The following is a 112,985-nucleotide window of genomic DNA, read 5'->3' as shown; positions in this document are numbered from 1 at the left end:
GTTCGACCCGACCAGTGTCGACAAGGCCTTCAAGATCCGCGAGAGCGGACACACCACGACGGTGCTGCTGGCCCTCGGCTACCCCGACCCGCAGAGGGTGTACACCACCCCGATCTCGCGTTTCGACGCCGACCAGCTCTTCACCTTCATGTAAAACCCACCCGGAAACGAAAAAACCCACCACACAAGGAAGAAGCATTTCGATGAAAGCCATTGTGGTCGCCGACCAGGCCGCAGGAGTAGCCGGAATGACGCTGACGGAGCGGCCCGAGCCGCTCGCAGCGATCAACGACGTCATCGTTCGGATCCATGCATCGGGCTTCGTCCCGACCGAGATGGAGTGGCCCTCGACCTGGACCGATCGCGCCGGCCGTGACAAGACACCGTCGATCCCCGGCCACGAGCTGGCCGGAGTGGTCACCGCCCTCGGCTACGGCACGACGGGGCTCTCGGTCGGGCAGCGAGTGTTCGGCCTCGCCGACTGGCACCGCGACGGCACCCTCGCCCAGTACGTGGCGATCGAAGCACGTAACCTCGCACCTCTGCCCGGCGACGTCGACTTCACCGTAGGCGCGTCCCTGCCCATCTCAGGCCTGACCGCGTGGCAGGGGCTGTTCCAACACGGCCGCCTCCAGGCCGGCCAGACCGTCCTCGCCCACGGCGCAGCCGGGGCAGTCGGGACGATGGTCACCCAGCTCGCACGGGAAGCCGGCGCCTACGTCATCGGCACCGGACGGGCCGCCGACCGCGAGAAGGCACTCGACTTCGGCGCGCACGAGTTCGTCGACCTCGAGAACGACACGCTCAAAGACATCGGCAGCGTCGACCTGGTCTTCGACGTCATCGGCGGCGACGTTCAACAGCAGTCCGCCGCCCTGATCAAGCCGGGAGGAACGCTGGTGTCCGTCGTCGGCCCGGTCGAAGCACGGCCCGCTGACGGCCTGGCCATCGACTTCGTCGTCGAAACCGACCGCGCCCAACTCGGTGAGATCGTGCAGCGGGTGCGCGACGGACGGCTGCGGACCAACATCGGGGACGTCGCCAGCCTCGACGACGCCGTCAGCGCCCTCAACCCGACCACGCGACGCCGCGGCAAAACGATCATCCGCGTCCTGCCGTAGACGGCCGTGTCGGAGATCAGAACCATGACCCGCCAGCCGGTCGGTGGCCGTCCGCTGCCGGCCACCGACCGGCCCGAAGGACCCGAAACGACACACGGCAGGCACTCGAACCCGACCCAGGAGTTGATCACTGTGGACGGACAGGAACTGCAGAAGATCGCGCGTGACCACACCGCGGAACTGCCCGGCACCCACCAGGAGCATCGTTTCGACTCCGACTGGGAGCTCCACAAGGTCGGCGGCAAGGTTTTCATGCTCATGACCGACATGCCGGGACACCCCGTCGTGATCCTCAAAGCCGACCCGGACGACGCCACAGCCCTGCGCAAGCAGCACGCAGACATCACCCCCGGCTACCACATGAACAAAAGACACTGGATCACAATGCAAGGCGGAGACACCATCGACGCCAAGCTGGTCAAGGAACTCGTCACCGACTCCTACCGTCTCGTGGCCGGCGGGCTCCCCAAATCCAAGCAACCCACGGATCCACACACCCACGACCACCACGCCTGACCCTCGCCATGCCCGTCCTGCGACGGCGTCGCAGCACTCATCTGGAGCCCTTCATGCGCGTGTTTGTCACCGGCGCCAGCGGCAGCATCGGCTCGGTCGTCGTTCCCGAGCTCATCGCCGCCGGTCACGAGGTCCTCGGCCTCGTCCGCTCCGATGCCGCGGCTACGGCCGTCGCCGCCGCCGGCGGGACGCCGCTCCGCGGCGACCTCACCGACCTCGACAGCCTCCGCACCGGCGCCACACAGGCCGACGGTGTCATCAACCTCGCCTTCAGCAACGACTGGAACAACCTGGAACAGGGCATCGACGAGGAAGCACGCGCCGTGCACACCCTCGCCGGCGCACTCGCAGGCAGCGGCAAGCCATTCGTACATGCCGGCCTCACCCCGATGATCCCAGGCCGCACCTCCACCGAGGACGACCCCGACACCACCGACGGCCCGGTCGGCGGCCGCGGCCGCACTTCCCAGATGGTGCTGACCCTGGCCGACCAGGGCATCCGCTCCTCTGTCGTGCGGCTCCCGCGCTCCGTACACCAGCGCGGGTCGCAATACGGCTTCTGCTCAGTGCTCATCGCCACCGCGCAGAAAACTGGCGTGTCAGCGTACGTCGGCGACGGCACACAGCGATGGCCAGCGATCAACCGGCTCGACGCCGCCCGGCTGTTCCGCACCGCACTCGAGGACGCCGCGCCGGGCACAGTCCTGCACGCAGTAGCCGACGAGGGCGACACCATGAAGACTCTGGCCGAGACAATCGGCGGCGTTCTCGCGATGCCGGTCGAGTCGGTGCCGCCCGAGCGCTTCGGCGTCGTCGGCCGCGTCTTCGCCCTCGACATGCCATCGTCCAGTGCACTGACCCGGGAACGGTTCCGCTGGCAGCCCACCCACCCCAGCCTGATCGACAACCTCGCCGCCGGCGACTACCCCGCCCTGGGCTGAAATCCTCGGGACGCCGCCGCATAGGTGCAGACGCAATCCGGTAGATCCTCGCTCATCGGAGTCGCGTGGTGTCCCAGAGGGCGTGGGAGAGGCCGTCCCACACACCGCGTTGAAAGGAACCCTCATGCATGACAGGCGGGCTTGTTGGCAAGAACGCACTGATCAGCGGCTCTGGCCACGGCATTGGCGCAGCGATCGCGACCGGACTTGCCCAGGCCGGACTCGAAGTCATCCTTCTCGCCCGCACCGCCGACCACCTCGGCGAAACCGTCAACGCCATCAAAGCAAGAGCGTCGATTGTTGAGGTTCGCATCGTGACTACCGATCTGACCAACGACAACCAGCGCACCACGGCCATCGACGACCTTCTGTCCGGCGGCCCGGTCGATGGTCCGATCAAAAACGCGGCCACTGTCGAGCCTCCCGGCGCCCGCACCGCGATCAGTCCAGCGCAGCTACGGCAGGCCTTTGAGAATGATTTGATACGAGCTGGACGAGGTGTGCGCCGTGCGGTGGCCGAAGCCGTGCGCGAAGCTGTCCGCACCGGCCGTCTGGCCCCGGGAACACGGCTGCCCTCCTCCCGCCAGCTCGCCGCCGACCTCGGTCTTGCCCGCAACACCGTGGCTGACGCCTATGCCGACCTCGTCGCCGAGGGATGGCTCACCGCCCGCAGAGGCTCGGGCACACTCGTGGCAGCCAGGATGATCACTCGGCCGATCTTGGCGCGCTCGGCCGCCGAGCCGTCCGGTGACCCTTGCCACGACCTGATCCCAGGCAACTCTGACCTCACCGCTTTTCCTCGTGCAGCTTGGCTGAAGGCGACACGCCGCGCCCTGGCCGCGGCCCCCGACGACGCGCTCGGCTACGGCGACCCCCGCGGTCGGCCGGAGCTACGGGCCGCACTCGCAGACCATCTCACTCGAGCCCGGGGCGTGCACGCCGGTCCGGAACACATACTGATCTGCGCCGGCGTCTCCCACGGCCTGCAGATCCTGAGCGCAGTCCTGGCCGGGCGGGGAGCGAGGAACGTCGCCGTCGAGTCCTACGGCCAGGACGGGTACTTCGGCCTGCTGGCGGCTGCTGGGCTGAAGACCGTCCCGCTTCCCTTCGATACCCACGGCACCGACCCGGTGCCGCCTGTCGACACCGATGCGGTCCTACTCACACCGGCTCACCAGTTCCCTGTGGGCACGACGCTGCAGCGCGATCGCCGGACGGCCGTCGTGGACTGGGCCAGACGGACCGGCGGGGTGGTCTTGGAGGATGACTACGACGGTGAGTTCCGGTTCGACCGCCCATCTGTAGGGGCGCTCCAAGGACTCGACCCGGACTGCGTGGTCTACCTGGGTACCGCCAGCCATACCCTTGCTCCTGGCCTGCGGCTGGCCTGGATGGCGCTGCCTTCCACGCTCGCTGAGGAAGCCGTGGCGGCCAAGGGGCAGATCGACTCGTGCGAGGTATTCAGCCAGCTGACGATGGCGGAATTCATCACCTCCGGCGCCTACGACCGTCACGTACGTGCTGCCCGTCGGCGCTACCGCGATCGACGAGACGCTCTCGTCGCAGCCCTGGCCCAGCACGCCCCAAAAGTGCGGGTCATCGGGACGGCGGCTGGCCTGCACACCGTGCTCGGTTTGCCGCCCGGGACCGAGCAGCGGGTCCTTCAGTCGGCAACCCGGCAGGGCCTCAAAGTGGCCGGCCTGTCTCGATACCGCCATGAACGGTCCCCGAACGCCATGGCCGATGCCCTCGTCGTCGGATACGGGGTGCCCTCCGACGCTGCGTGGCCTCAGGCGCTCTCCGCACTCGTGCGGATCCTTTCCTGACGCGCCCCCAAGTAGCGGGGCCCCGAACTGATCTCTTTGTGGTTACGGCGTCACCTCACGCCCTGGGAAGATCGGCCGTGCGAACGAGGCTCATCATGGAAGGATCAGCCCGGAGGAGCTGGCCGAGGCCACGGGGCTCACCCAGGCCCAGATCGAGCTTGGGATGTTGTGGCAGGACCTGGATGCCCTGCACTGGCACAACGAGTTCGGGAAGGGCGACGGACCCGAGGGCGCACAGTGATTGCGTTGCGGGCGTGAGCGCGACTAATCAGGCTTCCTCACCGGATATGCCGAAGATCCGTTCCATGCTTTCGTCCCACAGACAAGGCCACCCACGTGCGCGATGTCCACCGCCGCAGCCCTGTTCTGTGGCTCGGTCGCGCCTCAGGCGCCCATGAGATGCACGTGCGCACGTCCGTCTGCCCCGATCACATCAGCCGTCGATCGGTGCGACGGATGGCAGAGGTCAACCCGCGTCAAGCACGCCCGTCGTAAGCACCGCCGGGGCCATTCGGCGCCGCTGTGGTGGCGCCTGGCGCCGTCGGCCCGCACGCTGGACCACGTGGAGGAATCGCCGCAACAGGGCGGCGGAAGGGCTCCGGGAGGGCCATGTGACCGATTCGTTGCCCGCCGCCGACGCACCGCCGGCCCGGTACGACGACCTGCGTGCTCTCGTGATCAACTGCACCCTCAAGCGCTCGCCGGAGACGAGCAACACCCAGGGGCTGATCGACCGCAGTACCGCCATCATGGACGCACAAGGGGTGCATGTGGACGTCGTACGTGCGATCGACCACGAGATCGCCACCGGTGTGTGGCCCGACATGCGGGAGCACGGCTGGGAGACGGACGCCTGGCCGGAGCTGTACCAGAAGGTCATGGCCGCAGACATCCTTGTGCTGGCTGGACCCATCTGGCTGGGAGACAACAGTTCCGTGATGAAGCAGGTGATCGAGCGCCTCTACGCCTGTTCCAGCCTGCTCAATGAGGCCGGTCAGTACGCGTATTACGGCAGTGTCGGCGGCTGCCTGATCACCGGCAACGAGGACGGCGTCAAGCACTGCGCCATGAACGTCCTCTACAGCCTGCAGCACCTGGGGTACACCATTCCTCCCCAAGCCGACGCAGGCTGGATCGGTGAGGCGGGACCCGGCCCCTCGTACCTCGACCCCGGCTCGGGCGGCCCGGAGAACGACTTCACCAACCGCAACACCACCTTCATGACCTGGAACCTGCTGCACCTGGCCCGGGCGCTGAAGGACCTGGGCGGCATCCCCGCCTACGGCAACCAGCGCACGGCCTGGGATGCCGGCTGCCGCCGCGACTACGAAAACCCCGAACACCGGTAGGTACACCGTGGAGGTGCTGGCCCGCCTCATCGGACGTCTGAAGCGCACCGACTGCGCAGTGTTCATCCTGCAGTAAGAGGTCCTGACAAAGGCGTTGGACATGCCGGTGGGTGATGAGGCAGGTGGCGAGGCCGAGGAACGCCTCGTGGATGTCGACGCGTCGCTCCCAGCGGATGCGCAGGCGGCGGAAGCCATGCGGCCAGGAGATGGTCCGCTCGACGACCCATCGGAAGATGCCCAGGCCCGTACCGTGTGGCTGGTCCGGTGTAGACCTACGAAGCGGCGGTCACGCTCGCGTCGTTCCTCACGTTCTCGGTGCTCAGCATGCTTCGCTCGGCACCTGCGACGACCTGCGCCGCCAGGGCGAGCAGAGAACTTGTATCCGGTGAAGTCTGCGAGGTGGACGTAGCCGATGCGCTGGTAGAGGGCGTTGCTCGTGGGGTTGGCCGGGTCCGTGAACAGAACGACGTCCGTCGCGCCTGCAGCCAACGCGGCCTTGCTCACCTCGACCGTCACGGCGCCCGCGTAGCCACGGCCCCGGAGGTGGGCCGGGGTGTAGACGGGGTCCGCCTGGACCATCCCGCCGACGATCGATGTCGCGGCCGCCATGGAGACGGGAGTGCCGTCCGGGGTCTCCCAGAACGTGAAGTGTCTGTCGCCGAAGCGCGAGTCAGCCCAGGAGCCGACGTCGATCAAGTCGATAGAGGCCTGTTCCCCGACGACGACGCAGAACTCACGCCACCAGCGCACGACTTGCTCGTAGTCCTGTGCGCCCGTCACGCGAGCCCGGCCCTCAGCCAGCGGCTGCGGTGGTGTCAGCGTGCCGAGACGATAGAGGTGCGTGCGCCAGAACGGCCCTCATCGGTTACCGCCGGCTGACAAAACCGATCAGGGCCTGAGCCCGTTTCCTGTACGTCGAAGCAGACCAGGCCCATCGAATTCGCCAGGGCAACCGCGTAGGCGGAAGCTTCCTCAGCCCTGTCCCAGCGCAATGGCAAGTAGATGAGTGGACCGCCGGCCCCGCAGACCAAGGGCCCTGCGGCCCAGGGCGAGGCTTCCTCCACATCCTCCGTCGCATCACGCCACCCCTGACCAGGGCGGTCGCCCATTTCGGGTCGGTGCGGACCTTGCCGAGCACGCCAGTACTTGAGGTGGGCGAAGCCGTGCACCAGCCCCAGCACCCCGAACCCCGCGCACGCCAGGCCCTTGGCTTGCGGCTTCACGATGCACACCGCTCATTAATGGGCGGTGATCTCCACAACCGGAAGAAGGCGGACACATATCGCTGGCGCGGAGGCGATGTGATCCTTGTCGGAGTCCAGTCAGCACGGGCTCGCTATGTGGGCAGCCTGACTGGGCTTCGTCATGGCACTGCTGTCATGGGAGGGGACGCAATGCGTATCAGGTTCGGGTGGCGCACCGGCAAGCTTGCGATCGTGGGGACGCTCACGGTCGCCGCGTTGAGCTTGGCCACGGGAGGCGCTTTCGCCGCCACGCCGCCGACGGGGGCCGAGGCCTGCCCGAGCGGGAACGTGTGCTTGTACTTCAACTCGCCGCAGTACGGCTGGGGCGCGTGGGAAGACTGGTCGCCTGGCCAGAGCCTCAGTCTGTCGGACTTCAAGTTCGCTCACTGGGGGAACGGTTCTGGTTACGGGCAGACGGTGTACGACAAGGCTGCCTCGATCGTCAACAACACCGGTCACACGGTGGTCGTTGAGTCGGACCTTGGCCACGACGACTACTACGGCGCGGGCTACGCCGGATCCCTGTACTCCTTCACCTACAACCACGACGCTCTCCTGTACTGCTGACGCCCAGCGAAGCATCGCGAGTGCCTCCTCCGCACCGCCATTGTGGAGGGGGCCCGTCCCTTCGCCGACCCCGCTAGGGTCTGTGTGATGTCGTGATCAATCGGCTGCTCGTAAGAGGTCTTCGAGCCAGATCATCGAGGCGCGAAGTTCGAGGCCGGCGAGTAGCGGGCTCCACCACCTTCACGAACGGACCAAAGTGGCTCGCATTCCCGTTGCCCGAGTGGCTCCGCTTCACCCTGTCGAAAACAGCAGGCGTGTCGGTCGCATCGGGCGCGAGGGGGTCATTGGTGGCGGCGTCTGAAGACGACCATCCGCAGGACCGTGAAGCGCACCACGGTCACCAGGGCGAAGCTCGGCGCAAGTACCAGGGTCTCCGCTGCTGGTGAGGCGGTAGGCCGGTAGTGGCGGAAGAGCAGGACAGCGCCTGAGGTGACCAGGTACGCCAGGACGAACAGGCCACCCGCGGCCAGATGCGCCTGGAGGGCCCGGACCGGGGGCCCCGTGAAAGGTCAGCCGGCGGTTAGCCTCCGTGTTGAGGACGGTGACGACAGGTAGGGAAACGAAATTGGCCAGGATGGGCGGCGACCACTGGCGCAGAACCCAGTACAGCATGGCCTGGGCCACAGTGGAGGCGACGCCGATCACGACGAACCAGAACACTTCCCTGGTCAGCGCGGTGCGGCCGAGCCATGTGGCGGCGCTGCGCCGTGCGCTGAGGCGTCGCACCCCACCATCATGAGGCCCCCGTGCGACCCTTCGAGCCGTGCGCAGAGCCGGTTCAACCGTTCGGCTGACGGCAGACACCCGCATGCACGACAGGCACGGAGAGTCGACCCGATCTGCGCCAGTTTGTGGCTGACGATTTGACAGGCACTGACGGAGCGGTGGGGTTCGATGCCCACGTTGAGAGACGGTCTGGGTATAGGGGAGGCAGTCGTTGGGCATCAGCGGACGGCCACCGGCTGCGGGATCCGGCGGGTCGCAGCCGCGGGGGGTCACGTCCGCCGGAGTGGTGTATCGACGGCCACTCGGTGATCTTGTTTTGAGGCTATGCGGTGAGTTCGGTGGGCAGGGCGGTGTCGTCGGTTTGTGACTCGATCGGGTGGAGGCGGGTCTTGGCGAGGAGCTCGCGGCCCATGTAGCGGCGGGCTTCGGTCCACTCGTCGTTCTGCTCGGCCAGGACCGCGCCGACCAGGCGGATCAGGGCGGTGCGGTCGCGGAAGATGCCGACCACGTCGGTGCGGCGGCGGATCTCCTTGTTGAGCCGTTCCTGCGGGTTGTTCGACCAGATCTGCCGCCAGATCTCGCGCGGGAACGCGGTGAAGGCCAGCACGTCGCCCTGAGCGGCGTCCAAGTGGGCCGCGGCCTTGGGGAACTTGGCCTCCAGGGCGTCCAGCACGTGCCGCGTCTGGGTCTGGACCGCGTCGGTGTCGGGCTGTTCGAAGACGGTCCGCAGCAGCGTGGCCACCCACGGCTGGGCCGACTTGGGCACCTGACTCAGCAGCGCCCGGGCGTAGTGAGTACGGCAGCGCTGCCAGCTCGCGCCGGGCAGGGTGGCGCCGATCGCGTTGGCCAGGCCCATGTGTGCGTCGGAGATAACCAGTTGGACGCCTGACAGGCCGCGGACGATCAGTGAGCGCAGGAAGGCCAGCCAGCCGGCGCCGTCCTCGGCGGTGGCCACGTCCAGGCCGAGGACCTCGCGGTGCCCGTCGGTGTTGACGCCGACCGCGATCAGCGCATGCACGTTGATGATGCGGCCGCTCTCGCGGACCTTCTGCGTGAGCGCATCCACCCAGACGAAGGCGTAGGGGCCGGCGTGCAGAGGCCGGTTGCGGAACGCGGCGACCTGTTCGTCCAGGTGCTTGGCCATCGCGCTGACCTGGGACTTCGACAGCTGGGTCACCCCGAGCGACTCGGCGAGCTTCTCGACCCTGCGCGTGCTGACGCCCAGCAGGTAGGCGGTGGCGACAACCGAGATCAGGGCCTGCTCGGCCCGCCGACGGCGCTCCAGCAGCCAGTGCGGGAAGTAACTGCCGGACCTGAGCTTGGGGATGGCCAGTTCGACGGTGCCGGCCCTCGTGTCCCACTCGCGCGGGCGATAGCCGTTGCGATGGTTGACTCGCTCGTCACTGACCTGCCCGTATTCGGCATTGCAGAGGGCATCGGCCTCTGCGGACATGAGCGCGTCGGCGAACGTCTTGACCATCGCGCGCAGCAGATCGGGACTCGCCGCGGCGAGGTTGTCTTCCGCGAGGACGTGCAGGGGCACACTGTCGGGTGCGGTCATCGTGCTGATCTCCTTCGTGACTCGACATCTCGAAGATCAGCCGGTGGCCGTTCTTGTATCCGGGCACTCACTCCGACGCCGGGGCAAACGCCCGGATCAGGTGGGAGCCCGTACACCACTTCTCAGGACGCAACCGCGTCAAAAAGCCGGAGTCCTCGCTCCGGGTGGCAGATGACGCGTCGCTGCGGTGGCGGGTCGGGCCAAGTACCTCGTCGGCGCTGCGCGGTTCTGTGCGCGGTTGCTGGTTGAACTTGTGGCGCAGATAAGGCTTGCGTCCAGGCCCTGCTCGTACGGCACTGCTTGCGCTGCTGGGGAAGCAGGAGTCCCGGGCCGCCGGGCAGCAGCCCGCGGTGCTGCAGGGCCTGGGCGCGGCCGCGGCACCAGGCTGAGCAGAACGCCCGGGGCCGGCGCCCGGATGCGAGGGGCTGGGTGCACACTGGGCAGTGGCCGGGAGCGGCGACGGGCGCCAGGCGCTCTGCGTCTTCGCCGGCCTCGGCATGCTCCCCCGCCGTCCGCTGCCCTCGCTCGCCCACAAACCGGAATCCGTCGCCCGAGCCGAGCAGCTGTTCGCGGACATCAAACGGAAACAGCACGAGTGGGGACGCTCCCCGCCCTCCACCCACCAGCTGCTGCGCCAGCTGCACGGCGCCTCATGAGCGGCGCGACCGCACCGCACCGGAAGGTCGCCACCGCTGCGCACCAGCGGCGCTATCGCGATCTGATGAGCTCCTTTCCCACCGGGGTCGCGGTGGTGACCAGCCTGGACGCCGAGGGCACGCCGCGGGGCATGACCTGCTCCTCGGTCACCAGCGTCACCGTGGCCCCGCCCACGCTGCTGGTGAGCCTGCGCAGAGGCAGCGCCAAGCTGGAGGCGGTGACCGCGCACGGCGGGTTCGCCGTCAACCTCCTGCACGGAGACGGGCAGCGCACCGCCGAACTGTTCGCGGGGCCCGAGCCCGACCGGTTCGCGCGGGTGTGCTGGCGCCGCGCACCCTCCGGTCTGCCGCACCTCGCGGACGACGCGTTCGCCGTCGCCGACTGCCGCGTGACCGGACTGCTCGACGTCCACGACCACACCCTGGTGCTCGGCGAAGTCCGCACCATCGTCCGCAACGCCGGCACCCCGCTCCTGTACGGGCTGGGGCGCTTCTCGACATGGCCGCACCCGTGCCCCCCGTCCGACAACGCCCCGTCCCACTGAGCCGCCGAGGACGTCCATGCCCACGAACCAGGTACCCCCTGCCCCGCTCCGTACCACGGAGATCTCAGCTTCCCGCCTACCGCGCGGCCGATCCGCCGACGAAGGACGCCGACGGCCTGCTCGACCTGGCCAACAACGAGCTGACTCTGTCTCCGCTCCCGGCGGTCGTCGACTCGCTGCGGCTCAGCGCGCGCAGCGTCCACCTGTACCCCGACCCCACGGCGCGCACGCTGCGGCACGCCGTCGCCCGGCACTTCGCTACCGACCCCGAAGAGATCGTGGTCGGCCCCGGCAGCGGCGCCGTCCTGCACCAACTGCTGCTCGCGCTGTGCGGCCCCGGCGACGAAGTCCTCTATCCACGACGGCCGGCGCCCAGGGCACACCGGTGCCGCTGACGCCCTCGGGCGAGCACGACCTGTCCTCCTTCGCGGCGAAGGCCGGCACCCGCACCCGCATCGTCATCCTGTGCTCCCTGCACAACCCCACCGGCCGCCGCATCCCGCGCACCGCCCTGGCCGCCTTCCTCGGATCGCTGCCGCCCCACGTCGTCACCGTCCTCGACCAGGCGTACGTGGAGTTCGACGAGCACGAGGAGACGCACGACCTGGACCTGCTGCGCGCAGCTCCCCGGCTCGTACTCCTGCGCAGGTTCTCCAAGGCGTACGGTCTCGCAGGGCTGCGTGCCGGATACGCCCTGGCCGCTCCCGACCTGGCCGGCCTGGCCCGCAAGACACTGCTCCCGTTCTCGGTCACCCGCACCGCCGAGCACGCCGCAGAGGTCTCCCTGGAGGAGCACGGACAGCTCGCGGCCCGGCTCGACACCGTACGGCGTGGGCGCTCCCTGCTGTCGGCCGGCCTGCGCGCCGAGGGACTCGATCCGCTGCCGTCGTACGGGAACTTCCTGTGGCTCGCGCTCGGAGCCGCGACGGAACGCTTCGCCCAGGTCGCACTCGCGGCCGGGGTGCGGGTCCGGGCCTATCCGGGAGCGGGTGTGCGCATCACGGTGGGTGGCGACGAAGCGCACCGGCGCGTGCTCGGCGCGGCCCGGCTCTTCCGTACGGCGGGCACGTGACCGGGAACGCCCAGGCGGACCTCTTCCTTGTCCTCGCGCTCGTCATCGCCGTCGCCAAGCTCCTCGGCGGCGTGCTGAGCCGCCTGGGGCAACCGCCGGTGGTGGGTGAGATCGTCGCCGGGATCCTGGCCAGCCCCATGGTCCTGTCCCCCGCGGTGAGCGGCCGGGTGCTGCCGGCCGACGCGCGCCCGGCCCTCACCGGGCTGGCTGACGTGGGCCTGGCCACGTTCATGTTCCTGGTGGGCCTCGAGACCAAAGACGCCCTCCCGCACGGCGGCAGAGGCCTTTCGTGCGGCATCGCGGCAGGCGGGCTCCTGCTGCCGCTCGTCGGTCGGATGGCGCTCGCCCTGCCGCTGGCATCCGCCCACGCTCCGGGCAGCCGTCCGGCCTTCGTCCTCTTCGTCGGGGTGGCCATGTGCGTGACGGCGGTGCCCGTGCTGGCCCGCATCCTGGCCGACCACCACCTGGGCCGCGAGCCCACGGGAACCGTCGTCCTCGTCGCGGCCGCCGTCACGGACGTGGCGGCGTGGGTGTGCCTGGCCGCCGTCATCGCGTACGCCCACGCCACCGTGCCGGTGCGGCTCGCCCTGCTTCCGCTGTACGCACTGGTCATGGCCGGCGCGGTCCGCCCCCTCCTCGCCGCGCTCATGCGCCGCGCCGCCCGTCGCGGGGCGGGCGGCGCGGACACGGCGTTCCTGGTCCTTGCCGTCGGCCTCCTAGGGTCGGCCGCCGCAACCGAATGGCTCGGCATCCACTTCATCTTCGGGGCGTTCGCGTTCGGGGCGACGGTGCCGCGCTCCGTGCCGTCACTGGTCCGCGCGGGCATCGCCACCCGGATGCGGCAGACCGGCGGGCTGCTGTTCCCGCTGTACTTCTTCATGGCGGGCGGCAAGGTGTACTTCTTCATGGCGGGCGGCAAGGTCGACATCGCCGGGTTCAGCGGCCGGACCGTCCTCACGTTCGGTCTCCTCATCACCGTGGCCACCGCCACCAAGACGCTGGGCGCCTACGCGGGCGCGCAGCTGTCCGGCGCCGAACCCCGTCAATCCCTGATCGCCGCGGTCCTCATGAACACCCGCGGCCTCACGGAGATCGTCATCCTCTCGACCGGTCTGGAACTCCACCTCATCGACCAGACCCTCTATTCCTGATGGTGCTGATGACCCTGGTCACCACGGTGATGATGGTCCCGGCCCTGAAAATACTGGCGCCGGCGGCCCAACCGCCGGAGAGAGGGCCGCGTCCGGAACAGCGCTCGCCATCGCGGGGTACGCTGCGCGCGTAGCGGGCTGTGATCGGGACGCGTCTCGGCGGCGGCGCTGATCTGCACCGCATACGGCCACCGGCTCCGGCTGGTCCACCGCCTCCACCCGACCGTGGTCCCGCCGGGCCGGGAGCCCCGTCCGCGGTGCCGCACGATCACGTCACCGGTCGGGGACGGAGCTGGAAGGGAATCCGTGCGAGCCGGCCCGACACGGCGTCCGGTCCAGGTGCGGCGGAGCTGCGCCTGAGCGCGGCCCGGATACCCTTGCTCCATGTCTGTGCGACCCGCCGGGCAGGAGCCGGACGCCCGGATGCTCACCGAGGCCGTCATCCGGCTGCATCGCGCGCTGCGCTCCTCGGCGATCCGCACCGACTACCCGCGGGAGACCCTCCCCATGGCCCAGGCCGAGCTGCTCCAGGTACTGGAGGAGCACTCTCCCGCGCACATCGGTGACCTGACCGCCCGCCGGCACCTGGCGCCCAGCACGGTCAGCGGACTGATCAGCCGGATAGTCGGCGCCGGGCTGGTCGAGCGCGACGTCGACCCGGTCAACCGCCGGTCCTCCGTCGTCACCCTCACCGCGGCCGGCCGCGAGAAGCTCGCCGCCTGGACCAGGACCCACAAGGATCCCATGGACACCGCCTACGCCGCCCTCGACGACAGCGAGCGCGCGGTGATCGCGGAGGCGCTGCCCGTGCTCTTCCGGCTCGCCGAGCACCTCGACGAGGAAGCGTACGGCACTGACCTGGGCTGAAGGCCGTGCTCCGAGCACGGCGCGGCGGGCTTGCGCCCCGCAGCCGCATGTGCGGTGGTGCCATGGCGCCCGCCGTGCGTACAGGATGCCCAGGTGACGGATGCGCCTGCTGCCGCGCTCCCCACAGGCGCGACGGGGTGAGGACCCGTACCTGACTCGCCGGCGAGGGCTGCCGGCCGTGAGTCCCTCGCACGGTCCCAGCCGGGCGGCCGACGTGGCGCGGGCTGTGGATCAGTCGGCATTCGTGTGCTGCGGCGCTGTCCCGTCGACCGGGCCGTACCCGCCTCCGCCGGGGGTGCGGACGACGAGCGTGTCCCCGGGGGCGACGTCTGCCGTGTCGCAGCCGCGCAGGGGCGTGGTCGTGCCGTCCGCGCGTGCGATGAGGTTCTCGCCGAGGGCGCCGGGGCGGCCGCCGGCCATGCCGTAGGGCGGGATGCGGCGGTGGCCGGAGACGACTGCGACGGTCATCGGTTCCAGGAAGCGGATCCGGCGTTCCACGCCGCACCCGCCGTGCCAGCGGCCCGCGCCCCCGCTGCCCTCGCGGACGCGGAAGTCCTCCACCCGTACCGGGTAGCGCCATTCCAGGATCTCGGGGTCGGTGAGGCGGGAGTTGGTCATGTGCGTCTGTACGGCGTCCGCGCCGTCGAAGCCGTCGCCCGCGGCGGAGCCGGAGGCGACGGTCTCGTAGTACTGCACGTGCTCGTTGCCGAAGGACACGTTGTTCATGGTCCCGGAGCCCTCGGCCTGCGCGCCCAGCACGGCGTACAGGGCACCGGTGACGGCCTGGGACGTCTCGACGTTGCCTGCGACGGTGGCGGCCGGGTGGACCGGGGCGAGCATGCAGCCGGCGGGGACGCGGACGTCGAGTGGCTTCAGGCAGCCGCTGTTGAGGGGGATGTCGTCGGCGACCAGGGTGCGGAAGACGTACAGCACGGCCGCCATCACGACGGACGTCGGGGCGTTGGTGTTGCCGGGCTGCTGGGGCGAGGTTCCGGTGAAGTCCAGTACGGCGCTGCGGGTTTCGTGGTCGACGCGCAGGGCGACCTGGATGACGGCGCCGTTGTCCGTCTCATAGCGGTGTTCGCCGTCGCGGAGGGTGGCGATGATGCGGCGCACGGACTCCTCGGCGTTGTCCTGGACGTGCCGCATGTAGGCGTGGACGACGTCGAGCCCGAACTGGTCCGCCATCACGCGCAGTTCGCGGATGCCCTTGTTGTTGGCGGCGATCTGGGCACGCAGGTCGGCGAGGTTGGTCTCCGGGTCGCGCGACGGGTGGCGGGCGGTCAGCAGCAGCTCGCGGGTCTCGGCCTCGCGGAAGTGTCCGTCCCGCACGAGCAGCCAGTTGTCGAACAGGACGCCCTCCTCGTCGATCGTGGTGCTGAAGGCGGGCATCGATCCGGGGCTGATGCCGCCGATCTCGGCGTGGTGGCCGCGCGAGGCGACGAGGAAGAGCAGCCGCCTGCCCGTCTCGTCGAAGACCGGGGTGACGACGGTGATGTCGGGCAGATGAGTGCCGCCGTGGTAGGGGTCGTTGATGGCGTAGACGTCGCCGGGCCTCAGCGAACCGGAGTTGCGGCGCAGCACCTCCTTGATGGACTCGCCCATCGACCCCAGGTGGACGGGGATGTGGGGCGCGTTGGCGATGAGATTGCCGTCCGGGTCGAACAGGGCGCAGGAGAAGTCGAGGCGCTCCTTGATGTTGACCGAGTGGGCCGTGCTCCCGAGCCGTACACCCATCTGCTCGGCGACGGACATGAACAGGTTGTTGAAGACTTCGAGCATCACCGGGTCGACGGTGGTGCCGACCGCCCTACGGGACGGGCGGGGCCGGGAGCGGGTGAGGACGAGGTCGCCGTGCTCGTCGGCCGCGGCGCGCCACCCGGGGTCGACGACCGTGGTTCCGTCCGCCTCGGCGATGATCGCCGGGCCCTCGACCGCGTCCTGCGGGCGGATGTCCTCGCGCCGGTACAGCGGCGTGGGCTGCCAGAGGCCCTCGGTGAACATCCTGACGACAGCGGCGGGTTGGAGTGCGCCGGTCCGCGGCGGCAGCGCGGGGGTGGAGGCGGTCCGCGGGCCGGAGGAACCGGTGGCCTCGACCGCGATGGCCTCGACGACCAGCGGCTTGCTCATGGTGAAGCCGTAGCGGTCCCGGTGATCGCGTTCGAAGGCGGCCCGCATGTCCTCGGCCGGGCCCAACGGCACGGGCAGCGAGAAGTCCGTGCCCTCGTAGCGCAGCAGCGCGCGGGCGGACGTACGGACGGTGGGGTCCGGTACGCCGTCCTCGCGCAGCTGGCGGCGTGCCCGTTCCTCCAGCTCCGTGCGGACGGCTTCGACACGGGCCGCCGTCTCCGGCCGGTGGAGGGGGGCCTCGATGGAGCGTTCGCGCAGCGCGAGCGCGTCCGCCATCCCGATACCGTAGGCGGACAGCACCCCGGCGAGCGGCGGGATCAGTACGGTGTCGATGCCGAGCCGGTCGGCGACCGCGCAGGCGTGCTGGCCGCCCGCGCCACCGAACCCGACCAGCGCGTAGCGGGTGATGTCGCGGCCGCGCTGGACGGAGATCTTCTTCACCGCGTTCGCGATGTTGAGCACGGCGATGTCGAGGAAGCCCGCCGCGACCTCCTCGGGGCTGCGGCGTCTTCCCGTCGCGGTCGCGGTCTGCTCGGCGAGCTCCGTGAAGCGGTCACGGACCGCGACCTCGTCCAGCGGCTGGTCGCCGTCCTTGCCGAAGGCCCTTGGGAAATAGGCGGGTTGGACACGGCCGAGCATGACATTGGCGTCGGTGACGGTCAGCGGCCCGCCGCGTCGGTAGCAGACCGGGCCGGGGTCGGCACCGGCCGAGTCCGGCCCGACGCGGTAGCGCATCCCGTCGAAGTGCAGGACCGAGCCACCGCCCGCGGCGACGGTGTGGATGTCCGTCATCGGCGCCCGCATCCGCACCCCGGCCACCTGGGTGCCCAGTACCCGTTCGATCTCGCCCGCGTAGTGGGACACGTCGGTCGAGGTGCCGCCCATGTCGAAGCCGATCGCCCTAGTGCGGCCGGCGCGCCTCGCGGCGCGGGCCATGCCCACGACGCCGCCCGCCGGGCCGGAGAGCACGGCGTCCTTGCCCCGGAAGCGGCCCGCCTCCCGCAGACCTCCGCCGGACTGCATGAACAGCAGCCGCACACCGTGCAGTTCTGAGGCCACCCGGTCCACGTAGCGCCGCAGGATGGGCGAAAGGTAGGCGTCGACCACCGTCGTGTCGCCCCGCGGTACCAGCTTGATCAGCGGGCTCACCTCGTGCGAACAGCTCACCTGCCGATAGCCGACCGAAAGGGCCGCCTCGGCCACGGCCTCCTCGTGGTCCGGGTGGCGGTATCCGTGCAGGAAGACGACCGCAGCACTGCGGAACCCGTCCGCGTACGCCGACGCAAGCGCCTCGCGCACGGCGCCCAGGTCGAGGGAGCGGACGGGTTCGCCGCGTGCGCCCACCCGCTCCTCCACCTCGATCACCCGGTCGTACAGGGCCTGAGGAAGCAGGATGCGGCGGTCGAAGATGTGCGGGCGGTTCTGGTAGGCGATCCGCAGGGCGTCCCGGAATCCCCGAGTGATCACGAGAACGGTGGGCTCGCCGGTGTGTGTCAGCAGCGCGTTGGTGGCGACGGTGGTGCCCATCTTCACCACCTCGATCCGGCCGGCCGGAATCGGCTCGTCCGCGTCCAGGCCCAGCACCAGGCGGATCCCGGCGACCGCCGCATCCCGGTAGGCCTCCGGCCGATCCGACAGCAGCTTGCGGCTGACCACCTCGGAATCCGGCGTCACCGCCACGACATCGGTGAAAGTGCCACCGCGGTCGATCCAGAACTGCCAGCGACCAGACATGGACCCATTGTGCGCTCCCCGCCGCGACGTGCGATGTCTCCCACGCGCCGGTCGGGCGCCTCCCCATCCGGGTCCGTGGCGGTGCGGCTGGCCACGGTCTCCGGCAGCAGCCTGCGGACCGCCCGGTGCCCACCGCCCGGCACCCACCGGCCCGCCACGACCGGCGGCCCCGGAGACGGGCCCGGATGGACCTGTGGACCCGTCCGGAGGAGGACGGACGGCGGAAGCACGACGCCGGCCTCGGCCCCGTCGCGCCCCTACCCCTGCCCCAAGGTCACCGCCGGGGATGTCCGCCCGGCGCCGCGCCGGCAGGCGGTCACGCGGGGATCAGTCGATGATGGTGACCGCGCTCCGGTGCGACCGGTGCCCGCGTGGCGCGATCGCCCCGGCGCCGACCGGCTCGCTGGCCGACACTCACGGCACCGCCGGCTACCCGAACGCCGTGCGACTCACCGCAGTTCTGTTGCTGCCTGGCGGCACCGCCACTGTCGTCCCGATCGACCCCGCCCGTGACGGGCGCCTTCCGGGCGAGCGAGCCGCCCCAGTTCCTGCCCCACTTGTTCGCACCGCCAAGGAGTGACGTGAACAACGCCCCCCTCGACACCGCCGCCCTCGACCGCGCCCTGCGCGAACTGCGGGAGAACGCCGCGTCCTGGGCCGCGGCACCGCTCGCCGAGCGGATCGGCCTGCTGGAGCGGCTGATGCCGGACATCCGCGACGGAGCCGCCGAGCTGGCCGCGGCCGGCGCCCACACAAAGGGGTACAGCCCCGACTCCCCCTGGGCCACGGAGGACTGGGCGGGCGGCCCATGGGCGCTGGCCCAGAACGTCAGCGCCCGCCTGCACGTCCTGCGCCGGATCGCCGCCGGCCAGGACCCGCTGCCCACGCGGGCGATCCACGAACACGGCGGCCGTACCCGGGTGGACGTCTTCCCCGCCACGGGCTGGGACCGGCTGCTGCTCAGTGGCTACTCGGCCCAGGTCCGGATGCGCCGGGCACCACCGCCGAGCAGGTGCGCGAGCGGGCGGCCGGACAGTACCGCGGCCGTCCGGAGCCGCGGCCGGGGTGGCACTGGTGCTCGGCGCGGGCAACGTCGCCGCCCTGACCGCCGTCGACATTCTGCACAAGCTGTACGCCGAGAGTCAGGTCGTCGTCGCCAAGATGAACCCGGTCAACGCCTATCTGCGGCCCCACTTCGAGCGGATCTTCGCCGAGTTCACCGAGCGCGGCTGGCTGCGGTTCGTCGACGGCGGCCCGGCCGAGGGCGCGTACCTCACCACCCACGACGATGTGGACTCCATCCATGTGACCGGCAGCGACCGCACCCACGACGCCATCACGTGGGGCACCGACGACCGGGCCGAACAGCGCCGCCGCGACGACCAGCCGCTGGTCGACAAGCCGTTCACCAGCGAGCTGGGCGGGGTCAGCCCGTGCATTGTGGTGCCGGGAAAGTGGAGCACGGCGGACTTCCGTTTCCAGGCCGAGCACATCGTCACCAGCAAGATGAACAACTGCGGCCACAACTGCATCGCCAGCCAGGTGCTGGTGCTGCCCCGCTCCTGGGCCGGCACCGAGCGGCTGCTCGACGAGATTCGCAAGGTCCTGGCCGCGCTGCGCACCACCCGTGCTGAAGTACGCGAACACGTATGGCGGTTGGCCGGGGATGCGGCGCCGGACGCGGGGGGCAGGTGATCGTGGACATCGACGGCGTCCTCGTCCTGGCCCACTCCGAGAAGCAGGACGTAGCCGCGACCTGGAAGAAGACGTTCGGGCACCACCCGCTGATGGGGTTCGTCGACCACGGCCGCAGCGGGGCCGGCGAGCCAGTCGTGGGCATGCTGCGACCCGGCAACGCGGGCTCCCACACCGCCGCGGACCACATCGTGTGTAATCGTGAAGATTGTCGGCCGCACCGGTGCACGCCCGCGACGGGTTTGTGGCTCCCGCCCGGCCGGCCGTCTTCGACGCCAGTGGCCTGACATATGCGATCGGTGGTGCCGACGGCGGCGTGGAGCCGGTCGCCCAGTGCCTGAGCTCGCTGGCGTCATCTGGGCCCTGCTCCGTGTGCAGGGCAACTGATGGTCTGCGAGGGAGTGTCAGGTGGACCTCGCCCTCTGAGTGCCAGTGGCGCAGGTGCGGGACCTCGTTGCGAGGGGCTCGCCTCCAGGCAGCCGGGTCGTTGCCCGGCCCGGCTGCCTCGGGTCGTCTATGCCGCGCAGTCGATCTGGCGCCGCGCCGGGTGGTTGCGCTTGAGAGCCGGGAACTTTGCCACCGTGTCTGTGACGACCGGCTTGTCGGCGACCCAGTCGGGGATCTTCCGCCCGTGAACTGCGACTACACAGCCCGTTGGCGCGGGTGCGGCACGGCAGGGCTAACGAGTTGGTGCGTGATAGCGGGTGAGGCGTGTTCGGCCTGCTCTCGGCCGTTTTCAGGTCATGACAGTGCGGTCGGAGACGAGGCCGGCGATGGCTCCGTAGGTGTCGGGCAGACGATCGCGACGGTGGGTCCAGCGCATCAGTTGTTTCCAGCGTTTGTGGTCGGCGAGAGCGTGCTCGACGGTGATGCGGTCGGATGAGTGGCTGTGCCGATCGCGTTCCCACTGTTCGAGCCCGCTGGGCAGTGCACCGGGGCGGGGCTTTCTGGGCGGGGTGAGTGCTCGGCCGGGATGGTCACGGCTCAGGCCCAGGTAGCCGTCGTCGAGCAGCACTTCCACCAGGTCGAAGTGCTGGAAGCAGCCGCTGATGCCAGCGGCGCGAACTGCGGTCGCATCGTGCATCCGCCCCGGCCGCAGGCCATCGGCCCACAGGGTGCGGCCCTGGTGGTCAGCGATGACAGTGGCTTTCATCGTGTTCTGCTTCTTCTTGCCCGACACGAATGCCCGCCTGCCGCCCCGGCCGGCGGCCGGCCGTCGCACCTGCACCTCGGTGGCGTCCAACCTCAGCTCGACTCCCCCGGCCTGGGCGTAGGCGAACACGTCCTCCAGCGTTCGAAGCCGCAGGCCAGGCCTGTCGGGAACAGCAAAACCCCGCTCCGCCAGTAACCGACGCATCTCACCGACTGCCCGGGTGACAGTCGAGCGGTCGACGTTGAACAGCACACCCAAGACCGCGTGAGGCAGGTCGTGCCGCAGGTGAATCAGCGTGACCACCAGCCGGTCCACGAACACCAGTCGATAGCGGGCACCGGCACCCTGCGCGCGTCTCCTCACACCGCCTCGTTGCTGGAAACGCCGCCCCTCCACCGCGGCTGCCCACGGCCGAGCCAACTCCTCGACCAACGACGCAAGATGAGCCATCGAGACGCCCGTGAACAACGGATGCGCCAACACCGCCCGATCGACCGTGCCCCTCACCACGAAAGCATGCCCACCCGCTATCACGCACCAACTCGTAAGTGTTGTTCTGGTTGGTGGAGTTGGGGTCGGGCAAGCTGCCCTTGTCGGTTCCGTTCGGCCCGGGCAGGGGTCCGTGTCCTCACAGAAGAAGTATCCGGTTGCGTTGAGTGCCGAAGATCGTCTGGCGTTGGTGCGCGTGACGACGACGGGGGTCCGCAGCACGTCGATGATCAGGCGGGCACGGGTGCTGCTCGCGTTGGACACGTCGGTCGGCGAGGTCGATCCGCGGGCGGTGATCGCGGACCGGGTCGGGGTCTCGTGTGAGTCGGTTCGCCTGATCTCGAAGCGGTACGCGGAGACCGGCGGCGATGTGTGGGCCACGGTCGGCCGGAAGGAACGCGCATGCCCGCCGGTGCCCTCCCCGGTGACCGGCGAGGTCGAGGCGAGGCTGATCGCGCTCGCCTGCTCGGCGCCGCCCAAGGGACATGCCCGGTGGTCGCTGCGACTGCTGGAGAAGCACGTCGCGCTGGTCGAGGACATCCCAGATCTGGACCACTCCACGATCGGCCGGGTATTAAAAAAACGGAACTGCGTCGTCACGTGAAGAAGTACTGGACCATCCCGCCCGCTGCGAATGCGGCCTTCGCCGCGGCGTTGGAGGACGTCTTGGCGGTCTACCGCCGCCCCCTCGACCCCGCCCGCCCGGTCGTGTGCATGGACGAGAAGCCGTACCAGCTGCTCGGCCACGTCCGCGATCCGCTTCCCGCGCGGCCGGGCCGTGACCGGCGCGAGGACAACGAGTACGTTCGCTCGGGGACCTGCTCGATCTTCTGCTGGGTCGAGCCACTGCGCGGATGGCGGCGCGTGGACGCCCGGCACCGCCGGACCAGGGTCGACTGGGCGCACCAGGTCGAGCACCTGCTGAGCGTGGACTATCCCGACGCCGCCACGGTCGTGCTGGTGATGGACAACCTCAATACCCACACCACCGCCTCGCTCTACGAGGCGTTCGACCCGCAGAAGGCCTTCGCGCTGGCCCAGCGCCTGGAGATCCACCACACCCCCAAACACGGGTCCTGGCTCAACATCGCCGAGATCGAGCTCTTCGCCCTCCCCCGCCAGTGCCTGGACCGCCGCATCGACGACCTCGCCGTGCTCAACACCGAACTCGCCGCCTGGCAGCAGCACACCAACAGCAACCAGCGCCAAGTCGACTGGCACTTCACCACCGACGACGCACGCGTGAAACTGCGCCACCTCTACCCAAACACACAGCAAAATTGAGCCGCGACAATCTACTAGGAGCTGTCCGGCCGATCATGTGACCCCGCCGAGTTCACATCGTTGGCCGCAGCATGGGGCGGGGTGAGCGTGGTGATCTGTCAGATGCCGAGTGGGAACGGCTGCGGCCGTTCCTGCCGGTGAGCAACGGTCGGTGCGGCAGGTGGCGTGACCACCGGCAGGTAATCGACGGGATTCTGCACCGGGTACGGACCGGGGTGCAGTGGCGAGACCTACCGGAGCGGTTCGGGCCGTGGAAAACGGTCTACGAACGTCACCGGCTACGGCCCGGCGACGGCACCTGGGAACGCCTTCTGCAGCAGGTCCAGGCCGCGGCGGACGCGGCTGACGACATCGACTGGGACATCTCGGTCGACTCCACGAGCGTGCGCGCGCACCATCATGCCGCCGGTGCCCGCACCGACCCCCCTCCCGCGCCCGCCGCCTCAAAGGGGGACGAGGTGAGAGAACACCAGGCCGAGACCGTGTGGCAAAGCCTGGTCGACCGCCTGGTGGAGGTGGTGCAGGAGGCGAGGCCCTGGGCCGCTCGCGGGGCGGCATCACCAGCAAGATCCACCTGAGCGCCGACGGGCGCTGCCGACCGTTGTCCCTGATCGCCGCCCCCGGCCAACGCGCGGACTGCACCCAGTTCGTGTCAGTGCTGGAGAAGATCCGGGTCCCCCGCTTCGGGCCGGGCAGGCCCCGCAAGAAGCCGGGCAGCGTCGCCGCCGATAAGGCCTACAGCAACGGCCCTTGCCGTCAGTACCTTCGACGCCAGGGGATCCGGCACACGATCCCGGAGAAGGCGGACAGCCGGGCCGCCCGCCTACGCAAGGGCTCACGCGGTGGACGGCCACCAGGCTTCGACGAGGACCGGTACAAGAAGCGCAACACCGTCGAACGCGCCGTCAATAAGCTGAAGAACTCGCGGGCCGTGGCTACCCGCTATGACAAACGAGGCTATGTCTTCCTCGGTACCGTCACTGCCGCACCCCTGATCATCTGGCTTCGTGCCTGATCGCCGGACGGACGGGTGTTCGTGCCCAGCCGTCCTGGATCAGAAGATGGCCCAGGCTTCCCTCGGCAGCCGGTGATAGACGTCATCCATGACATCGGCGGCCAGGAAGACGGGGCGCGTGAGCAAATGATCGCCGGCTCGCTGCACGCAGAGCGCCACCCCAAGAGTCAGCGATCCGGGCTCCGCGCCAGGCAGATAGAAGAGCTCCGTGAAGGGTTCCCGGCTTTCCGCACGAGCGAACAGCCACTGTTCCAGCTCGGAGGGAACCTGGCCGACCAATACCGCCTCATCCGCATGGACTTGCGGTCCCCGACGTGCGTCGATCGAGACTCCACGCAAACCCTCACCCGCGAAGTAGAGCATCAGGCCCACGTCGGAGTAGGTGTGGCACACGACGTCCCAACGCGGGTAATGCTGGCGCGCGGCCGCAGGGACGCCGCCGAGTGCAGCGGACGCCTCGTCGGAAGTCATTCCAAACCGCAGTGGACCCACGCTCACGAACGGATCGAAGATCCACTGCTGTCGTTCACTGTCCGGCAAGACGTCCCACAGGCCCATGAGCCGAAGCCTACGAGGAGGCGTTCGGCCAGGCTCCAGGCCCCCGATTCAACGCGATCGCATGATCGACCGGACAGCTCCTAGCCGGCCTCGAGGACCAGCTTGCCGCGAGTCTTACCGCTCTGACTCAGGCGGAACGCCTCAGCGGCCTCGGCCAGCGGCAGGGCACGGTCGATGTGGACCTTAAGCTTGCCCGCGTCGGCGAGTTCGGCGAGGTCGGCGAGGTCCGCGCTGTCGGGCCGCACCCAGACGTGGTGGCCGCCCCGATGTGTCACGCCGGGGTCGACGATCGAGGCCATTCGGCTGGGGTCCTTTAGCAGGTCCTGGGTTGCGGCGACCGCGTCACCGCCGACGTAGTCCACCGCGGCGTCGACGCCCTCCGGCGCGAGCTGTCGCACCCGGTCGATCAGGCGGTGGCCGTCCCCGTAGGTGACCGGTTCGGCGCCCAGGGAGCGCAGGTAGTCGTGATTGCGCTCGCTGGCGGTGCCGACCACGCGGGCTCCCATGGCCACGGCGATCTGCACGGCGAACGACCCCACACCGCCGGCGGCCGCGTGCACCAGGACCGTGTCGCCCTTGCCGACGCCCACCCGGCGCAGTGACTGCAAGGCGGTCAGCCCCGCCAGAGGCACGCCGGCCGCCTGCCGCCAGTCCAGCGAGGCGGCCTTGCGCGCGAGGGTGCGCACCGGCGCGGCGACGAGCTCCGCGTAGGTGCCGTGCTGCACCTCGTCCTTGCGGACGTAGCCGAAGACCTCGTCGCCGACCGAGAACTCGGGGGTGTCCAGGCCGACGGCCTCCACGACGCCTGCGACGTCCCAGCCGGGCACGAGCGGGAAGTGGACGTACATGATCGGGTCGAGGTACCCGGCGACGATCTTCCAGTCGACAGGGTTGACGCCGACGGCCTTCACCCGGACGAGTACCTGGTCCGGGCCGACCTTGGGGTCATCGGTCTCCGCGAATTCAAGCGTTTCCGGACCGCCGTAGCGGTGGGTGATGATGGCTCGCATGACCGAAGTCAACAGGCCGGGGGCCGCGGTTCTTCCACGGCTGGCCGCCCGGGCCGATCCGTTCAACCCTGTTGGCGGCACCGCCGGCTGCGCTCCGGTCGGCCGACCGTGTAGTACATCAGCCAAGGCCGCGCAGACGCCGAGCGCAGCCACATCTCCCCGCGCCGGCTCGCCCGGATGCTCCTCACCAGGCCCGTCAACCTCAAAGCCGAACAACACGAGCTCCTGGCCAAGCTCACCGGCGCCTGCCCGGAGATGACCCAACTGGCCAGCATTATCGAAGACTTCGCGCAGCTCTTGATGCCTCGCGCAGAAAATGCCGACGGGCTCTAGTACTGCAACGGTGCTTGCCGTGGCCGGTGGCCAGCTGCGTCGTTGGTCTGGTTATGGGTGGGGACCTTGCTGATGTCAGGTTGTGGGCGGGTGAGCTCGAAGCGGTGCATGAGCGGTTCGTGCACCGGTTCAGCCGGGAGGAGCCGCGTCAGTCGGCGCTGGCCTATATGCGCGGGCTGGTCGCGCCGCTGGAGCGGAAGAACGGCTGGACACTGGCGGAGGGGGCCGGTCATGGCGGTCCCGATCGCATGCACCGGCTGCTGAACCGGATCGAGTGGGACGCCGACGAGGTCCTGGACGACGTACGTGACTACGTCGTGGAACACCTCGGTGACCGGGATGCAGTGCTCATCGTCGATGACACCGGCTTCCTGAAGAAGGGTGTCCGTTCGGCCGGGGTCCAGCGGCAGTACTCCGGCACCGCGGGACGCACCGAGAACTCCCAGATCGGGGTCTTCCTCGCCTACGCGACGGGCCGAGGACGCACACTGATCGACCTACGGTTGTATCTGCCCACGTCGTGGACGGATGACCGTGAGCGATGCCGGCGGGCGGGCATCGACGACAGTGTCGCCTTCGAGACGAAGGTGGCGATGGCCAAGGCGATGGTCCGCAAGGCCATCGCCGACCGGATCCCGTTCGGCTGGGTGACGGCGGACGCTGCTTACGGCTTCAGCAAGGGCTGGCGGTTCGAGCTGGAGCAGGCCGATGTCTTCCATGTCATGGCCACCACTCGCCACGACACCGTCGTCACCCGCTGGTCGATCGACCCCGTCCATGATCTGTTCCCCGCTCTGCCCCGGCAGAAGTGGAAACGCCGTTCCTGTGGCGAGGGAGCCCACGGCCGGCGGATCTATGACTGGGCCCGCGTTGAGGTGAGGCCCTGGCACCGCGAGGACCGCCGGCACTGGGTGATCGCCCGTCGCAGCGTGAGCAGGCCCGAGGAGATCTCCTACTACATCGCCTACTGTCCCGCCGACACCACGCTGGACGAGTTGATCCGCATCGCGGGCAGCCGATGGGCGGTCGAGGAGTGCTTCCAGACCGCGAAGCAGGAGTGCGGCCTGGACAACTACCAAGTCCGCCGCTATCCCGGCTGGCACCGCCACATGACTCTCGCCATGGCCGCCCATGCCTGCCTGACAGTGCTGCGGGCCCGAGAACTGGACATGGACAAAGCAGAAACGGATCCTCCCAGCTCATCCGCCTGAGCCTTGCCGAGATCCGACGACTGATCACCCGGCTCACCGACCGCTGTCCCACCCCGGTCGAGCACATCCTGCATTGGCCGACATTGCGCCGCAGACGCCAACACCAAGCCCGCCTCAGTCACTACAAACGACGGGGCCACAGTCCCTGAAAACTGCCCAGCAATCAGAACAAGCACCGTTGCAGTACTAGACCGCGGGTCACTGCGAGACGGTCTGCGGGGCTGCGGGGACGGGCGCGAGTCGGTAGGCGTTCTCGTCGGTGATCACGCGGCCGGCGGTGGGCGGCGCGAAGTGGGTGCCGAGGACCAGGGTCTCCGTGTCGGCGAGGGAGCCGAGCAGCTTGCGGCGGGAGGCCTCGGACTGCTCCGGGTCGATGTCGACGCACGCACCGATGGAAGGGTGGGCGAACTGGATCGGATGGTGGATGCAGTCGCCGGTGATCAGCGCCGTCTCACCCTGGCTGGTCAGCTCGACGGCGATATGGCCGGGGGTGTGGCCGGGCGTGGGCAGCAGACGCAGGCCCGGGGCGATCTCGACGCCCTTGGCCGGGACGTCGACGAGGTCGAGAAGCCCCGCCTCCTCGACGGGGATCACGGAGTCGCGGAACATCTGCTTGCGCGCCTCTTCCATGTCGTACGTGGCCCAGAACTCCTGCTCGATACGGGAGGTGAGGTAGCGGGCGTTGGGGAAGGTGGGGACCCACTCGCCGTCCACTTCCCGAGTGTTCCAACCGACGTGGTCGGCGTGCAGGTGGGTGAGGATCACCAGGTCGACGGAGTCCGGGGGGAAACCGGCGGCGGTGAGGCGATCGAGGAAGTCGGTCCGCAGGTTGTGCCAGGCGGGGTTGGCCCGCTCCTTGCCGTTGCCGATGCCGGTGTCGACGAGGATGCGCAGCCCGCCCAGGACGAACGCGAAGCTGTGGCTGTCGATGCGCAGGGTGCCGTCGTGGTCGGCGAAGTCGGGGCGCAGCCAGTGCTGCCGCTTGACCACATCCGTGGTGGCGTCCGGCAGCAGCCAGGGTCCGGTCGCGGGCGGCAGGGGGGCCTCGTCGATGCGGTGGATGGTGACGTCGCCCACGGTCCAGGACGGGATGGTGGTGGTCTCATCGGCCGGTGAGGCGTTCATGGTCCGTCGTTTCCTTTGTTCTTCGGGGTTTTCAGCGGAGGTGGTCGTCTGCGGCGTGGGGCGCCTTGCGCCGTGACGCGGTCAGCGCTGCCACCGCCGCGACGGCGAGAAGGGCTGCGGCTACGGCGTAGGTGTGGGAGGTGGTCCGCAGTCCGAAGTGCTGGGTCGCGGCGCCCGCGGCGATGGCGGGGACGCTCATGGACAGGTAGCTGAGGACGTAGTAGGCGGCCAGGGTCGCGGCGCGGTCCTGTTCGCCGAGCGAGGTGAGCATCATGCGCAGCGCGCCTTGGGAGACGGCGCCGAAGGCGACGCCCGCCAGGGCCGCGCCGGCGTAGACGGCGAGCAGGCCGACGCCGTGCAGACCGAGCAGACTCAGGGCCACGGACGGGATCACCACCACGGCTCCGCCGGTGGCTGCGGCGAACGGCGCTGTTCGCCGCAGCGTCCACACGGTGAGCGTGGCCGCAGCGCTGATGGTGAAGAAGACCATGCCGGCGACCGCGTACGGGGCACCGGGGGCCACGAGGCGTACGAACGCCGGGCCGAGGGAGGAGTAGAAGCCGCCCAGTGCCCAGACGGCGACGACTCCGGTGCCGGCCGCCAGCAGGGCGCGGCGGGCCGTAGGCGGCACGGCGAGCTGCGGCCGCAGGGAGCGCAACGCTCCGGCGCGTGGGCGGGCCCTCTCCAGGGTGAACGTGACCGCGATCGCCTCGGCGGCGAACAGTGCCGCCAGGAGCACGTACACGGTGCCCGTGGGGGCGGGGGCGAAGCGGACGAGGAGGGTGGCGACCAGAACGCCGGCGGCCATGCCGGCCACCGGGGCGAGGCTGTTGGTCAGGGTGGACCGGCCCGCACGCCAGGGGTCCGTCAGGTCGAGGAGGGCGGCGCCCGCGGCGCTGGTGGCCGCGCTCGTGGCCGCTCCCTGCAGGATGCGGGCGGCGATCAGCGGGCCGGCGCCGTCCGCCGAGGCCAGGACCAGCATCGAGACTGCCTCCAGAACTAGGGCGCCCACCAGGACGGGGTGCCGACCCAGGTGGTCGGAGAGCGCTCCGACGGTGAGCAGGGCCACCAGCAGCGTCAGGGAGTAGGCGCTGAAGATCACCGTGACCGTCAGGGGGGTCAGGCCCCACTCATCCTGGTGGAGGGGGTACAGGGGCGTCGGCGCGCTGGAGGCCGCCAGAAGCGAGGCCAGGATCGACGCGTCGAGGACGAAGGCCGCAGAGCGGTTCACCGTGCCGGGGCATGCGGTCGAGTAGGGGCATTGTGCGGGTGCGCCCGGTGTGGCGCTGGACATGAGACTCCTTCCGCTAAACGCAATGAGTTTGCTTTAAGTCACCGTAGGCCCTAGTGTCACTTAAAGCAAACCGTTAGCTTTTGGTGCAGGGATTGCTCCACAGCTCCAGCTCGATCAGGAGAGAACACTCATGTCCGCTGCTGAACTCACGCCGCCGGAGGCGGCCCTCTGGGCCGACCGTGCAGGGCTCCCACTGCGGGCCGACCGGCACGCCGCGGTGGCCGCCACTGCCAACCACATCCACTCCGTCGTCACGGTCCTGCGGGAACTGGACTTCGGGGACACCCCGCCTGCCGCCGCCTACCGCGCGGGAGAGGAGAAGAACGATGCAGCCGCATGAACTGTCCCTCGCCGCAGCCGCTGACGCGATCCGGGCACGGAAGCTGTCCCCCGTCGAGCTGGTGGACTCCGTCCTCGACCGGATCGAGAAGGCGGAACCGCACCTGAAGGCCTACGTCACCGTCACCGCGGAACGGGCACGCCGGGCGGCGCGCGAGGCCGAGCAGGAGGTCGCTGCCGGCCGCCTACACGGCCCGCTGCACGGTATCCCCATGGGGCTGAAGGACCTGATCGACGTCGCCGACGCGGCCACCACGGCCAGCTCCCGGGTCCGCGCGGACCACCGCGCGGAGGCCGACAGCACGGTCGCCGCGCGTCTGACCGCGGCCGGCGCGGTCCTGGTCGGCAAGACCCACACCCATGAGTTCGCCTACGGTCTGACCACCCCGCAGACCAACAACGCCTGGGACCAGGATCGAGTCGCGGGCGGCTCCAGCGGCGGATCCGCCGTCGCCGTCGCCGCGGGCACCGCGACCTTCACGCTGGGCACCGACACCGGCGGGTCGATCCGGGTGCCCTCTGCGCTCAACGGAGTCGTCGGCCTCAAGCCGACCTACGGCCTCGTCCCCCGCCACGGCATCACGTCACTGTCCTGGTCGCTGGACCACGTCGGGCCGATCACTCGCACCGTCGAGGACGCGGCCCTGGTCCTGACCGCCCTGGCCGGCCACGACCCCCGCGACCCCGCCTCCCTGGCCACGTCCGCCGCGGACTACCGGCCGAGCGCGCATACGGATCTGACAGGGCTGCGTGTCGGTGTGCCGCGCAACTACTACTTCGACCACGTCGACCCGGAGGTCGAGGCCGCCGTCCGGCGCGCCATCGCCGAACTCGAGATCCTCGGCGCGCGCCTCGTCGAGGTCGAGATCCCGATGACGCGCTACATCCAGGCCACCCAGTGGGGCCTGATGGTGCCGGAGGCCACCGGCTACCACGAGCGAACCCTGCGCGCGGTCCCCGAGCTGTACCAGGCGGACGTCCGCATCCTTCTCGAAGCCGGCGAGCTGATGCCGACCGGGGACTACCTGCGCGCCCAGCGCTCCCGCACCCTCATGCGGCAGGCCTGGGCGCGCCTGCTGGAGGAGGTCGACGTGATCGCCGCGCCGACGGTCCCGGCGACCGCGGCAAAGGCGGACCAGTCCACTCTCACCTGGCCGGACGGCACCGTCGAGGGTGTCTCCGACGCCTACGTACGCCTCTCGGCCCCCGCCAACATCACCGGGGTGCCCTCGCTGTCCGTGCCGGTCGGACACGACACGACAGGCCTGCCCATCGGCATGCAGCTGCTCGGCCGCCCCCTCGGGGAGCCGGCGTTGTTGAGGGTCGGCCACGCCTACGAGCAGACGCAGCCCACGCGCCGGCTGGCGGCGGTATAACGAACCGACCGCGTGGCCCCGGGCCGGACCGGCCGGGGCCACGGACGAGCACTTGAAGCAACATATTTGCTTTAAGGTGGTTGTATGAGCCGAAAGTCAATGGTGCGCCCCGGCGGGCGCAGCGCCAGGGTGCAGGCGTCGGTGCACGCCGCCGTGCACGAACTCGAGGCGGAGGTCGGCCGCGAAGCGCTCACGGTCCCCCTGGTGGCAGCCCGCGCCGGAGTCACCCCGTCCACGATCTACCGTCGCTGGGGCGATCTGCAGGAGCTGCTGTCGGACGTCGCGGTCGAGCGCCTGCGGCCCGAGACGGCGCCGGAGGACAAGGGAAATCTGAGGTCCGACCTCGAGGCCTGGGCCGAGCGGTTCCTCGAGGAGATGGCCGCCCCCACGGGCCGCGCCTACATCCGCGACGCCCTGCTCGGTGACCCGGACGGCAGCAACGCCGGCCAGTGCTCCGCCTACGCGGCCGAGCAGATCGACGTCATCCTCGACCGCGCGGCCGGCCGCGAGGAGACCACACTCGACGTCGATACGGTCCTCGACCGCGTCGTCGCCCCCATGATGTACCGCATCCTCTTCCGCCCCGACGGGCTCGACACCGCGTACGCGCGTCAGCTGGTGACAGGGCTGGTCGGCTCGACCGACCACTGACCGAACGCCTCCGCGAGCGGACTGTTCCCCTGAGGCCGGATGCTCAGCCGGGTGCCGTGTACTGCTCCTCGGTATGTCGTTGCAGGCACTGGCAGATGGTGCGTCGGACCAGGAGCGGGTTGCCGTGCCTCGCAGCAAGGGTGCGTGGGCGGTATGTCCGGAGTGCGGAACGCGGCGTCGATGGCCCGGCACTGCGCAGCTCCGTAGGAGCCGGTGCACTCGACTCCAGCGCGGATGACCAGGCCTGAGGAACGGGCCCAGTCCAGCAGTTGCTGGTAACCATCGGCCGTGTCAGGAAAGCTCCGGGAGTCGATCAGCTGCCCGTGGTCGAGACCACGGCTGCCACGTGGGCGTCCTTGTGGGTGTCGACACCCAGGACGACCTCACGACGGCAGTCATGGTGAAAACGGATCGGCTGGGCCATGCTGGCACTGGTCATTGGTCTCCTGCCATCGAACCGGAGCTGTGGCCGTCGCCGGGCTGGCAAGCGGTCAGGACTGTGACGGTGCCTGTCGCGAAGGCCCCTATCGGGACACACTCGCCGGCCTGGCGGCAGCAAGTGCCGTCCCGGACAGTGGCCGACAGATCAAGACTCAGGACAAGGTAGTCAGTCGTATCGCGGGTCAGGCCACTGCCGAGACGGCACAGCATCCTCACAGTCATATCTCGTGGCCACCGCGCGGTAGCGCTTGGGGTGGTTGATGCCGCATTCCACTGCGTGGCGCTCCTTGTAATCGACCTTGTCGAACTTCGGTGGACGACCTCCGCGAGAGCCGAGCTTCTTGCGGTTGCGGACCTGGTCAGCCTTCTCCGGGATGGTGCAGCTGATACCGCGTCTGCGTAGGTAGGTGCGGTTCCCGCGGGAGCCGCACGCCTTATCGGCGCGGACCTTGTCCGGTCGGGTTCGCGGCCAGCCCCGACCGATGCGGGGCACCCGGATGCCCTCCAGGACCGGCTGGAACTGCGGACTGACGTGCCGCTGGCCAGCGGTGACAAGCAGCGACAGCGGCTTTTGCCCCGGCTCGACCGCCAGGCGCAGCTTGGTGGTCAGCCCGCCGCGCGCGGCCGCCTTGGTGAATGCGTCCTGGAGATGGCGCAGCCGCTCGGCCGTCAGACCGAGGGCTTCCACGTCCGCGCGTGACTCCCGCAAGGCTCACAGCGCCGCCAGGCCGATCACCTCCCCAGGTTCGGCCTCCGGCTCCTAGTCGCCATGCCCGAGGCTGGCGACCGGGGTGGGCACGAGCAGCTGCTCGGGGATCGCCGCCTGCTGGTGCGCAACCACGTCGGACGCCCGGCCCCGCGCGACAACGGTGCGCAGCTTCTCGCGAACCACCGCGCCGGCACGGACGGCCCGCTCGTACCGCAACGGGACGCGGGATATCTCCCACCCCCGGCTCCAGGTCCGAAAGACCGGGGCACGGCCGGTGCGCCCGGAGCGGCCGGGGGCTGCACGTCCGGTGCTGCGGGCAGCGGTCGGGGGTCGGAGAGGAGGCCGGCCAGCGACCAGCGGGCGTTTAGAAGCGGTGGGCCGGCATCAGACCGCGCAGCGTCTTCGGCTCGCTGATGTCCAGGCAGTACGTGGTGATGGCGGCGTCCACGATTCGCTCGTCCAGGCCCGGCTCGCGGCGGCGGCCACGCACGACGAGAGCAACGTGACGGCAGGCCTCGGCGAGCAGGTCCCGGCGGTGGAAGAGGCCGCCGCCGTTCATCGCCAACCCCGTCGCGGCGGCATCCACGGCCGCCAGCGCGACGTCGACCACGGCAGCGACCCGGGCTCTGATTTCGGCAGCCGCGGCGCGAGCGCACTCAAGGCTGGGTTGTTCTTCCGGGATGCTCACGAGCGCTGTACGGCCACTGGTTCACCGTGATGGCCGGGCGCCGGGGCAGGTCGTCCGCTCGCGGTCGTCGCCCGGCCGGACTACGGCAGAGGGCCGACCGGGTGCGGAGGGTTCGGCGTACGCCGGGCTGCGCGAGCGGGTCAACTGGACGGCGATGCACACGGGTTGGGCAACCGGCCCGGCTCGCGCTCAGCGGCGTCCGTGGCGGCTCGGCCCGGTTGCGGGGTGGGAGCGGTCGGGCGGCCTCGGCCCGCTCCTCCTGCTCGCGCACCCGGCGCTCGTAGTCCTCCCGGGCGCCGATCTCGGCGGCGGTGCGGCGCGCGAGCGTCGGGGCGGCCCAGGTGCCGATCGCCCAGGCGACGGTGGCGGGCAGGACAGGCGCGAGGAGCAGCAGCGTCCAGCGGCCGCCTGCGGCCGAGGCGGCGTTCCTGCGCTGCCGGGAACGGTGCTCCCGCCATGCCTGTTCGGGGGTGGGGATCTCCACCGGTGCGCGCCGGGTGCGCACGAAACCCGCGAGGAGGCTGAGCAGGCAGGCGACCGCCGTCACCGCATACACCGCGGTACGTGCGGAGCGGGGCACCCCCACCGCTTCCCAGAACCCCGCGTAGAAGGCGGTGACGACGAGCCCGACGAACAGCAGCAGGGCGAGCTGTATGCAACCATGTGCGATCCGGCGCAGCCAGTACCCGGCGCCCCGGTCGAACCAGGTGGTGCCCAGGCGCGGAATCGCCGCCGGCTCCACCTGCTCCCCGGTGGCGCCGTCCGCCGCACTCTTCATGTCGTCCCCACCAACATCAGAAGATCTTGTGCCACAGCGCCTTGGACTTGTCGCTGAGCCAGTGGCCGGTGCCGGTCACCATACCCTCGCCCGCGTGCCACGCCTGGGTCCCGGAGTGGCCGATGCCGTACAGCGTGCCCACGACCGCGCCGTGGTCGTCCCAGTCCTCGCTCCAGTGCTCGTGGAACAGCTTGCCGGCGAAGGTTCCCACCCCGACGACGACCGCGCCGCCGACCGCGGCCGTGGCGACTACCCCGTCCACCGGGATCGAGGCCGCGAGAGCGACACCGGCACCCAGGGCCACCACGCCGCCGCCCACATCGACGAGCACCGAGTGGCCCCAGGACCAGCCCTCGTCGTGGTCCTGCTTGGCCTCCAGACCGCCGACGGCCACCGTGGCCGCGACATCGATGACCAGGATCTCCTTGAGGAACCGAGGAGCGCCCTCGGCGAGTTCACTGCCGCGCAGGACGTCCGCCATCTTGTAGTTGAGGTACCGGTCGTACGGCATCTGGGAGCTGCCGTTCTCCAGCCCGGCCAGCCGCCCTTCCAGGCTGTCGAGTTGGTCGGCGGCGGCCTGCCACTCCCCGCGGAGCTTGAACGCCTTGGGGAGGTTCGCGTCCGCCGTGCGGAACTTGGCCTCCTCGTCCTTCAGCGCGGACAGCGCCTTGTCGTGCTCCTCCTGGGCGTGCTTGATGTCGTCGGCCATGTCCAGGCCGAGCGCCCGGTCGCCCTCCGCCCCAGCGGTCCACAGGCCGCGCAGGTAGTCGGCGACCACGATCTTGTCGCCCTTCTGCATCGGCTCGCTGGGGTCGATCTCGGCGTAGAGCCGGCCGATGTGCTTGGCGGCGAGGAGCCGGGCACGCTGGGCCTGGTGCATCAGCTCCGTGTAGAGGGTGGTGTAGTCGTCGTTGTCCTTTATTGCCTGCACCTCCTTCGCGGAGGGCGGGTTGTTCGCCGCGAGGGGGACGGGCTCCCCCTTCGGCCCCATGGACACGCCCTTCTTCTGGGCGACATGGGCGGCGTTCTGCAGTGCCGTGTTGGCCGAGGACAGGTTGGTGGCCAGGTCAGTGAGCTCCTTTCCCATGGACCGACCAGGCAGCCGCCTCCGCCCACACCGCCGCCAAGGCCGCCGCCTCCGCCGACCGGGCCGCGAGCGACGCAGCCACCTCCGCCGTCGACGCCGCCGGCTCCGCCCAGTGGGCGCAGGCATCCGCCAGCGCCGCCTACACCGCCGGAGCGCAGGCCCGGGCCTCCGAAATAGCGGCCGGCAAGGACTCCAAGGCCGCCGACCAGGCCTTCAAGGACGCCTTCCAGGCCGCCGTGCAGAAGAAGGAAGCCGCACGCAAGGCCGTCGAGAAGGACACCGGAGCCCAGGACGAAGCACGCTATCGCTGCGGCATGCTCGGCTGCGAGCCCGTGGAACGCCCGGCCCGCTACTGCCAGCACAACGAAGTGCTGTGCGACCTCGGTTCCATGGGCCCCGGCGCCCAGGCCGCAGCCGACGAACTGTGGACGGTGGAGAAGGACTTCGGCCTCGGCAATGTGTACCCCTGCAGCAAGGGCGACATCGAAGCCTGCACACAACTCGCTGCAGACCAGACCTTCCGTTCCAAGTTCAAGCTCCTCGAACGAGGGCTAGAAGCGCTGCAGGACCTGCGCCGCCTCCGTTACATGAAGGGGTGCACCCAGTGCTTCCCGGCCGGCACCAAGGTCCTCATGTCCCACACCAGGCCGCGAAGCATCGAGACGATCCACCCGGGCGACACAGTCGTCGCAACGGACCCACTGACCGGCCGCACCGCGCCCCGCAAGGTCAGCCGTCTCATCGTCACCGACGGCGACAAACACTTCGACGAACTCACCATCACGACCCCCGACGGCCTCCGGAAACTCACCGCCACCTACGAACACCCCTTCTGGAGCCCCTCGGCGCACCAGTGGGTCAAGGCCCACGACCTCACCCCCGGCAGCACCCTGCTCAGCACCGGCGGAACCACCGTACGCGTCCAGGCGAACCGCACATTCGACCAGCACACGCGCACCTACAACCTCACCGTCGACGACCTCCACACCTACTATGTGCTGGCAGGCACCACGCCGGTGCTTGTGCACAATTCAGGGTGCCCGGCGAATCTGGATGATGTCTGGCACGAGGGAAGTTTCGAGAATCCTGGGAGAAGCTTCCAGTACCACTGGAAAAAGCACGGTGAGCCATTGAATGTTCCGCCCGACAAGTATTTGCAGGATGCGACGGACTGGGCGAAGCCACTGACCGAGCCGGGAGGCAAGAAAGGTTACAATCAAAAGCGGATGCCGTTCCCGGATGGTAATTGGGGCGTGAAATACTCAGATCCCAACGGAGGTATGGGCGGAATGATCGGGCCGGACGGACGAGTCATTTCCTTCTGGTACGACGAGAATCACTAGGAGCCGGGCAAGACATGAATCTCAGTTTCCTGGACGCCTACACCCTCTGGCTCGACTTGCCGTTCCCTGGGAAGGGATCGACGAAGGACCTGATTCTGGCACACAGCGATCTGGTGGAAGCCGATGAGTACGTGACGACCGTTATCCGATATGTGGAAAGCGGGATCTTCAAGCCGGCTACGGTCGATGTCCTGGCGATGCTTCAAGAGCTGATGCGGCGGACGGATCGACTCAGTGACACGGCATCGGACGACGACCAGGCCGTGGCCCGCTCGCAACACGCGTACGCAGCGCTGCTCGACCTCGTATATCGGCAGTTCCTCGAGGCGGGAGGTTCGCATGAATAGCAGAATCGCCTTCCTCAGCACCGGCTCGAACCGTCCGGCCGCCTGAGTAGAATCACCGGAGGGCCCTGCCCCGGCAACTGCCGGGGCAGGGCCCTCCGGACCGGGAAGTTTACCTACGCCCTGAGCGGGACCAGCACCCGAGAAACTGCTGCAGAACCTGGCGAACGACGTATGCCGGCTCCAGATAGGGTCAGCCTGCCAGCTCCACGTGACCCCGGCGCACATGCACGGCATCTCCTTCGCCGACCTGCTCGCCCTGCTCCGCTTCGTCGCGCCCTACGCCGGCTATCCCGCCGCTGCGGACGCCTTGCAGCGCCTCAAGGAGGTCGCGGCGAAATCGGCATGGACATGAATGAGCTCGGAAAACCGGCCATCGCCACCACCAAGGACCGACCGGCCCGAGAACCTCGTGAGCAGCGACGTCCGGTTCCTGAACTCGCGCACCACTCGAGCATGGTCCGAGCAGTGGCTCAGCAGACAAGAACGAGCAATCGTCGCCTTGACGACCGACGTGGGCCACCAGTCTTTGTGTCGAGTCGCGATGCCCCGCCAGGCCTTCAGCTTGTTGATCAGGCGCTCGACGGTGTTCCGTTCTTTGTAGAGATCGGTGTCGTGGTGGGTGGGGCGGCCGCCTCGGCTGCCTTTCTTCTTCCGGTTGGCGGCCTGGTCCTTCTTCTCCGGGATGACTGCCCTGATGTTGCGTTTACGCAGAGCGGTTGGCGCGGGGGGAATAGGCCTAACCTCGATCTTTCGTGACGGCCGTCGGTTCTTTCGGTGAGCCGTTCCGCTTGTTCGGGTCGGTGGTGGGCACGCTGATGGCCCGGCTGTCGCGTCGGGTGGGCGCCGGGTTCCACGGGTTCGGCGGGGGTGGTGCTGCTCGCAGGGACGGGAACGTGCTGGTCAGCCAGGGTTCGGGAGGGCTTCGAGCCGTGCCAGGGCGTCTGTGATCACGTCGGTCCAGGGCCAGTGGCGTGCGAACCTCAGGTGCCGGCGGCGGGCGGTGGTGACGATCTGGGCGGCGGCGGAGAAGAGGCGGAGCCGGAGGCGGCGGGGCTCCCACCTGCGGATTTCGCCGGTCAGAGTGAGCATGGGCATCCAGGCCAGGAGATCGAGGGCGATCTGGACGATCTCCAGCCAGATTTGGTTCTGCGCGGTGTCGTGCAGGGGCAGGTTGCGCAGGCCGGTGGCGCGGGCAGCACGGATGCGGTCCTCGGCCCTCGCGCGCTGGCGGTGCCGCAGTTCGAGTGCGGCGATCGGGACGCCGGTGGTGTTGGTGGCGAACGCGGTGAGCCGCAGGCCGTCGGCGTCGGTGAAGCGCAACTGGGCGCCGGGGTGAGGTCGTTCCTTGCGGACGATCAGCCGCATTCCCTTCGGCCAGCCCTTCAGGCAGTCGCCGGACAGCTCGGCGACCCAGGCGCCGTCGCGGATCTCGCCGCCCGGCTCGACGGCCACCGTCCATGCGGCGGTCGGGACCTTGAGAACGGCCTGGTGCATGGCGTCGGTGATGGTCATGCCGACCGAGTACGACAGCCACCGCCCTCGCTGGGCGAGCCAGGCGACGAACTCGTGGGTGCCGCCGCCGGAGTCGGTGCGGATCAGCGTCTGGCGCCCTCGCCGGTACTTCTTCGGCAGCTGGGCCAGGGCGAGTTGAGCCGTGGTGATGTGGTCGGCGGCGGTATTGCTGCCTGCGTTGCCCGGCCTGAGCAGGCCGGCCACCGGCTCGCCGCTGCCACCTCTTCCGTGGTCGACGAACCCCATCAGAGGATGGTGTCCGAAGGTCTTCTTCCAGGTCGCGGTGGCGTCCTGCTTCTCGGAGTGGGCCAGCACGAGCACCCCGTCCAGGTCCACGATCACCTGCCCTGCAACATCCGGAGCCGCGGTTTTGGCCACGTTCCAGACACGCTCGCGGGCTTCGGCCCGCGCGGCCCGTATCGCGGCCAGGGCCTTCGACCCCGCGGCGGCGAGGGTGTCGATCAGGCGGGAGACCGTCGGGTCGGAGGCCACTGGTCCGAACACGGCCGGCTCGGCCCGCAGCATTCCGACATCCGCGAGGCAGTCCCCGCCCATGGCAACCGCGAGGGCCAGGTCCAGCAGGATCTTCCCCGGATCGTGCACCGCCCGCGAACGTCGCCATGACATCAATGCCGTCGACATGGCCTGGTCCAGCCCAGCCTTGCGGGCGGTCTCGACCAGCAGCACGGTCCCGGCCTGGGACACCACCCCGTGGCCACCGCCCTCAACGCGGACACGTGGATAGGACCCGAAACGCTTCTTGACCTGGGAAGTGCCTCCGACGGTGGCAGGAACAAGGACCTCGACAATCCGCATTCTTGCTGGTCAGAGGCACTTTTTGCTTGCCTGACCATCCGTCGGACAACCCGCTTCATTAAGACGCCGTTTCATTTGGTGAGCTGGCGGTGACAGATGAGGGCTGCTGCTATACCGACGAAGGCGAGGAAGTGTTCTGACTTTCGCTCGTAGCGGCGGTGCAGGCGTCGGCAGCCGGCCAGCCAGGACACGGTCCTCTCGACGACCCAGCGGTGACGGCCCAGCCGCTGCGAGGACTCGATGCCTTTGCGGGCGATGCGGTGGCGGATGCCTCGCTTGCGGAGCCATCGGCGCAGGTGGTCGTTGTCGTAGCCCTTGTCGGCGTGGAGCTTGGCCGGTCGCCGGCGACGTGGGCCACGCCGGGAGCGGATCGGCGGGATTCCCCGGACCAGCGGCTTCAGGCCGAGGCTGTCATGCATGTTGGCGCCGGAGATGCCCAGCGACAGAGGGAGACCGTTCCGGTCCGTGATCAGGTGGATCTTCGATCCGTTCTTGCCGCGGTCGGTCGGATTCGGTCCGGTCAGTGGCCCCCTTTTGCGGCCCTGAGGCTGACGGAGTCGATGGCGCACCGCGACCAGTCCAGCTCCCCTCTGGCCCCGAGCTCGTCCAGGAGAACGCGGTGCAGCCGAGCCCAGACCCGGTCCTGGCTCCACCGGGCGAAACGCCGGTAGACCGTCGGCCAGGCAGGGCCGAACACCGGGGGCAACTGCCGCCAGGTGCACCCCGAGGTGGCCACGAAGATGATCGCCGCCAGGCATTCGCGGTCACCCGCCCGCCGTCGGCCGCCGCCCTGCGGACGTATCACCTCCGTCGGCGGAACCACCCGCCGGAACAGCGTCCATAACTCATCCGGCACCAACCGCTCAATCAGATCCGTCATGCACGGCTCAACGAATGATCACGCCAAAGGAAACGACCTCTAAAGCGCGAGGCTAGTAGCAGCAGGTGGCGATGCCATCAAAGATGGTCGGGTCCCCCGCGAACTCGACGCCCCTCAGTGGCGACGGCGAGGACTTTCACTCCCGCCGACGTTCCTCTGCGCCGCAGTCGGACGCCTGCAGGACCGTGGAGCCGAGGTACTGGGCGGCGAGCAGGGCGACTTCAAGGTCCGTATGTCCTGCCTGGATCGAGTGACCCATGATTTCCTCGGCCTTGTGGATGCGGTAGTGCACAGTGTTCTTATGCAGGGTTTGGTGGCTCGCTGTAGCGGTGTAACTGCCCCCGGTTCCCAGGAAGTCGTGCAAGGTCTCTCGCAATCTGGCGCACTGCTCGTCGTCGACGGCCAGTGGGCCGAGGACGTTCCCCACCCAGGCACACAGATCCGGGAGGTTTTTGCACATCAACGCGACCGGCGCGACCTGGGGGTAGGCAGTGAGCCGGTGACCTGGACTCGCCGCCGTAGCTAGCTCTTGTGCGCGCAGCGCCTCCCTGTTCGTGCTGCGGAACCCCTCGATGCCGCGCTTCACGCTTCCAGTGCACACCCGCACGGAGGGCTCGCCGTCTTTGACCACACTGGACAACCGTTCCCAGGAAACCTCGCTGCGTGAACCCAAGGGCAGCCAAGCCCAGGCCAGCGTCTCGTCTCGAGGTATGAACAGCGGCCTGCCAGGACAGTCGAGTTCCTTTGCGATCACGTTGGTGAGCCGGTCGAGCCGGTCCAATCCGGCACCGCCACGCGTCAGCGCCGGCAGCCAAACCGCCAGCCCAAGGTGATTTTGTCGCAGGCGGTAGCCGAGAGCGGCTTCCGCCGAGTCAAGGTCTACCTCTTGCTCGGCGAGGATGTCCCGCACCCGCGCGGCACGCATAGCGACCTGGCCCAGCAGCCAGCGGTCTCGCTCCAGGCGGTACACGTCGATGACCTGCTCGGTGATGCTGTCGATGTAACCGAAGCTCACGTTCAGCATGCGCCGGTTGACGGCGGCGGAGACAACGCCGTCGGCGCCCCGGCGAGCAAGCTCGTCCAGGCACCATTGCAAGAAACGCCAATGCCCGATCCTGTAGGCCCGGATCAGTGCAGTTACAGGAATATCCCTCTGAGCCAATCTCCTGGCGTGCTCGTGGGCCGCCGTGGGGACCTCGAGATTCTCCAGAGGAATGTCCTCCTCAAAGATGTGCAGCAAAGTAGCAACATTTTCATCGACGCTCGCCCGCAGGATTCCTTCTAGTAGGTTGTCATCGCTGATCTTCGGGATTTCAGCGAGCAGTTCTTCCCATACGTCCCTGGAGACCTCCGTGATGTGTGACTCTACGTTTGCCGCGCTCACGGACAGTTCCCGTGCGGGCTCCAGTCTTTCCACGCCCATGCTCAAAGACTACAAGGCAGGCGATCAAAGAGCCTGGCACGTGCTTAGGGATCAGTGGTGCGGGAGGCGTGGTTCGGATCCACTTCCACACCTTGGCATAAGACCAGCGCCCGTGCCGTCACTGTCCCTGTCCCTGTGTCCGCCGTACTGCGGCACAGCCGAGCGGTGAGTCATTTGTTTCGATGTCACAAACTACAACCAGGAAATGGTGCGCTGCACCTGGCGTCTGTTCCGCTTTCCACTCCTAGCCTCGTTCTTGGTCGCGATCCGGACGGCACCGCCCCGATCCCCGTGGACGCGAGGAGCGGCGGCCTCCCGTATCGACCGAGAGTCGCCGGATCGCTAGGAAAAAATCGGCGAGAGGGTAGCCCAACCATGGTCCGGTGCGACGATCGCCCTGCTCCGGTCCGAATCTTAGAAATCCACGTGATGGGAGAAATTCGGTGACCGAGATACTTCAAGGCAGCCTCTGCGAGCGACTGGACCCCCGGGAGACGCCCGACGTCGCCCTCGCGATGATCGACGCCGAGGGGACGGTGGTGGGGTGGACGACCACGGCGGAGCGGCTTGTCGGCTACCCGGCGGCGGAAGTGATGGGCCGGCCGATCTCCACCATCCTGCCCCTCACCCGCCGAACGCTGCGGGAGTGGTCGACGTCCGAACAGTGCCTCGCCCGGGGCGGCTGGTCCGGCACCTCGACCGTCCGCCACCGCGACGGCCATGCCCTCAAGGCGAGCCTGCGGATCTCGCTGCTGTGGGGCCAGGGCCGGCAAATCCATTGGCTCGTCTCCGGCACCGACATCGCCTCGCTGTCCCCGGCGGCGAGCACTGGATGGGTACGGGACTCACTTCTCACCCACACACCCATCGGCATCGTCGTTCGCGACCGGGACCTGCGCTGCGCCTGGGCCAACGACGCGATGGAGCAGCAGGACGGCGTCCCTTGGGATCAGCGGCTGGGACGCGGCCTGGCAGCCGCGCTGAGCGACCCCGAGGCCGAAAGGCTCGAAAAGGTGATGCGACAGGCGCTGGACAGCGGCATCACCACGGTCCATGAGTACCGCACGTGGCCGCCGGCAGATCCGCGCCGTGAGCACGCGATCGCCGCCTCGTACTTCCGCCTTGAGGACGCCGACGGCCAAGCCATGGGGGTGTGCTGCATGAGTGTCGACGTCACCGCCGCGCAGAGGGCGCGCGAGCGCCTGGCCATCCTCAGCGAGGCCAGCACGCGCATCGGCAACAGCCTGGACGTGATGCAGATCGGCCAGGAACTGGCCGACATCGCGGTGCCCCTCCTGGCCGACTACGTCAACGTCGACCTGGCCGAGTCGATCCAGTTCGGCGAAGCACCCTTCGCTCGCATCGGCCCATCGGACCACCGCCGCCCCGTCCTGCGGCGCGCGGGCGTGGCCTCGATCCACCCCGGGGTCCCCGAGTCCCCGTGGGCGCGCGGTGACCTGGTCGCCGTGCCACCGAACTCGCCCTTCACCAAGGTCCTGTCGTCCGGCCGCTCCCACTTGGAACCGGTCCTGGACGGTTCTCCCGGCACCTGGTTCGACCACGACCCCGACCGGGCACGGACCATGCGCGAGAGCGGCATGCACTCCCTGATGATCGTCCCCATCCGCACGCGGCACGCCTTCCTGGGGACGGCGGTCTTCATCCGGACCGAGGAACCCACGCCGTTCCAGGAGGACGACCTGCTCCTGGCCGAGGAACTAGTCAGCCGCACGGCGCTCTCCCTGGACAACGCCCGCCGGTACGCACAGGAACGCAGCGCGTCCCTCACCCTCCAACGCAACCTGCTCCCCCAGTGTCTGGTGCAGGGCACAGCCATCGAGACGGCCTCGCGCTATCTGCCGGCCGATGCGGACAACGGTGTCGGGGGCGACTGGTTCGACGTCATCCCGCTGTCCGGCGCCCGGACGGCACTGGTTGTGGGCGATGTAGTGGGACACGGCATCAACGCCGCGGCGACCATGGGCCGGCTCCGCACCGCGGTACACACGCTCGCGGAGCTCGACCTGGCCCCCGACGAGCTGCTGGCCCACCTCGACGACACGGTCCGGCGGCTGACCGAGGAGGACGCCGACTCTCACGACCCAACCCGCGTCACCGGCGCGACCTGCCTGTATGCCGTCTACGACCCCGTCAGCCGGAAATGCGCCCTGGCGCGGGCCGGGCATCCCCCGCCTGCGGTTATCGACCCCCGCGGCAAGGTCACCTTCCCCGACCTGCCCACTGGAACGCCGCTCGGCGTCGGGATGGGGGTCCCTTTCGAAGCGGTCGAGCTGGAACTGCCCGAGGGGAGCCGGCTCGCCCTGTACACCGACGGCCTGATCGAGAGCCGCGACCACGACATCGGCGCCGGCATGAAGCGCCTCGGCGATGCCCTGGCACATCCCGGCCGATCCTTGGAAGGCCTCTGCTCCTCGGTGATGGAGACACTGCCGACTCAGTCACCGTGTGACGATGTCACTCTGCTCATCGCACGGACCCATGCGCTGAGCGCGAGCCAGACCACGTGCTGGGAACTGCCGGGCGACCCGGCCGTCGTCCGCTGCGCCCGCACCTTGGTCACCCGGCAACTGGCCCGGTGGGGACTGGAGCGTCTGGAGGCATCCACTCAGCTGATCGTCAGCGAACTGGTCACCAACGCAGTCCGCCACGCCACGGGCCCGATCGGTCTCCGCATGATCCGGCACCGGGTCCTGACCTGCGAAGTGTCCGACACCAGCGACACCCTCCCCCGGCTGCGCCACGCCGGTACCAGCGACGAAGGCGGCCGGGGCCTCTACATCGTCGCGCAACTCTGCCGGCGACACGGAACCAGGTGCCTGACGCCCGGTGGCAAAACCGTATGGGCCGAACAAGAACTCGACCCGGGCATCTGAGACGGGAAGCGCGCCGAAGAAGGCCGATCATCAAGGCCGATGGCAAGGGTGACGGCGATGGCCAGGAGCAGGATGTGCACCGTCCACGCTGACGACATTGCCGTATTGGTCATCCGACGCGGAGAACGCCCAGTCCGGGGGCGTCGCCGGGCCGAATGAAGCCAGTCGACGGTTGAGGAGACCGAAGACCTCGCACGGTGGGCGCTCAAAGAAGGTGCCTGAGGACGCGGGCGCCGTCATGTGCGGCGGATGACCAGCACGGCCACGTCATCGAGGTGGTCCACCGCGTCTGCCGCGTCCAGGATGCGGCCGGCGGTCTCCTCGGCGTCCAGCCCTTCCTGAACGGCCTGGGCGGCCAGCGTTCCCACTCGCTCCAGTCCGTCCTCCAGCGTCAGGCCCGGTCCCTCCACCACGCCGTCGGTGACCATGACCAGCACGCTGTCTTCGTCCAGGGTGAAGGTCTCCTCGCCGTACTCGCTACCGGGCACGACTCCCAAAACCGGCCCGCCCGGCAGCTCACGGACCTCGTGGCTGCCGTCTCTATGGACGCACAGCACCGGCACATGGCCCGCGCTGGCGCCGGTGACCCGTCCGTCGCGCGGGTCGAGGTGCAGCATGGTGCAGCTGGCGAAGCGTGTCGGGGCCGTCGTGCTCATCAGCTCGTTGGTGCGCGTCAGTACGGTTCCCGGATCCGGTTCCTGGGCGGCGATCGCGCGCATGGACAGGCGGACCTGTCCCATGCAGGCGGCGGCGTCCGCGTCGTGCCCTTGGACGTCGCCGATCTCCAGGGCGATCACACCGTCGGGCATCACGAAGGCGTCGTACCAGTCTCCGCCGATGTCCAGCTCGTCCCGGCTGGGCCGGTAGCGGGTGGCGACCTCCAGACCCGGGAGGTGCTCGGGCAGCGTGGGCCGCATAGTCTGCTGCAGCGCCGTAGCCAACTCGACTTGAGCCTGCTGCAGACTGATACGCCGCAGTGCCTGGCCTGCCAGGTCGGCCAGCGTGCCCATGAGGGTCCGCTTGTCCAGCGACAGGCGGTGTCCGCTGCCGTAGGACACTATCCACGCCCCCAGTGGCGAATTGCCAGTCTCGCTGAGGGGCGTGATCGCGAGGGCGTAGTCGGAGCCGAGTCCGCTCTTCCACGGAATTCCGATCCCGTCTGGCCAGCGGCGGATGTAGTCCTCTCGGCCCTGGATGAACTGCGGTTTGCCGGTGCGGATCGCCTCAGGCAGCGGCCCCGGATGGTCCAGCGGCATGCCGTGCAGAGCCGGGCACTCGCCTGCATCGGTGGAGACCCGCAGGTGGCCGTCGTCGACGAGTGCGAGCAGGGCGCCAGCACCGCCGAAGGTCGCGGCGAGCCGGGTCAGGACGACCTGTCGCAGTTCCTGCTCCGTGGCTGCGGTGATCAAGGCGGAGGAGAAATCGGCGGTGTCCTTGGCGCGCTGCCGCTCGGCGGTCAGTGCAGCCAGCTCCCTCTTCCGGTGCTCCTCCTGCTTGGTGTCATCGCGGACCAGTTCGAATATCTGTTCTGGGCCGTCGTAGCCCAGCCGGATGCGACGGGTCTGAACGGCCAGGTGGTGCCAGCCGTCGTGCGGGGTGAGGTACCGCAACCTCACCCAGGGGGACTGGGCGGGGGCCGAGCGCAGAAGCTCCCGGAAGGCCTCCCGCTCGTCAGGGTGCACTGCCGAGATCACTCGGGAAACCGGCGCAGCGGCCTCCAGGGGGACCGCGACCAAGCCAGGTAGGCCCCCGAACCACTCCAGATCTTGCCGCTGGGGTGAATACCTCCACAGACCGAGGTCAGCGGCCTCGGCGGCCAGCCGGAACGGGATCAACAGGCTCGCCAGGTCGCTCCGCGCATCCAGGGCATGCACCCACACCAGCTGCTCGCCACTTGCCGGGTCCTTCACCGGCTGTGCGCCGATCAAGCAGGCAACGCACGCTCCGCCCTGCTTGGGGAACTCCAGCACCCGCATTGCGACCGTCTTCGTCCTGGCGACGGCCACCACGAGACTCTTGGCCGAGATCCGCTGGCCTGCAGGCCACAGATCACCGAAGTCATGTCCCAGGCACTGCTCCGCCGGCCTGTGCAACGCCGTGGCCATCGCCGCGTTGAGAGCGCTGATCACACCGTCCAGCGTCAGCACAGCCGACGGGTCAGCCCTCTGAAGAAGTTCGTCCGAGGTAGCCATCTGTGGCCCCCTGACACATACCGAAACATCCCGGCTACTAGTATTCGCACATTTTGCCGATACGTCTCGATGAGGCAGGTGTGACGGCCGACGGAACGGTCCACGTCAGCGGAGATGTCCTGGCCCGACTGCCCTCTCGGTAGAAGAGCCTCATGGCCGCCCGCAGGATGCGCTCGCGCGCGCCCCGGCCGCCACGGCGCCGGGTCGGTTCGGCCCTCAGCATCGCGACATCGGCGAGGCAGTCCCCGCCCAGTGCTACCGCGAGCGCGAGGTCCAGCAGGATCTTGCCCGGGTCGTGCACCGCCCGCGACTCGCACCACGGCGCCAGGGCCACGGATATCGCCTGATCCAGGCCGCTCTTGCGGACCGTCTCCACCAACAGAACCGCCCCGGACTGCGAGACCGCCGCACGGCCGTTGCCCTCGACTCGGACAGGCGGGTACGACCCGCTACGCTTCTTCACCCGGGGAGTGCTTCCTTCTTGGCGACGAACAGGACCTTCAACAAGCCCTATCGTCCCAGCTCAGAGGCACTCCCCACTTATTTGATCAACCCTCGGGCCGCCCCGTCGTGAAAGCCCGAGGCTAATAGGCGTGTGAGTTGGCCGTTGGGCCGATCCGGGCAGGGGCTGGGGAGACGTCTCGGATATACGCAGCGCCGGAGCGCTTCGACAAGAGGGACGGTGCTCCAGCCCCTGCCGTGTCGCTTCGGGGCGCCGTACGTTGCCGTGGTTCGAGCCATGTCCAGGATCACCTCCCGATCAGCCGGAGCCGTCGAGCTCTTCACGAGAGCGAGGACCCTGAGTAGGGCTGCGGCCACGGATGGCTGATGGGGTGGTGCGCCGATGAGCGCTTCTATTAGGTCGCCGGGTGGCCCTGCCGCGGCTTGACGCCAACGGATAGCCGGGGAAAGGAGCGCGTGGTGCACGCAACCTGCGGAATCGACTGGGCTGAGGACCACCACGATGTGGCGGTGGTCGACGCCGATGCCGGGCTGCTCGCCAAGCTGAGGATCAGCGACGACGCGGCGGGCTTCCAGAACCTGTTGTGCCTGCTTGCCGAGCACGGCGACACCCCCGGACGGTCCCATACCGATCGCGATCGAGACCTCCCGGGGCTTGCTGGTGGCCTGCCTGCGGGCCTCCGGACGCCGGGTCTACGCGATCAACCCGATGGCCGTTGCCCGCTACCGCGACCGGCATGCGGTTTCCCGGAAGAAGTCCGACCACCAGGACGCCGTCGTTCTAGCCAACATCCTGCGGACCGACGCCTCGTTGCACCGGCCTCTGCCCCCAGACTCCGACCTGGTCAAGGCGATCGCCGTCCTGGCCAGGGCACAGCAGGACGCAGTCTGGGACCGCACCCGCGCCCACAACCGGCTCCGCTCCCACCTGCTCGAGTACTACCCCGCGATCCTCGAGGCCTTCGCCTCCAAGCGCGAGCAGTTGCCGGCCCGGGAGGTCCGGATGATCCTGGCCATCGCGCCTACTCCAGCCGAGGCCGCCCGGCTGACCCGCGCCCGCCTGAGGACTGCGGTCGCGCAGGCCGGACGCCAGCGCCGCATCGAGGCTGAGACCGACCGGATCCAGTTCCGATCACGGTGTCCGACCAGGCGACTCCGGCACGGCCAAGGAGGTCAGTCTGGTGGATTCTCGGGAGTGTAGGTGAGGGGGTAGGTCGTGGTGTACTCCTCCACCGGCACGTTCATTTGCGCGGCGTACTCGGCCCGGGCCTGCCGGTCGGCATCCGTGATCTCTGGGTGCAGGCTGGGCGCCTGGGGAGCGCGCCAGAGCTGGACTAGGTGGCGTTCGCCGTAGTCACCGATGCCCGGTTCGGGGTCGTCGGCGTGGCTGTACAGGCGCATCCGCACCCACTGCTCGCCCTCGTCGCAGGGCGGCACCTCGAGCGGGGGTTCGCGTTCTGGCCAGGCGTCCCAGAACTCGCTCCTGATGACGGCGAGGCACAGTTCAGGGTAGTCGGCGCGCAGGCTGATCTCTTCCGGCGGCTCCCAGTCGTTGCCGCGCTCGGGTGCCGGCGGGCCGTCGTGGACCTGGATGATCATCTGCACGGGGCCGGTGTCGGTGGTGGGCATCACGATGGCGTTGCTGTCGGTGGCCAGGCCGCACCGCCAGCCGAACGGCATCTCTTTCGGCCAGTCGTAGTCGTCGTCGAATCCGATGAGGTAGCCGTTTTCTCCCACATCGATGGTGAACGTCGCTTCACGGACCAGCATGAGACGAGCCTCCTTCAGCGGAGAAGGGTGCCCCCTTGCCCCGGCACAGAGGCGGGACAAGGGGGCACCCTGACTGGCGGGGAGTCTAGCGGCGGTCAGACGATCACGTAGAACGGGTCGCCGTCCATGACGTGCATCTTGCCGCGCCAGGCGGTGATGCGGCCGCCCTGGCTGCGGTTCTCCTGGATGTGCACCCAGGTGATCTCCCGCTGGTTGGCGGGAAGGTGGGTGCCGCCTTCCTTGGTCGAGGCGAAGGGGTACTCGTCGCACGAGGTGCGGCCGGCGCGCTGCATGTCCGGCGGAGCGCTCCTCGGGCAGACCGCTTTGCGGTTTTTGTCCTCCTGCGTGGGGTTGATCATCCAGTGCAGGGGCTGGCCGCCGTAGGGGTCACCGTAGTGGCCGCCGCTGGAACGCAGCCTGCGGATCCCGTCGTCGATGTAGGGGATGCCGACCATGCTGACCGCAGTGGGCACTTCCGGAATGGCGCACCCGGACCGGTTGGCTTGCCTGCTGCCGTAGTAGTTGTCGCACCGGTAGACAGCCGAGTCGTAGGAGACGGCGCCGGGGGTGTAGCCGGGCTTGGTGAAGGTGTACGAGTAGTGCGTCTTCGCCTTGGCGTTGACACGGCCCTTGGGGATCGCCCCGGTCGTGTAGTCGACGCTGCCACTCGCCGCGCCGCTGTTGAGGACGTGGCCCTGCGGGAAGTGGACGGTGGCCTTGGTGCCGCCCCGGAAGCCGCGGCGATATCGACGTGGACGCCGTTGCCCGCGCGCGTGATGCGTGCCTTGGAGACGGTGAACTTCTACGGCCGGGCCGAGATTCTGCCTCGTCCATCCGGACCGGTCCGTCGATGCCAATGGTGTCTTCGCACTCGCCGGGCCGATCAGTGCCGAGTTGGGCGCCCCGGTGCTGGCCGCCTTCCAGTACGACGGCGACCGATTGGAGTTGGAGGTCTGGCCGAGGATGCCGACCCCGCCGCGTTCCTGGACTTCGCGGCCGGCCCCGTGGACAGCCACCGCTTGGCCTGTGCGCTCGCGGACACTCCGATCGACGTCGAGGACATGGACGTTGACGGCGAACCGCGCTACGTCTGGGCCCAGGCCCTGCACTGGGACGTGCTGTGCGCGCTCGGCCACCCGGACCAGGTGATCCTCCGCTCGCAGTGGGACTACTTCCACGTACGCCGCGAGCCGCAGGCGTTCGGGAAGGTGCTGGACAGCACCGAACTCGTCGTTCTGGGTACGGCCGATCGACCGTTCTGAAGCCCTACCAGCCCGCGCCCCCCACCTGTCGCACTTTCCCCGGGTAGCCCCGGCCGACAACGCGCCCAGCGCTCGGGAAGCTCCCCACTACGTTGAACGCCGGACCGAATGGGGCGACGAGCATGCCTGGCTGTTTTCAAGGGTCTGGTCGGAATTTCGTGAAGGTCACGATCGTGTAGTTCACGCTCCGTGCTTGATGGCGGTAATGCCCTGGTCATGGAGGTTCTGTCCGCGTTGAAGGACGTACTGTTCCCGAACGCCGTGGGGATGGTGCTGAACCGGTTGTCCGAGGTGAGCGGGGTTGTCGTGGCCGAAGCCCACAGCGCCGTAACGGAGTTGAGGTGCCCGACGCTGTCACGACATGTGGTGCGGGCACCTCCATGGACGACCTGAGCGCCATATCAGGCCTGGGCCGGGGAAGCTTGCATGGAGCGTCGCTGATCAGCTAAGCGATCCCATGCGAACCGTAAGGTCCGGTAGGGTGGTGTGCCCACCAAGGCCACCCGCTCCGCAGACGATCAGGGCCGGAGTTCGTAGCCGACAGCGGCCATCTCCTCGGGCCCGTCGCCGCCACGAAGCTGTGCCTTTCCGTACCGGCTCCTTGAACGCACCGCCGGCCCGGCTTCGCCACGCCACTCGGCGTCCCCGTGAGGACTTGCGACCATGAGGGAGCCACTCCCGCGGCCAGGGCCCGGGTGCGAGCACCCGCATGCGAACCAGGTGGTGTACAGCGCGGCGACCGTGTGCGCGAGGACGAGCAGGGCGGTCGCGGGCGCGGCGGCTCTCATCCCGTGTCGCCGCCCCTCGGGCCGGAGCGGTCGGCGTGCCAGAGTGCTCGCAGTTCCTGCCAGTCCGGCGGTGGCCCGTCGAGGCCCTGCGGCAGGTGGGGCGGTCGGGGCCGGAGTCCGTCCAGCACTATGTCGAGGTACGTCAGACGCAGTTCGCAGAACCTTGTCTCGGCCGTGGGGAGCAGGATCTTGAGGTGGACGAGCAGCAGCACTATGTCCGCCGACACCACGTCGGCGCGCAGCGCACCCTCCCGCTGTGCCCGCCCGACGACGGCTTCGACGGCTTCGTGCAGCCGGACCACGGCGGCCTCGAGGTCGTCCGTGAGCGGCAGTCGGCCGCCGAGCCGCGGCAGCAGGGAGCCCGTCCGGGTGGTCAGGGCCGTCCTCATGAACCGGACGAGAGCCTGCCAGCCGTCGGACGTCTCGAGGGCCGCCGCCCGTGCGGTGTGGGTGAGGTGATCGACGGCGGTCAGGCAGATGTGCTGCGCGAGTTCCTCCTTGCCGGCATATCGGCGGTAGATCGTATCCATGCCCACGTCGGCCCGTCGGGCGATGTCCGACACGGACGCCTTCCACCCCAGCTCCGCGAAGGCGTCGCAGGCGGCCACCAGCAGCCGTGCGTCGTTGAGTTCCGCCTCTCGCCGGCGTCCGCGTCCGGGGCCCATGCGGCCCTTGTCCGGTGCGGGATCGGGTGAGCAGGTCATGAGGGTGTCCTCCGGCGTCGATCGTCGGCGGGTGGTCACGCTCCGCAGTGGGGCAGGCCTCCGTGCAGCGCGACCATGTCCTCGAACGCGGCCTGCACATCCAGAGGTGCGGCGGGCTGCGTGCCGTACCGCTCGGCGTAGGCGCGCACTAGGTTGCCCACCAGCCTTTCGCTGTCCAGGAGTTGGCCGTACGGTCCCGGGCCCGTGGCCCGCGCCAGGTCCAGCGGAGCGAGTCCGTCGGCGATGCCTGTGCGAGCCAACTCGTGGACCCAGCAAAGGTAGTCGGCGTTCGCGTCGAGTAATTCGGGTCCGCCCAGCGGGCCGTGACCTGGGACGACGTGCAAAGGTTCCAGGGCGCGCAACTGGTCCAGCACGCGCAGCGAGCCGCTGAGCGAACCCATCAGCACAAAAGGGGTGACGCCGGAGAAGACGAGGTCTCCGGCGAACAGCACACGCTGGTCGGGCAGCCATACGACGGTGTCGCCCGCCGTGTGCCCCGGGCCGGCGTGCAGCAGCTCCACCCGCACGCCGAGGCCCGGCAGTGACAGGCGGTCCCGGTAGGTCACCTGCGGCAAGGTCGGTTCGACCTGGCCCCAGCGCACCTGCGGCCACAGGCTCCGCAGCGCCAGGCCGTGCTCAGCCATCTCGGCTGCCGCCCGCTCATGGGCCACGATGGTCGCGCTCCCGGCGAAGAGGTGGTTGCCGAAGGTGTGGTCGCCGTGGCTGTGGGTGTTGACCAAAGTGCCGACGGGACGCGGGCTGAGGGTGTGGACCGTCTCCCTCAGCATGAGCCCGCGTGCCTCGGTGGCCGCGGTGTCGATGAGGAGTGTGCCCTCGCCGCCGATCACGATGCCCGCGTTGTTCAGACACCAGCCACCGTCGGGTTGGAGGTAGGCGTATACGCCCTCCGCGAGTTGTTCGACCTCGCGGATGACGACGGGGGTCGACGTGGCGTCCATGTCGCTCTCCACAGGCAGACGGAATCGGTCTCACCCCTCACAGAACCCGACCTCGCCGCAGAATCGGTCAAGGCGGCTAGGAGCGCGGCGTCAGGTGCAACAGTCGACCAAATTTCACCGCCATTACCTTGCATACCACCAAATCCAGCTACCGGAATATGTCATTCTGATGTATTCCGGAAGGTATACAGGCCCCTGCATTTATTGCGGAGCAAACGATCCGAAGGACCTTGACGTGCCACCCGGTAACGACTGTAGCATCGGAGCGAAAAGTTTTAAGACCGTACAACCTGGCACCACAGGCCTAACGCGGTGCATTCCGAAGTGTTGCACGATTCAATCTGCGATATTGTGCAAAATTCAACGGGGAGTACGATGGACATCGCAATTCTGGGTCCCTTGGCCGTTCGATCGCGCGGTGGTGAGGCCGCGCCCACCGCACCGAAGCCACGGCAACTGCTGGCGCTGCTGGCGGCCCGGGTGGACGAAGTGATCTCGATGGATCTGCTGATCGACGAGCTGTGGGAGACCCGTCCGCCGTCGAGTGCCGTGACCACCGTGCAGACGTACATCGGGCAGTTACGCAGGGCACTGACCCAGAGTCTGCAGGTCAGCCCCTCCGAAGTGGCCGCGGACGTCCTGCAGTTCACCGGGTGGGGGTACCGTCTGACGGCCGGCGAGGGAACGCATGACGCGCAGGCGTTCCTGCGCTGCGCCGAGTTGGGGCGCGACTCGCTGGCCGCCGGTGCGAACGACCAGGCTTCGGTGCTGCTCCGCCGGGCGCTGCGCATCTGGCGCGGCCCGGCACTGGCGGGCGTACGGCTCGGACCGCATCTGCTCGCCCACCGCACCCACCTGGAGGCACACCGCCTGGCAGCCGTCGAGCAGCGAGTGGAGGCCGATCTCCGGCTCGGACATCACCATGAATTAATCGGCGAGCTGTCCGGGCTTGTACTGCAATATCCGCTGCACGAGAACCTCCATTCCCTTTTCATGATTTCACTGTATCGAGCCGGCCGCCCCGCACAGGCGCTCGATGTATTCCACAAGATCCGGAACTACCTCCGGAAAGAGCTGGGAATAGACCCGTCACCGCGTATGCGTCATCTGCAGCAGGCCATCCTGGCAGCCGATCCGCGGTTGGAGGCGGAAACCCAGTCGAGACTGTTCCGGCTGGAACTGGATCTGCCGTCCGGCGCCCCATCCGAGGTCCGAACGGATCCGAGCGGACTGCCCACGGAAATGGCCGCCGGGCGTCGCCGCGTTCTCGGACCGCCGTTCGCTCAGGGGTGACGCGGTCGACGGCCAGGACCGTGCCCGCCTCGGGCGGGCGCGGTCCCACCGGGAGTGCGGGCCCCGGCTCCCGGCCGGCCCGCCCGCGCGAAGAACAGCACGGCGACACCGATCGGAACGTCGAGCCAGAGGATCACTGCCACGAGGCGAAGTCCGTGATGAAGCGTCATGAGCAGACGCCGCCGACTGGCGCACGGGGAGCGGCAGGGGCAGCGCCGGGTACCGGCGCTCAGTCCAATCCGCGCCTGCCAGGCGTCCAGAAGGGCTTGACCAGGACGGACCGGCGAGGCCAGCCGCGCTCCCGGACGAGATGATCCCGTACGGCCTGGCAGGTGCGCGCCTCTCCGGCCAGATACGCGATGCCGGGTTCGCCGGGCAGATCGAGCTCCCGTACGGCCGCGACCAGCGAACCGGACGCGGCCGCGCCGGCGTCACCGCGAAAGCACCACCGCAGTTGCCCGGACCGGGGCAGCGGCAGCCGGTCCGGTGGCCCCGCGACCTCGACGACCCCGTGAACGCGGGCTTCATCCGGCAGGGCGCGCAGCATCGCGCCGAAGGCCACCGAGGCGGTCTCCTCCCCCGCGAAGAGGTGGTACGCGGCGGAACCGTCGACGACGAACCTTCCCTCGGGTTTACGGAAGGCGATCTCGTCCCCCACCCGAAGGGAGCGGGCCCAGCGGGCGCCGGGACCGTCCCCGTGATCCAAGGGGCACAGCTCCAGCCCCTCCCCGTCGTATGCCCAGACCGAGTACGTGCGCAGCACGTCGCGCAGCATCCCGGCCCACACCGGCGCGCCCAGGTCCTTGACGTGTACCCGCACGTGCTGGCCCGGAGTCCAGGGCAGGCCGCGCACGGCCGGCCCGGTGACGCGGATCCTGCGGACGCGCGGGGTGAGCTGTTCGAGCTGCTCGACGCGTCCGCGGGTGAAGAACAGACCGAGCAGCGGGTCGAAGAGGAGGTCGGCCGGGCGGCGTCGGCCGGCGGTCGATTCGGTGGGCATCTGCTCACTCCTGGCTGCTCACGGTCCGGTTTCAGGAACCGGCCAGAATGGCGTCCCGCAACCTGCGCACGCGGGGCGAAGGGTCGATCCCCAGTTCTTCGCGGAGGTTGTGGCACAGCGACTCGAAGGTCCCGAGGGCCTGTTCGGTGTGCCCGGCGCGGTACAGCGAAATGATGAACAGGGAATGCAGGTTCTCGTGCAGGGGATGGCGCGCCACCAGTCCGGAAAGCTCGCCGATCAGCTGATGGTGGCGGCCCAGACGCAGATCCGCCTCCAGGCGCTGTTCGACGACGCCCAGCCGGATCTCCTCCAGGGTGGTCCGATGCGCCAGCAGGTGCGGCCCGATGCGTACGTCCGCCAGCGCGGGACCGCGCCACAGTCGCAGCGCCCGGTGCAGCAGCAGGGCTGCCCGGGCGTCGTCGCCGTCCAGCAGCGCGCGTCGGCCCAGCTCGGCGTGACGGGTGAACACGCTGGCGTCGACCCTGTCGGGGTCCGCGACCAGGCGGTACCCCCAGCCGGCGAAGGGCAGTACGTTGTGGGCCACTTCGGCGGTGCTCGTCCGCAGGGTGCGGGCAATCGACTGGCGCAGTTGGACGATGTAGGTCCGCACGGCGGTCAGGGCGCTCCTGGGCGGCGCGTTCTCCCACAGTTCGTCCACCAGGAGGTCCACCGGTACCACCTTGCCCGCGCGTGCCGACAGCAGCGCGAGCAGCTGCCGCGGCTTCGGTGCGGTGGGGACGGCCTGTCGCTGTCCGCGTGCCCGCACTGTCAGAGGACCGAGAATTCCTATGTCCACGCCGTTCACCTCTGTACCGGGATCAACTGCGGGCCACCAGCGGGTCATCCACCGCCCATCACCGCGGCCACGTCGCATCCGAGGTCCCGGAGGACGGCCTTGGCACCGGCCCGTGCTCCGCCCGTGACGCCGGAGCCGGGATGGGTGGACGGTCCCACGAGGTAGAAGCCCTCACCGGGCAGCCGGTACCCCATGTTGGGCAGGGGCCGATACCCCATGAACTGGAAGAGCTGCAGCCCGAAGTGGCCCGGGTCGCCGCCCGGCCAGGCGGCGTTGAAGCGCTCGCCGTCCACCGGGCTTTCGACGACCCTGCCGAGTACCTTCTCCGAGCTCATATTCGTGGTGAGGCCGCAGAAGGTGTCGAAGACCTGATCGAAGATCTCTTGCTTGCGCTCGTCCCAGCGCCCCCGCTCCAGCGCGAGGGGCGCGTAGCTCAGCAGGTAGAGGGTGTGCCGTCCGGCGGGCGCACGGGTGGGGTCCCAGGCGCTCGCCACCGCGATGCTCGGGATGTTGCTGATCGGCACGCCGTACTTCAGGTCGTCGAAGGTCCGCAGCAGCGCGGGCAGGGGGGCGGCCGTCTCCTGGAAGCCCGCGCCGCCGACCTCGGGACCGGCCTTGAAGACCGGTGCCTCGCTCAAGGCCAGGTGCCCGGTCAGCAGGCCGAATCCGGCGGGCTTGATACGGCGCACCTTGCGCTCCCAGTCGGCTCCGAAGCGGTGGTCGACCATGCCGGGCAACTGCTTGATGTTCAGGTCGGCCACCACCGCGCGCCGGGCCTGAACATGCTCTCCCGAGGCCAGTACAACGCCGGTGGCCCGGTCGCCCTCGAAGGTGAACCGCTCGACCGGGGCGCCGGTCCTGATGGCGCCGCCCTGCTCCTGAACGGCTCTGACCAGAGCCGTCGTCAGCGCGCCGGACCCGCCGACGGCGTAGCCGAGACCGTATCGGTGGATGACCGGGACCATCATCAGCAGGAAGGCACCGGTGCCGCCCTCCTCGGGGGCGGCCAGGATCTCCGACACCCAACGGATCAGTGCCGCACGCACCTTGGGGCTGTCGAACCACTCGTTGACGACGTCGAGGTAGCTCATCATCAGCATGCGCAGCAGTTCTTGCCCGACCTCGGACCGGTCGAGCCCGGCGAAGAACTCGCCCAGCGGGGGCGGCGGTTCGAACAGGCCGGTCATCAGGGTGTCCAGCAGCTGGTCGGTGAACGCGTGGAAGCGCAGGTAGTTCTCCGCGTCCTTCGGTGAGATCCTCGCGATCGTCTCCGCCGTCCTGGTCACGTCCCGGTAGAAGGCGATGTAGTCGCCGTCGGGGAAGGTGACGGCGATGCTCGGGTCGGGGAAGACGTAGGACAAGCCGTGCCGGGAGAGCAGGCCCAGTTCGTCGTCGCGGATCAGGGGGTTGCCCTGGATGAATATGTGGGCGATGGCGTGCAGGTCGTGGTGGAAGCCCGGCAGGGTCACCTCTCGGGTGACGACACCGCCGCCGGCGTACTCCTTGGCCTCCAGGACCACGACGTCCAGGCCCGCCTTGGCCAGGTAGGCGGCCGCGGTCAGCCCGTTGTGTCCGCCGCCGACGACCACTACGTCATGCTGCGTCATGGTGCGCTCCTTCGGGACTGGTGTCGCGTGCGGGGCCGCCGCGGTCGCGCTGGAATCCGCCGTCGATGTCCCAGATCGACCCGGTCACGTACCCGCTGACATCCTCGTCCAGCAGGGTCAGCACCGGGTGGGCGATCTCGTCGGCGGTGGCGATCCGCTTGATCAGGTTCGTGCCGATCACGGCCTGTTCGAGCCCGGGCAGGTGCGCGGCACCGCTGCGCAGGCCTGGCGTGTCGGTGATGCCCGCGCAGACGGCGTTGACCCGGATGCCCCGCGGCGCCAGCTCGGTCGCCCAGGTGGGGACGAGATAGTGCAGGGCCGCCTTCGTGGCGCCGTACACGCCCATCCCGGCGGCGGGCTGCCTACCGATGGACGAGGAGATGACGACGGCCGAGGCACCGGGACGGCCGGTCAGCCCGGGCGCCGCCGCCTTCATCAGCGCGATCGTGCCGCGGAGGTTGACGCCGATCACCCGGTCGACCTCGGCCATGTCCTGTTCGATGAGGCCACCGGGGATCAGGATCCCGGCGTTGCACACGACCAGGTCCAGGCCGCCGTGGCGGGCGACGGCGTGCGCGACGGTGGCTTCGGCCGTCGCCGCGTCCGCCATGTCGCCGGCGACCCAGGAGGCCGCCGGGCCGAGCCCGTCGGCCGCCTCCTTCAGCGGCCCTTCCCTACGGGCGGTGATCACGACGCTCGCGCCCGCCGACACGAGTGCCCTGGCGATGGATGCTCCGATGCCCTCGCTGGCACCGGTGACGAGTGCAATCTTTCCCGCGATTGCCATGAGCGGGACCTTCCGGATCCAGTACGGCTGCGTGGACTAGGGCTGGGCTGCGACAGATGCGGCGTGCCGGTCACGCCGGCGGGCGGCCGCGGTCAGGAGCCTGCCGTCGCGTACGTTGAGGCTCAGGAGCGTGATGTTGACGGCGCCGCCGAGGAATTCGACGGCCTGGACGAGTGCGAACACCGTGTCGAAGCGGCCGTCGGCGGCGAAGACCCGCAGGGTGACGGCGCACGGGACGAGGACCAGCAGCCCGATCGCCGCGGCCGCCGCCATGCGCCGCTGTTTGCGGCGGATCAGGGGGGCACGGCGGCGCCGTGCGCTCAGGAGGCGACCGGTGCCGCCGGTGACCGCCATGCACGGCACCAGGACGAGCAGCGCGAAGACGATGGCGGTCTTGACGTCTCGTACGGCGGCGTCGTCGCCGAAGATCTCGACCACGGCCGAGGCCGTGAAGAAGAGACTGATCAGCGTCAGAGCGAGAACCCCGGCAACAGCGTGCACTCGGGTCTTCATGGACTTCTCCCCGTGCTGGGTTCCGGTCTTGGGTTCAGGAGCGCCCGGCGGACTCCAGGTTCTCGATGGCGTGCGCGATCATGCTCAGCAGCAGGGCGGCCTCCGACCCGTCCAGACCGCGGGTCGCCAGGCCGTTGACGTCGCGGGCGGCGGCGACCAGGGGTTCCTGGAGTTCGCGGGCCCGGTCGCTCAGCAGTACCTTCGCCTGGCGTCTGTCGTGCGGATCGGGAACGCGGTGGATCAGTCCGTCGCGCTCCATCCGCTGCAGGGTGTTGGCCATGGTCGGCTGCTCGATCTGGACGCGCTCGCACAGCTCCCGCTGGGTGAGCCCCTCCTGCTCGTACAGCGCGAGCAGCTGGGCGAACTGCCCGGGCACGACCCCGTACTCCTCGATGCGCAGCCGCAGGGCCCGCTCCAGAAGCCGCGCGAGATGGTTGACCTGGTATCCCAGTGACGCCTCCCGGGGCAGCCGGCCGACCGGCGGGATGGAGAGGTCTTCGGGCTTCGTGGTCATGATCAACCTCCGGCGCGGCTTCTGCTGCTTCGATTACTCCATAGCTTGCTATGTATGTCAACCGAAAACAGGGCGACGCACGGCGTGGACGTCAGCGGGCACGTGCCCCGAGGTGGTCGGACATCCAGTCGCAAAAGCGCGGGATGAAGTCACTGAAGTAGTTGGTGGCGACGTGGCGTTCACCCGGGTAGCGGATCAGCTGGGTCTCGCCGGCGGCCCAGTCCAGCATCCGCTCGCAGGAGTCGATGGGGATGATGGTGTCGAGCTCGCCGTGGATGGCGAGCAGGGGGATGCGCAGCGGCGGGACGTCCCTGAGGTTCAGCCTCGTCCGGGCGAGCTCGTCCATGGCATCGTCGTCCGCCTGGTCGAAGACGAAGCGGAAGTCCTCCTTCACCATGACGTTGACGTTGCGGTAGTTGTCGAAGTCGAAACCGCCGGAGAGGTTGACGCACGCCTGGAAGCCGGGGACGCTCGCGGCGGCGCGTGCGGCGAGGTAGCCACCGAAGCTCACCCCGAAGATGCCGATCCGGTCCTCGTCGACCTCGGGACGCCGTACGGCCTCCTGCAGCACGGCGGCGACCACCCGCTCGAAGTCGACCGCCATCGGCGTCCTGCCGATGTGCACTCCCTGCCCCGGGCCGTCAAAGACGACCGCAGCCATGCCGCGGGCCATGAACTCCCGGGCAAAGGCGTACAGTTCGACCTCCTTGGCCGAGTCGAGGCCGTTGACGAGCACCACGGTCGGCCACGGGCCCTCGCCGAGCGGCACCATGAGGTAGCCGGGCACGTCCAGCCCGTCGCAGCTGACGTTCAGCGCGGTGACGGTCTCGTGCAGGTACGGGATGCCGCGCTCGAAGATCTCGGTGACCCGGTCGCGGCTGTCGGTCTTGGCCCGCGCGTCGTCGAAGTAGAAGAACTCCGCGTAGTGGTGGCAGGCCGCGGCCTTGCGGTTGGCGGTACGGAACGTCTCCAGGTGGTTCGCCTCGAGTGCCTCGGCCGCGCGCTCCTCGTAGTGCACGCCGAGCGCGGACCACCTCCGGTGCCAGTCGGCCCAGTCCTCGTGGGTGCTCTCCTTGCGCAGGTCCTTGAGCACCATGGTGATGTCGCCCCAGTCGAGGCTCGCCAGGCCCAGACGGCTGAAGAACAGTTCGCAGTTCTCGAACGTCTCGGCGGAGATCCCGTTCCCGGTGTTGCGCGGCCCCCACGCGTCGCGCAGGCCGTCGTCCGCGGCGAGGTCGCGACCCGCCTCCAGCCACTCCTTGAGCGCGGCCAGCACGTTCTCGGTCGTACGGAACAGCGTGTCCCGGAGGCCGACCGCGTCCACTCCCTCGTCTCGCCGTGGCACGAAGACGTGCTCGACGGCCAGTCGCGCGCCACCGTCCGCCGGTTCGACGGTCCAGTTGCCCTCCATCGCGGCGATGGCGGGCGGCAGCGTCACCATGCGGAAGTCGATGCGGAGTTCGTCGGGCCGGTACCAGCGGTGCGAGCGGACGTCGTTGACGCCCAGTTCGTTCGCCACCGTCATGTCCATCACCACCTCGTTGGCGCCGACCTCGGTACGCCGGACCGCGCGCGTGGTGGGAAAGATGGCCGGCCAGCGCTCGATGTCGGTGCAGGACCGCCAGACCCGGTCGGCCGGGACGTCGATGACGACGGTGTTGACGACGGAGCTCTGCTCTTCGGATGCCATGTCCGTGCTTGCCGTGTGCGTGCTCAAGGAGTCCTCACATCACGTCGATGGTGCTGGTCTGGTGGGCGGATTGGGACGTTCCCGAGTTGCGCTCAAGGACGGCTCGAAGACCGGTCAAGGTCCCCTGGCCGCAGGTCGGACGCCCCTGTGCAGCCGGATCGAGGCCCGCTTGCGCCGGCCTTGAGTCGTCCTTGAGCCACGGCCAAGAGGTTCGGCGGCGGCAAGCGGATTCCTCCACGAAAGGCGACCGACATGTCAGCGACGGACCCTGCCGGGGCCGCCCGCCGCGCAGCGCAGCCGGGGCGAGCGCCCACGGCCCTGCGCCGGGTGGTGATCACCGGCGTGGGCGTGGTGGCGCCCGGCGGTACGGGCACCAAGGCGTTCTGGGATCTCATCACCTCGGGCCGCACCGCGACCGGGCGCATCTCCTTCTTCGACCCCGCCCCGTTCCGCTCCCAGGTCGCGGCGGAGTGCGCGTTCGACCCCGCTCAGCAGGGCCTGACCCCCCGTGAGATCCGGCGCATGGACCGGGCGACCCAGTTCGCGGTGGTCGGAGCGAGGGAGGCGGTGCACGACAGTGGCCTGGACTTCGGCACGCCGGACCCGGCTCGGATCGGGGTGACCGTGGGCAGCGCGGTCGGCGCCACCATGGGGCTGGAGGAGGAGTACGTCGTCCTCAGCGACAGCGGTCGCACATGGCTGGTCGACAACTCCTACGGAGTGCCGCATCTGTACGGGCACTTCGTGCCGAGCAGCATCGCCGCCGAAGTCGCCTGGGCGGTTGGCGCCGAGGGCCCGGCCGCGGTCGTCTCGGCCGGCTGCACCTCGGGCCTGGACTCGGTCGGCTACGCCCGCGATCTGATCGCCGAGGGCAGCGTCGACATCATGGTCGCCGGGGCGACCGACGCCCCGATCTCACCCATCGCGGTCGCCTGTTTCGACGCCATCAAGGCGACCACCTCCCGCAACGACGACGCCGAGCACGCCTCCCGGCCCTTCGACAAGAGCCGCAACGGCTTCGTGCTCGGCGAGGGGGCGGCCGTCTTCGTGCTGGAGGAGTACGAGCACGCCCGTCGGCGCGGCGCCCATGTCTACGCCGAGATCGCCGGGTTCGCCTCCCGGTGCAACGCCTTCCACATGACCGGACTGCGTCCGGACGGCCGGGAGATGGCGGAAGCGATCAGCACCGCCCTTGACGAGGCCCAGCTAAACCCCGAGGACGTGTCGTACATCAACGCGCACGGCTCCGGCACCAAACAGAACGACCGCCACGAGACCGCCGCCTTCAAGCGCAGCCTCGGGCAGCACGCGTACGACGTACCGGTCAGCTCCATCAAGTCGATGATCGGGCACTCGCTCGGAGCGATCGGCTCGATCGAGATCGCCGCCTGCGCCCTGGCGATCGAGCACGGCGTGGTGCCGCCCACGGCGAATCTGCACACTCCCGATCCGGAATGCGACCTCGACTACGTCCCCCTGATCGCCCGCGAGCAGGACGTGGACACGGTCCTCACGGTGGGCAGCGGCTTCGGCGGCTTCCAGAGCGCCATGGTGCTGACCCGTCCTGCCCGGAGGACGGCCGCATGACCGGGCAGACCGAGAACACGGTGGTGACCGGGATCGGCGTGGTGGCGCCGAACGGCGTGGGCACCGAGGAGTTCTGGACCGCGACCCTCAAGGGAGTCAGCGGCATCGACCGGATCAGCCGCTACGACGCGGGCGGCTATCCCTCTCCCCTGGCCGGTGAGGTCCTGAACTTCGACGCGGCCGACCACCTCTCCAGCCGCCTGCTCCCGCAGACCGACCGGATGACGCAGATGGCCCTGGCCGCCTCGGACTGGGCACTCGCCGACGCCGACGTCGACCCGGCGGCACTGCCCGAGTTCGGCATGGGCGTGGTGACCGCCAGCGCCTCGGGAGGCTTCGAGTTCGCCCAGCACGAACTGCAGAAACTGTGGAGCCAGGGCCCCGAGTACGTCAGCGCCTACCAGTCCTTCGCCTGGTTCTACGCCGTCAACACCGGCCAGATCTCCATCCGGCACGGCATGCGCGGCCCCAGCGGCGTCCTGGTGACCGATCAGGCCGGCGGGCTGGACGCGCTCGGCCACGCACGGCGGCACGTACGCAAGGGCGTCGGCCTCGTCGTCTCCGGCGGGGTCGATGCCTCCCTCTCCCCGTGGGGGCTGGTCTCCCAAATCACCAGCGGCCGCCTCAGCCGCTCCAGCAACCCCGAGCGCGCCTACGCGCCCTTCGACGTCTCGGCGGACGGCCACGTGCCCGGCGAGGGCGGCGCCATCCTCGTACTGGAAAGCGAAGCGGGCGCCCGGGAGCGCGGTGCCCGCGTCTACGGCACGGTCGCCGGTTACGGGGCGACCTTCGACCCCGCGCCCGGCTCCGACCGGGCGCCAGGACTGCGCAGGGCCGTCGAACTGGCCCTCGCGGACGCCGCGGTCGCCCCGCCGGACGTCGACGTGGTGTTCGCGGACGCGGCCGGGGTGCGCGACCTCGACCGGGTGGAGGCCGAGGCCCTGGCAGCCGTCTTCGGCCCGCACACCGTGCCGGTGAGCGCGCCCAAGACCATGACGGGCCGGCTGTACTCCGGCGCGGCCTCCCTCGACGTGGCAACAGCCGTGCTGGCCATGCGGGACGGTGTCGTCCCGCCGACCCTGCACGTGCCCGACCAGGCGCCGGACTGCCCGATCGCCCTGGTGCGGGACACCGCGCGCGAGATGACCGTGCGCACCGCGCTGGTGGTCGCCCGCGGCCACGGCGGATTCAACGCCGCGGTCGTGCTGCGCGCCGACCCCGGCAGCGACTGACCGACCACCCCACGAGCTACGAGAAGTGAGGACGTACCCCATGACAGCACGCGAACTGACCCTGACCGAGCTGACCCGCATCCTGCGCGAGAGCGCCGGCGCGGACGAGAGCGTCAACCTCGACGGCGACATCCTCGACACCCCGTTCGCCGAGCTCGGCTACGACTCGCTGGCTCTGCTGGAGGCCGCCAGCCGGGTCGAGCGCGAGGTGGGGATCAAGCTCTCCGAGGACGCCCTCGGCGACGCCGAGACCCCGCGGCTGTTCCTGGCTCTGGTCAACGAGCCGGTCACGGCCACCCCCTGAACCGCCGGGCCTTCCGGCCTCCCCCTGCCGGAAGGCCCGCGCCACGGCCCCGCCGGCCGAAGTCCCGCGGCCGCACCGGCCGCAGTTCACCGGCCGTCGCATCGGCCACAGCCCACCACAGTCCATCGGTCAAGGAGAGGACAGCATGGCGAACGACAGCGCCGACGTGGTGATCGTCACCGGCGCCACCAGCGGAATCGGTCTCGCGGTCACCGAGAGCCTGGCCCAGCGCGGCACGAAGGTGTTCATCTGCGCACGGCACGAGGAGGACCTGGCCGTCACGGTCAAGGGCCTGCGCGAGCGGGGCCTCGAGGTGGACGGGCAGCGCTGCGACGTCCGGTCCCGTGACGAGGTCCACGCCTTCGTCGAGGCCGCGGTGCGTCGCTACGGCACTATCGACGGCCTGGTCAACAACGCCGGACGCAGCGGCGGCGGGGTCACCGCCGACCTCGCCGACGAGACCTGGTACGACGTCATCGACACCAATCTCAACAGCGTCTTCCTCATGACCCGCGAGGTGCTCACCACCGGCGGGATGCGCGACACCTCACGCGGCCGCATCGTCAACATCGCCTCGACGGGCGGCAAACAGGGCGTCGTCCTGGGGGCGCCGTACTCGGCCTCCAAGCACGGCGTCGTCGGCTTCACCAAGGCACTGGGCCTGGAACTGGCGAAGACCGGAATCACCGTCAACGCCGTCTGCCCCGGCTACGTAGAGACGCCCATGGCGCAACAGGTCCGCTCCAACTACGCGCGGCTGTGGGGCAGCAACGAGCAGGAGGTCCTGGCGCGCTTCGAGACGAAGATCCCGCTCGGCCGCTACTCCACACCGCAGGAGGTGGCCGGCCTGGTCGGCTATCTGATGACAGACCTCGCCGCCTCCATCACCGCACAAGCGCTCAACGTGTGCGGCGGCCTTGGCAATTACTGACGGCAGCGACGGACAAGGACCGGTGAACCCATGAACGACGTGCAGCACACCATCGGGGTGGCGGCCGCACCCGAGACCGTCTACGACCTGCTGGCCGACGCCACCGCGTGGCCGGTGAACTTCCATCCCACCGTCCACGTGGAGCAGCTCGAACAGGACGGGGTACACGAGCGCATCCGGCTCTGGGCGGTCGCCGGCGACCGGGTCAAGGCCTGGACCTCCCGCCGGCACCGCGATCCCGACGGCCTGCGCATCGCCTTCGAGCAGGAGGTCTCCCAGCCGCCGATCGCCGCGATGTCCGGCGCGTGGCTGCTGCGCGGTCTCCCGGACGGCGGGACCGCGGTCGTCCTGGAGCACAGCTACCGGGCCGTCGACGACGACCCGGACCGCCTCGCCTGGATCGCCGAGGTCACCGACCGCAACAGCCGCGCCGAGCTGGCGAATCTCAAGGCGCTGGCCGAGCAGGCGGCCGACCGATCCGAACTGTTGCTCACCTTCGAAGACACCGTCGTCGTCGACGGCGGCATCGCCGACGTCTACGACTTCCTGTACCAGGCCCAGCAGTGGCCGGACCGGCTGCCGCACGTCGCCCGCATGGACCTGACGGAGGACGAACCGGGCGTCCAGATCATGGAGATGGACACCATCACCGCCGACGGCGCCATGCACACCACCAAATCGGTGCGGGTCTGCTTCGCCGACGAACGGATCGTCTACAAGCAGATCGTCGTGCCCCCGCTGATGACGGCCCACACCGGCGAATGGCGGGTGACCGAGGTGCGCGGCGGCGTCGCGGTGACCTCCCGGCACACCGTCGCGATCCGGCCCGAGGCCGTGCCGGGCATCCTCGGCGAGGGTGCCACGGTGGCCGACGCCCGCGAATTCGCCCGCACCGCGCTGAGCGGCAACAGCCGGATCACCCTGGAGCACGCCAAGGCGTACGCCGAGCAGATCACCGCCGGTTCGCAGGTCTGAGCGGGCGGGCACCGTGGAGCGGGCCGGGGCGGACACCGTTGAGCAGCCCGATGTGCGGGCCGTGGCGCAGACCGATGTGACCACCCTCGGAGAGGCCGGTGGGTGCGCGGTGAGCCAGTCAGTGGTAGGCACCTGCGAACCGGTCGGCGCGCACGGCGTCGCCGTCTGGTGGCAGTTCGCCGGGAGCGACCCGCGCGCGCAGGCCCGTGCGCTGCTGCGTACCACCGCTGCCGAGGCCGTGGGGGCGCCGCCGGCCGACGTCCGCATGGGCCGGGCGGCGTCCGGCGCCCCGGAGTTGTCCGGTGCGGCGTCGGGCCTGCGCGCCGGCGTGAGCCACACCCGCGGTCTGGTGGCCGTGGCACTCGCCGGCCCCGGGGCCCGACTGCTCGGGGTGGGAGTGGACGCGGAGGCCGTCCGGCCGCTGGACGCGATCGCTCTCGCCGAACGGTGGTTCACCGCCGACGAGGCGGCCTGGGTGCGCGCCCTGCCGCCGGGGCTGCGGTCCACGGGACTACTGGATCTGTGGACGCGCAAGGAGGCCGCGGGCAAAGCGCTCGGGACGGGACTGCGGGCGGGCGGTCTGTGCCGCGCAATCGGAGTGCCTCCGCCCGGCGCGCCGCCCGGGTCGTCGCGGCCGCTGGCCCCGTTGCCCGGGGCCCCGCGCCTGACCGGCGCCCTCCTGCCCGCCCCTACCGGATACGTACTGGCATGTGCCGTCAGCGGAGCCGGCACGCCCTCTCCCCCCGTTCGGGTCGCCGAAAGGAGCGCCGAACCATGCACAAGACCGCGTTCGTCTTCCCGGGCCAGGGCTCGCAGCAGGCCGGCATGGGCCGCGATCTGCTGGTGACACGGCCCGACCTGGTCGACAGCTACTACCGCCCGGCCGACGAGATCCTCAGGTTCCCTCTGTCCCGACTGTACTGGGAGGGACCCGCCGAGGCACTGCGCGACACCGCCGTCACCCAGCCCGCCGTGTTCCTGACCAGCCTGGCCGCGCTGGACGTCCTGCGGGCGCGGGGTGTCACTCCCGACGTGGTCGCGGGCCACAGCCTGGGCGAGTACGCGGCGCTCGTCTGCGCCGGCGTGCTCGATTGGGCCGACGCCCTGCGGCTGGTGCGGCTGCGCGGGCAGCTCATGGCCGGCGTCAACGAGCGGGTACCGGGGCGGATGGCCGTTGTGATGGGCCTCGACCTGGCGCACGTCGAGCGGATCTGCGCCGCCGTGGCGTCCGCCACCGGCCAGGTCGTGGAGGTCGCCAACGACAACGGCCCCGCACAGGTCGTCGTATCGGGTCAGGACGCGGCCGTGGACGAGGTCGTGCGGCGGGCCCGGGAGGCCGGCAGCAGGCGCGTCGTCGCCCTGCACGTCGGCGCACCGTTCCACTGCCGCCTGATGAGCGACGTCGAGGCGGAGTTCGCCGCCGCCCTGACCGGGGTGCGCTTCCGCCACCCGGTGATCAACGTCGTCTCGGGTGTCACCGCCGAGCCGGTGACGACCGCCGGGGATGCGGTCGCCTGCCTGCGGCGACAGCTCGCCGGCCGGGTGCGCTGGACCGGTGCGGTGACCCGCATGACCGACATGGGCGTGGTCCGGTTCGTCGAGGTGGGGCCGGGCCGGGTCCTCGGCGGACTGCGCCGCCGGATCGCACCGGGCACGCGAGTCCACTCCACCCATGACGCGAGCGCGCTCGCCCTGGCCGTCGACGCCGCCCGGGCGGAAGCGGACACCGCGGCCTGAGCAGTACATCAGCGCCCGACCAACGGATCACACGGACTCATCGCGGAGAGAGTGGACCACCATGCGCACTGCTGAGCAATCCGCCGCCGGCGTCCCCGAAGAGACCGGCGGACCGCCGACCCTGCACGAGCGGCTGACCGAACTGGACCGGCTGAAGGATTCGGCCAGGCAAGGCCCCGATCCCGCAGCTACCGAGCGGCAGCACGCCAAGGGCAAGCTGACGGCCCACGAACGCATCGAACTGCTTCTGGACAAGGGCTCGTTCACCGAGGTCGAGGCCCTGCGACGGCACCGGGCCACCGGCTTCGGGCTGGAACGGCGACGACCGTACTCGGACGGCGTGGTCACCGGCTGGGGCACCGTGCACGGCCGCACGGTCTTCGTGTACGCCCATGACTTCCGCATCTTCGGCGGGGCGCTGGGCGAGGCCCACGCCGAGAAGATCCACAAGCTGATGGACTTGGCGGAGGCCGCCGGAGCCCCGCTGGTCTCGCTGAACGACGGCGCCGGCGCCCGCATCCAGGAGGGCGTCTCAGCACTGGCCGGCTACGGCGGCATCTTCCAGCGCAACACCCGCGCCTCCGGGGTCATCCCGCAGATCAGCGTCATGCTCGGCCCCTGCGCCGGCGGCGCCGCCTACGCCCCCGCGCTGACCGACTTCGTCTTCATGATCCGCGAGACCTCGCAGATGTTCATCACCGGCCCCGATGTCGTCCAGGCCGTCACCGGCGAGGACATCACCCAGAACGGGCTCGGCGGTGCCGACGTCCACGCGTCCACCTCCGGCGTCGCGCACTTCGCCCATGACGACGAGGAGTCCTGCCTGGAGGACGTACGGTTCCTCCTGTCGCTGCTGCCCGCCAACAACCGCGAACTCCCGCCCGCCGCCCCGTGCGACGACCCCGCCGACCGGCGCACCGACGCACTGCTGGACCTGGTCCCCCACGACCCCAACCGTGCCTATGACATGCGCGCGGTCGTCGAGGAAGTAGTTGACGACGGCGAGGTGTTCGAGGTGCACCCCGACTGGGCGCCGAACATCGTGTGTGCCCTGGCCCGGCTCGACGGCCATGTGGTGGGGATCGTGGCCAATCAGCCCTCGGCGTTCGCCGGTGTGCTCGACATCAAGGCGTCCGAGAAGGCGGCACGCTTCGTTCAGCTCTGCGACGCCTTCAACATTCCGCTCGTGACGCTGGTCGACGTCCCCGGCTTCCTGCCGGGCATCGACCAGGAGCACGGCGGCATCATCCGGCACGGCGCCAAGCTGCTGTACGCGTACTGCAACGCCACCGTGCCGCGTGTCCAGCTCATCCTGCGCAAGGCCTACGGCGGCGCGTACATCGTCATGGACTCCCGGTCCATCGGTGCGGACCTCTCCCTGGCCTGGCCGACGAACGAGATAGCGGTGATGGGTGCGGAGGGTGCGGCCAATGTCATCTTCCGTCGCGAGATCGCGGCGTCCGACGATCCCGAGGGGGTGCGGCAGCAGCGGATCAAGGAGTACAAGTCGGAGCTGATGCACCCTTATTACGCGGCCGAGCGGGGGCTCGTCGACGACGTGATCGACCCGCGAGACACCAGGTCGGCGCTGATTCGTTCGCTGGCGATGCTGCGCCGCAAACACGCCGACCTGCCGTCCCGCAAGCACGGAAACCCCCCGATGTGATGAACGGTGACACGCACGAGGTGCGCGTGCTGCACGGCTGTCCGAACGCCGAGGAACTCGCCGCCGTCCTGGCCGTCCTGTTCGGCGCGGTCCGGAACCCCGGGCCCCCGTCGTTCTCGGGCACGGCAGTCGGCGCCGCCGTAGCCTCCTTTGCCGCGACCGCCACGTCACGCGCCGCCATGCCGGTTCCTGGAAGTCCGAGCCCATCTGAACCCGAGGGGAGTTGAGCCATCGTGCGCAAAGTGCTCATCGCCAACCGTGGCGAAATCGCTGTCCGCGTGGCTCGGGCGTGCCGGGACGCCGGGATCGCGAGCGTGGCCGTGTACGCCGACCCGGACCGGGACGCTCTGCATGTCCGCGCGGCGGATGAGGCGTTCGCCCTGGGCGGTGACACCCCGGCCACCAGCTACCTGGACATCGCCAAGGTACTGAACGCGGCACGCGAGTCCGGCGCGGACGCCATCCACCCCGGCTACGGCTTCCTGTCCGAGAACGCCGACTTCGCCCAGGCCGTCCTGGAGGCCGGCCTGATCTGGATCGGCCCCCCGCCGCAGGCCATCCGCGACCTGGGCGACAAGGTCGCCGCCCGCCACATCGCCCAGCGCGCCGGCGCCCCCCTGGTGGCCGGCACCTCCGACTCGGTCAGCGGCGCCGACGAGGTCGTCGTCTTCGCCCGGCAGCACGGCCTGCCCATCGCCATCAAGGCCGCCTTCGGCGGCGGCGGCCGCGGCCTGAAGGTCGCCCGCACCCTCGACGAGGTCCCCGAACTGTACGAGTCGGCCGTCCGCGAGGCCGTCGCCGCCTTCGGCCGCGGCGAATGCTTCGTCGAGCGCTACCTGGACAAGCCCCGCCACGTGGAGACCCAGTGCCTGGCCGACAGCCACGGCAACGTCGTCGTCGTCTCCACCCGCGACTGCTCCCTGCAGCGCCGCCACCAAAAACTCGTCGAGGAGGCCCCCGCCCCCTTCCTCACCGACGAACAGACCGCCCAGCTGTACCAGGCCTCCAAGGCCATCCTCAAGGAGGCCGGCTACATCGGCGCCGGCACCGTCGAGTTCCTCGTCGGCAACGACGGCACCATCTCCTTCCTCGAGGTCAACACCCGCCTGCAGGTCGAGCACCCGGTCACCGAGGAGGTCGCCGGCATCGACCTGGTACGGGAGATGTTCCGCATCGCCGACGGCGAACCCCTCGGCTACGACGACCCCGAACTGCGCGGGCACTGCCTGGAGTTCCGCATCAACGGCGAGGACCCCGGCCGGGGCTTCCTGCCCGCCCCGGGCACCGTCACCCGCTTCGACGCACCCACCGGCCCCGGCGTCCGCCTCGACGCGGGCGTGGAGTCCGGCAGCGTGATCGGCCCGGCCTGGGACTCCCTGCTCGCCAAACTGATCGTCACCGGCGCCACCCGCCAACAGGCCCTGCACCGGGCCGCCCGCGCCCTGGCCGAGTTCCACATCGAGGGCATGGCCACCGCGATCCCCTTCCACCGCGCGGTGGTCACCGATCCCGCCTTCGCCCCTGAAATCCACGGCCGACAAGACCCCTTCACGGTCCACACCCGCTGGATCGAGACCGAGTTCGTCAACGACATCACGCCCCACGCCGCCCCCGCCGACACCGAGGCGGAGGAGGAGGCGGGCCGCGAGACCGTCGTGGTCGAGGTCGGCGGCAAACGCCTGGAGGTCTCCCTGCCGGTCTCCCTGGGCATGTCACTGGCCCGCACCGGCCTCGCCGCCGGCGCCAAGCCCAAGCGCCGCGCCGCCAAGAAGTCCGGCCCCGTCGCCTCCGGCGACACCCTCGCCTCCCCGATGCAGGGCACCATCGTCAAGGTCGCCGTCGAGGAAGGCCAGGAAGTCAAGGAAGGCGACCTGGTCGTCGTCCTGGAGGCCATGAAGATGGAACAGCCCCTCAACGCCCACAAGGCCGGCACCATCAAGGGCCTGTCCGCCGACGTCGGCGCCTCCGTCACCTCCGGCGCCACCATCTGCGAAATCAAGGACTGACGTCACCCATGAGTGAGATCCTCAGCCCCGTCTCGCGGCGCGTGCGCGAGATCACCGTCGACGCCGACGGCGTCCAGCTGTCCGGCCTGCTCGGCGAACCAGCGCATGCGCCACCCCGGGCCGTCGTAGTGGCCGTCCACGGCGGTGGCATGCGAGCCGGGTATTTCCACGGCCAGGCCCACCCGGGCCTCTCCCTGCTGGAACTCGGGGCCGGGCTCGGTTTCACAGTGCTGGCTCTGGACCGTCCCGGCTACGGCCTGTCGGCCGCCCAGCTTCCCACCGGCCAGACGCTCGCCGAACAGTCGGTGACGCTGCACGCGGCCCTCGGCGCCTTCGCCCGCCGGTATCAAACAGGCGTGGGTTTCTTCCTGTTGGCCCACTCCTTCGGCGGCAAGCTCGCGTTGACCGCCGCCGCCGACGACATCGGTGACCGCCTCATCGGCCTGGACATCTCCGGTTGCGGGCACCGCTACGCCGTGGACACGGACGAGTTGCCGGACCCGCACAGCCTCACCACCCGTCGGTTGAGCTGGGGTCCCCTCCAGCTGTATCCGCCGAACACCTTCGCGGGCAGCCGCTCGCTGCTGGTTCCCATGCCGGAGCGGGAGTGGAGAGAGGCGGCAAACTGGCCGGGGCTGCTCCCGGGCATCGCCCGGCGCGTCCGGGTCCCGGTCCGTCTCACCTTCGCCGAGCACGAGGCGTGGTGGCGCCACGACGAGGAAGCGGTGGCCACGATGACCGGCATGCTCAGCGGGACGCGCGTCATCGTCGACCGTCAGCCGGATGCCGGGCACAACATCAGTCTCGGCTGGGCGGCGCGTGCGTATCATCTGCGCGCCCTTGCGTTCCTGGAGGAGTGCATGTTGCGTCGCGCCGGGACGGTGACATGACGGCGCAGTTCCGGTGATGAGGGTGCCGACCGGGCTCCGTCGGACCTTCCGGTCGCGACCCCGACCGGCTACACCTGGTGGTGCCGCCGCCCGGCCACAGTCATGGACGCTGAGGCAGCCCTAGTCGGATAAGGACGTGGCTCGCATGGGCGAGTTTGTTGCTATCGCCCACCCGACACAGCAGCCGGATTACTCACCTCGCTGCCAACGCCCCGACAAGCCGAAACGGTCCGACGGCCCCGAACAACCGGACCGCCGGACCGCCGGACCGCCGGACCGCTATGAAAGATCAAGATCCGAAGGTGATGATGTACACCGGGCTGTTGGAGCTGCCCTCGTTGTGCACTACCGGACAGGACGTCTTCTGCTCGGTGTCCTTGGTCTTGACCTGAACTCCGCAGAAGGGCGAATCGTCCCAGTTCATCGTGTTGATGTTGCTGAGTAGGGGGATGTTGTCCCCCCGCCGTTGTCCTGGGGGTCAGCGCTGGCCATCCCGATGCCGGCGAAGAGGATTCCGCAGATGGCCGCGGCCACCGCTGCAATCTTCTGGACGGTCCTCATGGGCCCGATCCGGGGTGCAGCAGCGGAGGCACGCCTGGGTGCGCGGGTCGTGGCGCAGCCGGGTGAAGACGATGCGGTGCAGGGCCGCATTGGCCTCGATGGGGCTGACTCCGCAAAGGGCGGCAAAGGACGCGTCGGTGTTCAGCCGGTCGGGATTGTCTCCCATGGTGATCAGGAGAGTGACGGCGCTGTCCGGGCCGATGCCCACGGGTAAGAGCAGTTGCGGGGCGTGGTGTTCGACGAGCCGGGTCAGGCGTTGGTTCAGCTCATTGATCTGCGCGGAGAGTTGTTCGATACGCTGGGCGAGCATGCTCAGGGTCATGTGGGTGGCCTCGGTCACCGCGTCTTCGTCGCCCTTGCCGTCGTGCGGGCTGAGGCGCGCGGAGGTGCGGAACAGCTCGGCGTTGCCGAGGCTGGTCAGCCGTCCCGCAGGGCGGGGTCGGCGATGACCAGGAGGGCCTTGAGTTGGTTGATCGCCTGGGTGCGGGCTTTGACCGCGGAGTCTTTGGCGAGTTTGAAGATCCTGGCACTGTGCATCGGACCGTCGCCGGAATTTGCCCGCGCCCGGGCGCGACCATTGAGCACGGCCCGCGCGGCGGCCTGCGCATCGAGCGGGTCCCAGCAGCCGGCGGGCCGAGGGGTCTGGCCGGTTCATCTCGTACACCTGGACGTGCTGAGTCAGCAGGTAGCGGGACAGACCCGCGCCGAAGGTGCCGGTGCCCTCCACACCGGCCCGGCGCACCGTCCCTCGCTTGCGAGCCCGGACGAGCAGCCGACGGTAACCGGCCGCCGTGGCCGGAAAGGATTCGGTGCCCAGAACCTTCCCCAGCGGGGATACCACGGCGGCAACATGAACCTCCCCGTGCGTGTCCACCCCCAGGACGACCTCCCCCCGACTGGGAGAATCCGTGCTGGACGAGATGCTGCGCTGTCTGATCGTCATGGTGGTTCGCCTCCCGCATGGTGACGCGCTAGGTGGGTGGCACCGGCTGCTCGGGCGGTCTGAACCGTGATGGCGCCTGACTCGGCAAGGCCCCTATCGGGACACGCCCCTTGACTCGGTACCAGCAGTCGCCATCCCGCAACGACAGTCGACATGCCTGTGACTGGACACCTCGGTCATAGATCTCATGAGTCAGGCGCCCGTCCGGGACGGCACTGTGCAGCCGTCCCATCGATCCCGGCACAAGCGCATGACGCGACCACAGTCGCATGGCTTCATCCGAACCGGCGCTCAACGTGGCCTGAGCGGGCTAACAATGAGTCAACTCTTCGTCCGCTCGCGACCGGCACCCGGGTTCGGTGGCGAACCTACTAGGCGACCTCGACGATCCTTCGCGCGGGGACCCCCGCCCCGTCGTGGTGGATCGGGATGTGGGCTCCTCGCAGCGACAAACAGGAGCCGCCGCGCCGGGCGGCCACGATCTCGGCCGTCATCGGCAGCACCGTCTCCTCCGGGGTCCGCGCCCCTAGATCGAGCCCGAGGGTGACTGCGGGCGGGCCAGTTCGAGTTCGGAGACGCCGACCTGGCGCAGCCGCTCCTTGTGTTCCAGGTGGGTGTGGCGGGAACCCATCGCGCCGACGTACGTCACGGGCAATTTCAGCGCCTTCTCCAGCAGGGGTACGTCGAACTTGGCGTCGTGGGTGAGGACGCAGAGCACCGCCCGCAAGTCGAGTTGCGTCGCCTCCAGGTAGCGGAGCGGCCAGTCGACGACAACCTCGTCCGCCTCGGGGAATCGTTGCTTCGTCGCGAAGACGGGGCGGGCGTCGCACACTGTCACACGCCGTTCCGAACGACTTCGGCCAGGCCAAGGCCCGGATCGACGCGCTGCGCGCGGCGATCCCGGAGACGGTCACCATCGGTGTGAGCGGCGACTGGGCCGGCGTGCGCGGTCTGAATGCCGGGTGCGACGTCCGGTACTCGGCCGTGGGCGGTCTGTTCCCCCGGACCGCGCTCGCCCTCGCCCGCGCAGCCCTGGCCGGTGACGCGGGCCGGGCCACCGAGGCGCTCGAACCGTTGTGGGCCCTGCTCCGTCAGCACGGTGGTCTGCGCGTCCTGTCCGCCGCGGCGTGCCTGACGTCGGAGCCGAACGTGCCGCGTCCCCTGCGCGGCCTGGACGAGGCCGCGCGCCGGGACGTCACCGCCGTACTGGACGCCCTCCAGCTCACGACCTGAACAGGCTCAGCGTATCCGCATCCGCATCCGGGCTTCGGCAGGGGTGCGGGTGAGGTGATCGGTCGGTGATCCTGGTGTCATGCGTGCCGCCCGCCTGATCCGTATGGCTCTCCTCGTCCAGTCGAGTCCCGGTCTGACCGTCGCTGCCCTTGCCCGGAACCTGGACGTCTCGGAGCGTACGGTGATCCGTGGCGCCCAGGCTCTGCAGAGAGCCGGCAGGACGAAGCCCACGCCACCGGGCATTGCCGCGACGTCGCCGCACCGCAAACTACTTCCGCCGAAGAGGAAGGGGCTGCGGCTTCACGTCCCGTAGTCCGCCGGCACACGAAATACCGGTCCTCGAGTGCCCAGCAGCCCGGGTACGCCCTGCCACAGGGCTGCCCCGTTCACTTGTTCCCAGTCCGCGGTAGCCCGGGATCGCGCCCAATGGGTCATGGCCATCGGCACCAGCATGACGGGCGGCATCACCTCATGGAACACCAGGCCGATCAGCATCATCCAGCAGGCTGCCGCGCCAACCAATCCTGCCGTGCGCCGGAGCAACCGGCGCCGCGCCGCGCCCTCGTCGGCGTGCGGTGCGGCGAGGTGGTCCACCTGCGCGGCATGCTCGTACTTACGTCGAAGCCGGGCGGGGAGTTGGAAACCGAGCGGCAGCAGCACCAGGCACACCAGAGTGACCGCAACTGTTCCCCCAAGCAGAGTCTCCAGCCGGTGAGCCGCACCGATCAGAGCCAGCAGCAACCCTTCGGACAGCACCGCGCCCACGCCCATCATCAGCGCGGACGACTGCTCGACGTACACCACCCGTACCAGCCCGGGTCCGGCCTCGTCAGCCATCGCACCAGCCCTCCCCTGCCCGGATACCCGCACGGGCCGGAAAGATCAAACGCCCTGCGGAACACGGGGTCAACAGGCCCCGCGTCAGAACATCGCCAAGGCTTCCTGGTTGCCGGGCGGTGAGATCCCTGACCAGTAGACCGGCACGACAGAACGCCGCCTTGAACTGCCCGCAGCTTGGACCGACGGCAACGTTGCCGGTTACATCTTCACTTCGGCGACGGCGCGCAGGGCAAGCAGTCGCTGGTCGAGCGCCGGGAAGTCGGGGTGGGCCACGGTCCGGCTCATCTGTCCGGTGAAGAGGAGAATGGCGATGGTGCTGTTGTCGGCCCAGATGCAGACGGGCGTCTCCGCGGGGCCCGCCGTGGCGACGGCGCACTGAGCCGTGCCGCCGAGCCGCCCGCTGGACTCGTCCGTCTCGTCCTTGACGGAACCGCCGCTCCGGTCGATCCCGCCCCACGCGGCCGCCACCTCGGTCCTGGGGCTCAGGAATGTGCCGTACCCGCCCATCAGAACGATCTGTGGTGTGCGGTCGCCGAGTTTGGTGGAGTATGCCGCCAGCGCGGGAGTGGCGCCTGCCTTGGCGATCTCGTCGTTGCTCGCTGTGAGACTTTCGGCCAGCACGTTGGACGGGTCCGACGAAAGCCCCTGGAAGCTGTCCGGCGGAGCCAGTTTGTACTGGCCGGCCTTGGCGGCTGTGGTCATGCCGATGTAGGCGAGTACGCCGCCGCTCCCGACGATCAGGGCAGCGACGACACCGAGACACCCCAGCAGTCGTCTTCGTCTGCGTGGTTTCTCAGGGGCCGCGTAAGGGGCGACCGGGTAAGCCGTGGCCGCGCTCGGCGTCTCGGAAGGTGACGCGTAGTCCTCGTCGAGGCGCCCGAGTTCGGCGTAGGGATTGGGTCGACGCGGTGGCTCGGGCTCCGGGTACAGCTCGTCGCGCCGGCCGAGTTCGACGTACGGGTCAGGCTGCGGCGGTCGCTCCGGTTGCCTGCGCGGATTCGCGTACGGCTGGGCGTGCGGCATCTGGCCCAATTGCCCGTCCGGACTCGGGTACGGCTGCCCCATGTCGTACGGCTGGTTCTCGGATTGCCTGTACGGGTGCTGCTCAGGACTCTGGTACGGCTGCCCGTACGGCCCCGGGTACTCCTGGCCATACGGGATTTGGTACGGCTGATCCCGGGGCTGCCCGTACGGACTCGGGTACGGCTGCCCGTACGGATCAGCGGATTCTTCCCACGGCGAGGGCGGGTGCGTCGACATGATGGGCATCAGAACGTGTACATAGGTGAATGATCAACTGTGTGCAGGTGAAATCTCAACTACGGCCACACCCGTCAGCGGAGTTTGGGCTGGTGAGGGGGGACCGCCCTCCTAGGCCCGTCCGCGGCGACCGGCCACACGGCCCGACCGGCCGTGGTTCGCCCGCACCACCAGCGGCCTGGACATCGCCGATCTGTGCGACCGGTTCCTGCACCACTCCCGCCCACGCGGGTTCGCTCCTGTTGGCGTGCTATCTACGCGCATCGAATAAAGGCCCGTTAAAGACTTTTCCCTTAAAGGAAGCGAAACGTTCAAGAAATAGTGCGGCGTGACTCTTCCGTGCAATCACCCGGGGTCGCCCGGGTCGTCCCCAGTGCTGGGAAGAGGGAATGTCGTGACGGAGATCGTCGACAAGGAAGCACCGCCGGCGAGTACGGGCGGACGGACGTACAACAACTGGGCGCAGAACGACACGTTGGAGGACTACTCCCTGCGCTACGCGCCGAAGTCCTTCCGCCGCTGGACCCCCTACGTGGTGGCCACGACGGCACTCGGTGGCATCGCCTACCTCGCCGACTTCGCCATCGGCGGCTCGATCGCCATCTCCAACGGCTTCTCCTCCGCGATGATCGCGATCCTCGCCGCCGCGGTCGTCATCTTCCTGACCGGCATCCCGATCTCGTACTACTCGGCGAAGTACTCCATCGACATGGACCTGCTGACCCGGGGCGCCGGCTTCGGCTACCTCGGATCCACACTCACCTCGGTCATCTACGCCAGCTTCACCTTCATCTTCTTCGCCCTCGAAGGCTCGATCATGGCCCAGGCCCTGGAACTGGGGCTGCACATCCCGCTCGCCGTCGGCTATCTGATCTGCTCGCTGATCATCCTGCCGCTGGTCGTCTACGGCATGACGGCGCTGTCGAAGATGCAGGTGTGGACGCAGCCGGTGTGGCTGGTGCTGATGGTCGCGCCGTTCGTGTCCATCGCCATCCAGGAGCCGGACGAGTTCTCGCAGTTCACGCACTTCGCCGGCAACTCCCCCACCGGTTCGAGCATCAGCATGCTCGGCGTCGGCGCGGGCGCGGGCGTGGCTCTGTCGCTGATCGCGCAGATCGGCGAGCAGGTCGACTACCTGCGCTTCATGCCCGACAAGACGCCCGAGAACAGCAGGAAGTGGTGGGGGGCCGTCCTGTCCGCCGGCCCGGGCTGGGTGGTGCTCGGCGCGGCCAAGCAGATCGGCGGGGCCTTCCTCGCCTTCTACATCGCCGGCAGCGTGGGCCTGTCCAAGGCCAACGAGCCCATCCAGCAGTACGTCCACGGTTTCAAGACCTTCGCCGCACCCGTCGCCCTGGGCCTGGCCACGTTCTTCGTGATCCTGTCCCAGATAAAGATCAACTCGACGAACGCGTACTCCGGTTCGCTGTCCTGGTCGAACTTCTTCTCCCGCCTCACCCACCGCCACCCCGGCCGGGTCGTCTACATCTTCCTCAACGTCGGCGTCGCGCTGGCCCTGATGGAGGGCGGCGTCTTCGGCTTCCTCAACACCGTCCTCGGCTTCTACTCCAACGTCGCCATCGCCTGGATCGGCGCGGTCGTCGCCGACCTCGTCATCAACAAACCGCTGAAGCTCAGTCCCTCGTACATCGAGTTCAAGCGCGCGCACCTGTACAACTTCAACCCGGTCGGCTTCGGATCGATGCTCATTGCCTCGGCCGTCTCCATCGCGGCCTACTTCGAGGCGTTCGGAGACTACGGCAAGGCATACTCCCCCTTCATCGCCCTGTTCCTCGCGGTGGTCCTCTCACCGCTGTTCGCGGTGCTCACGAAGGGCAAGTACTACATCGCCCGCGTCGACGACCTGGAGGAGCCGCTGCTCGGGGCGGACGGCCTGCCCTCCGCGGCCATGCTGATCTGCACCGTGTGCACGACCGACTTCGAGCGGCCGGACGTGGCGAACTGCCTCTTCCACGCCGGGGCGATCTGCTCACTGTGCTGCAGCCTGGAGAAGGACTGCCACGACTCCTGCAAGAGCGGCTCCGGCACGGGACCGGTCGCCCTCGCCATGCCCACCGTGCGGTCCGTGGACTGACCACCATCACCTTCCCGTGTCCCGTTTGGCTCCGGCTCGCGTTATTCGACGTGGGCCGGAGCCGACGTCGTCAGTCGGTCAGGTCTGCTTTACACCATGTCCTACATGGTCAGTTGGTCGTTGGTCGTTGGTTGGGTCATGGGGAGTGGGCGGTGGGGATGGATCGCGCCGGAAGGGCTCTGGGTGATACCCACCCCGCCACCCTGCCGCCGGCGCGGGTGCGGCCGCAGAGTGGCGGGGTGGCTGACATCGATGGCGAGGCAGTATTCGCGGCGATCGTCTACGTCCTGGTCAGCGGCTGTGCCTGGCGGGCTCTGCCGCCCTGTTTTGGAGCATCGAAGGCAACGGTGCATCGACAGTTCCCGATCTGGTCCCGGGCGGGCGTCTGGGGACGGCTGCACCAGAAGGTGCTCGAGATGCTCGCCGACCGGGGCCTGGTCGACCTGTCCAGGGCGGTACTCGACTCCGCTCACCTCCGCGCCAAAAAAAGGTGCGAACTTGCAGGTCCGTCGCCCGTGGACCGGGGCAAGCCGGGTTCCAAGATGCACTTCCTGTCCGACGCGAACGGACTGCCCTACGCGTCGGAGTCTCCGCCGCCAACACCCACGACAGCCTAGGGCTGAAGCCGATGGTTGCCCATTTCCGCATAGGACACGAATCCCACAGTGACCATTACAAGCCCCGGCGACTGCACGCCGACAAAGCTTACGACCTTCCTGACCAGCGGCAATGGCTGCACAGCCACAACATCGGCGTCCGTATCGCCCGCAAGGGGATCGATTCAAGCGAACGGTTGGGCCGTCGTCGATGGGTCATCGAGCGCACGATCTCCTGGCTGACCGGCTACCGGCGTCTGTCACCCCCCTACGAGCGACATCCCCGCAATTACCTGGCTTTCCTCGGCCTTGCTGCAGCCCTCTGCTGCTATAAACGCCTCCTCAAACTGACCATGTAGGACACGGTGTAAGCCGGCAGTTGGAACACGGTCATGAAGATCGAGAATGGGTGCAGATCCGCCTGCCCGCGAAGCCATCGCCTACCCCGAAACCATCGCCCTCGCCCAGCTCTTCACCCGCCGCACACTCCCGTTTCCAGGGCCTGTCGCACAGCGGGTGCAATCCGCGTCCTGGCCGGCCCAGCAGATCCGGGAGCCGACATGGATACCGCGCGAGACGGACCGCCAGGCAGAAGCCTCGACGCAAGAGTGGGCTGCGGCGGGCTCCGTGGGCACGTTTATTGGGATGGCTCCCGAGAGGGCCGGGACGGCCAGTGTCGAGTTCGACCCGGTGACCGCGGCGATCAGCCAGGCCCTGTATCCGGAAGCGCCGGATGCCAGCCCCGTCTGCGTCCAGCCGGACTCCGAGGGAATCCTCTGGGTAACTCAGGACGGATCGGCACGGCGCCCGGGCATCTGGGCGGATCTGCAAGCCAAACGGCAGTTTCTCGCGGCCCGGCACACCGGCACAGCCCAAGACCAGCGAGCCGGCACGGCCGCGGATCAGACGCACCCGGAATCGGCATCGGGGGACTCCCACGCGCGCGCCATCCGAGACAATATGGCACACCTGACGGAGCAGGCCCGCGCGCGCCGGAACGAGTCCGTACAGGCCCTCGCTACGCCCCTCCACCGATCGCCATGTGATCGCTTCCGGGCCGCCCAGCGGGCACGAGCACCTCCGGTCCTGGACCGCACCCGCGAGAAGATCGCCGAACTCGGCTGGAACGCGGACCCGGAACTGTGGAGCGCTCCGTCGGACGAGATGCTCGTCTCGGTGGCCGCGAAGTGCCAGCATGCCCCGGAGTGCACGATCCGTCCCATGCCGACCCCTCAGCCTCCCGTAGCCTGACGGCGGAGGTGACGCATGACCGAGTGGATCGATCCGCGGTACGCGAAGCTGGTCGCGGCGTGGAAGCGCACGCAGCAGCCGGACTCGCGTGACCCGGAAGAGCCCAGGCCAGCGAGGGGCTTCATCGTCCCGAGCGAGGGCTGACAAGTAGGGCGGCCCCGGCAGGCGCAACCGGCGGACGGGAACGAAGAAGCCCCAGCCGGGATGTACCCACCAGCTGGGGCCGCTCTTGCGTGTGGCGTTACAGGGGGCGGATGTTCTCCGCCTGCGGGCCCTTCTGGCCTTGCGTAACGTCGAACTCGACCTTCTGGCCCTCCTGCAGCTCGCGGAAGCCTTGGGCGACGATGTTCGAGTAGTGGGCGAAGACGTCGGGGCCGCCACCCTCCTGCTCGATGAAGCCGAAGCCCTTTTCCGCGTTGAACCACTTCACAGTGCCCTTGGCCATGTGTCTGTCTCCTTCGAGGGGACTGGTATCGGGTCCCGCACCGTGCGGGTCCCGGAGGTGATCGCCCTGGTCCGGAGAGGCGTTGAACAGCAAAAACGCCCGCGATGCGATCACGGGCGAACGGGACTTCGGAACCACGACTGCTGATTACGACGCTACACCGGCTGGTGTAGTTCGGCCACAAGACACCACGACGACAACGCGGCCCCCGGGGGGACAACCGCCGCCACTGACAGCCGTCCCCCGAATGCGCCTCACCTGCCGTTGGGCGAGGCTGAGGCTATGGCTGAGCGTCGCGTGATCGTGTTCCCGCCCGGAGAGGGTGGCGGCCGTCGCATCCAGGTCGGCAGCGAGACGCTGGGAACCGCAGACAGCCTGCATGACCTGAGCGTGTTCCTGGAGCGTGCCGGCCTGGAGGGGTGGGACGTGGTGGACCTGGTGAACTCGCCGCTGATCGAGTGGCACGGTGGCGGCCCGGAGGTATGGGAGCGCTGAACGCCCGTCGGTGGGCTGGCGGCCGTCGTCACCCGTTCGACGCACAGCGGTGGCTGACGCACGCGGGTTCGCGTTCGCTGGGAGCGAGCCCGGCATGCGACCGGAGCTTGCCCCCCATCAAGCCAAGGAGACACAGCCATGGACCAAGGCAAGATCCATGAGTGGAACGCGGACCCGGGCGAGGGAAGCATCAAGAACGACCAAGGTGGTCCCGTGCTGTACTTCACGGTGGACGACCTCGTGATCGACCCCGACGAGATCCATCCCGGGGACACCGTCTCGTTCCAGATCCAAGGACCGGGACGCGCGGCCAAGGTCAACAAGGCCTGAGTCTCGACAGCAGCGCGCGGCAGGCACCACCCGAAGGTGAACGGGTGGTGCCTGCGTGGGTTTCTGGGCCGTGCAGATCGGCCGCGGCCCGGTCGTGAAGGAGCTAGGCACCTCCAGCAAGCCCGCTGGGTGATACCGCCTAGCCCTGCCGTGCCGCACCCGTGCCAACAGGCTGTGTAGTCGCAGGTCACCGGCAGCGAACCGCATCTCTTATGCGATTGGTAGTTCGTCGCGATGTTGCCCCGCCTACGCTGCGGCCATGAGCGCGATCAACTGGGGAGATGTCCCGACCTGGCTCGGGGCCATATTCGCCGCCGCAGCGGCCGGCGCCGCCGTCTGGACGCTGAAGAGCCAGCGCGACCAGATCGGCGAGCAGCGGGCGTTCATCGCCGAGCAGGCAGCGAACCTACGACGCGAGCGTCAGCAACTGCAGGTCTCCTCTCACGAGACCCATCTGACCCTCTGTCACCCCTCCCCGCATCTCGGGGGAACCTCAACATCGCCCAGCAAGCCGGCGTCGCCGCGTCCACAGGGCGGCGACGCGATGCCCCCGCCTTCCGCCAGCGCGTAGCAAGCCTCTTTCCCCACAGCCGCATCCTGATCTACGACCTCGCACAAGCCCGCGCCTACCTCAAAAGCAAACTCATCCCCGAGCTGCCCGCCGGAGAACACCCCGACGACCTCCTCAACGACGAAGAGACGGCCGCCCTACTCGGCGTTACGGCCAGCACCGTCCGCGCCTACGCGACCCAGGGCTACCTCCCAGCAGGCAACACCCTCTACAGCCTCCGCGTCTGGCCCGCCATGACATCGAGGAACGCCGGAACAACCCGCCCGGACAAGGAAAGGGAGGCGGCCGCCCACCAGGCACAGGAACAGGCCCGCGCAAGGCACACGCCTACGAGCGTGACCCCCGCCTGCGCACCGCGATCGCAGCCCTCAGCACTGCCGGCGACACCCCCCGCCACCACCTCGCAGCATCCCTCGCCCAACAGCACGGCGGCTCAACACGCACCTGGGAACGCCTCCTCACCCAGGCCAGCCAGACCTCCCCACCCGGCTGATCCGAACGGGGAAGGGGCGCCCGCGCCGGGCTCGACATCCGGCCCACCGAGAACAGCCTCCGCCGAGGACTGGTCACCGGGTCCTCCCGTGCCGGCAACCCCGACGCCGTGGCGGAGCCCGGAGGGAAGTCCTCAGTCCTGCGAGCGTCGAGGCGGTGCAGGCATCTCCCCACCCTGTCCCGCGTCACGAGAGGGGGCGGCCGCACTGCGATGCGCGACGCGCAGACTTTCCTGAGGCCACCAGTACGTCCGCGTTACCACGGTGGTGTCGGGCCCGTGTCGACAACGATCACCCGCCGGTTTCTGTCACTGGCCGAAGCCGTCGGCGAGGTAGTCGTCAACGCGGGACGACAGGTCCGCCGGCGGCTCGGTCAGGATGCCGACCGAGCGCGGGTACGGCGGCTCGGCAACGCTGACCGAGGGGACGTACTGGCGCAGCGCGGCGGCCGCCTCGCTGGCTCGGTGCGTCGGTCGGGGCTGCGGCCGCCACCGGGTGCCAACGCTTGACCGCAGCGGACAGCCCCAGACCCATGCGCGGATCGCAGAAGAGGACGATCCAGTCGTCGCCTCAGTGTCCGTCGCGGACCACCGCTACCCCACCGACCCGGGTCGTGATGCCCGCCGGCCCGCGTCGGGCCGAAGCGAGCACGCTGGCCGGTCGAGCGAGGGTGTCGCCCTGCTCCACCTCGATCGCGACCGTCTGCGCCCCTGTCGTGTCGAGCAGGTGGGCGGCCAGGCAGGTTGTGCTGTTGGCGTTGGCGATCTCCTCGGGGACGCCGTTCGACGGGGCGAACATCCGAGCGACTGCCCGGCCGTGCCCGTCCGGGATCGAGTAGGCGTAGCAACCCAACAGGCCGTAGCCGTCGCAGGCGGCACGTAGCAGGGCGAAGTCTGGGGAGAGGTCGGCCAATGCGGCACGCGATCGAACTGGCAAGAGAAGCCTCGGCCGCCCATTCGAGGCCACGCAGGCGTTGCCGACGACGGCTTCGTCAGCCAGGCCGAGGCCGGCTGTGACCGCCCTTAGCTCGGGTGCCTGGGCGACGCGCAGGTTCACGGGCCCGGGTCGGAAGACCGCTGGCGATGCCGCATTGCCGGGCGCGGATCTCGGCCACGGCCGCCAGGCCTTCGGGAACGCTCCACGCGGTGGTGATGTCCTGACCCGCCACAACTAGTGCTGGATTCCTCAAACGGAGTACATGTATCGGCGGCGTAGGACACGGGTTGAAGGTGCGGGTCTTCCCCATACCCAGGGCCGGGCTCGTGTGTTGAGCTGGGCTGTTGCCAGGCGGGTGGCTTGGTCGATCTCGGGTGGTCCGGCGAAGGACTGGCCGGCGAGGGCAGCCTTGCGGAAGATGCGCCACCAGCCTTCTTGGAGGTTGAGCCAGCAGGCGCCGACAGGGATGAAGACGTGCCGGATTCTGGGGTGGTCCTCAAGCCATGTGCGGGTGGACAGGCTGTTGTGCGAGGACAGGTTGTCGGTGACCACGTAGATGTCGCCAGCCGGATTGGCCGCCTCGACCCTTTGAAGAAACTGCTGGTAGAAGGCGCTGTTCCGGGAAGAGGCGGTCATGGTGACTTCGTGTCCGTCCCGTACCCGCAGAGCGCCGTAGACCCAAGTCCTCTCTGGCCCGCGGCCGTAGTCGACCTCGGACTTGATGCGGTGGCCGTCCGGCGACCAGCCCGGCGCCGGCGGGAAGGTACGAGGGATCACCGGTCCGAGCTCGTCGGCGCAGACGACCGTCGCGCCTTCGGGCGGGCAGGTGTAGAGCTCGATGATCCTGGTCCTTTTCCCTCGAAGTCCGCGTCCTTCGACCGGGTCCAGGAACGGGTGCGGCGCCAGCGCACGCCCTCAGCCAACAGGATCCGGCGGACCTGGCTGCGACCGACCTCGATGCCCAACCGTCCGGCCTCGGCGGCCAGCGCGTCGAGGGTCCACTCCGGCGGCCCGGACTCATCCGTCGCGGCCAGCTCGCCGTCGGCCTGCACGGTCAGCCGACCTGGGGGCGGCTGTTTGACCAGGCCGATGATTCTTGAGCGTTCCGTTTCGGTGATCCGCCGCTTCCGGCCCTGTCCACCCAGATCCTCCAGTCCGTCCACACCGAAGCGGTTGAAGCGGTGCAGCCACCGGCGAACTGTCCTGGGATTGCACCTCAACTCGTCCGCGATGGCCGGCACTCGCTGTCCAGACCAGCTCAGCTCGATCATCCGGGCCCGCATCATCAGATCACGAGGCGCCTTGCGCGCCCGCGCCAGCCGATGCACGAGCCGTTCCTCGCTCTTGCCACGGCTCGACCGTGCCCGTAACACCACCGTCCAGCACCCGCCCCCGAGGCCGAACCACCCCGCCACCAGGACACATACCCAGTGAAAGAGGAATCCAGCACTAGTGCGTCGCCGAGCGGACTACGTCGTTGATGCTTCCCTGACGTCGCCCCCAGCCAGACCCGAAGCACGGAAAGTGCGCCGGTACGCCGACGGGGCCACCCCCGCCTCGGCCGCCAGGTGCCGCCGAAGCGAGGTGGCGGTGGCGAAGCCGACCTCGTGGGCGACCCGTTCGACCGGCAGGTCGCTGGACTCCAGCAGGTAGCGCGCCCGCCGCAGCCGCTGCTGGGTCAGCCAACGGCCGGGGCTCAGCCCGGTCTCCTCCCGGAAGCGCCGGGCGAAGGTACGGGTGCTCATCGCCGCATGTGCGGCCAGCTCGTCTAGCGACAGAGGCAGTTCCAGCCGCTGCAGCGCCCAGTCGCGGGTCGGCCCGGTGCCGGTTCCGCTCGCCGGCGGCAGCGGCCGCTCGATGTACTGCGCCTGCCCGCCGTCCCGATACGGCGGCACGACGCAGCAACGGGCGACCTGGTTGGCCACCTCGCTGCCGTGATCCTGGCGCACCAGGTGCAGGCAGACGTCGACACCGCTCGCCGCCCCCGCGGACGTCAGCACGTCACCGTGGTCGACGAAGAGTACGCCGGCGTCAAGCTCGACCCGGGGAAACAGCTCCTGGAAGTAGTCGCTGAGCGCCCAGTGGGTGGTGGCCCGGCGCCCGTCCAGGAGACCGCCTACGGCCAGCAGGAAGGCGCCGGTGCAGATGGACACCAGACGGGTCCCGGGGCGAACGCGGGACAGGGCGGTGAGAGCCTGCGGGTCCGGGGTCGGCGAGATGGTGTACGGAGGGATGACCACGGTGTCCGCCTCGGCCAGCACCTCGGGACCGTGCCCGGGGATGACGGTCAGGTCCGCGTTGGTACGAACGGGCTGCCCGTCCACGCTCGCGGACAGCACCTCGTAGCGGCCATCAGCGGAACCCAGGACCCGGTGCGGGATGCCGAGTTCGAAGGGGTAGACGCCGTCGAGGGCAAGTACGACGACCTTGTGGGCGCCGGGCCGCGGGTCCGGGCTCATCCGGTGACCCAGTTCGGCCGCGCGGTCGGCGAGGTCGCGGGCCCGTGAGGGTGCGGCGGAGGGGCGGACGGTGGGAGTGCTGGAGGCGCCGGGAACGCAGCGGTCGGCAGGGGTGACGAGCATGGCAAGAATGTATCGGAGGCTGACCTTCTCGCCATGGCCCCGGGCCGGACCGAATGGCCAGGATCGAGGCATGACTTCGACGGACACTCCTGAGAATCTCAACTCCCCGGACCCTGCGGCCGCCACGGACTCATCGCAAACCGCCGCCCTGGACGGCGCCCCCATGATGCTCGCGCTGCACCAGACGGCCCTCGGCGGCCCCGAGGTCCTGCAGCTGACCGAGCTTCCTCGGCCCGCTCCCGGCCCCGGGGAGATCCTCGTCGCCGTGCACGCGGCCGGACTCAACCCCACGGACTTCAAGCACCGCGCCCTGAGTATTTTCCTGCCGCCCCCGCCGCTGACCCTCGGTTGGGATGTCTCCGGCACCGTGGTGGAGACCGGCTTCGGCGTCACCCTCTTCAAGCCCGGTGACGAGGTGTTCGGCATGCTGCCCTACCCGTACGGGGCCGGCTCCCACGCCGAGTACGTGACCGGCCCCACCCGCGCCTTCGTCGCCAAGCCCGCCGGGATCGACCACGTCCAGGCAGCCGCTTTGCCTCTGGCCGCGCTCACCGGCTGGCAGGCGCTCGTCGAGACCGCGGGCCTGAGGGCCGGGCAGCGCGTGTTGATCCACGCCGCAGCCGGCGGGGTCGGTCATCTAGCCGTACAGATCGCCAAGGAGCGCGGCGCGCATGTCACCGGGACGGCGAGGGCCCCCAAACACGACTTCCTGCGCGAGCTCGGCGCGGATGCCTGCATCGACTACCGATCTGAGGACTTCACCGATACCGAGGAACGCTACGACGTCGTCCTTGACGCCCTCGGCGGGGAGCACGCCACCCGTTCCGTGGGCGTGCTCCGCCCCGGCGGCGTCCTCGTCTCCCTGCTGCCGGGTGACGAGGACACCCCGGCCGCGGCGGAGAAGGCACAGGTCCGCGCCGTCACCCTGCTCGTTGAGCACGACCAGGCCGGGATGCGCTCTGTCGCCGAGCTTGTCCACCGGGGCAGGCTCCGCGCCCACGTCTCCGGCACCTTCCCCCTCGCCGAAGGCGCCCGGGCCCACGTCCTGGCGGAAACGGGCCGCACCATGGGGAAGCTGGTCATCACCGTGCGCTGAGGCGGGATGGCTCGGGGGTTCGTCCCAGGCCGCGGCACAGGGGGCCGGGTACGGCTTGGGTCAAGGGGCCGAGGTCGCCGTAGAGGGCTGCGTGGAGTGCGGCGGCTAGTTCGCGGGCCCTGTCTTCGTGCTCCAGTCGAACGGGACGTGGCTGGATCGACAGCGGTACCTCAGTTCTTCCAAAGCGTGCCGCGCGCGGTGGTTTACCTGCATCGTTCGGCGGCATCCCGGTGCCCACTGGTGCCGTGCCGAATCAGTCGGTCGGAGTTCTCCCCGCACGTGGTGTTGTCGGATTCGGCCTTATGCTCAAGTGCTGACCTGTACGTGCCAAAGTGCCGTGGCATTCACCGCGAAGGCTGCAGTCCAGCAGTCTTGTCGGAAGAGACCGGCTGCGGATGCGCGGTCGAGTCAGGTCGCCTTCAGAATGCCCTGCAGTGCCTCCGCAGCGTCCGCAGAGGGAGGGCCGGCCGGCCACCACACGCCGGACTCTTTGCGGAACGGGTACCAGTGACCGTCCCGCCCGTATCGCAACTCGATCTCTTCTCCGACCAATTGAAGGCGACCACCGGTCCGGCGCAGTGTCGGGGGGCCGGTCCGTCCAGGGAGCCGCAGGGCAAGGAGTCGTTCGCGTGCTGCGACCTCGGTGGCCCGCGGTGGCGCCTGCCCGCCGTCGAGAACGGCCAGTGCGGGTTCGCCACCGTGCTTCCAGGCCACGCTTGTCCGAGCGAGCTGGGCGCGGGCCTGGTCGGAGCTGTTCAGCAGACGGCCGTGAAGGCTAGGATCGTCGTCCGCCTGGGCCGCGCGTCGAACGGTGTCCAGCCATGGGTCGGCGTCGAGCCAGAGCCGCTCCCCCGCACCGCGTCCTGCGTCGACCGCGTGGGCGTAGGCCTCGGCCGCGCGGTGGGCGGCGTCGTCGGCCAGCATGCGCAGCCGGCCGGGGGCAGCGAGGCTGTCTTCGTGGCCGGTCTCCGGAAATGGCCCCGTGCGAGCGGGCGTGGCTATCGGGGAGGGCAGTGGTGGCAGGGGAGGCAGTCCACCTTCCTTCCTGATGCGGATGAACGCCTCACCTGCAGGTACTCCCCGGCCTGCTGCCGCCCTGGCCAGTTCCGCTTCCTCGGCCGCCTGTTCGGCAGCGGCGACCTCACGGTCGGCGCGCCGGACCGCTGCTTGGTCGCACACTTCGTTCAGGTGTTGGCCGCGGAGCAGCAGGAGGGCGTCGGGGCGGGCGTCAATGGCACGGGCGAACTGGTAGGAGACCGCGGCCGCGTGTTTGCAGGGGAATCCCCAGTCGGGGCAGGTGCATTCGTAGTGGGTGAGGCCGGGTTTCGGTACCAGGGCCACGTCTTCGGCGACAGCGAGGCGCGCGGTGGCCTCTCCGAGCCTTCCGAGGGACAGTTCTGCGACGGCTTCGAGGTCGTCTGTCCAGGCTTCGAGGAGCCGGTCTCCCTCCGCCTCGGGCAGTTCGGGAATGCGGAGAGTGACCTTGTACGGTCGGTGGCCGCTGCCGGTGACACGTGCGGTCACCTCGCCCTTGCGTACGATGATGTCGCTGACCGCACCACGTCGGGCGTAGGTACGGGCGCGGTTGAGTCTGGCTTCGTGCCCGGAGTCCCGGCTACCGGGATTCTCCAGGGCCGCGATCCACAGCGCTCCCCACGGCCCGTCAACCAACTGCCGCTGTCCTGGCGCCGGTAGCGGGCTTGGAAGAACCAGATCCCCTGGCCGCTTGTCTTTGCCGCTGTGACTCATCGGCTGCTCCGGTCGGTAGTGGTGTGCAGGGCGACCAGATCGGTGAGTTCGTCATCGGTCAAGTCGGTGATGGCGGCCTCTCTCCGGTTCTCGCTGAGCACAGAGCTGGCCAAGTCGCGTTTGGAGGAGATGAGTTGCGCAATGCGTTCTTCGACGGTGCCTTCGGTCACCAGTCGGTGCACCTGGACCGGCTGGGTCTGGCCGATGCGGTAGGCGCGGTCGGTGGCCTGGTCCTCGACAGCGGGGTTCCACCAGCGGTCGTAGTGGACGACATGGGAGGCCCGGGTGAGGTTGAGGCCGGTGCCGGCTGCCTTCAAGGAGAGCAGGAACACTGGGACCTCACCACGCTGAAAGGCGTCGACCATCTCCTCACGACGGGGCACTGGCGTTCCGCCGTGCAGAAAGAGCGTTTCCACCCCGCGCCCTGACAAGTGCGCCTCCAGCAGCCGGGCCATCTGTGTGTACTGCGTGAACAACAGCACAGACGCTTTCTCCGTAAACAGCACGTCGAGGAGTTCGTCGAGGAGTTCCAGTTTTCCGCTGCGGCCGGTGAGGCGCGTCTTGGCACCCTCCTTGAGGTAATGGGCGGGATGGTTGCAGATCTGCTTGAGCGCGGTAAGCAGTTTCAAGACCAGAGCGTGCCGGGTGATGCCCTGTGCCCTGCGGATCTCATCCATCGACTCCCGTACCTGTGCCTCGTACAGCACGGTCTGCTCGCGGGTGAGCCGGAGCAGGTGATCGGTCTCCGTCTTGGGCGGCAGTTCGGGTGCGATACCAGGATCGGTCTTGCGGCGGCGTAATACGAAGGGACCGATCAGCCGGCCCAGTCGTCCGGCAGCTGTGGCATCCGCCGGTAACTGACTCCCGCGGGCAGCTCGCTCGGCAGCCCGTCCGTAACGTTCCCGAAAGGCAGGAAGCGAGCCGAGCAGTCCGGGGGTGGTCCAGTCCAGGAGCGCCCACAGCTCGGTGAGGTTGTTCTCCACAGGGGTGCCGGAGAGTGCCACCCGGGCGGCTGCGGGGAGAGCGCGCAACGCCCTGGCGGTGGCCGATGCGGGATTCTTGGCGTGCTGTGCCTCGTCCGCGACAAGCAGTCCCCAAGAGCCGATCGCACAAAGACCCGGCAGGTCACGGCGGAGTGTGCCGTAGGTGGTCAGGACAATCTCCCCGGGCCGGATGCCGGCGAGGTCGCGGGCGGGGCCGTGATGGCGACGCCATGGAGTGCCAGGGGTGAATCTGTCGATCTCCCGCGCCCAGTTGCCGAGGAGCGAGGCGGGACACACCACCAGTGTGGGAGCACAGGCAGTCTGTGGGTTCTCCTGACGACGCAGGTGCAGGGCAAGGGTGGTGACGGTCTTGCCGAGGCCCATGTCGTCGGCGAGGCAGGCACCCAGACCCAGACGAGTGAGCCGGTCCAGCCAGGCCAGTCCGCGCAGTTGGTACTCGCGGAGGGTGGCCTCCAGTCCGGCGGGCGGGATCAGTTCCTCATCGACGGCGTGCTCCGGCGCGGCCAGTCGGTCGCGGAGGGAGATGAGCCAGCCGTTGGCCCGGACCGGCGTAAGGAAGCCATCGCTGTCCTCGACGGCACCGGTGAGGGCGGCGGTCAGTGCCTCCATGGCACCCAGTTCGCGTGGCTGGCTACGGGCCTTGCGTAGGAGAGCCTCATCGACGACGACCCATTGATCTCGCAGACGCACCAACGGGCGCCGAGCCTGAGCAAGCCGGTTCAGCTCAGCTTGAGTAAGCGCGCTGTCGCCGACCGCCAGTTCCCAGCGGAAGGAGAGTAGCGCCTCGGGTGTGAAGAACGCGGGGCCGTCCTGCTCCTCATCCGGCGATCGACTTCGGTCGGGTTCGACGACGGCGTGGGCAACCAGGTCAAGAGCCAGATCCTTCGGTAGGTGTACCACCACGTCGACCTCGGCCAGGGCGCTGATGCCGTTGCCCAGCAGATCGAGGAACGCCTGGTCGTCGAGGGCAAGGGCGTCCAGTTCAGGGTGGTCGAGGAGGCCGGCGAGTGCGGGCCAGGCATCGGCAGCCGCCCGCAGCCCCGCCTCGGTCCCGGCGCGGTCGCGGGGACCAAATCCCTCCGCGGTGCCACGCCGCACCTTCGCCGCGTCGGCGAACAGCGACGGGTCGGCCAGGGAGTGGACCTGCGGAACACAGCGTGCCGCCGCACCCGGACTCTCCAGAGTGTCGGTATGCGTGCCCTCATCGTCGTAGCCGTAGTGGTGGACTTCCTGGAAGTCCTCTTCGTGGGGCGGCAGTTCGATGCGCAGGGAGAGACGCACCCCGGCGTCCCGGCCGTCCGCGACCCGGGCTGACCAACCCCACAGTCCGGGCAGATGCCTGGGTCCCCGCCCGGCGAAGGCCGTTTGGCCAGCTGCAGGGACAGCGGCAGGCGTGCGCGGCAGCAGGTCAGCCACCGCGTCCATGAACATGCGCAGTCGGTCGTATGGATCCTGCACAAGCAACGGGGAGCGTCGTCCGCAGTCAGGCTGCTCGAACGGTGTGGCGTATGCCGAGGGATCCAGAGCTAGGGCCAGGGCCCGCACCCAGACGGCATCCTCCTGGGTGAAGGGCCCGAGACGCCATGCGTCGTAGCCGCTAGCACTCAGCCCTGGCAGCAGAAGTCCTCGGCTGGCCATGTATAGGGCGTAGAGCGCCGCGTGCCGCCACGCGGCGGATGTCGGGGCGAGTCGCTCCGCCGACTCGTCCAGCAACAGCGGAAGAATGTCGGCGAGCGGGCACACCACAGCGCGGACGGCTCGTCGTCGCGCACCGCGACCGTGCGGTACGACCACCAGGAGCTCTTCGGTGGGAGCGTCGGCCGGGAGCCGCCCCCCGCCGGCGTAGAAGGCCATCCGTCCCAGGCGTGGGGGATCACTCGGCAAAAACATCGACGCGCAGCCCCTCAGCTCCTCCCACCAAACCGGGTTGAAGGGGGCGATTGCGGGAGATGGCAGCACTGATAAAAAACCGGAATCAGGTGATATAGGCGGATTCACCTGCTCCCGGCGCCGGGCAGGAACGCACGCCCCGGGCACACGGGGATCGTCGACCTCCCGACCGTCCGCATCTAAGTACTGGACACTCCGCTCCTGGCCATCATCGTCCAGGGTCGCCACACGGTAGACCGTGGCCATCGCCTGATTCCCTTGCCGGAGTTCCCAGCCGCTCTTGCCGCGATCCACGTTGCTCAATTGCCCCGGCCCGGAACTCCAATTGCGCCGAAGCGAGTCCACACTACTGGACCACCTCGCCTGCCAGCGTGTCGTTCCCATGACCGCGGACCCCACCCGCGATCGACACCCCCGAGGCGCGCTTCGGGCCCCTGAGTCAGTTCACCATCACCAACTCCAACCATCCCAACCACCCGGTGCAGACGTGAGCCCTGCACACCTACCTGCTGCCGCCGTAAGCGACGAGGCTCGGTAGGTGCGGTCGAGGTGACCCCTCGTCAATTGGCTCCAGGCCTACTTGGCTGGCTCCAGGCCTACTCGGCAGCGCAGGTCGTGGCCTCGGATCCAGTCGGTTCCGTAGACCTCGTGCCCGTGCTCTCGTCCTTCTTGCGTGCCTCGATGGGGGCGTAGCGCCGCCGTTGAAGCGCATCGCGTTCACTGTCCGGGATCGCCATCGACTCGGCAAGCACGGCGGCGAGCGCGTCCACCTGGGTGTTGTCGATGTCAGCGTGGAAGTGCCACCGGATGTTCTCGTCGCGCGTGATGAGGTCGATCGCCGAGCGCGCTTTGTTCTCCTGTGCGGTTGCTGCTCGGACGTATCGGACCTGGTTGATCGGGATGACTTGACGGATCTCGCCTTGCTCAAGGAAGGCGTTCGTCTCGGCTGTGATGATGCGTCGATCCGTGACGGCGACCAGTGTCTTTGCCGGGGCCTTGTCCATCGCTGCCGCCAACATCTCCTTCGCTCCACCGAGGATCGCGGAAAGGGGTACGGCTCGAGAGTCAGCGATTTGGGTGCGCAGACGACGCCCGGAGCCTCGATTGGAGGGGCCGGCGGATGGAGAGCGTCGGCAAGAGGCTCGATCGCCTCCAGAAGACGGGCGGAGACTTGGCGCGCTGCGTTTGAGTCCCTCCGCTTCCCCAGCAGTGGCAGTGTGTCGCGTCCGGGGAGCTCGGCAATGATGCGTAGCTCCCGCGTCAGCGAGTCGACGAGGCTCGTCGTCTCGACGAGAGCGGAGTCGAGCTCTTTGCGAGTGTCACGCGCAATGATGTCGACGAGCCGCGCCTCGCCGGCGTCGTCGGGTCCAGCGGCGCGCGCCCGCGCGGCGTGGAGCGCCTGATATCCGGTCCATGCCTTGAGGGAAGACAGCAGGGCGTTGGCGTCGAAGAAGATCGCCGCGGCGTTCGTCTGGAGATACTCACGGCGGGCATGTAGGTCGAGCTCATGGATCTGCCCGATGTGGTCGCGGACGTTGAGTCGGTACAGCTCGAGCTGCTTTTCCAGGTCCGCCTCCTTGTCCGCGACCTTGTGCCACAAGGTGGTGGGGACCGATTCGACCTCTCGGGCGTGGGCGACTGCGCGATCGACGGTGGCGACGAGGCCCGTCAGTTCGGCCCACTGCTCGTTGCGGATGGTGGTGAGTACCTGGCTGGTCAGCGCAATGTTGGTTCTGACAAGGCCGGTGACCTCGCTCAGCTGCATCTGAAGGCCGATCATGGCCAGCGTCGGCCCGATCGCGGCCGCGGTCTGCGCCGCGCTCACCGCGGTCACGGGGATGAAGCGGGCCTGAGCGATGAAGCGGCTGGAGGAGATCACCGTTCCGAGGTTCGCGCCGTCCTTGACGGCGAGCGTTGCGCCGGCCTGCAGTAGAGCTCGTGTGGCGTCGCTGATCCTATAGAGCCCCTGGGCGCTGGCGAATGCGTTTGCGAGGTTGCCGGCTACGGTCGCCGTGTTTCCGGTCGAGGCGAGGACCGTGGAGATCTGCTTGCGGTCGGTGGCCGGCACGAGCCCGAAGTCGAGCAGATCAGGCCTGAGTTCCGCCGGGACCTCACCGAAGACGACAGCAACCCCTGGGAGCACCTCCGCCAGGACCGTCGATGGCGTCGTTGAGTCGATGTCCGAGTCGGGTGTCGGATCATCCACGACAGGTGAGTCGGCGGTATTGCTCTGGCCGTTCTCCTCAGGCTCGGCGATCTCCGTCGAGTCCGAAGGGTCCTGCATGCGATCTCCTCCCCGCGGGGCGCGCAACGGCCAGACGTCGTCGGCGTTCACTGCCGGAGTCTACGGCTCGGCGCCCTGCGGTTCAGCCAGAATCCACCGGACTGATCCCGGACTTGCTGGTGCCGAGCATGGGTGCACCCGGCGGCGCAGAGCCGCTCCCAGTGCGCTTGTCGGCCACTCCACGTAGGGCTATCAGCAGCCGAAATGCCCTCGCTCGCCTTGCGGCAGATGATGGTGGATCACCGGACGGCAACATGCCGGGTCTCAGGTCATTCGGTTTTGGTGGATTTCGTCCCGCCGCCGTCTTTAGTTGGTGGCTCGTAGGCTTTCGCCAGGCCCTTCCCGATGGTGTCGTTGAGCTGCCCTGCCACCTCCTTGTTCGCGGTAACCAGGGAGACCAGGGCGAAGAGTACAAGCGTGGCGGTGATGCTGTTCGCAACTGCCTTGCTATGCCGCAATACGGGCGCCTGCGGCGCCAGTACGCCAAATACCAGAAGAACAGCGGCTGGTACCACTCGCGTCCTGAGGAATTCTTTGACCCGCTGGCTTTGCGGAGGTGCAGGCGGCGCATGCTCGAGCAAGGCTTCCCGGTCGCCGGCGAGCATGGCTTCGATGCCGTAGACGAGCGAGGCGACTACCGAATCGATGTCTTCTGGTCCCGCCGCCGTCGCAATGGGGTGCTGATGGAGGCGGATGAGAGTTGCTAGCCGGCGTGCTTCCTCGGTCAGGGTTTGGCGAACTTGGCGGCTGCTGGTGCGGTCGAGACGCTCAGTGAGGCGGAACGAGAGCTCGGCATAGGCCGCCAGGTTGTCGAGGTCTCTCTGCCAGCTGCGTGATTGTCTGGGGGACGACCACTGACCGCGTCCGGTGTGCAGCGATTCCGCGCAACGCAGGGTCTGCAACGCGAGGTTGTCCAGGGAGTGGCTACCCGGGACGTGGGCTCTTGCCATCCTGAGGCTGACGAATTCCAGCCCCCGTGTCGGATGTGAGGCGGAGGTTAATGCGTGTGTGGTGAGCACCGTTAGCACGAGTACAGCTCCGCGCCAGTCTATGATATGTAGGGCGCCAACGCTGAATGGTGTAGGTCTGTCTGAGGCAATGGCGATGATGGGCATCCCCATCAAAATTGTCGTACGAGGCGGCCACTTAAGGCGGATAAGCATGAGTGTTACAAAGAAGGCGGGACCCAACAGCCCTGCTATCTGCGTCTCCCCGTTCGGATTGTGCCATTCGAAGCTCGCAAGGACGATCGCACCCACGAGTATTGTCTGGACCAGCAACGCAACGAACTCGACCGCGTCCACCGCTCGGGTGTGGGAATAGTGGACTCGAACTGCTGCTGCTCGCACCCGGGAGCGGAGAAGAACCGCTCGTGCTGGCGGCTGCACCCCGAGGGTAGCGAGCCGGGCGATGTCTTGCATGACGAGATCTCTGGCCGGCGCTCCCGACTCGAACCATCGGAGCATCGATCCCCCCTGTGACGATTCTCCAGGCAAAGGCCTATCGTCCAAGCTCCGCTGCGGTCTGGCGGCGGAATTTCTGCATCTCACTGAAGCAGGTTCATCGCGGACAGGACAGGCCCGTGCCCTTCTGCGCTGGCTGAAGGAATGTTTCGAACAAGGTTCCAACTTGACCGCAGGGCCCGCTTTTTCCAACCTTCCTCGGACTTGGGCCGGCGGGCCCCGGTCCCATGTGACGCTGGCGGCCGCCGCGCGGCGCGGACGCGTGTCCTCCTTGCCCATAGTACGGGCGGGTTGCCTGGTGTCGTGAGAGCCCCTCACACTGCGTTGGGCGCCGGGCCGGCCTCATCTGAGTAATCGTCAAGTCCTGTGGATCGGTTGATTGCTTCAGGCTGCGTTGGCGGCGCGGCCTGAAGGTGCTGGACGGCCTCGGCTGCGGTGTAGGAGGAGGCGAAGGTGAACGCGCGGGGGGACGGCCCGTGCGACCGCAGGTCCGCCAGCCGCTCCAGGGCCTCGTCGATGGTCGGGAGGTGACCGGCGGGGACCCACCAGAGCACCAGGTGCGCCTCGACGTGCCGTTCAAACCATTCGCGGCGCCGCTGCATCGCCCCTAGGTGCCCGCTGCGGTAGGTGAAGTGCCACAGGGCTTCCTGGGTCTCCCACACCGACAGGGTGACGATGACGTTCTCGCCCGCGGGGCGCAGGCCGGTGGCGTCGGCCGCCCCGTCCTCCACGAGTCGCCACACGAAGCCGGGCGCGGCGTCGGCGGAGGCGTTGACCGGGCCGAGCATCTCGACGAACGGCGCCGTGCGCGGGTCGTCGAGGGGGTGGCGGAGCGTGGCGACGTTGAGGTGGGCGAGATGGGCGGCATGCGTGGATGCGGTCATGGCCTCATCCCAGCACGGCCGACTTTTCTATGTCAATCACCATCGTTTTTAGAAGTCTCGACCACCACGCAGCAGTCACCCGGCCGGGCGTCCATGCGGGCGTGGACGGGACCGTCCGTGCCGAGCAACCCCTCCAGCAGCGCGAGATTCATGCCGCAGACGAGCGGTGGGAAGCGTTCGGCGACTGCATGGAAGGGGCAGTTGCGCATACGGACAACGCGTGCGGCTGCCCCGGTCGCCCCCTCGGCGCCTTCCAGGTGCGGTTCGTAGCCGCGGGCGGCCAGCATCTCCACGGCCTGTTCGAGGCCGCCGCAGGGCGCAGCCGAACCGCGCAGGGCCTCGCCCCGGCGCCGCGCGGCCGCGCAGAGCTCGGCGTCCAACCCGGCCTGCTCGGCGGCCTCGGCCAGCAGCTCGGCGGCGGTGCGGTAATCGCGGGCGGGCAGCGAAACCGACCGCTCGGCCCGCGCCCGCGTATACACCTTGGCCGGACGGCCCGCCCCCGGCCCCGAGCGGCCCGTCAGGCGGCGGCTGCCGCTCTCCAGCAGCCCGGCCTCGGCCAGCCTGTCCAGATGGTGCGCAGCGAGCGTGCGCGCCACCCCGGCCGCCTCGGCGGCCTCGTTGCGGCCGACCTCACGGCCCTGCGCCGCCACGTACTCGTACAGACGGCGCCGCACCGGATCCTGCAACGCCGCAATCGCGTCGATGTCCTCCACCCAGCCATTCTAGGAACAACACAGGTTGGAGATAGAACGGCGGGACCCGACCCCGGCCAGTGTGCCCGACTCCATCAGGTACTGGCGCAGGCAGAACAAAGCCAGCGCCTCCAGCAGCCTGCCGAGCGAGGCGAGCGCGCGATGGAGGTCCGGCACCCACAGCTCGGCGTGATGCAGCGTGCCGTGCGACGGCCGGCTCATGCGGCCCCCGCCTCGGCACGTTCGACGAGCCGGCCGCGTTCGAAGCGGGCTCCGGCCCGGACGAGGGCGACGAGGTGGGGTGCGTTCACGGCCCGCCAGCGGGCCTGGGCAGACTCGACGAGCTTGAAGACCATCGCGAGCGCAGCGGCGCGGGAGCCGGCGCCGCGGGTGACCCTGGTCCGCAGCCGGACGGTGGAAAACACGGACTCGATCGGGTTTGTGGTCCTCAGGTGGATCCAGCGCTCGGCGGGGAAGTCGTAGAACACCAGCAGCTCCTCCTGATCGTCGGTGATCTTCTTGACCGCCTTGGGGAACTTCGCCCCGTAGAGCTTGGCGAACGTCCTGATCGCCGCCTGGGCGTGACCGCGGTCCTCGGCGTTGTAGATGTCCTGGATCGCCTTCTTCGCGCCCGGCTGCGCGGACTTCGGCATGGCGTCCAGGACATTGGCCATTTTGTGAACCCAGCACCTCTGCTCGCGGGATATGCACGGCAGTCGCCACGATCACCCCATCGGGACCCCGTCGTGGCCCTCAAGATGGGCACGACGACAGCCAGTCAGGCAACGGCGCGGGCCGACACCGGGTCTGCATTCCTCCGGCTACCTGCCGTCCGCTGCCCTGGAGCCAGCCTCCGACTGCCCCTGGCCCGCCGCGGCCACAGGTTCGTGCCTGGCATCGCCCGGTGCCGTGACCGGCTCCGGGTGCTCCCATGCCTCGGGCAGCAGCAGCACGGCCAGGTTCGCCGCTGCCACGAGCACCGCACCTGCCAGCAGTGGTGCCGAGGTGCCGAGAAGGGTGGCAACCGGAACGGCCACGGCCAGGCCCAACGGGCGGGCGGCAAACGAGATCAGCGCGTCGAAGGAGCCTACCCGCCCGAGCACCTCCTGCGGGATGCGGCGCTGGATGGCGGTCTCCCACAGCGGGCTGAGCACTCCTAGACCGAACATCGCCAGGAAGTACGCAGACGCCGCCCAGGGCAGCGCCAGTCCCAGCCCGAAGGCCGCCAGCGGCAGCGCGAAGACGGCCGCGCCCACGGCCACGCCGACCAGCGGGCGGCGCATCGGCATCCGTCCTGCGGCAAAAGCACCGACCAGCATGCCGACGGTCCCCAGCTGGGCCACCAGGACCCACGCGCCGTCACCGCCCATGCTCCGGACAGCGATCAGCGGTCCCAGGGTGAGCAGGAAGCCAGCCGCCAGATGCCATACTCCATGGCCCAGCACATTGGTGAGGAACCAGCGGTGGCGCCGGGTCTCGGTCCAGCCTTCGCGCAACTGCGCCCGGAACCCCGCGTGGCCGCCGTCGGCCGGCCTGGTGGCCCGGCGGGTGTGCAGGCCGCCCAGGGTGGTCGCAGAGCCGATGAAGAGCGCGCCGGTCAGGAGCGAGGACCAGCCGGCGCCGAGCATGAGCATCATGCCGCCCGCCGTAGCAGGGCCGGCGGTCTGGGCCAGGCCGGTGGCGACGTCCAGCCGCGAGTTCAGCCGCAGCCGCTGGTCGGCGTCGACGGTCGCCGCGACCAGGGTGCGGACCGCTGGGGTGCCGACGGCGACCGCGGCGCCGGTGACCGCGGCGAGCACGGCGAGGTCGGGCACCCGGACCAGGCCGCACAGCAGCTCCGCGCCGATCGCGGTCTGCGCCGCGCCCCTGAGTAGATCGGCAGCGAGCACGACCCGCTGTGGCGGGAAGCGGTCCGCCAGCACGCCGGCGACCGGCAGTAGCACCAGCATGGGCAGCAGTTCGCATGCCAGCACCAGGCCCAGATCCCCTGCCGAACCCGTCGAGCCTGCGGCGTGTCCTCGAAGCAGCGCGAGCGTGAGCGTGGTGGGTATCAGCGCGGTGGCCAGCGCCGCGCAGGTACGGCCGACCAGCAGTCGGCGCATGGGTTGCGTCATGCACGCATAGTATTTCGTCAGCTAATCGTTTGGCAACGAAATATAAGTTGGCGTAGCATACTGAGGGCATGGACACCGAGACTCAGGGCCGGGAGCGGCCCGCAGAAGGGGACGACTCCGTCGACGTGCACCTTGCACGCTGGCGCGGCAAGGCCCCGTTCGACGCGCGGGTGGAGGGGATCATCACCCGCATTCAGCTCCTGGCCAAGCATGTCGGCCAAGCCAAAGACCGCGCCCTGGCCGAGGTTGGCCTGCACGAGTTTGAGTTCGCCACACTGCACCGGCTCGGCGCACGCGAGGCCCCGGGGCGAGCCACCCCCTCCGAGCTAGCGGCTGAACTCATGCTCTCCCCTGCCGGCATGACAGGCCGCCTGGACACCCTGGAGCAGTCAGGGCTGGTGCGGCGTGTGCGCAGCAGTCAGGACCGACGCCGGGTGGACGTGGAGCTCACCGAGGCGGGGCGCACCCGCTGGCTGGCCGCGATGGAGCTGCGCGGGCAGGCGGAGGACTCGATGGTCGCCCCGCTCGACCCGGCAGAGCAGGACGCACTCAGCGCCCTGCTCAAGCGGATGCTGATCCAGGCGGAGGCGGACAGCCGCCACCGGTGAACCCCGAGTCGATGGTGTTGCTTCTCCCCGTCAGGCCTCAGTATCTCGCCGGCCGCCGCCACAGCTACCCAAGCACACTCACGTTCGACCGACACCCCGCAAGATCGGATCGAAAACAGCGGCTGAAGCCTACCACCACCAGGCCGACAGAGCCCGCCCCGGCCGCGTAGGGCAACAGCTCAAAGCTTCTGCCCGTCCAGCAGGTAATCGGGCACCTGCTGCTCTCCCATCACCGACGAAACGCCGTTTGTGACATCGTCCGACCGGCCCTCGAACACCTTCCACCCCTGAGAACGGGGAAGGACCATTTCGACCTCCCCAGGTCACAGCCCTTCCCCGGCCAGCGCCCACGCGCCCACCCCGTCAGTTCGGACCCATACGCGGTCACTGACCTTCGCGCCACCGCGGCCTTCAGGAGCTCCCGCAGATCCCGCGGAAAAGGCTCCTTGCCCATCACGGCCGCCAACATCACCTCGACCACCGCGCGCACCCGGATATTGCTGCGCTGGGACACCTCCACCAAGATCTCCCACGACTCCTCCATCGAGCAACCGAGTTGAGCCCACAGGATCCCGCGGGCCACACCTATCCGGGGCCAGCTCTCCAAGCACGCTTGAGCTGCTCGTTCTCTGTCCGAAGCCGCATGATCTGCTCAGTATCGGACTCCAAGGGACCCACGTCGGTGTGCTGCGGAGCATCGGCAGGCGACGGGTCTGCACTGGCATGCTTCTCTTGTATTTCCTGGGGAGGCTGCATGCCAGAGGCCTGCCCTCAGCGCCCACCGACACACGAAAGCCCTCACAAAGCCTTCCGTGACCCCTCTTACTGATCGTTTCAAAAAGAGGTCCATCAAGAGGGTCTCGAAGGCTGAAGGCAGGCGCCCTTGACCTGCCCCGTGGTAGGCATGTGCGGTGATTGGTCGCCTCCCGCTCGACGAGCAGCTCGCTGCCCTAAGGTCTGTGCTGTCCCGTAACGAGGTGCTGGTGGAGGTGTTGAACCGCACGGCTCGATTGCGGCTGCCGGGCTGGTACCTGACGGCAGGCTGCCTGTTCCAGACCGTTTGGAACGTGGCCACGAACAGGCACCCCACCAGCGGGATCAAGGACTACGACGTCTTCTACTTCGACGATCACGATCTGTCGTGGGAGGCGGAGGACGCTGTCATCAAGGCCGCCGACCATGCCTTCGCCGACTTGCCGGCACAGGTCGAGGTCCGCAACGAGGCCCGCGTCCACCTCTGGTACGAGCAGAAGTTCGGCGTCGCGTGTGCTCCCCATACCTCCACCGAGGCTGCCATCGACAGCTTCGCTGCTACTACCTGCTGCTTGGGCGTTCGCCTGGAACGGGATGGGCACTGGCGCGTCTATGCACCGCATGGGCTTGCCGACGTGTTCAATCTCGTCGTCCGGCCCAATCCAGTGCTTGCTCCGCGCGAGGTGTACGAGACCAAAACCGCCCGCTGGCGGCAGCAGTGGCCCGAGCTGACCGTGCTCGACTGGCCTTCCGCTCCCACCACCCTGACGCCTGCCTCAACATGATGCGTGGAGTCGACGCAGACAGATGATGCTGCACGCGAGTTGAAGCAGGCCGACGTGGAGGTCAGAGCGTCGTTCACAGCGGACACGGATGCGCTTGAACTGGTGCAGCCAGGCGAAGCAGTCGGCGCCAGGCCGTCACACCGGAGCAACCCACGGGACTCCGTCGGAACATCGCGCCAGGCGACACCAGTTCGCAGCACGTACATCACGCCAGCGAGTGCCACTCGATCGGGAACGCGCAGGCGCCCGGGGTGGCGACGGCGCCGTTCGGGAGTGGGTGGCAGCAGCGGGACCACGCGATCCCACAGATCGTCCGGAACAAGATCAGCACGCACTCGGACACCCTGCCCACCGGGACCGTCAACGGCAGACCTGCAGCTCTACTTGGCCCAGAAAGTGTCTGGTCGTGAGGTGGCGGGCACGAACCGGATCAGTTCAGCGACGGCGGAACCCAGGCGTGATGACGCAGGATCATACGTGTGGCGACCCGGGATGGAGTCAGTCGCATCGCCGTATTCCGCAGGGGGACGGCCAGTGGGTGAGAAAGCTGTTGGCCCATCCTGCCGGCCTGCCGGGCAGCCCGTGCGACGGCCTGGCTGCGGGGCCGGCGCTCGGCGTCGTAGCGGGCGAGCGCGGCCTCGACGGTGGGCTCGGTGGCGAGGGCGGCGGCGAGGGTGACCGCGTCCTCCAGTGCCTGGCAGGCACCCTGTCCGAGGTTGGGGGTCATCGCATGGGCCGCGTCGCCGAGCAGCGTGATCCGACCGACAGCGTATGAGGGGAGCGGCGTGCGCAGTTCGTTCACGTCGTGATGCAACACGGCCTCGGACCGGGTCGCGGCGAGCAGGGCGGGGATCGGGTCGTGCCAGGTGTGGAACCGTCGGCGCAGTTCGGCCAGCGGGTCGGCGAACCGCGTGCCGGCGGGGTGGCTGAGGACGGCGTGCCACTCGGCCCGCCTGTCCCGGAAGGCGATGTGCCCGAATTCCGCGCCGCGGCCCCAGGTCAGCTCGAAGTCGGTCCGCAGATCGACCGCGCGCTCGGTGATGGCACGCAGTACCGTCGAGCCGCTGTAGACCGGGCCGGGATGGTCTGGGAAGAGACGGCTGCGAATTTTGCTGCCGATGCCGTCGGCCGCGACCACCAGATCGGCGTTCAGGACCGTGGTGGCGCAGTCGACTTGAACCGTCCCAGGGCCGGTCTGCTCGACCCCGGCCGCCTCCGAGCCGGTCACCAGTGACTCGGCGGGCAGGGCGTCGCGGAGCAGTCGGTGCAGGGCGGAGCGGGGGATGCCCATGATCGGTGTGCCCACCTTCTTCTCCAGCGTCGAGCCGTCCATCCGGGCCAGCCAGCCGCCCCGGGGCGTCCGGGTGCCGCCGCTGTACTGGCCTCGCGATGCTTCCCGAACCGCGTCGCCGACCCCGAGTTCGTCCAGTGCCCGCAGGGCGTTGGCGGCCAGTGAGATGCCTGCCCCCGCGTCCTCAAGCATGGACGCGCGCTCGAGGACCGTCACGTCCCATCCGATGCGGTCCAGGCCGATCGCGGCGGCCAGCCCGCCGATGCCCCCTCCGACCACCACTGCCGTGTTCCCCATGCCGGAGCCCCCTGCTTCTACATCTGTAGAAGCGCACCTTATCCCGAGTCTCTACGGGTGTAGAAAGGGGCCATGGCTTCGGATCGGCGCACTCTTCTGGCGGACGCGGCTCTCGACGTGCTCGTCGACGAAGGGATACGCGGCCTGACCCACCGCGCGGTCGATCGGAAATCCGCCATGCCGCCCGGCACCACCTCGGCCTATTTCCGCACCCGTGCCGCGCTGCTGACCGGACTCGTAACCCGCCTGGTCCACCTCGACCAGGCGGAACTTCAAACGATGACCGAAGAGCTTCCACCCCTGCGCACCGTCGAGGAACTGGCGGACGCCATGGTGCTGCTCACCCGACAGCGACTCACCGGCGAGGGCCGCCGACGCTCGCTCGCCCGCCATGCCTGCGCCGTCGAGAGCGTGCGCGACCCTGAACTGCGGGAGATCCTCGTGCCCCGCGAGAACGCCGGCCGCGAGGCCGTCCGGCTGTTCCTCACCGCACACGGCGTCACGGACGTCGAGAACCGCACTCACACTCTGCTGACCTGCATCGACGGACTGGTCTTCCACCGACTGGTGAACGGCGGCGAAGTACCGCGCGAGGCTCTCGACGGCCTGGTCGCCGCCGCGCTGCGTTGAGGACCCAGGCGTCCACGGTCCTACTCGAACCGGCCGACAGCCTCAGCTGCCTCCACCGCCTGCGGACCTCATTCTGAAACGATCGGTTAAGCACGCCCGTCTGGCCGCGGAGCAGTATCCCCATCTTTCCGAGCGACCGACCGTGTTCCTGGTGCAGAGCGCCCCGCTGTACGGAGTGATCGGTACCCCCTACCAATACAGCACCGGAGGGCTCCAGGTGCTGCCGGCCACCGACCAGCCACTGCCCTACGGACATCCGGGACTGCGCTGCTACCTCGCCTCACAGATGGTCCGCAGGCTCCGTGCCCACACCGTCATCGCCCTCGGCGACCTCCCCGATCCCTGACCCGCAACTCCCCAAGCCCCGCCCCCTTGCCTCCACACTCCCCGACGCAAAGGCAAGGACGGCTTCCCACCCTGGTGCCGCCCTGGCCTCCCCCCTCCCCCCTCCCCCCCCAGGAAACATGAGCCCACAGCCTGCACAGCCCGTCATCGACACCCACGTCATCCTCCGCGACGGCGACAAAATCCTCCTCTCCCAGCGCGGCGGCCCCTACGGCTACGGGCGGTGGCACATGCCCCCAGGGAAGCTCGACCAGGGCGAACCCCTGTCCGTCGGTGCCGCCCGCGAGCTCTTCGAGGAGACCGGCATCACCGTCAATCCTGCCGAACTCGAGCTGGTACAGGTCGTACACCACCGCCAGGACGACGAGGTGCAGCGGATCGGCTTCTTCTTCGAAGCCGTGAAATGGCGGGCGAGCCCGTCAACAAGGAACCGTCGAAGTGCCTGGCGCTCACCTGGTTCACCACGCACGAGTTGCCTGACGACATCATCGAGTACCCGCGAGCCGGCCTGCTGGGCTACCTCAACGGCACCGGGCCGCTCGTGGAGCACGCCTGGCACTAGATGCCACCGTTTGGGCGTCGAGTGCATGCGGATCGCAGAACATCTCACCGGCACGGACCACGTCGCGGAGTGCGCTGCCTGCGCGCCGACGCGTACGTCAACCTCCAGCGTCCAGCGTCCAGCGTCTAACCAAGCGTGCGACCTGCGACTTTTCTCGATGACACGGTCGACGGCCGTTTTCTGCGTCCGGGCTCTGCTCGCGCCCTTCCGCTCGTTCGCGTCCCGGCCCCGTGCACCGGAGCAGCGGCACGCTCGGCGTTTCGGCCATCGCCGCTCCCACCCTTGGCCCATGCGCCGCAAGGGGCGACGCAGCCCACAAGCTCCGGCGCGTGCTCAATCCCAGGGCTGCCAACACGACTGAAACACGTGTGTTCGAAATTCCGGCTGGCTCGTTGAACCACAGCAGGAGCCGCACAACCTCAAGGGGGACCACGTTGAGTTCGGCCAAGACCCAAGCACACACGACTCCTCCTCACGTGGCACGGGGCAAGGAGTACTCGTACCGCGACACCTTCCACTGCGGGGCTCCTGCGCGGATGGGCACGGTCACGATGGCGGGGCGATTGCCCGCGCCGGCTTTCCGGGCGCTGAGCTGGTGCAGGTCGGGAGGGGCCTGGTGAAGAGGTTTTTCGGGCGGGTGCGGATGGCCGAGCCGGAGGTCTCCGACGCCGAGCAGGAACTCTTCGGCGGTCCTTTGCGCTACGACCTCGGCTGGTCGGAACACGAGCGTGCCCGGCTGGACCTGACGATGCTGTCGGCGCTGCGCTCTATGCCGAGGCTGGTCGGGGCGACCTTGCGGATGGCGTGGCAGGCGGACCGGCGCGCTCTGCTCACGGTCGCCATCAGCGAGGTGGGGCAGGGTGTCGCTGCGGCGGTCGGGTTGCTCGCCATCAACGCCGTCATGCACGCGCTGCTCGGCTCGGGCACTCCTGAGCATCGGTTGCACGCGGTCCTGCCGGGCCTGCTCGCCGCCGCAGCAGCGGCCGTGGCCAACTCGGCCCTGGCCGGATGGTCCACTTCGCGGGCGGGCCGGCTGGAGCCGCTGGTCGAGCGGATCGCCACCACCCAGTACCTGGCCGCCGCCGCCTCGGTGGAACTGGAGGCCATCGAGGACCCGGAGTTCAGGCGGCTGATCGACGTCGCCCAGTACGGCACCGCCTCCGCCCGCCGCATGATCAGCGCCTGCGTGGCCGCGCTGAACGGGACCATCTCCTTGATCTCCACGGCCGGCGTCCTCACCATCCTCCACCCGGTCCTGCTGCCGATGCTGATCCTGATCGCGGCGCCGCGCGGCTGGGGAGCGATGCGGGTGGCGCAGGAACGGTACGTGTCGGTGATGACCTGGGTCGAGCACGTACGGGCCAGCCGCCTGATCGGCAACCTGCTCACCGAGCGCTCCGCCGCGCAGGAGGTACGCATCCACGCCGTCGGCCCGTTCCTGCTCAGCCGCTACGAGCGGATGGCCGAGAGCGCCGAGGCCGAGCAGGAGCGGCTGGCCGCCGGCAAGGCCGTCACCGAGTGGGTGGCCGCCGCGCTGTCCGGTCTGGCCATGGCGGCGACGTACGCGGCCATGTTCGTGCTGATCACGAGCGGGCACATGAGTCTGGCCGTGGCCGGGACCGCCGTCATCGCCGTCCGCTCCGGCTCAGCCAGCCTGGGCGCGCTGGTGATGAACATCAACCAGCTGCACGAGGAGTCCCTCTACGTCCGCGACCACGCCCGCTTCCTCAACGAGGCGGCACACCGCACTATCCCCAGCGGGGGCGATCTCATCCCGGCACAGGTCAAGCAGGTCGTCCTCGACCAGGTGAGCTACCGCTACCCGGACCGGGACACCCCCGCCCTGGACGGCGTGACCCTCACCCTGCCCATGGGCACGGTCACCGCCGTCGTCGGCGAGAACGGCTCCGGCAAAAGCACCCTGATGAAGGTGCTGTCAGGCCTGCTGCTACCGCAGAGCGGGACAGTGTTGTGGGGTGATGCCGACGTGGCTTCCCTGGACCGCTTCCAGGTCTTCGACCGCGTCGCACTGCTCACCCAGGACTTCCAACGCTGGCCCGTCACCGCCGCGTTGAACATCCGCATCGGACGACCCACCCGGGAAGCCGACCCCGACACCCTGCAGCCGTCCGTCGACTACGCAGGAGCCGGACCGGTCATCGCGAAACTCCCCCACGGCCTGCACAGCCTGCTGGCCCGCATGTTCCGCGGCGCCAACGAACTCTCCGGCGGCGAATGGCAGAAGATCGGCCTCGCGCGGACCCACTGGCGCAACTCCACCTCACACCACGACGGCGTCCTCATCGTGGACGAACCCACCTCCGCCCTCGACCCGGAAGCCGAAATCGCCGCCTTCGACCGCATCCGCCGACTCGCCGCCCCGAACCGCGCCGTCGTCCTCGTCACCCACCGCATGTCCGGCGTCCGCCACGCCGACCACATCTACGTCCTCCACCACGGACGACTTATCGAACACGGCACCCACGACGAACTCATGACCACCAACGGACGCTACGCCTCCATGTTCAACGCCCAAGCCGCCCAGTACACGGCCGCCGGCACCATCCCCCACCCCACCACCCCCGCCATCACAGACCCCGCATGACCCGCCCGAAAGACCCAGCTGTAACGGCTGCACCCATCGAGGTCGCAAGCTCAGATCACAGCCACGCCTGACCGGCGAGGACTTGGCCGAGGAGGGGCCTGTCCATTTCCAGTGCCTTGGCAATCTGGTCCTGCCCGACGGCCGTGGCGGTGCTCGAGGCGGCGATAAGCCCCTCGGCCCACAACTGCCGTAGGGCCACGCCGATGTGCTGTTGAACCCTTTGAAGGGGGATTGCGTCGTCCGGCCAATCCTCCCGCAGCTTACTGAGTCCGTGGCTGGCGGCCTTAACGACCGCGGAGGGGTAGGTGTCGACTCGCTCCAGGGCGTAGTCGCACTCGCCCCGTTCGATCAGGACGTAGCAGGCGCCGGTGTAGGCGCTCACTCGCACGTGGGCGTCGCCGAATGTCCAGGCCCGCTCGCCCGGATCGCTGAGCATGTCGTCAGCGATCCAGAGATTGAAGCAGTCGGTGGCCCACCATTCGTCGGGCGCGATCACGACCCGGTCTTCTCCTGGATACCGGATGACGACGGCGGAAGCGCCGTCCTCTTTGGTCGTACCGCGGCCGTAGACGGTGTCACCCCACTTCTCCACCGGCTCCCAGATGACGTCCTCTATGGAAAGGTTCTCGTCTATATACCAGTCGGGATCGTCCATCGGTGACCTCCTTGCCGTGCCGGTGGGGAGTCGTGGGCGTAAGTCTGCCGACACCAACCCGGCAGGGTACGCCCGGTCCGCCATGCTATGGCGGTGAGCGCGTTGGCGCGGATCCCATTTCGCGGTGCGGTAGCTGCTGGTCCCGCGCCGGGGCCAGTCGCACGGCGCCGCCTCGTCATCGGTTTCGCGGTCCTGCAAGGCGGCCGCTGGCCTCCAGGCCCGGCATGACCGTTGCCCCCGTCGATCGGATGACCTGGGGTGGTGTCGCCGGGCCCGAGGGGTGCCGTCGAAGACGCTGATCAGAGGTTCGGCCACTGCCCGGCCCGGCGCATGCCGGGCAACTCGCGGGCGGCAGGCCTGCATGACCTGGAGGCGCGCGAACGGCCCCACCGCCGAGGCCGGCACGCATCGAAACATGGGGGCACGGTGATCGACACGACGCCACGGGCGTCTTCCTCGGCCTCGACGTCGGCAAGAGCAACCATCACGACCACGGACTCTTGCCGTCACGCTCACCGGCGGCAACCGCCACGACGTCACCCAGCTCCTGCCACTGATCGACGTCATCCCACCGATCCGGGGTCAACAGGGACGTCCCCACCGCAAACCCCGGCCCATCTACGCCCACAGGGGCTACGACTTCGACAAGTACCGCCGCCTGCTAGGGAAACGCGGCATCAAGCCGGTGATCGCCCGACGCGGCGTCCCCCACGGTTCGGGGCTTGGCAAGGTGCGCTGGGTGGTCGAGCGTGCCTTCGGCTGGCTGCACCAGTTCAAACGGCTCCGTGTCCGCTACGAACGACGCCGACATCCACCAGGGTTGTTGACCCTGGCGTGCAGCATCATCTGCCTTCGAAAGCTCCGGTCAGCCTCATGAAACCGTCAGTCGGGAAGGAGATCCCGGGCATGGTCGTGGGCCCACTGGGCGAACGTACGGGCCGGGACCCCGGTGGCCTCCTCGGCTGTGGGCGCCGGGCCCGCCGCGGTCGGATCGAATTCCTTGAGTGCCTGCAGGTCTGCCTCGCCGCCTGAATAGTCCTCGAAACCGAGGAGGAAATCTGCGTTCGCTGCTGCGAAGCCACCTTGCTTGCGGTAACTCTCCAGTGCCTCGTCCCGGCTCACGACTTCAAAACGGATCGGGTGCCCGACAGCCTCGGCGATGAGTTCAACCTGTCGACGATGCGACAACATTTCGGGTCCGTTGAGGGTGTACGCCCGTCCGCAGTGTCCATCCTCCAGCAGAGCCAGGGCCGCGACATCAGCGATGTCCTGCTCGTGCACAGGGCACCAGGCCGCGTCGGGATTGGGGTCACGCACCACGTCCTCAGCACGGATGGACGGACCCCACAGGGCCAGCTTGTTCATCGCGAACTCGCCGGGGCGCACGTAAGTCCACTCCAACCCTGACGCCTCTACGGCCTGTTCGACCGGCAAGTGGAAGTCGCTGTCGAAGCCTGTCGTGACAGCCCCAGAGGACAGCACCACAATCCGGCGCATGCTGGCCTGCCGTGCCAAGGCAACCACTTCCCATGCCGTTTCGGCGACCGGGAAGAGATACATCCGGTCGACGCCCTTCAACGCTTCGGCGAGTGATTCCGGTTGCATGAGATCTCCCCCAATCACGCGCACTGATTCCGGGAACGCGGCCGCGCGTGGGCTGCGGGTCAGAGCCCGCACCTCCGCGCCGGCCTCGACGAGTCGCCGGACCACGTTCCGGCCGACATTACCGGTGGCTCCGGTTACCAAGATCGCCATGATGCTCCTTCTGACCGCGACTGCTCACGGGAACGCCTCACCACGAGAGGGCAGCCCCATCCCACGTTGAGTCGACCGACGAACGCAGGTGTCCAACGAGAGGCTGTCGGCCACGGCGGCGAGGATGGCAGGCAGCGTGGAAGCGCCTCTAGTCTCCCGCCGAACGCATTTTGAAACCGTCAGTAAAAGCGCCGAGAAGGAACGGGAGGCCCGTCGCCGGGCGCCCGGTGATGAGACGTACGCCGCCGAGGCTCTCGCTGCCGCCACCCAGAAGCACTCGGACGCCGTCCGGCACGTCAGGGAGCCCGAAAGGGAGCGGCAGACGCTGCTGACCGCTCTGGGTAACCGGCGGCCGCGGCCGGGCCTCCGTGCGGCGGAGGAGGACGGCGAGCCGAGGGCGGCGCTGACGCTCACCCCGCAAGGCGTCGCCGAGGCGATGTGGCAGGGCCTGGCCGCGTACGGTTTCGACGGTGGGAGGTCCTGGAGGCCGGGTGCGGGTCCGGCGCATTCTTCGGGGTGGCCCCACAGGCCGTGCGTCTGACGGGCATCGAGCTGGACCCCACCACCGCGGCGATCGCGGCCCGGATCTACCCGCACGCCAATGTGCTGCCCGAGTCGTTCACCGCTACCGACGCCCCGGTCGGCACGTTCGATGCGGTGATCGGGAACGTGCCGTTCGCGCAGGCCCCGTTCGGGGAGCGCCGCTACGGCGCGACCGGACACTCTCTGCACAACGGGTTCATCATCAAGCAGCTCGCGCTGCTGCGGCCGGGCGGCTACATGGCCGTGATCACCTCACGGTGGACCCTGGACGGCGAGGACACCTCCGGCCACCGGGCCATCTCCCGCTGGGGCCGACCTGGCGGCCGCCTACCGGCTGCCGGCGAGCACCTTCGGGGAGACCGCCGACACCGACGTCGTCGCCGATGTGCTGGTCTTCCGCCGCCGCGCCGAGGGCGAGGAGCCGGGCGACCAAAGGGGGACCGAGGCGCCGGAGCGAGAGCTGGGAGGCAACACCCTATCCGTGAACGCCTACTTCAGCTTGTGGGGTGGGACGGTCCCCGCGGGCGCGGGGAGCACCGCCGCTCGGAGGAGCTGACGGAGGAGATCGAGGGACCATCCCCGGCAGGCGCGGGGAGCACCAGGCTGAGGACCCGAACGCCAAGGTCGGCCAGGGACCATCCCCGCAGGCGCGGGGAGCACTGGCCGACGATTCTCGCGAACTGCAGGCCGTTGGGACCATCCCCGCGGGCGCGGGGAGTGTCCCGTCTCGGTCGACCTGGACCCAATCTCACATGATCTGGTCCGGGTCGCTTGTGATCTCAGATGGTCGCGTCCCGGGCATGGAGGAGGAATCGGGCCTCATGGAGGAGCCTCGGTGTGCGATACCCACCGGGCGTGGACGCCTGAACAAGGCGCCTGGCTCGGTCGGGGCTATGATCCAAATCTTCGAGCGATTGGGGACCTGGTGGGGATATTTCGGCGCGGAGAGCGTCGTGAGGGGATGGACCAACCGCGCGACGGAGAATTCGCGTTCCTGTCCGAGGGAGAGGCTGCCCGGTTGCGCACCTTCGTCCGCGAAGCTTTCGCGGAGCGCGGCATCGAGGTGACGGTCGGACCGGGACGCGCGACCGCGGACGCGGGTTGGCGCTTCGGTCTCTCCAATCTCGCGGCGGTGTGCCACAACGACAGCCGGGGCCCTCGGAGCTGGCGGACGCTGGTAGACGAGCATGTCGACCGGGCCATCCGTTCGATGAATGGACCGCAGGCTCTCAAGACCCTGCCGCACGAACAACTCCTGGCCCAGCTCTACCCCCGCTTCATCCCCGGCGATCCCGCGAGCCTGAAGGCCTTCGGGTACGCTCCCCAGTCGGTCCCGGGACTCCTGGAGGTGCTGGCGCTCGACCTCCCGGAAACCGTCGACATGCTGACCGCAGACTCCCTTGCCGAGCTGGGTGATCTCACAGCCCTTCGGGATCGTGCATTCCAGAACCTCCGGACCGTCCGCGTTGACAAGCACAAAGTGGTCAAGGACAAGGACGGCACTCACTTCGACGTGCTGATGGGCGGCTCATACTTCATCGCGAGCCTCGGCCTGGTCCTCGACGAGGTCGTCCGCCGCTACACCAAGGACGCGCTGGTGCCGAACGGGATCCTGGTCGCACTGCCACACCGGCACCAACTCGCCTTCCACGTCATCCGCGACAAAAGCGTGGCCCCATCGCTCCAGACCATGGCCCGGTTCGCCGCCGCGGGGTTCGAGGAGTCACCGGGCGCACTGAGCCCCTCAGTGTTCTGGTGGCACGAGGGCAGCTTCACCCAGGTCGCCACGCAGGACAGCACCGGCCTGCACATCAAACTCACCCAGGAAGCCATGGACCTGGTGACACGCCTTACGGACGGATAACCAGTCCTGCCTCAACCTGCAGCCCTGGTGTCACTTTCGAAACACCACCGGCGGACCACATCGACTGAGACAACGGACCAGATCACATGAGATTCGAAGAAACTCACCGTCTCGAGTGATCTGGTCCTCGCAGGTCACAACCTCGACTACGAACCAGATCAGATGAGACGGGCCCGGGAGCACACGCAGGCCTCGCGCACGGACCGGTTGTGGGTGGAACCATCCCCGCGGGCGCGGGGAGCAGTTGGTGAGTCGGCGGTAGCCGATGAGAGCTGCGGCGATGCCGACGAAGGCCAGGAAGTGCACGGCCTTGCGCTCGTAGCGGCGGTGCAGGCGGCGGCAGCCGGCCAGCCAGGAGACCGTCCTCT

95 protein-coding genes and 21 pseudogenes (1 of these 116 running past the window's edge) are annotated in these 112,985 nt (G+C 69.0%); 59 read left to right on the top strand and 57 right to left on the bottom strand.

Translation table 11 applies throughout. From position 1 onward, the window contains the following. From ABZ919_RS26675 to ABZ919_RS26650, 6 genes are all read left to right on the top strand, one after another. A protein-coding gene (locus ABZ919_RS26675; RefSeq protein WP_361252510.1) for a nitroreductase family protein crosses the window boundary here: on the top strand, positions 1–154 show its end. Its footprint begins 494 nt before the window's first position; only the last 154 of its 648 coding nucleotides appear in the window; the start codon falls outside the window, past its left edge; it ends in the stop codon at positions 152–154. Between the two features lie 49 nt (positions 155–203). After that, on the top strand, positions 204–1,121 hold the full coding sequence (locus ABZ919_RS26670; protein WP_361252507.1) for an NADP-dependent oxidoreductase: 918 nt from the start codon (positions 204–206) through the stop codon (positions 1,119–1,121). A 132-nt stretch (positions 1,122–1,253) separates the two neighbouring features. After that, the gene (locus tag ABZ919_RS26665) at positions 1,254–1,637 is read left to right on the top strand and encodes an MmcQ/YjbR family DNA-binding protein (RefSeq protein WP_361252605.1); all 384 of its coding nucleotides are present in this window, start codon (positions 1,254–1,256) and stop codon (positions 1,635–1,637) included. Between the two features lie 53 nt (positions 1,638–1,690). Beyond that, positions 1,691–2,578: an SDR family oxidoreductase gene (locus tag ABZ919_RS26660; RefSeq protein WP_361252504.1), complete on the top strand. Its 888-nt coding sequence runs from the start codon at positions 1,691–1,693 to the stop codon at positions 2,576–2,578. Between the two features lie 128 nt (positions 2,579–2,706). Beyond that, the gene (locus ABZ919_RS26655) at positions 2,707–4,404 is read left to right on the top strand and encodes an aminotransferase class I/II-fold pyridoxal phosphate-dependent enzyme (RefSeq protein WP_361252502.1); all 1,698 of its coding nucleotides are present in this window, start codon (positions 2,707–2,709) and stop codon (positions 4,402–4,404) included. A 611-nt stretch (positions 4,405–5,015) separates the two neighbouring features. Then, positions 5,016–5,753, top strand: coding sequence for a flavodoxin family protein (locus ABZ919_RS26650; RefSeq protein ID WP_361252499.1), 738 nt, complete (start codon positions 5,016–5,018; stop codon positions 5,751–5,753). A 127-nt stretch (positions 5,754–5,880) separates the two neighbouring features. On the opposite strand, the pseudogene ABZ919_RS26645 reads toward ABZ919_RS26650, so the two are convergent. Beyond that, positions 5,881–6,017: pseudogene (locus ABZ919_RS26645) on the bottom strand (IS5/IS1182 family transposase); the annotation flags it as partial. A gap of 105 nt (positions 6,018–6,122) precedes the next feature. Then, positions 6,123–6,605: pseudogene (locus tag ABZ919_RS26640) on the bottom strand (GNAT family N-acetyltransferase); the annotation flags it as partial. Between the two features lie 542 nt (positions 6,606–7,147). On the opposite strand from ABZ919_RS26640, the gene ABZ919_RS26635 reads away from it, so the two are divergent. Beyond that, on the top strand, positions 7,148–7,564 hold the full coding sequence (locus tag ABZ919_RS26635) for a peptidase inhibitor family I36 protein (protein ID WP_361252496.1): 417 nt from the start codon (positions 7,148–7,150) through the stop codon (positions 7,562–7,564). 1,048 nt (positions 7,565–8,612) lie between these two features. Here the strand turns inward: ABZ919_RS26635 and ABZ919_RS26630 are convergent. After that, positions 8,613–9,851, bottom strand: a complete 1,239-nt coding sequence (locus ABZ919_RS26630; RefSeq protein WP_361252493.1) for an IS256 family transposase — start codon at positions 9,849–9,851, stop codon at positions 8,613–8,615. 443 nt (positions 9,852–10,294) lie between these two features. On the opposite strand from ABZ919_RS26630, the gene ABZ919_RS26625 reads away from it, so the two are divergent. From ABZ919_RS26625 to ABZ919_RS26600, 6 genes are all read left to right on the top strand, one after another. Continuing rightward, entirely contained in the window at positions 10,295–10,507 is a 213-nt protein-coding gene (locus tag ABZ919_RS26625) for a hypothetical protein (RefSeq protein WP_361252491.1), read from the top strand. A gap of 65 nt (positions 10,508–10,572) precedes the next feature. After that, the gene (locus ABZ919_RS26620; RefSeq protein WP_361252488.1) at positions 10,573–11,052 is read left to right on the top strand and encodes a flavin reductase family protein; all 480 of its coding nucleotides are present in this window, start codon (positions 10,573–10,575) and stop codon (positions 11,050–11,052) included. Beyond that, positions 11,019–11,447 carry an aminotransferase class I/II-fold pyridoxal phosphate-dependent enzyme gene (locus ABZ919_RS26615; RefSeq protein WP_361252485.1) on the top strand — a complete coding sequence of 143 codons (429 nt, stop codon included), beginning with the start codon at positions 11,019–11,021 and terminating at the stop codon, positions 11,445–11,447. The genes ABZ919_RS26620 and ABZ919_RS26615 overlap by 34 nt, the downstream gene beginning before the upstream one ends. Next, positions 11,438–12,124: an aminotransferase class I/II-fold pyridoxal phosphate-dependent enzyme gene (locus tag ABZ919_RS26610; RefSeq protein WP_361252482.1), complete on the top strand. Its 687-nt coding sequence runs from the start codon at positions 11,438–11,440 to the stop codon at positions 12,122–12,124. The genes ABZ919_RS26615 and ABZ919_RS26610 overlap by 10 nt, the downstream gene beginning before the upstream one ends. Beyond that, the gene (locus tag ABZ919_RS26605; RefSeq protein ID WP_361252479.1) at positions 12,121–13,275 is read left to right on the top strand and encodes a cation:proton antiporter; all 1,155 of its coding nucleotides are present in this window, start codon (positions 12,121–12,123) and stop codon (positions 13,273–13,275) included. Before ABZ919_RS26610 ends, ABZ919_RS26605 begins: the two co-directional genes overlap by 4 nt. A 384-nt stretch (positions 13,276–13,659) precedes the next feature. Continuing rightward, a complete protein-coding gene (locus tag ABZ919_RS26600) occupies positions 13,660–14,142 on the top strand; it encodes a MarR family winged helix-turn-helix transcriptional regulator (RefSeq protein WP_361252476.1) in 483 nt (160 codons plus the stop codon). A gap of 231 nt (positions 14,143–14,373) precedes the next feature. On the opposite strand, the gene ABZ919_RS26595 is transcribed toward ABZ919_RS26600, so the two are convergent. Beyond that, the gene (locus ABZ919_RS26595) at positions 14,374–18,006 is read right to left on the bottom strand and encodes a hydantoinase B/oxoprolinase family protein (protein WP_361252473.1); all 3,633 of its coding nucleotides are present in this window, start codon (positions 18,004–18,006) and stop codon (positions 14,374–14,376) included. A 963-nt stretch (positions 18,007–18,969) separates the two neighbouring features. On the opposite strand from ABZ919_RS26595, the pseudogene ABZ919_RS26590 reads away from it, so the two are divergent. Together ABZ919_RS26590 and ABZ919_RS26585 are read left to right on the top strand one after the other, a co-directional pair. Beyond that, positions 18,970–19,566 (top strand): annotated as a pseudogene (locus tag ABZ919_RS26590) (aldehyde dehydrogenase family protein); the annotation flags it as partial. Positions 19,567–19,605: 39 nt separating this feature from the next. Next, positions 19,606–19,892: pseudogene (locus tag ABZ919_RS26585) on the top strand (transposase); the annotation flags it as partial. A gap of 545 nt (positions 19,893–20,437) precedes the next feature. Here ABZ919_RS26585 and ABZ919_RS26580 read toward each other — a convergent pair. Next, complete coding sequence (locus tag ABZ919_RS26580) at positions 20,438–21,304, bottom strand: transposase family protein (RefSeq protein ID WP_361252603.1); 867 nt, start codon at positions 21,302–21,304, stop codon at positions 20,438–20,440. Between the two features lie 202 nt (positions 21,305–21,506). On the opposite strand from ABZ919_RS26580, the gene ABZ919_RS26575 reads away from it, so the two are divergent. The 3 genes and pseudogenes from ABZ919_RS26575 to ABZ919_RS26565 all read left to right on the top strand — a co-directional run bounded on the left by ABZ919_RS26575 (position 21,507) and on the right by ABZ919_RS26565 (position 23,642). Then, positions 21,507–21,947 (top strand): helix-turn-helix domain-containing protein, encoded by a 441-nt coding sequence (locus tag ABZ919_RS26575; protein WP_361252471.1) that lies wholly within the window; start codon positions 21,507–21,509, stop codon positions 21,945–21,947. Continuing rightward, on the top strand, positions 21,944–22,627 hold the full coding sequence (locus ABZ919_RS26570) for an IS630 family transposase (RefSeq protein ID WP_361252468.1): 684 nt from the start codon (positions 21,944–21,946) through the stop codon (positions 22,625–22,627). Before ABZ919_RS26575 ends, ABZ919_RS26570 begins: the two co-directional genes overlap by 4 nt. Positions 22,628–22,698: 71 nt before the next feature. Further along, a pseudogene (locus ABZ919_RS26565) lies at positions 22,699–23,642 on the top strand (IS5 family transposase). A gap of 39 nt (positions 23,643–23,681) precedes the next feature. On the opposite strand, the gene ABZ919_RS26560 reads toward ABZ919_RS26565, so the two are convergent. Next, positions 23,682–24,200 carry a hypothetical protein gene (locus ABZ919_RS26560; RefSeq protein ID WP_361252465.1) on the bottom strand — a complete coding sequence of 173 codons (519 nt, stop codon included), beginning with the start codon at positions 24,198–24,200 and terminating at the stop codon, positions 23,682–23,684. Between the two features lie 80 nt (positions 24,201–24,280). Further along, a complete protein-coding gene (locus ABZ919_RS26555; RefSeq protein WP_361252462.1) occupies positions 24,281–25,210 on the bottom strand; it encodes an NADP-dependent oxidoreductase in 930 nt (309 codons plus the stop codon). A gap of 114 nt (positions 25,211–25,324) precedes the next feature. On the opposite strand from ABZ919_RS26555, the pseudogene ABZ919_RS26550 reads away from it, so the two are divergent. Further along, positions 25,325–25,540: pseudogene (locus ABZ919_RS26550) on the top strand (ISL3 family transposase); the annotation flags it as partial. 56 nt (positions 25,541–25,596) lie between these two features. Beyond that, complete coding sequence (locus ABZ919_RS26545) at positions 25,597–26,754, top strand: IS701 family transposase (protein ID WP_361252460.1); 1,158 nt, start codon at positions 25,597–25,599, stop codon at positions 26,752–26,754. A gap of 198 nt (positions 26,755–26,952) precedes the next feature. Here the strand turns inward: ABZ919_RS26545 and ABZ919_RS26540 are convergent, their stop codons facing one another. Together ABZ919_RS26540 and ABZ919_RS26535 are read right to left on the bottom strand one after the other, a co-directional pair. Further along, positions 26,953–27,879, bottom strand: coding sequence for an MBL fold metallo-hydrolase (locus ABZ919_RS26540; protein ID WP_361252457.1), 927 nt, complete (start codon positions 27,877–27,879; stop codon positions 26,953–26,955). Between the two features lie 31 nt (positions 27,880–27,910). Further along, on the bottom strand, positions 27,911–29,173 hold the full coding sequence (locus tag ABZ919_RS26535; RefSeq protein WP_361252454.1) for an MFS transporter: 1,263 nt from the start codon (positions 29,171–29,173) through the stop codon (positions 27,911–27,913). 130 nt (positions 29,174–29,303) lie between these two features. Between ABZ919_RS26535 and ABZ919_RS26530 the strand changes: the two genes are divergently transcribed. The 3 genes from ABZ919_RS26530 (at position 29,304) to ABZ919_RS26520 (ending at position 31,539) form a co-directional block, all read left to right on the top strand. Beyond that, a complete protein-coding gene (locus ABZ919_RS26530) occupies positions 29,304–29,513 on the top strand; it encodes a hypothetical protein (protein ID WP_361252451.1) in 210 nt (69 codons plus the stop codon). Beyond that, the gene (locus ABZ919_RS26525; protein WP_361252449.1) at positions 29,500–30,888 is read left to right on the top strand and encodes an amidase; all 1,389 of its coding nucleotides are present in this window, start codon (positions 29,500–29,502) and stop codon (positions 30,886–30,888) included. The genes ABZ919_RS26530 and ABZ919_RS26525 overlap by 14 nt, the downstream gene beginning before the upstream one ends. A gap of 84 nt (positions 30,889–30,972) precedes the next feature. After that, positions 30,973–31,539, top strand: coding sequence for a TetR/AcrR family transcriptional regulator (locus ABZ919_RS26520; protein WP_361252446.1), 567 nt, complete (start codon positions 30,973–30,975; stop codon positions 31,537–31,539). A gap of 197 nt (positions 31,540–31,736) precedes the next feature. Here the strand turns inward: ABZ919_RS26520 and ABZ919_RS26515 are convergent. From ABZ919_RS26515 to ABZ919_RS26495, 5 genes and pseudogenes are all read right to left on the bottom strand, one after another. Beyond that, positions 31,737–31,963: pseudogene (locus tag ABZ919_RS26515) on the bottom strand (transposase); the annotation flags it as partial. A gap of 183 nt (positions 31,964–32,146) precedes the next feature. After that, positions 32,147–32,668 (bottom strand): transposase, encoded by a 522-nt coding sequence (locus tag ABZ919_RS26510; protein WP_361252444.1) that lies wholly within the window; start codon positions 32,666–32,668, stop codon positions 32,147–32,149. 385 nt (positions 32,669–33,053) lie between these two features. Continuing rightward, a complete protein-coding gene (locus ABZ919_RS26505; protein WP_361252442.1) occupies positions 33,054–33,299 on the bottom strand; it encodes a hypothetical protein in 246 nt (81 codons plus the stop codon). Between the two features lie 46 nt (positions 33,300–33,345). Continuing rightward, positions 33,346–34,155, bottom strand: coding sequence for a hypothetical protein (locus ABZ919_RS26500; RefSeq protein WP_361252441.1), 810 nt, complete (start codon positions 34,153–34,155; stop codon positions 33,346–33,348). A gap of 16 nt (positions 34,156–34,171) precedes the next feature. Continuing rightward, complete coding sequence (locus ABZ919_RS26495) at positions 34,172–35,242, bottom strand: hypothetical protein (protein ID WP_361252438.1); 1,071 nt, start codon at positions 35,240–35,242, stop codon at positions 34,172–34,174. A 593-nt stretch (positions 35,243–35,835) separates the two neighbouring features. Here ABZ919_RS26495 and ABZ919_RS26490 point away from each other — a divergent pair. The 3 genes and pseudogenes from ABZ919_RS26490 to ABZ919_RS26480 all read left to right on the top strand — a co-directional run. Continuing rightward, positions 35,836–36,282: pseudogene (locus ABZ919_RS26490) on the top strand (polymorphic toxin-type HINT domain-containing protein); the annotation flags it as partial. Between the two features lie 317 nt (positions 36,283–36,599). Then, positions 36,600–36,932 (top strand): hypothetical protein, encoded by a 333-nt coding sequence (locus ABZ919_RS26485; protein WP_361252435.1) that lies wholly within the window; start codon positions 36,600–36,602, stop codon positions 36,930–36,932. A 208-nt stretch (positions 36,933–37,140) separates the two neighbouring features. Next, positions 37,141–37,284: a hypothetical protein gene (locus ABZ919_RS26480; protein WP_361252613.1), complete on the top strand. Its 144-nt coding sequence runs from the start codon at positions 37,141–37,143 to the stop codon at positions 37,282–37,284. Positions 37,285–37,460: 176 nt separating this feature from the next. Here ABZ919_RS26480 and ABZ919_RS26475 read toward each other — a convergent pair. The 4 genes and pseudogenes from ABZ919_RS26475 to ABZ919_RS26460 all read right to left on the bottom strand — a co-directional run. Beyond that, a pseudogene (locus ABZ919_RS26475) lies at positions 37,461–37,698 on the bottom strand (IS5/IS1182 family transposase); the annotation flags it as partial. Between the two features lie 134 nt (positions 37,699–37,832). Next, positions 37,833–39,260: an IS1380 family transposase gene (locus ABZ919_RS26470; protein ID WP_361252432.1), complete on the bottom strand. Its 1,428-nt coding sequence runs from the start codon at positions 39,258–39,260 to the stop codon at positions 37,833–37,835. Positions 39,261–39,331: 71 nt separating this feature from the next. Beyond that, positions 39,332–40,140 (bottom strand): IS5 family transposase gene (locus tag ABZ919_RS26465; protein ID WP_361252430.1). Its coding sequence is split into 2 segments (ribosomal slippage): positions 39,332–39,790 and positions 39,793–40,140, totalling 807 coding nucleotides; the frame shifts between segments, so codons are not numbered across the junction. A gap of 136 nt (positions 40,141–40,276) precedes the next feature. Next, the gene (locus ABZ919_RS26460) at positions 40,277–41,563 is read right to left on the bottom strand and encodes a helix-turn-helix domain-containing protein (protein WP_361252428.1); all 1,287 of its coding nucleotides are present in this window, start codon (positions 41,561–41,563) and stop codon (positions 40,277–40,279) included. Positions 41,564–42,006: 443 nt separating this feature from the next. Here ABZ919_RS26460 and ABZ919_RS26455 point away from each other — a divergent pair, with 443 nt between their 5' ends. Further along, positions 42,007–44,457 carry a SpoIIE family protein phosphatase gene (locus ABZ919_RS26455; protein ID WP_361252425.1) on the top strand — a complete coding sequence of 817 codons (2,451 nt, stop codon included), beginning with the start codon at positions 42,007–42,009 and terminating at the stop codon, positions 44,455–44,457. A gap of 236 nt (positions 44,458–44,693) precedes the next feature. Here the strand turns inward: ABZ919_RS26455 and ABZ919_RS26450 are convergent, their stop codons facing one another. Both ABZ919_RS26450 and ABZ919_RS26445 read right to left on the bottom strand, forming a co-directional pair. Further along, the gene (locus ABZ919_RS26450; protein WP_361252422.1) at positions 44,694–46,649 is read right to left on the bottom strand and encodes a SpoIIE family protein phosphatase; all 1,956 of its coding nucleotides are present in this window, start codon (positions 46,647–46,649) and stop codon (positions 44,694–44,696) included. 205 nt (positions 46,650–46,854) lie between these two features. Beyond that, positions 46,855–47,112: pseudogene (locus tag ABZ919_RS26445) on the bottom strand (transposase); the annotation flags it as partial. A gap of 458 nt (positions 47,113–47,570) precedes the next feature. On the opposite strand from ABZ919_RS26445, the pseudogene ABZ919_RS26440 reads away from it, so the two are divergent. Then, positions 47,571–48,246: pseudogene (locus ABZ919_RS26440) on the top strand (IS110 family transposase); the annotation flags it as partial. Positions 48,247–48,284: 38 nt separating this feature from the next. On the opposite strand, the gene ABZ919_RS26435 reads toward ABZ919_RS26440, so the two are convergent. Both ABZ919_RS26435 and ABZ919_RS26430 read right to left on the bottom strand, forming a co-directional pair. After that, entirely contained in the window at positions 48,285–48,881 is a 597-nt protein-coding gene (locus ABZ919_RS26435) for a hypothetical protein (protein WP_361252419.1), read from the bottom strand. A 95-nt stretch (positions 48,882–48,976) separates the two neighbouring features. After that, positions 48,977–49,897, bottom strand: a complete 921-nt coding sequence (locus ABZ919_RS26430; RefSeq protein ID WP_361252416.1) for a NucA/NucB deoxyribonuclease domain-containing protein — start codon at positions 49,895–49,897, stop codon at positions 48,977–48,979. Here ABZ919_RS26430 and ABZ919_RS26425 point away from each other — a divergent pair. Then, positions 49,886–50,143, top strand: coding sequence for a hypothetical protein (locus ABZ919_RS26425; protein ID WP_361252413.1), 258 nt, complete (start codon positions 49,886–49,888; stop codon positions 50,141–50,143). The genes ABZ919_RS26430 and ABZ919_RS26425 overlap by 12 nt on opposite strands. 784 nt (positions 50,144–50,927) lie before the next feature. Here the strand turns inward: ABZ919_RS26425 and ABZ919_RS26420 are convergent. Both ABZ919_RS26420 and ABZ919_RS26415 read right to left on the bottom strand, forming a co-directional pair. Further along, complete coding sequence (locus ABZ919_RS26420) at positions 50,928–51,635, bottom strand: helix-turn-helix domain-containing protein (RefSeq protein ID WP_361252410.1); 708 nt, start codon at positions 51,633–51,635, stop codon at positions 50,928–50,930. A gap of 35 nt (positions 51,636–51,670) precedes the next feature. Further along, positions 51,671–52,594: an MBL fold metallo-hydrolase gene (locus tag ABZ919_RS26415; protein WP_361252407.1), complete on the bottom strand. Its 924-nt coding sequence runs from the start codon at positions 52,592–52,594 to the stop codon at positions 51,671–51,673. 375 nt (positions 52,595–52,969) lie between these two features. On the opposite strand from ABZ919_RS26415, the gene ABZ919_RS26410 reads away from it, so the two are divergent. After that, positions 52,970–53,887, top strand: coding sequence for an AfsR/SARP family transcriptional regulator (locus tag ABZ919_RS26410; protein ID WP_361252404.1), 918 nt, complete (start codon positions 52,970–52,972; stop codon positions 53,885–53,887). A 229-nt stretch (positions 53,888–54,116) separates the two neighbouring features. Here ABZ919_RS26410 and ABZ919_RS26405 read toward each other — a convergent pair whose 3' ends face one another. The 7 genes from ABZ919_RS26405 to ABZ919_RS26375 form a co-directional block, all read right to left on the bottom strand. Then, entirely contained in the window at positions 54,117–54,887 is a 771-nt protein-coding gene (locus ABZ919_RS26405) for a siderophore-interacting protein (protein ID WP_361252401.1), read from the bottom strand. A 31-nt stretch (positions 54,888–54,918) separates the two neighbouring features. Further along, on the bottom strand, positions 54,919–55,683 hold the full coding sequence (locus ABZ919_RS26400; protein WP_361252398.1) for an AfsR/SARP family transcriptional regulator: 765 nt from the start codon (positions 55,681–55,683) through the stop codon (positions 54,919–54,921). A gap of 44 nt (positions 55,684–55,727) precedes the next feature. Next, positions 55,728–57,290 (bottom strand): NAD(P)/FAD-dependent oxidoreductase, encoded by a 1,563-nt coding sequence (locus ABZ919_RS26395; protein WP_361252396.1) that lies wholly within the window; start codon positions 57,288–57,290, stop codon positions 55,728–55,730. After that, positions 57,277–58,077, bottom strand: coding sequence for an SDR family oxidoreductase (locus ABZ919_RS26390; RefSeq protein ID WP_361252393.1), 801 nt, complete (start codon positions 58,075–58,077; stop codon positions 57,277–57,279). Before ABZ919_RS26390 ends, ABZ919_RS26395 begins: the two co-directional genes overlap by 14 nt. Positions 58,078–58,113: 36 nt before the next feature. Continuing rightward, positions 58,114–58,590, bottom strand: coding sequence for a hypothetical protein (locus ABZ919_RS26385; protein WP_361252390.1), 477 nt, complete (start codon positions 58,588–58,590; stop codon positions 58,114–58,116). A gap of 34 nt (positions 58,591–58,624) precedes the next feature. Beyond that, on the bottom strand, positions 58,625–59,104 hold the full coding sequence (locus tag ABZ919_RS26380; RefSeq protein WP_361252388.1) for a MarR family transcriptional regulator: 480 nt from the start codon (positions 59,102–59,104) through the stop codon (positions 58,625–58,627). Positions 59,105–59,195: 91 nt separating this feature from the next. Continuing rightward, positions 59,196–60,794: an alpha/beta hydrolase gene (locus ABZ919_RS26375; protein WP_361252386.1), complete on the bottom strand. Its 1,599-nt coding sequence runs from the start codon at positions 60,792–60,794 to the stop codon at positions 59,196–59,198. Positions 60,795–61,046: 252 nt separating this feature from the next. Here ABZ919_RS26375 and ABZ919_RS26370 point away from each other — a divergent pair, with 252 nt between their 5' ends. The 10 genes from ABZ919_RS26370 to ABZ919_RS26325 all read left to right on the top strand — a co-directional run bounded on the left by ABZ919_RS26370 (position 61,047) and on the right by ABZ919_RS26325 (position 72,122). Further along, complete coding sequence (locus ABZ919_RS26370) at positions 61,047–62,381, top strand: beta-ketoacyl-[acyl-carrier-protein] synthase family protein (RefSeq protein WP_361252383.1); 1,335 nt, start codon at positions 61,047–61,049, stop codon at positions 62,379–62,381. After that, positions 62,378–63,613: a ketosynthase chain-length factor gene (locus ABZ919_RS26365; RefSeq protein WP_361252380.1), complete on the top strand. Its 1,236-nt coding sequence runs from the start codon at positions 62,378–62,380 to the stop codon at positions 63,611–63,613. Before ABZ919_RS26370 ends, ABZ919_RS26365 begins: the two co-directional genes overlap by 4 nt. Positions 63,614–63,653: 40 nt before the next feature. Continuing rightward, positions 63,654–63,917, top strand: coding sequence for an acyl carrier protein (locus ABZ919_RS26360; RefSeq protein WP_351214928.1), 264 nt, complete (start codon positions 63,654–63,656; stop codon positions 63,915–63,917). Positions 63,918–64,062: 145 nt separating this feature from the next. After that, positions 64,063–64,848 carry an SDR family NAD(P)-dependent oxidoreductase gene (locus ABZ919_RS26355; RefSeq protein WP_361252377.1) on the top strand — a complete coding sequence of 262 codons (786 nt, stop codon included), beginning with the start codon at positions 64,063–64,065 and terminating at the stop codon, positions 64,846–64,848. Between the two features lie 30 nt (positions 64,849–64,878). After that, on the top strand, positions 64,879–65,823 hold the full coding sequence (locus ABZ919_RS26350; protein WP_361252374.1) for an aromatase/cyclase: 945 nt from the start codon (positions 64,879–64,881) through the stop codon (positions 65,821–65,823). Between the two features lie 61 nt (positions 65,824–65,884). Further along, positions 65,885–66,670, top strand: a complete 786-nt coding sequence (locus ABZ919_RS26345) for a 4'-phosphopantetheinyl transferase superfamily protein (protein ID WP_361252371.1) — start codon at positions 65,885–65,887, stop codon at positions 66,668–66,670. Then, complete coding sequence (gene fabD, locus ABZ919_RS26340; protein ID WP_361252368.1) at positions 66,598–67,560, top strand: ACP S-malonyltransferase; 963 nt, start codon at positions 66,598–66,600, stop codon at positions 67,558–67,560. Before ABZ919_RS26345 ends, fabD begins: the two co-directional genes overlap by 73 nt. A gap of 61 nt (positions 67,561–67,621) precedes the next feature. Continuing rightward, entirely contained in the window at positions 67,622–69,226 is a 1,605-nt protein-coding gene (locus ABZ919_RS26335) for an acyl-CoA carboxylase subunit beta (protein WP_361252365.1), read from the top strand. A gap of 233 nt (positions 69,227–69,459) precedes the next feature. Continuing rightward, positions 69,460–71,232: a biotin carboxylase N-terminal domain-containing protein gene (locus ABZ919_RS26330; RefSeq protein ID WP_361252362.1), complete on the top strand. Its 1,773-nt coding sequence runs from the start codon at positions 69,460–69,462 to the stop codon at positions 71,230–71,232. Between the two features lie 8 nt (positions 71,233–71,240). Continuing rightward, the gene (locus tag ABZ919_RS26325) at positions 71,241–72,122 is read left to right on the top strand and encodes an alpha/beta fold hydrolase (protein ID WP_361252360.1); all 882 of its coding nucleotides are present in this window, start codon (positions 71,241–71,243) and stop codon (positions 72,120–72,122) included. Between the two features lie 289 nt (positions 72,123–72,411). Here the strand turns inward: ABZ919_RS26325 and ABZ919_RS26320 are convergent, their stop codons facing one another. The 4 genes and pseudogenes from ABZ919_RS26320 to ABZ919_RS26305 form a co-directional block, all read right to left on the bottom strand. Next, complete coding sequence (locus ABZ919_RS26320) at positions 72,412–72,546, bottom strand: hypothetical protein (RefSeq protein WP_361252357.1); 135 nt, start codon at positions 72,544–72,546, stop codon at positions 72,412–72,414. Between the two features lie 54 nt (positions 72,547–72,600). After that, complete coding sequence (locus tag ABZ919_RS26315) at positions 72,601–73,023, bottom strand: transposase (RefSeq protein ID WP_361252601.1); 423 nt, start codon at positions 73,021–73,023, stop codon at positions 72,601–72,603. Between the two features lie 309 nt (positions 73,024–73,332). After that, positions 73,333–73,626, bottom strand: a pseudogene (locus ABZ919_RS26310) (transposase); the annotation flags it as partial. A 371-nt stretch (positions 73,627–73,997) separates the two neighbouring features. Continuing rightward, a pseudogene (locus ABZ919_RS26305) lies at positions 73,998–74,464 on the bottom strand (XdhC family protein); the annotation flags it as partial. A gap of 83 nt (positions 74,465–74,547) precedes the next feature. On the opposite strand from ABZ919_RS26305, the gene ABZ919_RS26300 reads away from it, so the two are divergent. Next, positions 74,548–74,859: a hypothetical protein gene (locus ABZ919_RS26300; protein WP_361252355.1), complete on the top strand. Its 312-nt coding sequence runs from the start codon at positions 74,548–74,550 to the stop codon at positions 74,857–74,859. A 79-nt stretch (positions 74,860–74,938) separates the two neighbouring features. Beyond that, a pseudogene (locus ABZ919_RS26295) lies at positions 74,939–75,076 on the top strand (HTH domain-containing protein); the annotation flags it as partial. An 83-nt stretch (positions 75,077–75,159) separates the two neighbouring features. On the opposite strand, the gene ABZ919_RS26290 reads toward ABZ919_RS26295, so the two are convergent. Together ABZ919_RS26290 and ABZ919_RS26285 are read right to left on the bottom strand one after the other, a co-directional pair. Further along, entirely contained in the window at positions 75,160–75,696 is a 537-nt protein-coding gene (locus ABZ919_RS26290) for a hypothetical protein (protein WP_361252352.1), read from the bottom strand. 201 nt (positions 75,697–75,897) lie between these two features. Then, on the bottom strand, positions 75,898–76,722 hold the full coding sequence (locus ABZ919_RS26285; protein WP_361252350.1) for a hypothetical protein: 825 nt from the start codon (positions 76,720–76,722) through the stop codon (positions 75,898–75,900). 631 nt (positions 76,723–77,353) lie between these two features. Here ABZ919_RS26285 and ABZ919_RS26280 point away from each other — a divergent pair. The 4 genes and pseudogenes from ABZ919_RS26280 (at position 77,354) to ABZ919_RS26265 (ending at position 81,042) form a co-directional block, all read left to right on the top strand. Further along, on the top strand, positions 77,354–79,051 hold the full coding sequence (locus ABZ919_RS26280) for a hypothetical protein (RefSeq protein WP_361252348.1): 1,698 nt from the start codon (positions 77,354–77,356) through the stop codon (positions 79,049–79,051). Between the two features lie 138 nt (positions 79,052–79,189). Further along, positions 79,190–80,006, top strand: a pseudogene (locus ABZ919_RS26275) (IS5 family transposase). A gap of 46 nt (positions 80,007–80,052) precedes the next feature. Continuing rightward, positions 80,053–80,898 (top strand): hypothetical protein, encoded by an 846-nt coding sequence (locus ABZ919_RS26270; protein ID WP_361252345.1) that lies wholly within the window; start codon positions 80,053–80,055, stop codon positions 80,896–80,898. A gap of 15 nt (positions 80,899–80,913) precedes the next feature. Next, the gene (locus ABZ919_RS26265) at positions 80,914–81,042 is read left to right on the top strand and encodes a hypothetical protein (protein ID WP_361252343.1); all 129 of its coding nucleotides are present in this window, start codon (positions 80,914–80,916) and stop codon (positions 81,040–81,042) included. Positions 81,043–81,139: 97 nt separating this feature from the next. Here the strand turns inward: ABZ919_RS26265 and ABZ919_RS26260 are convergent, their stop codons facing one another. Continuing rightward, positions 81,140–81,343 (bottom strand): cold-shock protein, encoded by a 204-nt coding sequence (locus ABZ919_RS26260; protein WP_067045496.1) that lies wholly within the window; start codon positions 81,341–81,343, stop codon positions 81,140–81,142. Between the two features lie 282 nt (positions 81,344–81,625). Between ABZ919_RS26260 and ABZ919_RS26255 the strand changes: the two genes are divergently transcribed. The 3 genes from ABZ919_RS26255 to ABZ919_RS26245 all read left to right on the top strand — a co-directional run bounded on the left by ABZ919_RS26255 (position 81,626) and on the right by ABZ919_RS26245 (position 82,739). Next, positions 81,626–81,838 carry a hypothetical protein gene (locus ABZ919_RS26255; RefSeq protein WP_361252340.1) on the top strand — a complete coding sequence of 71 codons (213 nt, stop codon included), beginning with the start codon at positions 81,626–81,628 and terminating at the stop codon, positions 81,836–81,838. Between the two features lie 138 nt (positions 81,839–81,976). Then, positions 81,977–82,168, top strand: coding sequence for a hypothetical protein (locus tag ABZ919_RS26250; RefSeq protein WP_067045490.1), 192 nt, complete (start codon positions 81,977–81,979; stop codon positions 82,166–82,168). Positions 82,169–82,427: 259 nt separating this feature from the next. Continuing rightward, positions 82,428–82,739, top strand: a complete 312-nt coding sequence (locus ABZ919_RS26245; protein WP_361252337.1) for a hypothetical protein — start codon at positions 82,428–82,430, stop codon at positions 82,737–82,739. Between the two features lie 1,061 nt (positions 82,740–83,800). Here the strand turns inward: ABZ919_RS26245 and ABZ919_RS26240 are convergent. The 4 genes from ABZ919_RS26240 to ABZ919_RS26225 form a co-directional block, all read right to left on the bottom strand. After that, on the bottom strand, positions 83,801–84,196 hold the full coding sequence (locus tag ABZ919_RS26240; protein WP_361252599.1) for a PhzF family phenazine biosynthesis protein: 396 nt from the start codon (positions 84,194–84,196) through the stop codon (positions 83,801–83,803). 219 nt (positions 84,197–84,415) lie between these two features. Beyond that, positions 84,416–85,006, bottom strand: coding sequence for an IS630 family transposase (locus ABZ919_RS26235; protein WP_361252597.1), 591 nt, complete (start codon positions 85,004–85,006; stop codon positions 84,416–84,418). After that, complete coding sequence (locus ABZ919_RS26230) at positions 84,940–85,494, bottom strand: helix-turn-helix domain-containing protein (protein ID WP_361252335.1); 555 nt, start codon at positions 85,492–85,494, stop codon at positions 84,940–84,942. The genes ABZ919_RS26235 and ABZ919_RS26230 overlap by 67 nt, the downstream gene beginning before the upstream one ends. 141 nt (positions 85,495–85,635) lie before the next feature. Beyond that, complete coding sequence (locus tag ABZ919_RS26225; protein WP_361252332.1) at positions 85,636–86,748, bottom strand: helix-turn-helix domain-containing protein; 1,113 nt, start codon at positions 86,746–86,748, stop codon at positions 85,636–85,638. Positions 86,749–86,818: 70 nt separating this feature from the next. On the opposite strand from ABZ919_RS26225, the gene ABZ919_RS26220 reads away from it, so the two are divergent. Next, positions 86,819–87,844, top strand: a complete 1,026-nt coding sequence (locus tag ABZ919_RS26220; RefSeq protein ID WP_361252330.1) for an NADP-dependent oxidoreductase — start codon at positions 86,819–86,821, stop codon at positions 87,842–87,844. Between the two features lie 408 nt (positions 87,845–88,252). Here ABZ919_RS26220 and ABZ919_RS26215 read toward each other — a convergent pair whose 3' ends face one another. The 9 genes and pseudogenes from ABZ919_RS26215 to ABZ919_RS26175 all read right to left on the bottom strand — a co-directional run bounded on the left by ABZ919_RS26215 (position 88,253) and on the right by ABZ919_RS26175 (position 99,924). Continuing rightward, positions 88,253–89,515 carry an SWIM zinc finger family protein gene (locus ABZ919_RS26215; RefSeq protein WP_361252327.1) on the bottom strand — a complete coding sequence of 421 codons (1,263 nt, stop codon included), beginning with the start codon at positions 89,513–89,515 and terminating at the stop codon, positions 88,253–88,255. Positions 89,516–89,589: 74 nt separating this feature from the next. Then, positions 89,590–92,451, bottom strand: a complete 2,862-nt coding sequence (locus ABZ919_RS26210) for a DEAD/DEAH box helicase (protein WP_361252324.1) — start codon at positions 92,449–92,451, stop codon at positions 89,590–89,592. 538 nt (positions 92,452–92,989) lie between these two features. Then, positions 92,990–94,822: a hypothetical protein gene (locus tag ABZ919_RS26205; RefSeq protein ID WP_361252321.1), complete on the bottom strand. Its 1,833-nt coding sequence runs from the start codon at positions 94,820–94,822 to the stop codon at positions 92,990–92,992. A gap of 218 nt (positions 94,823–95,040) precedes the next feature. Continuing rightward, positions 95,041–96,075 (bottom strand): hypothetical protein, encoded by a 1,035-nt coding sequence (locus ABZ919_RS26200; protein ID WP_361252320.1) that lies wholly within the window; start codon positions 96,073–96,075, stop codon positions 95,041–95,043. A 473-nt stretch (positions 96,076–96,548) separates the two neighbouring features. Next, positions 96,549–97,118: a DUF3291 domain-containing protein gene (locus ABZ919_RS26195; protein ID WP_361252317.1), complete on the bottom strand. Its 570-nt coding sequence runs from the start codon at positions 97,116–97,118 to the stop codon at positions 96,549–96,551. A 32-nt stretch (positions 97,119–97,150) separates the two neighbouring features. Continuing rightward, positions 97,151–97,831 (bottom strand): helix-turn-helix domain-containing protein, encoded by a 681-nt coding sequence (locus ABZ919_RS26190; protein ID WP_361252315.1) that lies wholly within the window; start codon positions 97,829–97,831, stop codon positions 97,151–97,153. Positions 97,832–97,933: 102 nt separating this feature from the next. Next, positions 97,934–98,032 (bottom strand): annotated as a pseudogene (locus ABZ919_RS26185) (glyoxalase); the annotation flags it as partial. After that, positions 98,029–98,514: pseudogene (locus tag ABZ919_RS26180) on the bottom strand (transposase); the annotation flags it as partial. The pseudogenes ABZ919_RS26180 and ABZ919_RS26185, both read right to left, overlap by 4 nt. A 117-nt stretch (positions 98,515–98,631) precedes the next feature. Then, entirely contained in the window at positions 98,632–99,924 is a 1,293-nt protein-coding gene (locus ABZ919_RS26175; protein ID WP_361252313.1) for an MFS transporter, read from the bottom strand. Between the two features lie 68 nt (positions 99,925–99,992). Between ABZ919_RS26175 and ABZ919_RS26170 the strand changes: the two genes are divergently transcribed. Continuing rightward, the gene (locus ABZ919_RS26170; protein ID WP_361252310.1) at positions 99,993–100,532 is read left to right on the top strand and encodes a MarR family transcriptional regulator; all 540 of its coding nucleotides are present in this window, start codon (positions 99,993–99,995) and stop codon (positions 100,530–100,532) included. A gap of 229 nt (positions 100,533–100,761) precedes the next feature. Here ABZ919_RS26170 and ABZ919_RS26165 read toward each other — a convergent pair whose 3' ends face one another. Next, on the bottom strand, positions 100,762–101,115 hold the full coding sequence (locus ABZ919_RS26165) for an ANTAR domain-containing protein (RefSeq protein ID WP_361252595.1): 354 nt from the start codon (positions 101,113–101,115) through the stop codon (positions 100,762–100,764). A gap of 328 nt (positions 101,116–101,443) precedes the next feature. On the opposite strand from ABZ919_RS26165, the gene ABZ919_RS26160 reads away from it, so the two are divergent. Continuing rightward, entirely contained in the window at positions 101,444–102,070 is a 627-nt protein-coding gene (locus ABZ919_RS26160) for a nucleotidyltransferase family protein (RefSeq protein WP_361252308.1), read from the top strand. A gap of 118 nt (positions 102,071–102,188) precedes the next feature. Here the strand turns inward: ABZ919_RS26160 and ABZ919_RS26155 are convergent. Both ABZ919_RS26155 and ABZ919_RS26150 read right to left on the bottom strand, forming a co-directional pair. Continuing rightward, positions 102,189–102,405: pseudogene (locus ABZ919_RS26155) on the bottom strand (transposase); the annotation flags it as partial. 95 nt (positions 102,406–102,500) lie between these two features. Then, a complete protein-coding gene (locus ABZ919_RS26150) occupies positions 102,501–103,658 on the bottom strand; it encodes an FAD-dependent monooxygenase (protein ID WP_361252306.1) in 1,158 nt (385 codons plus the stop codon). 72 nt (positions 103,659–103,730) lie between these two features. Here ABZ919_RS26150 and ABZ919_RS26145 point away from each other — a divergent pair, with 72 nt between their 5' ends. From ABZ919_RS26145 to ABZ919_RS26125, 5 genes and pseudogenes are all read left to right on the top strand, one after another. Next, positions 103,731–104,288, top strand: a complete 558-nt coding sequence (locus tag ABZ919_RS26145; protein ID WP_361252303.1) for a TetR family transcriptional regulator C-terminal domain-containing protein — start codon at positions 103,731–103,733, stop codon at positions 104,286–104,288. A 151-nt stretch (positions 104,289–104,439) separates the two neighbouring features. Beyond that, positions 104,440–104,634 carry a hypothetical protein gene (locus tag ABZ919_RS26140; RefSeq protein ID WP_361252301.1) on the top strand — a complete coding sequence of 65 codons (195 nt, stop codon included), beginning with the start codon at positions 104,440–104,442 and terminating at the stop codon, positions 104,632–104,634. A gap of 118 nt (positions 104,635–104,752) precedes the next feature. Then, positions 104,753–104,938, top strand: a pseudogene (locus ABZ919_RS26135) (NUDIX domain-containing protein); the annotation flags it as partial. A gap of 98 nt (positions 104,939–105,036) precedes the next feature. After that, on the top strand, positions 105,037–105,195 hold the full coding sequence (locus ABZ919_RS26130; protein ID WP_361252611.1) for a hypothetical protein: 159 nt from the start codon (positions 105,037–105,039) through the stop codon (positions 105,193–105,195). Positions 105,196–105,838: 643 nt separating this feature from the next. Next, positions 105,839–107,800 (top strand): ABC transporter ATP-binding protein, encoded by a 1,962-nt coding sequence (locus ABZ919_RS26125; RefSeq protein WP_361252593.1) that lies wholly within the window; start codon positions 105,839–105,841, stop codon positions 107,798–107,800. Between the two features lie 55 nt (positions 107,801–107,855). Here ABZ919_RS26125 and ABZ919_RS26120 read toward each other — a convergent pair whose 3' ends face one another. Continuing rightward, positions 107,856–108,455 carry a hypothetical protein gene (locus ABZ919_RS26120; protein WP_361252298.1) on the bottom strand — a complete coding sequence of 200 codons (600 nt, stop codon included), beginning with the start codon at positions 108,453–108,455 and terminating at the stop codon, positions 107,856–107,858. Between the two features lie 499 nt (positions 108,456–108,954). Here ABZ919_RS26120 and ABZ919_RS26115 point away from each other — a divergent pair. Continuing rightward, positions 108,955–109,332 (top strand): annotated as a pseudogene (locus tag ABZ919_RS26115) (transposase); the annotation flags it as partial. Between the two features lie 5 nt (positions 109,333–109,337). Here the strand turns inward: ABZ919_RS26115 and ABZ919_RS26110 are convergent. Beyond that, on the bottom strand, positions 109,338–110,210 hold the full coding sequence (locus ABZ919_RS26110; RefSeq protein ID WP_361252295.1) for an NAD(P)H-binding protein: 873 nt from the start codon (positions 110,208–110,210) through the stop codon (positions 109,338–109,340). Positions 110,211–111,588: 1,378 nt separating this feature from the next. Here ABZ919_RS26110 and ABZ919_RS26105 point away from each other — a divergent pair. Then, the gene (locus ABZ919_RS26105; RefSeq protein ID WP_361252293.1) at positions 111,589–112,617 is read left to right on the top strand and encodes a hypothetical protein; all 1,029 of its coding nucleotides are present in this window, start codon (positions 111,589–111,591) and stop codon (positions 112,615–112,617) included. 243 nt (positions 112,618–112,860) lie between these two features. Here ABZ919_RS26105 and ABZ919_RS26100 read toward each other — a convergent pair. Next, positions 112,861–112,985: pseudogene (locus ABZ919_RS26100) on the bottom strand (IS5/IS1182 family transposase); the annotation flags it as partial.

Origin of the sequence: Streptomyces sp. NPDC046759 (assembly GCF_040645475.1) — a bacterium.
In the GTDB taxonomy this organism is placed as follows: domain Bacteria; phylum Actinomycetota; class Actinomycetes; order Streptomycetales; family Streptomycetaceae; genus Streptomyces.
This window is presented reverse-complemented; position numbering and strand designations above follow the sequence as displayed.

Excerpts from the sequence above, each read along its gene's own strand:
- ABZ919_RS26580 (WP_361252603.1), bottom strand. The coding sequence starts at position 21,304 with ATGGCTCATCTTGCGTCGTTGGTCGAGGAGTTGGCTCGGCCGTGGGCA.
- ABZ919_RS26450 (WP_361252422.1), bottom strand. The coding sequence starts at position 46,649 with ATGGCTACCTCGGACGAACTTCTTCAGAGGGCTGACCCGTCGGCTGTG.
- ABZ919_RS26460 (WP_361252428.1), bottom strand. The coding sequence starts at position 41,563 with ATGGGCGTGGAAAGACTGGAGCCCGCACGGGAACTGTCCGTGAGCGCG.
- ABZ919_RS26655 (WP_361252502.1), top strand. The coding sequence starts at position 2,707 with ATGACAGGCGGGCTTGTTGGCAAGAACGCACTGATCAGCGGCTCTGGC.
- ABZ919_RS26265 (WP_361252343.1), top strand. The coding sequence starts at position 80,914 with ATGACCGAGTGGATCGATCCGCGGTACGCGAAGCTGGTCGCGGCGTGG.
- ABZ919_RS26110 (WP_361252295.1), bottom strand. The coding sequence starts at position 110,210 with ATGGCGATCTTGGTAACCGGAGCCACCGGTAATGTCGGCCGGAACGTG.
- ABZ919_RS26395 (WP_361252396.1), bottom strand. The coding sequence starts at position 57,290 with ATGACGCAGCATGACGTAGTGGTCGTCGGCGGCGGACACAACGGGCTG.
- ABZ919_RS26500 (WP_361252441.1), bottom strand. The coding sequence starts at position 34,155 with ATGAAGAGTGCGGCGGACGGCGCCACCGGGGAGCAGGTGGAGCCGGCG.
- ABZ919_RS26245 (WP_361252337.1), top strand. The coding sequence starts at position 82,428 with ATGAGCGCGATCAACTGGGGAGATGTCCCGACCTGGCTCGGGGCCATA.
- ABZ919_RS26620 (WP_361252488.1), top strand. The coding sequence starts at position 10,573 with ATGAGCTCCTTTCCCACCGGGGTCGCGGTGGTGACCAGCCTGGACGCC.
- fabD (WP_361252368.1), top strand. The coding sequence starts at position 66,598 with ATGCACAAGACCGCGTTCGTCTTCCCGGGCCAGGGCTCGCAGCAGGCC.
- ABZ919_RS26250 (WP_067045490.1), top strand. The coding sequence starts at position 81,977 with ATGGACCAAGGCAAGATCCATGAGTGGAACGCGGACCCGGGCGAGGGA.
- ABZ919_RS26150 (WP_361252306.1), bottom strand. The coding sequence starts at position 103,658 with ATGGGGAACACGGCAGTGGTGGTCGGAGGGGGCATCGGCGGGCTGGCC.
- ABZ919_RS26365 (WP_361252380.1), top strand. The coding sequence starts at position 62,378 with ATGACCGGGCAGACCGAGAACACGGTGGTGACCGGGATCGGCGTGGTG.
- ABZ919_RS26220 (WP_361252330.1), top strand. The coding sequence starts at position 86,819 with ATGACTTCGACGGACACTCCTGAGAATCTCAACTCCCCGGACCCTGCG.
- ABZ919_RS26355 (WP_361252377.1), top strand. The coding sequence starts at position 64,063 with ATGGCGAACGACAGCGCCGACGTGGTGATCGTCACCGGCGCCACCAGC.
- ABZ919_RS26175 (WP_361252313.1), bottom strand. The coding sequence starts at position 99,924 with ATGACGCAACCCATGCGCCGACTGCTGGTCGGCCGTACCTGCGCGGCG.
- ABZ919_RS26670 (WP_361252507.1), top strand. The coding sequence starts at position 204 with ATGAAAGCCATTGTGGTCGCCGACCAGGCCGCAGGAGTAGCCGGAATG.
- ABZ919_RS26600 (WP_361252476.1), top strand. The coding sequence starts at position 13,660 with ATGTCTGTGCGACCCGCCGGGCAGGAGCCGGACGCCCGGATGCTCACC.
- ABZ919_RS26435 (WP_361252419.1), bottom strand. The coding sequence starts at position 48,881 with ATGCTGGTCCGTGAAGCGACGTTCACCATCGATGTGGGAGAAAACGGC.
- ABZ919_RS26145 (WP_361252303.1), top strand. The coding sequence starts at position 103,731 with ATGGCTTCGGATCGGCGCACTCTTCTGGCGGACGCGGCTCTCGACGTG.
- ABZ919_RS26420 (WP_361252410.1), bottom strand. The coding sequence starts at position 51,635 with ATGACCTGCTCACCCGATCCCGCACCGGACAAGGGCCGCATGGGCCCC.
- ABZ919_RS26360 (WP_351214928.1), top strand. The coding sequence starts at position 63,654 with ATGACAGCACGCGAACTGACCCTGACCGAGCTGACCCGCATCCTGCGC.
- ABZ919_RS26120 (WP_361252298.1), bottom strand. The coding sequence starts at position 108,455 with ATGGACGATCCCGACTGGTATATAGACGAGAACCTTTCCATAGAGGAC.
- ABZ919_RS26630 (WP_361252493.1), bottom strand. The coding sequence starts at position 9,851 with ATGACCGCACCCGACAGTGTGCCCCTGCACGTCCTCGCGGAAGACAAC.
- ABZ919_RS26130 (WP_361252611.1), top strand. The coding sequence starts at position 105,037 with ATGGCGGGCGAGCCCGTCAACAAGGAACCGTCGAAGTGCCTGGCGCTC.
- ABZ919_RS26410 (WP_361252404.1), top strand. The coding sequence starts at position 52,970 with ATGGACATCGCAATTCTGGGTCCCTTGGCCGTTCGATCGCGCGGTGGT.
- ABZ919_RS26335 (WP_361252365.1), top strand. The coding sequence starts at position 67,622 with ATGCGCACTGCTGAGCAATCCGCCGCCGGCGTCCCCGAAGAGACCGGC.
- ABZ919_RS26390 (WP_361252393.1), bottom strand. The coding sequence starts at position 58,077 with ATGGCAATCGCGGGAAAGATTGCACTCGTCACCGGTGCCAGCGAGGGC.
- ABZ919_RS26405 (WP_361252401.1), bottom strand. The coding sequence starts at position 54,887 with ATGCCCACCGAATCGACCGCCGGCCGACGCCGCCCGGCCGACCTCCTC.
- ABZ919_RS26260 (WP_067045496.1), bottom strand. The coding sequence starts at position 81,343 with ATGGCCAAGGGCACTGTGAAGTGGTTCAACGCGGAAAAGGGCTTCGGC.
- ABZ919_RS26660 (WP_361252504.1), top strand. The coding sequence starts at position 1,691 with ATGCGCGTGTTTGTCACCGGCGCCAGCGGCAGCATCGGCTCGGTCGTC.
- ABZ919_RS26255 (WP_361252340.1), top strand. The coding sequence starts at position 81,626 with ATGGCTGAGCGTCGCGTGATCGTGTTCCCGCCCGGAGAGGGTGGCGGC.
- ABZ919_RS26535 (WP_361252454.1), bottom strand. The coding sequence starts at position 29,173 with ATGTCCAGCGCCACACCGGGCGCACCCGCACAATGCCCCTACTCGACC.
- ABZ919_RS26520 (WP_361252446.1), top strand. The coding sequence starts at position 30,973 with ATGAGCCGAAAGTCAATGGTGCGCCCCGGCGGGCGCAGCGCCAGGGTG.
- ABZ919_RS26320 (WP_361252357.1), bottom strand. The coding sequence starts at position 72,546 with ATGAACTGGGACGATTCGCCCTTCTGCGGAGTTCAGGTCAAGACCAAG.
- ABZ919_RS26290 (WP_361252352.1), bottom strand. The coding sequence starts at position 75,696 with ATGGCTGACGAGGCCGGACCCGGGCTGGTACGGGTGGTGTACGTCGAG.
- ABZ919_RS26545 (WP_361252460.1), top strand. The coding sequence starts at position 25,597 with ATGGGTGGGGACCTTGCTGATGTCAGGTTGTGGGCGGGTGAGCTCGAA.
- ABZ919_RS26225 (WP_361252332.1), bottom strand. The coding sequence starts at position 86,748 with ATGCTCGTCACCCCTGCCGACCGCTGCGTTCCCGGCGCCTCCAGCACT.
- ABZ919_RS26285 (WP_361252350.1), bottom strand. The coding sequence starts at position 76,722 with ATGCCGCACGCCCAGCCGTACGCGAATCCGCGCAGGCAACCGGAGCGA.
- ABZ919_RS26470 (WP_361252432.1), bottom strand. The coding sequence starts at position 39,260 with ATGCGGATTGTCGAGGTCCTTGTTCCTGCCACCGTCGGAGGCACTTCC.
- ABZ919_RS26555 (WP_361252462.1), bottom strand. The coding sequence starts at position 25,210 with ATGCGAGCCATCATCACCCACCGCTACGGCGGTCCGGAAACGCTTGAA.
- ABZ919_RS26385 (WP_361252390.1), bottom strand. The coding sequence starts at position 58,590 with ATGAAGACCCGAGTGCACGCTGTTGCCGGGGTTCTCGCTCTGACGCTG.
- ABZ919_RS26595 (WP_361252473.1), bottom strand. The coding sequence starts at position 18,006 with ATGTCTGGTCGCTGGCAGTTCTGGATCGACCGCGGTGGCACTTTCACC.
- ABZ919_RS26270 (WP_361252345.1), top strand. The coding sequence starts at position 80,053 with ATGGGTGCAGATCCGCCTGCCCGCGAAGCCATCGCCTACCCCGAAACC.
- ABZ919_RS26370 (WP_361252383.1), top strand. The coding sequence starts at position 61,047 with ATGTCAGCGACGGACCCTGCCGGGGCCGCCCGCCGCGCAGCGCAGCCG.
- ABZ919_RS26495 (WP_361252438.1), bottom strand. The coding sequence starts at position 35,242 with ATGGGAAAGGAGCTCACTGACCTGGCCACCAACCTGTCCTCGGCCAAC.
- ABZ919_RS26635 (WP_361252496.1), top strand. The coding sequence starts at position 7,148 with ATGCGTATCAGGTTCGGGTGGCGCACCGGCAAGCTTGCGATCGTGGGG.
- ABZ919_RS26170 (WP_361252310.1), top strand. The coding sequence starts at position 99,993 with ATGGACACCGAGACTCAGGGCCGGGAGCGGCCCGCAGAAGGGGACGAC.
- ABZ919_RS26485 (WP_361252435.1), top strand. The coding sequence starts at position 36,600 with ATGAATCTCAGTTTCCTGGACGCCTACACCCTCTGGCTCGACTTGCCG.
- ABZ919_RS26210 (WP_361252324.1), bottom strand. The coding sequence starts at position 92,451 with ATGGCCTTCTACGCCGGCGGGGGGCGGCTCCCGGCCGACGCTCCCACC.
- ABZ919_RS26325 (WP_361252360.1), top strand. The coding sequence starts at position 71,241 with ATGAGTGAGATCCTCAGCCCCGTCTCGCGGCGCGTGCGCGAGATCACC.
- ABZ919_RS26380 (WP_361252388.1), bottom strand. The coding sequence starts at position 59,104 with ATGACCACGAAGCCCGAAGACCTCTCCATCCCGCCGGTCGGCCGGCTG.
- ABZ919_RS26525 (WP_361252449.1), top strand. The coding sequence starts at position 29,500 with ATGCAGCCGCATGAACTGTCCCTCGCCGCAGCCGCTGACGCGATCCGG.
- ABZ919_RS26560 (WP_361252465.1), bottom strand. The coding sequence starts at position 24,200 with ATGGGCCTGTGGGACGTCTTGCCGGACAGTGAACGACAGCAGTGGATC.
- ABZ919_RS26125 (WP_361252593.1), top strand. The coding sequence starts at position 105,839 with ATGGCCGAGCCGGAGGTCTCCGACGCCGAGCAGGAACTCTTCGGCGGT.
- ABZ919_RS26415 (WP_361252407.1), bottom strand. The coding sequence starts at position 52,594 with ATGGACGCCACGTCGACCCCCGTCGTCATCCGCGAGGTCGAACAACTC.
- ABZ919_RS26530 (WP_361252451.1), top strand. The coding sequence starts at position 29,304 with ATGTCCGCTGCTGAACTCACGCCGCCGGAGGCGGCCCTCTGGGCCGAC.
- ABZ919_RS26375 (WP_361252386.1), bottom strand. The coding sequence starts at position 60,794 with ATGGCATCCGAAGAGCAGAGCTCCGTCGTCAACACCGTCGTCATCGAC.
- ABZ919_RS26195 (WP_361252317.1), bottom strand. The coding sequence starts at position 97,118 with ATGACCGCATCCACGCATGCCGCCCATCTCGCCCACCTCAACGTCGCC.
- ABZ919_RS26540 (WP_361252457.1), bottom strand. The coding sequence starts at position 27,879 with ATGAACGCCTCACCGGCCGATGAGACCACCACCATCCCGTCCTGGACC.
- ABZ919_RS26350 (WP_361252374.1), top strand. The coding sequence starts at position 64,879 with ATGAACGACGTGCAGCACACCATCGGGGTGGCGGCCGCACCCGAGACC.